We start from the raw sequence: 115,343 nt of genomic DNA, 5'->3' as shown, positions 1-115,343 counted from the left end.
ACTGGACAAACCCCGTTGGCCTTTACCAAGTTAGGGGCGTGATTGTTGTTATCCAAACTCTGAAGTTTTACTGAGCTCAGATACAAAAAACCAGAACATGAGTTCTGGTTTTTTAATGCAGATTCAACTAATCAATCAACACCAACGAATCGAGAATCCCTTTTCCACTGTGGATTCCACCTTCATTTTCGCTGGCGGGTTTGCTGCGGATTAAGTAACCCGCGTAGCCGTCTAGCTCTGTTACTGGTTCACCTTTGAAGTAAGCGGTGAACAAACCCACTTCGCTGACTAAGTCTGTCACGAGCGTTTGTTGAGTGTCACGCACTGCAATAGTCGGCACGTCACGTTCATGCGGGTACAAGCGCTGCATCAATGCCCACGCGTCGTACCCTTCTGGTTTAAGCAGGCTCAGTTGTTCGCTGATGTCGTCACCAAAGACACAATGGCCTCCGCCCTCGCCTTGGTTTTTTAGCACCCATTCTTGCTTGTTGGCTTGCGTGTTAAACCATCCAATCGACTCACTAGTTATTGGCTTCATATCGGCCAAGACACTCTTGACCAGTTCGGTTTCTTCTAGCGTTAAGCCCCAGCGGGCGTATTCTGTTGCTGGCATCATGGTCAGCAGCATTTGCATGGTTTTACTGGTCGCTAGTTGCTGGCTGATGGTCGCGTTCATTGCGACATGGTGTTGCTCCATAAACAAGCGAGTCTGACTTAACGTATGGCAACACACCGGTTCATTTAGCTCTGGAGCCCAATAATCTGAATACTGGTAGCCAGCTCTTAGATACACCACATCGACAGCTCCGACATCTTTCAATAGCAGGCGTTGATTATCGCCCGATGAAAGCTGACAGCTCAACTGTTCAAAAGTACGACGCACCGTGCATAATTGCCCACTCACAAGCATCTTCAATGACTTGTTGCGGAATCGATGGCATTGAATTCATTTAGATATCTCATTCTTGGCGGGCATTTGGCACCCGTAATAAGACGATGCTCATTCGAAAAAGACGAAATAAATTTTAAAAAACTTATTTCGCCGTTTTGATCATCGTAGCTCGCGGTTTACAGCTGAGGTTCTTGGGTCTTATTGACTATGAGGTCGCGAAGCCATTTGTGGCTTGGTTCAGAATCAAAGTAACGGTGCCAAAGCAAAAACAAACCACCGGGAACCAACTCAATAGGAATCGGCTTCATCACCAGTTCGCCACTCTCAATATAGTCACGAACCGAGTTGTACGGATAACACATCAGCAAATCGCTTTGTTTGCACAGCTTTACTGCGCTGGTGATGTCCGACACGTTGGCGGCTTTGTTAATTTGAAGCTGTTTGGCTTGCAAGATTTCCAGTAGCAACCAGTCGCCAACGCCACCGGTCACCAACTGAATATGACGGTATTTAAGGAAGGCTTGCAGATTCCACTCTTCTTGAAGTACTGGGTGATCATTTCGCATCAAGCACACAGAGTAATCTTGCAGCAACTCGACGTGGTTTAGCTCGGCAGGGATATTTTGAATGTGGGTGCTAGCCCTTTCATCGAGCTCAAAAATTCCAATCCCGAAATCGACCTCACGCTTTAGTAAGCGCTTAAAGGTTTCGCTGCTCCAAGTAGTGCTGTTTACCGTAATGTTCGGCGCATCTGCTAGCGCGTTAGGCATAAATTTAGGGTAAATCGCGGTATAAGCGGTTTCAACAAGATCGATATTAAAAGTACGTTCGCTGTCTTTCGGCTCAAAAATGTCCGGCACGGTTAGCTGTTCAACTTGCAGAAGGATTTGATGAATTTTAGGCGCTAAAGAGGTGGCTTTCGGTGTTGGAAACAGGCCTTTTGACTCACGTTCAAACAAAGGGTCGTCAAACAAAGAACGCAGCTTAGTGAGTTGTTTACTCACCGCAGACTGACTAAGGAACAATCGCTCTGCCGTTTTGCTCACGCTGCGCTCTTCAAGCAACACGTGTAAACACAGCAGTAAATTCATATCACATTTGAGTAAGCTTTTAACATCTACCATGATATTCCTTAGATTCAGATTAATGATGACTTTATGTCACTTTAAATCATATCACAAACTTGTTAATTTAAGCCCATGTAACCTATGAGTTAATAACTCAAAAAATAATAGACCTAAGGAATACTCATGAACTTTCTAGCACTCCCTAAGATTGATCTGCACTGCCACCTAGACGGAAGTGTTCGTCCAGACACCATTATTGATCTGGCGAAACAGTACGGAATCGAACTTCCAGAAGACCGTGAAGCGGTAGTAAAGTCTCTAACAGTGCCTGAAGATTGCAAAAACCTTGATGAGTACCTAGCTTGCTTTAGCCTGCCACTGCAAGTGATGCAAACGGAAGAAGCGATTGAGCGTATCTCTTTTGAGCTTTACGAAGACGCAGCACTAGAAAACGTTAAGTACCTAGAAGTTCGTTTTGCACCGATTCTTCACGTAAACAAGGGCTTGTCTCTTGATGCAATCATCGCAAGTGCGGTTAAAGGCATGAAGCGTGCAGAAGAGAAATACGACATTAAGGGCAACTACATCATGTCTGTACTTCGTATGTTCCCGAAAGACTCAATCAAAGATGTAATCGACGCTGGTAAACCATACCTTGGTAAAGGCGTGGTTGCGTTTGATATTGCAGGCGGTGAAAAGCCGGGCTTCTGCGCTGAATTCCCTGAGTACACGCAATACGCTATTGAACAAGGCTACCGTGTGACGGTTCACGCAGGTGAGCAATGGCATGGTCAGAACGTTTACGATGCAGTCACACTGCTTGACGCTGAGCGTATCGGCCACGGTGTCCACATCCAAGGTAACGAAGACGCGTACAACATCGTTAAAGAGAAGCAGGTTGCGCTTGAAACTTGCCCAACAAGTAACGTGCAAACTAAATGTATTCACAAATTCAGCGACCACCCAATTGCTGAATTCAAGAAAGACGGCATCGTTGTAACGATCAACACAGACAACCGCACTGTGTCGAACACAACCATGACTAACGAAGTGAAACGTGTATGTGAAACGTTCGGTCTAACACAAGAAGACTACGCAGAGATCTACAAGTACTCTGTAGAGAGTGCTTTTGCTTCAGACGAAGTGAAGAAGCACCTAATGGGTTTCGTTGAGCAAATCTAATTGGTAAAGCGCGCCTTTTGCTGAATAGCTGGGCTCACTTAGCATTAATGCTTAAAGGTACAAAATAGGAAGAGAAAGGCTTAGGCTTTTCTCTTTTTTTATGTCCAATTATCCGTATTCTAATACCCATGTTGACTAGTGAGGTGCAAGGGATGAAAACGAAAACAGAACTCGAGAAAATGCTGTCCGGCGAGATTTTTGATGGCGCAGACCATGAGGTAGACCACATGCGCACTCACGCCAGCAAGGCGCTATCAGACTTGAATCAATGTTCAGACGATACTCAACTGCCAAGTCTTCAGGCTAATCTGTTTGGTAAAGTAGGAAGCAGCGTTGTCCGTCCTCCTTTTCATTGCGAGTTTGGCAAAACCATCGAGATCGGTGACGACACCTTTATCAACATGAACGTGGTGATGCTTGATGGCGCGAATATCAAGATTGGTAACAATGTATTGATAGGGCCAAGTGCCCAGTTTTACACAGCCTCCCACTCACTGGATTATCTCAGCCGCCGTAAGTGGGAAACTTTCTGCCTACCTATCACAGTCGAAGACGATGTGTGGATTGGTGGAAACTCAGTCATCAACCAAGGCGTTACGATTGGCGCTCGCTCTGTTATCGCAGCGAACTCAGTGGTTAACAGTGATGTACCACCAGATTGCCTGTACGGCGGCACTCCAGCCAAGTTGATTCGGCATTTGAATGCCGAACAAACTCGCGATTAAACAAGAAAGCGCGTATCCAAATCTAAAAAAGAGCGATGTTTCAATAGCATGGCTCTTAATCTAATTATCAGCGTTGTTTTATCGCACGCTTGTTCACCGCGAATTTGAAGCACGACAGCCGCAACTAAAACCAGCGCTGATATAGTCAAAAACAAGAATGCAACGATAGACTTAGGTGGGTATCTTTTCATTTTCTACACCCTCAAATTTAACTCACTCGCCAAGGTGTCAATCTAATAAATTAACGCCAAGCGCCTGCAAGCTGTTTTCACACTGAACGGCATCGGTAAACTGGATAGCAGCCATACCCACAGATCTCGCACCTTCAACGTTATAAGGCATATCATCAATGAAGACGGTTTCTGAAGCTTTAAGCCCATAATTAGATAACAGCACTTGGTAGATTTCAGGTTGTGGCTTAAGCAAACCAAGTTCAGCAGATACTGCCGCACCATCAAACAACGCCCAAAATTGATAAGTATTTTTTAAGTATTCAACAATCTCGACCACGTTGTCGGTAAGTGCATACACACCATACCCAGCACGCTTTACGCGCTCGATAAGGTCGACAGAACCATGCAATAAGATCTGCGTTTTCTTAACGTAATAAAACAGGCGGTCGCACTCTAATGAAGATAAATCGAGCTCTTGTTGGTAGCGAAGTTTGGCTTCATTTTCGGTTAAGAACCCTTTGTTCAAATCCGACCAAATCGCACTTTGGAAAATCGAAAGCGCTCGGGCTTCAGGGTCGGCAATGTTACCAAACGTTAGTTGAGTAATTTCCAGCGGCGACCAACGCACAATCACATTACCCACATCAAATACGACATTTTGATTTGATTCGAACTCATACCCTACTCCTGAATTAGTCACTTAAAATAGCAACAACACAGACATTAAATGCCGCACGTTAAAGTTCATAATCTTGTTTTACAAAATGAGGACTAGAATCACAAGATGTAATCAAGTCAGCGCAAAAGGTGGTCACTAGTACCCCTAACTAACCCTATTTATCATCACCCACTTAACCTTCTATGTTACAATTATGAGTCATTCAGAGCGTACTGAATCCCTGATTTAGTTCACTATTCTTTAGTCACAGTGAATACACTTTAAAGTTATTGATCTATGAAAAAGTACGAGTTAGTTGTCCAAGATATTGTGAGCAAGATCTGTCAAAACAGTATCAATCATAAGCTTCCCGCGGAAAGAGAACTCTCTGAAATATATGGGTTATCTCGATTTACTATTCGAAAAGCGCTAGCCAAGCTAGAGGCTATTGGCATGGTGAAATCTAAGGTGGGTTCTGGTTACTTCGTCAACACTTCTCTCATTGGTACACCACTGGTGTACAACTCCATTACTGAAAACAGTTTTGAAGAGATCTCTTATAAAAAGCTCCAACTGAATAAAGCGCTACCCGATAACCACGAACAGCAGATTTTTTCTTTAGACGACAATGACTACATCTGGAAAATTAGACGGCTTCGATTGATTAACAACAAAGTAGTTCAGATTGAAGAAGCCAAGATCCCTGTCAGTGTCTTCCCAGAGATGAATGCCGAGATCATTGAAAGCTCAATCCAGAAACATGCGCTAGCGAAAGGCCTTCAGATCGATAGCTACTTAACGACGTACCAAGCGATCAATGTTTCTAAAGAAGATGCAGAGCTACTTGGCTGCAAAAAAAATGCAGCAGCGATGAATATCACCAACCGAGGTTTCTTAGCATCGGGTGAACTGTTCATCGTCAGCGACATCATCGACATCAACTACCAATGCACCTACCACACGCCTTTTAACAGTGAGAGCATGAGCTTCCGAGATAAGAAGTAACCTTTTAATTCGATTTAATATGGTTAATTTTTATAGATATAAGTTAATTACTCTATAGATTAGCCACTAATATTATTTCACATCTAATATTATTAATTTAATGATACTAGAAATATACTTACCAGATAATACGTAATATCTGGTAAGTATATTAAATAAGAAAATGGCCGCTTATAGCGACCATTTGATATTAAAAATACGAGTTAAGGGGTATGAATCGCGCCATCAGGAAGGCGACTTTGAGTCCACTCGTGGGGGCGATACATAACAGGGAACTCGGCTGCAACCTCTCGGTCGATTTCAACACCAATACCTGCTATTTCAGAAGCGTATAAGTAGCCATTAATTGGCTCTGCAGCGTTCGGGAATACCTTGTGCGTATTCTCGTTGTACTCGACATGTTCTTGAATAGCGGCATTGTGTAAATGCACATTCAAATGCGTGTTTACCGCTGCACCAATTGGCGTCATATCTGGTGGGCAATGCCATGCAATACGAACACCGAAGTTCTGACATAGATGACCGAGTTTCAGAGCCGGAGTAATGCCACCAATCTGTGAAACATGGCAGCGAATGAAATCAATACGACGGTTAGCAATCAGTGATTTCCACTCTTCAGGGTTATTGAACAATTCCCCTAAGCCTAATGAAACTGAGCTTTGGCTACGAATATTATCCAACCATTCCGTTTGATTTGGCGGCAGAATATCTTCAATGAAGTAAGGCTTATATTGCTCGACTTCTTTGGCAAATTGTATCGCTTGATTCGGGAATAGGCGCTCATGAACATCATGAAGAATATGGAATTGGTTACCATATTTCTCTCTCAACGACTTAAACATCGTTAGAGTATTGTCCATGTACTGATCTTGGTCGTAGTACGAGCCTTCAGTCGGGTTTTGAGTGGTATGCAAATCGGTTGGAACGCCGCCATAGAAACCAAGCTGACAACGAATGTGCTTGTAGCCTTTGTCTAGGAAAGATTCCACCAGCTCATAAATACCTTCCATCGTATCGCTAGTCGCGTGTGTGTATACAGGAATAGCATCACGAGACTTACCACCAAATAATTGATGTAGCGGCATACCCGCCAATTTAGCTTTGATATCCCACAGGGCCATATCAACACCGGAAATTGCATTATTGATAACAGGGCCATTTCGCCAATAAGCGTTGACCATCATCATTTGCCATAAGTCTTCAATATTATTGGCGTTTTTACCAATAAGAATAGGTTTTAAATATTCATCGACCATTGTTTTTACAGCAAGCGGTCTTTGTTGGAATGTCGCACAACCGAACCCAGTCACGCCTTCATTCGTTTCAACTACCACGGTAATGAGATTGTGTCTGTCTGGCTTAGTAATAATACAATGGATATCAGATATAATAGTTTCTTTCACAATTAAATAACCTAAACTTAAGTCAACTCCTATTATCTAACCGCTTTAAAAAGCACATTTCAAGCACTAATTTTTCGTAAAAATAATTGGTACGTTAAGAGTATTTTTTTGATAAACAAAACATACCAATTGGCTAAAAACGGTGGAAAAATAATTTTTCGAATTTTAAGTGTGATTGAGATCTCTTTCTACTGCGTTGGATTTAAATTGATTGTCGTTATGATTGCTCGAGTTAAATATATTCCAATAACAGGTGTAGTATGCAAATGGTAGAAAAGAGTGATGCCGTTATTAATAACTCGAAGTCATCATCGAAAAATAAAAATTTCAAAGAAAATATACAGTTATTAATCACTGCACTTGGTGGTGAAGACAATATCGTGAGTATCACGCACTGTATGACAAGGCTGAGATTCAAATTAGCCGACGAAGCGCTGGTAGACGAAGAAGCGATCAAGCAGATCGCAGATGTGAAAGGTGTGGTACTTCAACAAGGCCAAACTCAAGTCATCATCGGTGTTGAGGTCGAGAAGTGGTTCAACGCACTATCAAATACTCAGCAAGCTGACGCTAACCCTGCAGATGAGTTAGAGAAAGGCAAGCTGTTCCAAGGCGTGATGCGCATTGTCGCGGGTATCTTCGGCCCAGTAGTTCCAGCGATTGCCGGTGCAGGTATGTTAATGGGTCTACTTTCTGGCCTTATCGCAACAAACGTTATCTCTGAAACCTCAGACACGGTTTATTTCTTCCGTTCAATTTCTGTCGCTGTGTTCTTCTTCTTGCCTATGCTGGTCTCTTTCTCTGCCGCTAAGGTATTCAAAGTAAACGAGTACATCGCACTTGCTGTCTCCTCTGCAATGCTAGCACCCAAGCTAGTAGATAAAGCGGTGATGCTAAAAGATGCTGGCGCGGCTCCTGAGCTGACGGTGCTAGGCGTGGTTCCTATTGAACTGCTTAATTACGGCGGCGCGATTGTTCCTGCGATTCTAGCAATCTGGTTATTGTCTAAAGTGACACCTCTAGTTGACCGACTGGTACCCTCTTCAGCAAAGCCAGTATTTACGCCACTGCTTGCCTTTACGGTGACTTCAACCATCACACTATCATTTGTTGGCCCTGCAGGAATCTGGCTAAGTAATGGCGCAGGTTGGGTAATGAGTTCACTACTGGAAATCTCTCCCACGTTAACGGGCTTTGTGTTTGGTCTAACTCGCCCGATTACCATCGTATTTGGTATCCACCACAGCATGACGCCAATCAGCCTGAACAACTTTGCACTGTATGGTAAGGATTTACTTATGCCGATCATGTGCTTAGGTAACATGGCAATTGCTGGCGCGACAATGGCTATCTGGCACAAGCAACGTAAAACGGTTTCTAAAGAGCAATCTTCAATTACGATGGGCTCAAGTGTTACCGCTATCTTAGGCATCACGGAACCGGCTCTATTTGGTGTACTCACGAAATACACCAAAGCGATGATGACCGCGAGCTTGGCTGCAGGCGTGTTCGGTGCTATCTCGGTAACAATCGATACGCACTTAACAAGCTACATTCTTTCTTCTGTATTCAGCTTGCCAGCTTACCTTGCAGGCGGTACGCAAAACTTCATTCAAGCACTGATGGGCGTGGTGGGTGTATTTGCACTGTCTTTCGTCCTAACGATGTTGTTCGTAAAACTAGACAACAAGTAATCGGCTAGTCTCACTCCCGTAAGATTAGAATCGAAAAAGCATGACCATATCTCATTATGGTCATGCTTTCCTCAATACGAACAAACCCAACCTTTCCTTTCTAAGGCTATATTATGACCCACATCGCAATCATCGGTGAGTGCATGATTGAACTGAATGGGCTCCATTTGGCAACATGCATCAAAGCTATGGTGGAGACACATTAAACGCGGCAATCTACTTGAACCGCAGCGCTGCGGTTAGCAATCCCATGAACTGCAATAACACTGCGAATCCAGCGATACGAACAAGCTATGTCTCGGCGCTTGGCTCAGACGCTATCAGCCAAGAGATGCTTAACCGATGGCAAGATGAAGGACTATCAACCGAATTCGTGCTTATTGACGAGCAGCGTTCACCCGGGCTCTATCTCATTCAACTCGACGATGTTGGTGAGCGCACCTTCCTATACTGGCGCAACGATTCGGCGGCTCGCTACATGGTACAGCACCCCGATTTCGATAAGATAGCCAACCAACTTCACGATGTTGATATGGTGTTTCTGAGTGGCATTTCCCTCGCGATACTGCCACACAGCGATCAGCTAAAGTTGCTCACTATCATTGAAGGCCTGCGTGAACGTGGCGTTACCATCGCCTTTGATAGTAACTACCGACCAAAGTTGTGGAGCTCAGAGGCCGCAACTAAAGAATGCTATCTATTAGGCTATAAAACGACCGATATAGCCCTAGTCACATTCGATGATGAACAACTGTTGTGGAGCGATCAAACGCCACAAGACACCATAACAAGGCTGCATACGCTCGGTGTCAAAACCGTTGTTGTCAAGCTTGGTGCTGAAGGCTGCTTGATCAGCGAAAACCCCGCAAATGAGCCAGTAAAAATCACAACGACACCTGTCGAGACTGTGGTTGATAGCACCTCTGCTGGCGACTCTTTTAACGGCGGTTTCTTATCTTGCTATCTCGCTGGAGGTTCTATTGAAGAAGCCTGCCATCAAGGTAATGCATTAGCCAGATTGGTGATTCAACATAATGGCGCAATCATCCCAAAATCCATCACCGACACTCTTTCAAACTGATATTAAGAAGTACACATGTCTACAATTAACGAACAGCTAAACGCACTTAAAGTTATCCCTGTTATCGCCATTGATAACGCAGAGGATATTATCCCTCTAGGCAAAGTATTGGCTGAGAATGGGCTTCCCGCCGCTGAAATTACGTTCCGTTCAGACGCCGCTGTTGAAGCTATCCGACTGCTTCGAGAAGCTCAGCCTGACATGCTGATCGGCGCGGGCACCATCTTGAACCGTGAGCAAGCACTCGCAGCAAAAGAAGCGGGCGCAACGTTTGTGGTTTCACCGGGCTTTAATCCGAACACAGTTAAAGCATGCCAAGAGATCGGCATCGATATCATTCCAGGTGTGAACAATCCAAGCACCGTTGAAGCGGCATTAGAGATGGGCCTAACAACCTTGAAGTTCTTCCCAGCAGAAGCATCTGGCGGCATCAGCATGGTGAAATCGCTCGTTGGCCCATACGGCGATATTCGACTCATGCCTACAGGCGGTATCACGCCATCAAACATCGATAACTACTTAGCAGTGCCTCAAGTATTAGCTTGCGGTGGTACATGGATGGTGGACAAGAAGCTGGTTATAAACGGGGAGTGGGACGAGATCGCACGCCTAACACGCGAGATTGTTGAGCAGGTGAATCACTAGTCTATGTCATTCAGGTAAACAGAGCCTGTTTAGTTTCTAACAATAAAGCCACAGCACTTTGGTGAGGCTTAATTATATGATCCGCCTCACTCTCAAGCCCTTAAGCTTAGAGTCGGCTCTCAGAGTGAGGTGAACCAAATATCTTCTATCCATACTTTAGGTATCGACCTAGGTAAACATTGCTTCTATGCTATCGCACATAACCGTTGTGAGGTGGAGGCGCTTCGTCGCAACCGACTCTTAACCTTTCTAAGTGAAATAGAACCAGCAACTATTGCTTTTGAAGCCTATAGCGATACTAGTTTGATCTCACACAGAGTTTAACCTCAGCCAGCTGTCCAAAAAGGAGTCATAAAGCAACAGAACTAACACTCACAGAAAGAAGTGACGCTGAGTGGTTATCAAGGCTTACTTCTGCTCTACTGACCTTTATGAGCATTCAACCTTGGATGTCTTAACTGTTCAAAAAATACATTCACACAGACAAGTAATGGGACCCCTACTAGCATTCCCATAGAGCCCCATAGCCAACCCCAAAATACAAGCCATACAAATAAAATCAGCGGATTGAGACTAAACCTTTTCCCCAGTAATGTAGGAGTAACCAATTGGCTTTCTATCAAATTAATCGCCAGGAAGATCGCAGCGACCGTCAATGCGTAGCTAAACGACTCAAACTGTATAAAAGAGACTAAAGCAAAGCACGTAACTGAAACCATCGGGCCAAGATAGGGGATAAAATTCATTAAGCCTGCAAAAGCGCCCCAAAGGAAAGGGTCTTGCAATCCCATCATATAAAAAGCAAAGCCAACAGTGAGTCCTAAGCAAACATTAATGATGGTGATGGCGCCTATGTAACGAGACAAATCCTTTTGAACAACTTTAACCAATTCAACAGCCCTACGCTTATCTGAAAAGCATTCAAAAAGAGATAAGCTTTGAGAATAAATTTTTCGACCGTAACTCATCATGAAATACGCCATAAGAAACGCAACCAACAACTGAGTAACAATGGTTGGTGTTGTCGTAAGCACTGATTCTATAATGGAAAAAGCCGTGTTATTGGTAAGCCCATCATTGGTAACAGTACTACTCATGGAGAACCCGGTGGCGTCAGTTAAGCGACTGTTTTGAGTAACCTCACTCACTTCATTAGATACATTCTCAACCAACATTGGTAATTTTGACCACCATTGCTGAGCGGGCTCACTCAACATATTCAAACTAATCACAACAAAGCCAATAAAACCAATAAGTACAGCCATTACGTTAATGACTCGAGGGATACCGAAGCGAGTAAGGTAGTTAACTAGAGGGCTACATAGCAAAGAAATAAAAGCACCAAAGATGATTGGCAACAAAAATGGCTTGGCGATATGTAATGTAAAAATAGACATCATGAGAACAGCAAGGAGCATAAAACTAGTTTGCAACACACTTCGTTGTCTAAGAATACTGTATTTTTTTGATGTCATTTTATTCCTATGAGTAGAAGGTTTTGTTTTTGAGGCTTCGTCAATTTGAATCAGGCACTCGATACCGTCAGCCAACACTAACTTGAATCAAAATGATGGTTACTTAAGTAAATTAAGTATTAGCGATAGCTGTTTATAACCAAAAACAGACGATTTAAAACGATGAGTTCGATTCAAAATTACAACACCAAGGCCTGTGATGCCAAGAGCATACAAGGGGTACTTGTGAACAAACTCTTTTCCTTTGTGACGAATAAGTCCCATACAAAGTTCAACTTGACGAGCTCTACTTCTCCCCTCAAGTCTTTTCATTTGAATCTGTCTTTGTCGATTTTTGAGTGCTGACATGTAACCCCTCCTTCAATTGCTCTTTCGTACATTCAAAACCTATAAATTGCTTTAAGTAACTAGAACGAAGTACCAAGCATATTAGAATCAAACCGAGTGTGAATATAAACGCGCCGTAACCCGCTAACAGATTCAAAGTGAAGTAGTAGATCACTACTCCAGCACCGACGGCGATACTAAAAAGAAACAGCGGTAACAACGCAACAAAGAGGAGCTGAAACACAAGACGCTTTTTAAATGCATCAACACTATTGCGAAACTCCAATAAGAAAAGCTCTAAGGTCGATTGAGACCATTGCTGGGTATGTGTCTGTAATATAGCTAAGTCTTTCCACAATCCATTTAACTCAGAAGCAGAACGTTTAAGATCATCCACCTTACGATCGCTCGATTTATCATTGGCAGAGTTTACTGGGTCATTTTGACTATTTACCTGCATAACGGTGCTCTCTCAATTGCGATGTTGATATATGGCTATTTGATTAACTTCGAGACAGCCCAACCAGCGAGAAACGCACAGCCAACACTCAATAATGGACGCTCTTTAATGATGTTTTCCGCTTTCTCAGACGTGTTCTTCACACTTTCAGAGCTGGCCTCGAGAGTTTCATGGACCGCCTCTTTCACATTTTCGATAACTTCTACTGCGGCCTCTTCAGCTTTTTCATAAGTTTCTTCAATTTGTTGTTTGGCTTCTGAATTTTTAGCGTTTGACTTTGGCATAAGTTTTCTCCTTATTTGATTATCATAAGCCAGAGAATAATATTAATACTATTAATCTCTAGCTACTTTAATAATCAATGCTAGCATCGTGCCAACTTTCACAAGTACCAGAATAATTGAAGATAAGCTCCCATATCATTAATAAATGGCATTAATCAATGTAATAATTTCACTAGAAAACATCTATTAATGTATTTTTTACAAAAACAAAGTAAAACCTTAGACGAAACAAGCTGAATATAGGGTTATTAATTGGCATAAAAAATGCAATAAACCAAATACAGCTTAGAACCAAATGAGGATTCATGAGAAACCAAAGTATATTATCTATTGTTAACCTGATAAAAAGTGGAAATATTATTTACGAAAAAGCGATATCCAACATAAGAAGTGAAAAGATGGCAAAAAATCTTTTTGATATCTACACGGTAAAGAAATGTGCAGAGTTAAAGTTACAATCTTTAACTTACTACTCAAAAATACATCAAGAACAGATACCCGCTAGTTATACGATAAATGCCAGAGAGCGCTGTATTGAAGCGGAAGATACAAAAGGTAAAAACAATCAAGAGCTCTATTTAAAGCACCTAGAAGGTGTCGAGACAAAGATCATTTCCGACATTGAATCACTGCTAGAAACTAACCCTGATTTAGAAGGGAGAAGAAGATTAAAAGTGGTAAAAAATGAAATGGAATCATGTCGAGACCAAATACACAACATGCGTCAGAATTAGTTATTAGCGAATGATGGTTGGAAATCAGAATCAAAGAAAAGGCTTATTTTAATTCTTATAAATCAACTGAAATTATAAATACTACTGAGATGAAAAGGAGTAATGATATGTTGTTTAAAAAGGACAATGATCCCCTTGAGGTAATTCACTATAAAGGCATAGAAAAAATACTATGTACATTGAAAGATCACTACTTCTCATGTGTTGACCTAATTGAACAGAAAGCACATGGGAACATTGCAAGAGCTGCAAATCGATTTATAAAAGTTGAACGTTCATTAATAAACGAAGTAAACACCAAGTTCTGCATTAACAATGAAGTTAATAACAATGACATATTGAGTCAGCCCCCTGCGTTAATTGTTAGTTATAACGATATGTACCAGAGTAATTTAAGCCTAATTTCTTACCTCAAAAACACTATTAGAAAGTTTAACAATCAACATATGTCTGCTTTTTTCTCCTATTGGGTTGCGGCGTTGCAAGTTGAAAATGATGAGATAGCAAAGCATTTGTAACAGATATAACCCATCTAAAATAGATACGATTAATTAACTTGAGAAGAGAATCAAAGCCTACAACACAATCATTAAACAGTGGGAATAATCTAGGTTTAATTCTGATCTAATTCTGACATCACTCAAAATAAAAAGCGTCGAGGCATATTGCCTTGACGCTTTTTTACGAGAGGGACCGCTATGTTATTCTAGGAAGCGTCATCGACAGCCCCAGTCATCATTCTAGACAGACTTTTACCGCCTTTGGGATCAAAATCAAGTGTTCTAATCGGAAACGGTATTGTCATTCCAGCCTCTGATAATGACTCTTTAACCGCTATAATACCGTCGTGCTTTGCGTCCATATAACCAAAACCTCCTGGGTACTCAATCCAAAACCAAACCAATAAGTTAACGCTACTATCAGAAAAGCTTGAAGCGTAAACCGTCGTATCTTCTTTCCGACTAACATAAGACTTTTGGTTTATCGCTTTGGTTATCACCTCAGCGGCTCTTTTGGGACAGTCTGCGTAGGAAATCCCCACAGGGATCTCGACCCTTCTTCGTCCTTTTCGACTGTAGTTCGTCAAAATATTTCGGAAAACCATCTTATTGGGAATCATGACGTGTTGACCAGAGAACGTTTCAACCAGTGTATTTCGTAAGTTTATTTTGACTATGGTACCCATGACATCGTTGGAACCAACAACATCGCCAATTTTAAAAGGTTTACGAATACTCATTGTAATACCTGAAATGAGGTTCTCAGTCATATCTTGAAAAGCAAAACCGATAGCTAAACCTAGAATACCGGCACCGGCAAGCAACGATGTAACCGTACCTTGGAGCCCAACAAAATCTAACGCGACAAAAAATCCAATAGTAACAATGGTAACCTTAACAATAGAAGCCAGTAAGTTAATGACTTCTTGAGAGTCGACAACTCTATTGCTCAATCTTTTAAACAACTTACCGCTTATGTTGGCAACAAAGATAAAAATAAGAAACGTAACAAAAGCAACAATCAGGTTAGGGATAAGTTTAATTGCTTCAACTAACCAATGCTCTAACTTACCCTCTATCAGATGCTGAAACTTCTCTAAGTTAAAAGAGAGATTCATGTCCATGGTGTCTCCTTCTTATTCAATATGCGGATTATTCAATACATTCATGGAATACAAACCGTTAAGGCTTGCTTATCAATACTTATCTCCAGCGAATCAGCCGAATACGTCTCTCCATCAATCACGTATGAAATAGGTCGGTCAGAATCAATTTTAACGAGCTGTGCCGAAGCATAAGTAAAGTAACTAGCTTGTTCTTTCGCTCCGAGACTCGATAACAACAGATCAGATAGAGCGATAGCTCGTTTACTAAGTGAATTTGTGTTTTCCAAATAGGTAATATGCAGCTTCCCATCATCCGGCCTAGGAGGCTGTCCCCCTTGAGCAAGCACAGTACTAAAAGGGGAAGAGTTCGCCACGACCAAACTTTGTAATTTCATACTTTGTGATGGTTGGTCATCGATTGAAATTTGAAAGTGTTGATTATCGTCGGTGATTACTGCATTGAAGAACCCAGTCAAATACGCGAATTGTCCTTTTTCATTTTTTTGTTCTCGATGTGCGTAATCGATCATCTGTTCTTCAAACCCAATACCAAGAAGCAGTAATATTGGTTGTTGATTACAGAACGCCAGATCGATTCTTTTTGAGTTGCCAGATAAAATAGCCTCACACGCTTTTTCAACAGGCGATATTTTCGAGGTCAATCCATAAAGCATATGACATAGAGCGTTCGCGGTACCCAAAGGTATAATCCCGAGTTGTGTATCAGTCTTCCTAACTTGCCTTGCGACTTCACTAACCGTCCCATCGCCACCTGCAACGATAATATGCGCAGTATTCCGGTCTTTGGCCTGCTTAGCTAATATTTCTGCTGATACTTCTTGGCTAGTAAGAAAAATATCTAAACTGTACTTTCTCGTAAGTTCACGAATAACCTGTTGTTCATTCGCCAACCATTTACCACCACCTGCAACAGGGTTGGCAATAAGGCAAGCTTTATGGCCAAGAGTGAGCAAACCTTTATCACTGATTGCTTGAAGTGTTTTTAGTTGTAGATGGTTCAATTGGGCTGTACTTCGCACGTCGTTAATACTTTTCAAGACCTGCTCTACAGTAAGTGACGAATTTTTTGCTAAAAGGTAGGCAGCTACGACAAAGACAGAACGTCCTCGACCGAGAGCACAATGCACAACAACCGATCTAGATTGATTGATTTGGGTATCGATCCAATTTATAGCATGTTTAAGCTTATGCGTTTTAGGGACTTTATGATCAAGAACCGGGGTGTTTAAATAGCGAAATTGATCACCGGTCATTGCACTTTCTAAACCAGAAAACTCAGCTGTAACATCTACAATACAATGGATGTTTTGAGATTCTAAGAACGATAAATCTGAAGGGAACAAACGACGAGATACATATAAACCTTTTCCAACCTTCTGTATTGGTTCAACTTTATCTCTTTTAATTGCCCATGCATTGTACAGTCGAACACCTAAGAAGAATGGAATGAAGATCCATCTAATCCACCACACTATTTTCCCATCGCTAGTCTTCCTAAATATTGACGGCATATCGAAGATGTAGGCAACACTAACGATGAACATCGACAAACTACACCAGGCAAAAACACCACGGATTATTAGCTGTGGTATAAGAGCAGCAGCAAAAAAACAAGCTATAGCAAGAAGCATATAATATTTAATAATAAACATGTTACGCCTTAATTTATCCGTGAATTTAAATATATTTATCCGTAAATTTATCTATCTCTAAATTAAATAAAAGAAGGGCTCAAGAATGAGCCCTTAGCTTGATAACAAAGCAGTTTTATACTTATTTAAAGAATTTGATTACTTCGTGATTCAAGCAACCTCTTTTTCATATTTACGAGCTAATGTTTCTTTTTGTTCAGTATCTAAGACTCGACCTGCGGTTTGAAAAAAACGCTGCTCTTCTTCTTCTAAATGATGTTCAACCTTATCTTTTAATGTTTTCATTAAAACAAGCCAAGCTGGTGAAGACATCTCTGTATCATCGAGTTGAGCGAGTATTTTGTCGATTCCATGATGTTCAGCGATTCCATGTCTAGTCATGTCAATGGATTGATCACTCTCGATCAAAGGTGCATAAAAATGGCGCTCTTCTGCAATCGCATGCTTGGTTAACTCATCCTTAAGGTTAACATAGAGTTCTTGCCTAGCTTGTGTGTCTCCCGAAGTTTGGAGTAACGCATCCATCAAAAGTCGTTGCTTTTCATGACTGTCTTTGAGCACATCAAATATATTTTTCATGTCTAATTCCTACTTCATTGGTTTATTTTTATGAGGATTTTGGCATCTCATTGCACTCTAGATGACAGTTCTAGCAATCTTCATCTTTCGCATCTAAATGCTCTTTAATATTTTCACAGCTATCTTCTATTGCGTTTTGAGTATCCTCTACAGCCTCATCTACATTTTCCCCGGCTTGTTCCATCGGACCTTCATCACTACATGCCGCAAGTGCAAATGTAATACCCACAATAGTTAAAAAACGGTAAGCGTTCGATTTGATGTTCATATAAACTCCTAATGTTTGTTTTTATTCAGCAACATAATTACCACTAAAACCAGTAGTGATATTGCAAATATATAAAATATGATCTTTGCTACTGTCGCAGCAGCCCCAGCGATACCACTAAATCCCAAGAGGGCGGCAATAATTGCGACAATAAAAAATATTAGCGACCAGCGAATCATCGTTATTCCCCAATTTTTAATAAATTACCAATTGTAGAGAGGTTAAATAATATTTAATTTATCCACCACTCTCTCTACATTCGGGGTATTATTTGCTATAGATAAAGCTAAGTCGTGTTCACTGCTTGATGAAACTGAACCTTTCAAGATAACCACACTGTTTTCGGTTTCAACTTGAATATCGCTACCACTAACATTGGTATTCATTAATAAACGAGTGATTACCAGTGTCTTTATGTGAGCATCAGTCAAAGCTTGTACGGCTGCGGGTGTTTTTTCTTTGTCTTCATCAATCACTGTAAGTTCGTTTTTTACAGACTTAACGTCATCTAGGCTTAGCACTAACTCTTCTGCCAAATCTTTCTCTGTTTCATTTTTAACCGAGCCAGTTAAAGTAACCACTCGATTTTTAACGTAGGTGTTGATGTCAAATGAGTTTAAATTAGTATTCAGTAATAAAGTCGTTTCTGCTTTTCCATCAATCCACGCATCGAAAGTTTCTTTTTCCCACATGCTATTAGCAAAAACAGTTGATGAAGAAGTTGCAATCAAAGTAGCTAATAATATTTTACTTGCAGTATTTCTCATTAATTATCTCCTCTAGTTAACTGACACTTGTACAATTGCAACCAGCATGCCAACTTTTTAACTGACTGAAAATAAAGGATTTACACTTTAATTTTGAAAATTTACCATTGGTAAAATAATCGGAGGTGTATTAATTACACGAGTATTTTGTAAAAATTATCATCAATGGAGATCCTAGAATAATTAATATCAATACTGTTAATTAGCCACTTCTACTATCAGTAATATTGTAACTACATTTAAAAGGTGGCGTATAGTAAATGATAGATTCATATTTTAAGGACATCATGTTATTATCAAGGTCGTTTTCTGTCGTACAAAAAGAGAGTTAAATCATGTCATTACCGACACTTTTTATAGAGTTAAAAGATGAATTATTGCGGTCTAAAATAAACTCTCTAGATGAATTATCAAGCTTTGAAATAATTCAAAGTACTATGGATGTTCATTGGATTGACAAGCTACAACAACTGCAACCAGATACTGCTATTGTTGAAGTCTCTCGATTTACTAACGATGATTTTAAGTCCTTATCGAGTGCAACAGGGTTGGACGAAATGGACTTGATTATTATCAGTACAGGTACGCCAAACAAAAATTTAGACATGATGATGAACCATGGCGCAATCTTCCATTATAGAAAGCCCGTCGACATGCAAATATTGGAAGATACCCTTGCAGACTTCAGTCAATACTTCCTCCAGAAGCAGGAAGAAGGGCGTAAAGTGTCCACCAGCGATTTAGACCAGTTCGGTATGTTAGTCGGTTCTTCTAAGCCCATGCATAAGCTGTATCGAACTTTAAGAAGAGTCGCGAAGACTGACACCAATGTTTTGATTGTCGGCGAAAGTGGGGCAGGTAAAGAATTAGTCGCACAAACGATTCACCTTGCCAGTGATCGTAAAAACCAACCTTTTATTGCGATCAACTGCGGTGCTATCAGCCCTGAGTTAGTTGATAGTGAATTATTTGGTCATGAAAAAGGCGCTTTTACAGGGGCGAATCGCACACACCAAGGGGTGTTTAGGCAAGCAGAAGGTGGCACATTGTTTCTCGACGAAATCACCGAAATGCCACTTGAACACCAGGTCAAATTACTACGAGTTTTAGAAACAGGTGAATATCGCCCTGTAGGCAGTAATGCAACGAGTATCGCTAATACTCGAGTCATTGCAGCGACAAACCGAGATCCACAAGTCGCTATTGAAGAACAGTTTTTGAGAGAGGATCTCTATTTCAGGTTGGCTCACTTCCCCATACATGTCCCTCCATTGCGTGAAAGAGGCGACGACATCGTCGGCTTAGCAAAACATTTTATTTCTCATCGCAACGCAAATGAAACCACTGCGAAGACCATTTTCACATCAGCGCTTCAAAAAATATCAGCCCATGCATGGCCAGGGAATGTCAGGGAATTAAAACACTGTATTGAAAGAGCTTTTATATTGGCAGATGAGACGATTAAAGATGAACACCTAATTTTTGATACTCCGCCTTTAGAAACAGGGACTACCGTTGAGGATATGGTTCCGGCGGGTGTTTCTCTTGAGAAGATTGAGAAAGCGGCGATTATCAATACGCTCGAAGAAAATGAAGGCAACAAAAAGGAAACAGCACAAGACTTGGGAATCAGCATCAAAACGCTTTATAACAAGCTCGATAAGTATCAAGAGTAGTAATACTCATATCTGATGTTGCTGTGTGATCAAAATAGATACAGGCGATCGTTAATTTGCAGTTGATGTTTTGCTTTTCCATGAAAATTTAACAGTGGAGGGTGAGCCCTCCACTGTTAAATTTTATGCTGCATTCACCGATGTCTCGGTTCTTTTATCTTGGTCAAAGAATTCTTCATGCAACGCGCAAATCGCTTGTTGATACTTGTCATCACTCACAACAAATTGCACATTTACGTTTCTCATAGACGAATGTAATGCAATAGGCGTAACACTATGGTTCATCAAAGCCAATACACCATTAGCGAGCGTTTTATTGGTATCAATTTGAGAACCGATCGCTGAGATTATAGCGACCATTCGACCTGAAATAGATGCCTGAGGGTAACGTTTCTCAGCCTTATAAGACACCTTGTTTAAACTCTCGGTGCTACCACCTAGATAATAGGTAATAGAATTGGCGTTCATCTCTTTACCAATAAGGTTCACTCTAGCATCTGCGATAATCTCCATTAACTCATAACTAACATTGTCCGCCTTACCGACCATTCCCTGGTCAAAAACGTGTAACGCATATACCTTCTGTTTTCCGGCAATGATCTCAATGTGATTAGTGTCTGGTCGGTAATCAGAAGAAATCAGTGTTCCCTCATGTTCTGGCTCGAAAGTGTTTTTGATTTGCAGTTCTATGCCACTTTCTCGTAACCCAGCAGCCGCATTAGAGTGAATAGCTTCCATACCAAGGTTAGCCAGTTGATCGGCAACATCATAATTGGTTGCCCCAATCGGTTTAACCGAACCTACACCAACGACTTTTGGGTCAGCCGAACTAAAATGATACTCCTTATGGATGATCGCCAATGAAGCCTCAGTAATAGTAGCGATACGACTAAACGTCATCTCACTGTAACCACGATCATAAGTATGCATCAAACCTTCTTTGCAATATGCATAACCAGTTACTATGGGAAGCTCCTCAGTAACATCAATGTCAGAGAAAGCCTCTCTAATGGTATCGTCCAAACTTTGAGGGGTTTTGTTGTCCCAACCAGAAAGGTCAACAAAGGTCGAGTTTATACCAATGTTTTTTAATTTAAGAGCCGTGTTGTATGCACTATGTGACTCTCCAATTGAAGAAAGAAACTCTCTAATCTGTGGTAAATAATGTCGCAGTGAAAACTGTCCGTATTGACACGTTTCAAGAATATTAGTGATACAGTTTTTAGCTTCTGAAATACGAGACCGGATGAACTTATCAGCTCTCATACGATTCATTGGATCCGCAAAAATATGCTCATTGGTCAATAGCATGCGGCGTTCAATATAAGATAGAGCATCCTTCCACGAATCGTCACGCATCGCTATCAATTGATAGATACCAGGCTTACCTGTTTTTTTACATTCCAACAATGCATCCGTCATACCGCTGTATGCGGACACAACAAAGATTCGGTTATACGGATTTTGAGGGCGGAGAATAATATTGTCGAGCACAGCATCAAATGCTGTCATTGATGTACCGCCGATTTTTTCTACGGTAAATGTCATAAAAGACCTTTTGTTCTTGAAGAGATTAAAGACTAAATAATAGGGAGCGGGGTGAGATATCACCCCTGAAGATATGGGTTAATCAACGAGTGGATAAACGCCGTTTTCATCGTGTACTTCAGCGCCAGTAATTGGTGGGTTAAACACACAAGCCATTGTCATTTCTTTGTTTTTATATGCGCGTAAATAATGCTCGTCATTCTTATCTAGGATGTACAGCGTACCGGGTTTGATTGGGTAAGTTTTACCACCAACGACTTCAATCTCTCCTTCACCACTCATACAAAACACAGACTCCAAGTGGTTTTGGTAATGGATATGTGTTTCTGTCGCTTCGTAAATTGTTGTGATATGAAAAGAAAATCCCATATTGTCATCTTTCAATAACATGCGAGTACTTTCCCAGTTATCCGATACAATACGTCTTTCACTATTACGACATTCATCAAGTGTTCTAACAATCATTTTACTCTCCCTATTACGATGCTTTCTTGAAATGCTTGGTTGCTACCACTTCAACTGAGTCTTCGAACATAGTTAAACCTTGCATCAATTCCGATTCTGAAATGGTTAATGGACAAAAGAACTTCAAGATTTCATCGTTTGGACCTGCGGTCTCAATTACCATGCCCTTGTCAAAACACACTTTTGCAATCTCATCAGCTGTGTTCCCATCTTTACATTCAATGCCAATCATCATTCCGCGTCCCTTGCGTTGAACAAATAGCTCAGGGAAACGCTTGAGATTGCGTTGAATGACATCATCGACCATGCTTGAGCTACGTTGAATATGATTTTCAAAATCATCATTTGACCAATACATTTCTAACGCTTTCGCAGCAGTAATGAACGCATGGTTGTTACCACGGAAGGTGCCGTTGTGTTCTCCCGGCTCCCACTTGTCTAGTTCAGGTTTTAATAAAACCACAGCCATCGGTAAGCCATAACCACTTATCGACTTAGATAGCGTAACGATATCTGGTTTTATACCTGAAGGTTCAAAGCTAAAAAACGTTCCTGTTCGACCACAACCGGCTTGAATATCATCCACAATAAGTAGGATATCGTGGGCTTTACAGATTTTGCTTAACTTCTGTAGCCACTCATTTGAAGCGACATTTAACCCACCTTCACCCTGAACCGTTTCCAATAAAACGGCAGCAGGTTTATCCATACCAGCGGAATTATCGGTTAACATCGTTTCAAATAATTTTAAACCATCGATTCCAGCGTAACCTTCAAATGGCAAACGCGTAACGTTGTTGAGATTTGAGCCCGCACCTTGCCTGTGGTGTTGGTTGCCTGTAGCAGCCAATGCACCCGCCGTACAACCATGAAAACCATTGGTAAATGCAACAATACTGCTTCGACTTTTTACTTTTTTCGCCAACTTAATCGCTGCCTCAACCGCATTTGTTCCTGTCGGGCCGGTAAATTGAACTTTGTAATCTAATGCTCGAGGTTCCAAAATAAAGCGACTAAGAGCTTCTAGGAATTCAGCTTTGGCTTCTGAATGCATATCCAAGCCATGTGTAATTCCATCCATTTCAATATACTCAAGTAAAGCTTGCTTAAGTATTGGATTGTTATGACCGTAATTGAGAGATCCTGCTCCAGCAAGAAAATCGAGGTAACGATCACCTTGTTTTGTTTCAAGCCAGCAGCCTTTTGATTTAGCAAAAGTGACTGGAAAACTATTCGAGTATGAACGTACGTTAGATTCCTGCTTTTTAAAAATATCCATGATAAGGCCGTTATTTGATTCCTATAAGTTAATGATTATTTAAGGGGTATTCGATACAAATACTCAGTATCGTGCAGCCCTTTAAAATGAACATTTTCATCTAAGAAAGTGGTCACTTTTCCAGTGCTACTATTTTTTGCGTCTAGCTTTTTAAAGAGTGCCCAAGACGCTTGATTTGACTTAGTAATGGTTGTTTCAATAGCTTCTATACTCTTCAGCCACTCTCGACGAAGTAAGCTGTTCAACATCTTGTAAGCTAAAGAGTGACCTCTAAATCGAGGGGCAACTGCAACTTGCCAAATAAAGAGAACATTAGGCTCACTCGGTTTTTGATAACTCGAGATAAAGCCCGCAAGCTCACCTTTGTTCTCAACCAAAATACAAGTTTTACTAAAGTGAGTGGATTGCAAAAAATTGCAATATGACGAGTTGGTGTCTAGTGGCGGACATTCTGAAATCAGTCGATAAATGTCGTTGCCATCTGAAGCTTTGGGCTCGCGAAAACTCCATTCTTCACTCGTTTTTTCTATCACTTCTGGACACAACACCCAAGGCGCTGATGTAATCATACCGAGAAATTCCTTTGAACTCTAATTAAATTCCTTTTTATTATGAGCATTTACCCCCTACTAAGATCAACACCTTAACTTTAAAAAACAAAAATTAGTGATATGTATCACATTTAATAGCGGTCAGCATGAATTAAATAATACTTTGAGTTCTAATGTATTTGATCGGTGGAGATCTTAAGAAAATGTCTTTAACCGAATAAGCGTCAAAAGAAGGTTAGAGTCATTAGTAAATTATGTGCTCAGATTGCCAATCAAGCGGCATAAATCACCAACACTCTCAGTGTTGAACATTCTATCGAGTAGATAACAACGCTTCGAATGGCAGTGACTCGCTATCCACTATTAAAATATCGGCCTCAAAAACAAAAAAACCTAGCGAGAGCTCGCTAGGTTTCTTATCTAACATATCGATGAATAATGAACTCAGAGGAAACGAGTCCAGAAATATCAGCTTGGAAAAGGTTTACTTCAAGGGATCATTGTCAGGCAATGCTTTATGTATCCATAGCGCCAGACGCTTTTTAATGTTTGCCCCATCAAGCTTACTTTCCGGTAACGGTGTGATCTGATTGACTTCAACAAGGAACAAGTACACCGCTTTAACCTTTATCGGTTGGGATGAATTTGGCAAATCAAAACCTTGTAGCTTAGCCATCTTAAAACCGACTTCAACTGCTTTTTTTACCAGCTTATCTTCATTAATGATCTTCGCGGTTTTCGACATATCATCTCCATCATCTTTATCGAATGAATATTGAGTATATCAAACCGAAAAATTCACAAGATTACTTCGCTCTCAATTTGAGGAGTCACTTTGATAAATAACATAAAACGAATAACAGGCTCTAGGATGACTCTAATTCGCTTGATAGTTACGCCACCAATACCTGTACGCAAACGGTCTCTTAACAGAACACTCAATAAATGAGATCTTAAGTCAAAAAACAAAAATTCGAATAATATTTGACTTAGCATTCCAAAGAATACGGAATATTATGATGTTCATTTTGAAAGTTAAAATTCAATAAAAGATCAATAAACTGCTGTTATTTAACTGGTTTAATACTAATTCGACTTAGATCATATTTACAACCAATTGTAACCAATTGTTATTTACAAAGTACTCACTAAGAAAATAGGATAAAACCACTAATTTTATACTGGTGTTGAAAATGCGTTACCTCTGGGCTTCATTCTGTCATAAAAATCCAATTCCGGGTCGAATTGTTCATATCCTTGTTATGTTGATAGCGCTAGCTTCTATCACCATTCCATTGATTTCAAAAGACGCCACAACCATCTTAACTTCACTGTGTGCTGCTCTAGTCTGTTTCGTCGTTTTTGTCTTCTTTGCGCTCGCCGACAAAATGCGCTCAGGCATGCATTAATCAACCAATCAGTTCTCTATCACCAAGCATTCTCTTTTTAAAAATTCATTATAAAATGCTGGTTACCAAATACGGAAAAGCCCAAAGTTATTAGCTTTGGGCTTTTCTTCTATAGCGAATTCTTACATATTCCAAATAGCCTGTAGTTAGAAATTACAGCTATCAATCAGGCATGACCACAATACCCATGGTTTCAAGCAGTTGCTCTTGTTGCCAAGCGACAATTTTAATCCCCGACGTGTCTACCTTGCGAGGGTCTAACCCTTCTAATTCAGCATGACATAAATTAGCACCTTGCATACTGAATTGCCCCCATACGTCTTCCGAGAACACACCTCGGCTGAGATCAGACTCTTTCAGAGACGTGCCGCCAAGGTAAGTACCTATCCAACGGTTCTCAAACAGCTCGCACTTCTCTAAACAAGCTTGCTCCAAGTTGGTGTATGACAGGTTACAGCCCGTAATATATGCTGAGCAAAAGTACATTCTATTGCTTACCTGATTGGCAAAATTCGCACGAGTGAAGTTCGCCCCTTTCAGGTCGCATTCACGTAGCTCAATACCATAACAATTCGCGTTACTGAAATTCGCCATCGCCAACTGACAATTCTGAAAGCTTGCATCTCGTAAGTCGGCAATATCAAAGTGGCATCCCTCAATATCGCCTTGTTCGATAAACTTACAGTTAATAAACGTTGCATCACGTAAGTTCGAACGTCTGAAATCACAACGGATAAACGTGCAGGCTGTAAATGTAAGCTCTGATAAGTCTTGCTGAGCAAAACTGTGGTGATGATAAGTGCTGTTATTGGTGTCCATTTAGCCCCCTAAAGAAATTAAGCTAAGACTACCATTGCGATCTTAAGAAAACACCAAATTAAAAACCAACAAAAACAGCAACTTAAAACACCCTGATTTAGCCATTTTAAGACACCAAACAAGCCCTTTAAGGTTATTATTTTCGATTTGTAGGGCGTGCTTATCTTGAAAAAAGTTTTGTCGCTTAGAAGTGCCAATAAGAGAGAAAGTTACTTTGACGAAACGAGTCAATTATTGACCGCGTCCTAACGCGCTAGACTGGACGGTTGGTATGTTGCTCGTTACACTATTCCTCATTCTCAGCATAAAGAGTAAGAACAATGAAAGACATGCGACAAGCTATGCTCGATGCAGGGTTTAGCCTTATTAATGAACACGGGTTTGCTGGTGTTGGCCTGATGAAAATCATCAACCAAGCGGAAGGCACTAAGGGTTCTTTTTACCATTACTTCAAATCCAAAGAACACTTTGGTGAGATCCTTCTTACTAACTACTTTGATGAGCATCTCGCTAAGCTAGACGACTTTTTAAGTGATGAGTCGCTTTCTCTTCGTGACCGCGTAAAAGCCTATTTCGAGTTTTGGTGTGCATCGAAACTGACTGAAGACTTCAATATCCAATGTCTTGTCGTAAAACTGGCGGGAGAAGTATCTGGGTCTGCTAACCCGTTGCAATCGACCATGGCAGAAGGCGCTGAAAAGATCATCCTGCGTATGGCAAAACTGTTTGAAGAAGGTAATGAGGCCGGTGATTTCACTATCGCAGAGCCCGAATCGCTTTCTCGAATGCTTTATGGCCTATGGCTAGGCTCAACGCTCATGGCCGCCATGCAGCGTAACCGTTCGATTCTAAACAATGCCATGGAAGAGACTCTTCTCGCCATGAGCCCAGCCCAAGAATCGGCTGACTAGATATACCCGTTACCAAATACCAAATACCAAATACCAAATACCAAAAGGCTCGCATAATTTATGCGAGCCTTCTATCTTACTGTAAATATTAACTAAATTTACTCACGCCTACTCCGCTACCCCAGACGAGACGGAATATTATTGGCTTTGAGTAAGGCCTTAATAACCGGGTCGATATGCTTGAAGAAGCTTAGCCATCCTTCACAGAGATAATTTAACCCAGCCTCTCCATCTCGGCTTTTGATGATGCGGTTTTTAGGGCACTCGCCATGGCATGCAAATTTAAACTCACAGGCTTGGCATTGTTTCGGCAGAGACTTCTGTTTGGCGAACCCAAAACTCTGCTGCTTTGGCGAGAAGGCTAAAGTTGAAAGTGCTTGCTCCTGAATATTACCTAGCTGAAATTCAGGAAAGACATAATGGTCACATGAATACACATCGCCATTGGGCTCAACCGCTAACCCTTTTCCGCAGATCTCACTCAAGGTACACATGGTGCTTTCTCTGCCCATCCACACTCCGACAAAATTTTCAAAGTACGGCACTAATACCCGACCAAAATCGTGCTCAAACCACTCGTCAAAAACGGTAGTGAGGAACTCTCCCCATTGCACAGAATCGACACTCCAAGCTTCAACCTCGCCTGATACGGGAATGATCGCTTGTTGGTTGCTCAACCATTTATTGTTGGTATGAGCCTCACGTTTATCGACCACAGGAATAAACTGCAACTGCTTCGCACCCACTTCATCACGCAGAAAGCGATAAACCTCTAACGGATACTTTCCTGTCACATCATTCACGCAGCTTAGGGTCGCGAACTCGACGTTATGCTGCTTCAAGTAGTGAATACCACGCATTGTTTGAGAAAAAGTGCCTTTGCCTGCACGGTTGGTTCGGTAGTGATTGTGTAAGTGCTCTGGGCCGTCAATGCTCACACCAATGATAAAGTCATTTTTTTTGAAGAACTCACACCACGCATCATTCAGTAACGTGCCGTTGGTTTGAAGGTCGTTGCTGATCTTACTGTGGTTAGGACAATATTTTTTCTGCAGCTCGACGACTTTTTGAAAGTACTCAACCCCCAACAAGGTAGGCTCTCCACCGTGCCAAGAAAAGATGATTTCAGGCGTATTCTGCCCTTCTATGTACTGCTTGATATAACGCTCTAACAGAACTTCATCCATCGTATATTGAGAGCCTTTTGGGTAATCAAGCAGCTGTTGTTTTTCTAAATAATAACAGTAGGTGCAACTGATATTACACACCGCCCCAATCGGTTTTGCTAACGCCTGAAGTTTGCTGTGTGCTTTGCCATTGAACTGCGGAACTGAACTCAAATTTGATAGCGATAATGTCGTCATGAAGAGTGCCTCGATGTAAAAGTTATTGTATTAGCCAAAACAATTCGTAATTCCTTTACACGGTGTTCATCGGCCAACCAAGCTTGATGGCATTAGGTTGGCCGAGTGATTTTTTCCTCTATTTCACGTTTTCAAACGGGTTCCACGCTTCGTCAACCGGGACGATATTTTGCGCTTTTTCGTATTCTTGATATTCAGCGACCATTTCAAGGAACAGATCTGGCATTTGGTTTCTCAAGTCATGTTGCTCAGCTGGATCTTTCTTGGTGTTGTATAAGTGCCACTCACTGTCGCCACCCATTCCCGTAGAAATTCGGATGATCTTATGATCACCTTTAAGCAGAATTCCGCTACCAAACAATTCAAATGGAATCGCATTGTTGGCACTGTGCACGTCTGCCGTTTCCCCTTTGAAGTAAGGCAACAAGCTCACACCACTCATCGGCGCTACTTCTCTACCTTGATATTCCGTTCCTGGATGATCGACCTCTGCAATCTCAAGAATCGTGGCTGCAATGTCCTTCACTTGAGATAAGTCATCTGTTTGAGTTCCCGGTTGCAACGCATCTTCACCGTCTAAAAGCGCTTTGGCTGGCTTAACGATAAACGGCACACGGATACCGCCCTCTGCTGTATAAGCTTTGTACCAAGATAGGCCACCGGTTGAAGCACTTGCCCACTCAGGTCCAAGTGACACACTGGAGTTCGCCTTACCCAAATTTTCAGTCGAATTATCGAAATGATGAGCAGTCCACGTTCGGATCAAATCACTGATATTTTCACCGGTAATATCCGCAGCTTCTGGGCCGTTATCCGCTAGGTACATGGTGTAAGTATTATCGTATTCCCCGATTTCTTTCAGGTAATCAACTATCTGACCGACTTGTTGGTCCTGCATTTCCATCATGCCCATCGCGACAGCCATTTTCTTGCCATACCACTTTTGTTCTTTTTCAGAGAGCGAGTCCCAAGGTCGGCTTAATGCGTTACGATCTGAAATATCGGCGTCTTTTGGAATCACACCCATCTCTTTCATGCGTTGGAAACGATCTTCTCGAACCGAGTCCCAACCATGTTCAACGTAGTAATCGACTTTATCTTGATAGGCAGACTCAGGCGCTTGCAGTGGTAGATGAATACCGGTGAATGGGACGTAGGCAAAGAAAGGCTTGCCGTCGTCTTTCTTGCTGTCGATCATCTTGATGATCTCGTTGGTGTAAACTTGGTCTGAGTACTCGCCTTTGTAATTATCCTCAACCACTTCACCGTTGCGGTAAGTTGGCTCAACTTCAACACCGGGAATATCGCCTTTTTGCAGCGCATCCGCTGTCGCAGCGTTTTTGGCTCGGAACATCATATCTCGGTTAAAGTGATTCGAACCGCCCGCTAAAATACCATAACTCTCACCAAAACCTCGATCATCAGGTAGGAAGCCATCCTCGTGCCCCAAATGCCATTTACCAGAGAGGTAAGTGTTATAGCCGCTCTCTTCAAGCAACGTGGCGACCGTAACACCTTTCTTGGTGAGGTAACCTTCATAACCCTGCTTACCAATAGCGCCCGGATAGACGGCATAATCAAAGGTGCCTAACCCAACCTCGTGGCTATTTGCTCCGGTTAACATCATAGAGCGCGTTACCGATGAGGTTGGTGACGCGTGAAAGTTAGTAAACTTAACCCCCTCTTCAGCCAGCGCCATTAGGTTTGGTGTATTGGCTTCTGAGCCATAAGGCTGTGTATCGGCAAAGCCCACATCATCGCCAACAATGACAACAATATTCGGTTTTTCTGATTCAGCCGCCAGAGCAGCACTGCTTGCCGCCGCCATTGCCGTGAACACTAAAGATTTCTTGAATGTCTGCATAAGACGTTCTCCAATTTCTGTGATTAACTTGTTTCAGTAATTAACTTTTCTGCGAGTAACTTTTTCTGTGAGTAACCTGAGTTAAGATTTGAATTAATGCGCGGCTTGCGACATCCAATGTAATAAGTCGAGCGCAGGGTCATACTCTTGAGCTCCAGCCATAAAACCACTCATAATCGTTGATACACACGTTGTATAAGAAGATGCCAACAAACATCGACTTCTCAAATGCGCTGTAAATCATGGTTGAGGTACGCAGCGATTTGTACTTCGCCGAGAACATCAACAACACACCAATACAGCCAACCACCACACCCCAGTGTTGATAAGTACCGAGCAAATACTCTTTGTTTTCCATCATGGTATCGTTGTACGAGAACAGCGTCTGCATACTCCAATCAGGCGCTAGGAAAGTGGAAAAAGCCGTCGCCGTTAAGAAACCTGTAATCATCAAATACGACTTGATCGTACGTTCAAAAAAACGTTCCAACATAAAAGTAACCTCTTAAAATAATTTCGTGAAAATAACTTTTTGAAAAATAAACAGTGTCATACCAACAATGATTTACTGGCCAAGCATGCCCATCACTGCTGTTTTTAATTCGTTGTCTTCTTTTGAAAACAGATGCTTAACTCGATGATCTAAACCCGTTTCCAAGACTGTTTTGGCGTGGGAGAAAGTAAGGAAACCTTCTGTTCCGTGATAGTTGCCCTGACCTGATTCACCAATGCCACCAAACGGCGCGTCATCAACCGCTAAATGAAAAACACAGTCATTAATACACATGCCACCGGAGTGAACTTGGTGCTTAACCTGAGCCTGTAAGCTCAAATCAAAGCTCATTAGGTAGAGTGCTAACGGCCTTGGTTTGCTATTGATGACTTGGAACGCCTCTTCGACATTGCGATACGTAATCAAGGGCAATAATGGGCCGAAAATTTCTTCGTTCATCACCTTGGATGACAGGCTTGGTTCAACAATCAGATGTGTCACCAGTCGTTGGCAATCTAAGTCCATCGCTTCGTCATGGCAGGCCACTGTTCGCGTTCCAGCTTGTCGTTCTTCATTCAACAAACCAACTATACGGTCGCATTGACGAGGATTGATTAGGGACGTCAAACTCTCGGAATACACCCCTTCATCGAACAGCAATTGGTACTGTTTTTTATACTCTTGAATGAAAGATTCAACTTTCCCTTCAGGTAGCAATACATAGTCAGGAGCCACACACACCTGCCCGTTATTGAGGCTCTTACCATAAATGATTCGCTCAACCGCGATATCAATTGGCATGTCTTCTGCAACGATAACCGGTGACTTACCACCTAGCTCTAGCGTGACTGGAGTTAGCGTGTCAGCCGCTGACCTCATCACTTGGCGACCCACTTGGGTTGACCCCGTAAACAGAAGATGATCAAACGGCAACGCCGAAAATGCGGCTGCGATTTCTACCTCACCTTCAACCAAGCACACCTCATCGGATTGGAAGACTTCCGCCAATAGCGCTCTTAATACTTGGTTCGTCGCTGGGGTAAATTCACTCATCTTGATCATGGCGCGATTGCCCGCAGCCAACGCCGAAATAAGCGGGCCGACGGATAACATGATCGGGAAGTTCCACGGAGCAATGATCCCGACAACGCCTTTGGGTTGATAAACCACTTCAACACGAGAGGTTGAAAGCAAAGGGCCGGAATGACGAATCGAAGATGTCGACCAATGAGGTAAACACTCAATGCTGTGATCAATATTTCCGATACAAGGCAATATGTCGGCCATCAAAGTGTCTTGTCGACTGCGGTGACCATAGTCCTCACTCACGGCTGAACACAAACGATCTGTATAGTCGATAAGCGCAGATTTAAGTGCAAGCAACTGCTCAATTCTCACCGATACCGCTGGCATCGGGTTCTGTGCAAAAGCTCCCTGCATGTTGTTCAACGTCATGGTCATTTGTGTTGGCGTCAATTCGTATTTCATACATCACCTCGTGGTTAAGATGAGCACACAATAATACAAGTCAGACCGGTCGGTCTACATCTTTATTGTCAGAGAATCGTCAATGCATTTTTGAATACAAATAAATAGGGTGGTTACAACGTAGGGTTAAAATTCAGGGCGATTAAAAAGAGAAGGGCGTAACGAACAGGCGGTATAACGAGAAATCTCACATGGTGAGATCAAAAATGGCCGCTTAATGCGACCATTTAATAACTCTTTAAGCTTTTGTTTTAAATAAATAATTTAAAACTAACGTTAGCTTTTGGCTACGTTTGCAATGCCTTCAAGCTGAAGCACTGGAGCAGCGTCGATGTCTTCTGCGTTCATCATTGCTGATACACGCTGCATCGAAGAAAGCAGTAAGCTTTGCTCCCACGTCTCTAGGTTTTGGAATTTTTTCACGAAGTTATCTTGCAGCGGCGGTGGCGCATTGTTTAGCAACTCTTGACCTTTTTCAGTCAGGTTCGCGTGTACTTTACGGCGGTCCGATGAACTGCGAACACGTTGTACATAGCCATTCAGTTCCAAGCGATCGATGATCGTGGTTGTGGTGGCTTGGCTTACATTGGTGTGATTAGACAATTCTTTGATCGTCACATTACCCATTTCTTGGATTGCTCTCATTAAGATTAATTGAGGGCCAGTCAAACCATACTCTTTACTCAGCTTCTTCGAGTGTAAATCGATAGCGCGAATAATTTGGCGAATAGCGACCAGGATTTCGTCATGTTTGTCCAAGATGCAGACCTTTGTACTAATATACTGTGAATGGTTTTACAGCGTCGAAGCGATGAAATGTCTCGAGTGATTACGTCACGCATGCTCGAATTACACTGTAAATTGATAAATTACTTCATTGATTTTTCCGCATTGTACTGATGTTCATACTATTCTCAATCTTTTCTATACCACTAAACTTGCGTGGTACGGCACTTTTGCTTAATGAAGGGGGAATGAACGCTTCAATGAAGACAAAAATAATGAACCAGAGAATACAAACTCAAAGAATAATATATTTTAATAATCATAGAGGTAGAGAGATTTAACCCTCTCCACCCAATAAAAAACCAGCCTCAATAGCTAAACTGAAAAACGAAATTTTACGCAGCGGTATTCATCTGAAAGTTACCCGTTAGTGCGTTGTAAAACTCGCTGTTATCCAAAATCCCGACCAATTGATTGTTTTCAACCAACAGAATTGGGTGGTTACTGATCTGCTTAAGCTTAATCGCATCACGCATACCAATCTCCGGGCTTGTCACTACCACACTCGACGCGTTAATCGCGGTTAGGTCGTCAGACTCGCTCCACTCAACAAGCGCCAAAGTAGATTCACCTTTCACTGATAAAGCACCTTCACTCTGTTCAATCCAAAGATCTTTAGAATCGCAGATCTTCCAGCTTTCATTCTCTTGCGTCAGTGAATCAAGAGGCTGCATTAAAGAGCGACCTTTAAGCACATTCAATGGATTGGTGTGAGCAACGAAGTCTTTTACGTATTCGGTTTTTGGCGTCAGTACGATCTCTTCAGGCTTACCGTGTTGAATCAGTTTTCCTGACTCCATGATCGCAATGTTATTACCAATCTTCAGTGCTTCATCTAGGTCGTGACTCACGAACAGAATCGTTTTGTTGAGTTTGTTTTGCAGCGTGATCAGTTCATCTTGCAGCTGAGCACGAATCAGTGGATCAAGCGCCGAAAACGGTTCATCCATCAGCAGAATGTCGGTGTCCATTGCAAACGCACGCGCCAAACCAACACGTTGCTGCATACCGCCAGAAAGCTCATGCGGATACTTGGTTTCCCACTCTGCCAAACCCACCATTTCAAGTTGTTCACGCGCTTTAGCACGACGAACATCTTTGGCTACGCCTTGCATTTCTAGACCAAACGCCACGTTATCTAACACGTTTAACCAAGGCATTAGGGCAAATTTTTGGAACACCATAGAAACGCGGTGAGTACGAAGATGACGCAAGGTCGCTTCGTCGCACTGTTCACCTAAATCAACCTGCTTGTCTCCATCTTTGATCGCCAATGAGCCACGGCTGATCTCATTCAGGCCGTTAACTGCGCGAAGCAAAGATGATTTACCAGAACCAGACAAACCCATCAACACACAGATCTCGCCTTCTTCAACCGTCAGCGACACATTATCTACGCCAACCACTTGACCAGTTTCATCAATGATCTCTTGGCGAGTTTTACCTTGGTCGAGTAGCTCAAGCGCTTGTTTCGATTTATTACCAAACACAACATCGAGATTCTTAATGGTAATCGCGTCCATTGTCTTTTTTTCCTGAGAGTTAGACATGATTAAGCTTCCTTCTGGTTTGGTGTTTTGCACAAGCGATCAAGAATGATAGCGACTAATACAATCGCCAACCCGGCTTCAAAACCTTGTGAGATGTTCACTGTATTCAATGCACGAACAACAGGTTTACCAAGTCCGTCAGCACCGACAAGAGCGGCGATAACCACCATCGAAAGCGACAACATAATACATTGGGTTACACCCGCCATGATGCTTGGTAAAGCCGCCGGTAATTCGACCTTCATCAGCAATTTCAGACGGCTGGCACCAAACGCTTTACCCGCTTCAATCAACTCTTCAGGCACTTTCGTTACCCCTAAGTAGGTTAAACGAATCGGTGCAGCTATCGCGAAAATAATGGTCGAGATTAAGCCAGGAACAATACCCAAGCCGAATAGAACCAGAGTTGGAATCAGATAAACGAAAGTTGGGACTGTCTGCATCAAATCAAGGATTGGACGCAAAACTGTATAGAGCCAAGGACGGTGAGCAGCCATGATGCCAACCGGTACGCCAATTAATACGGAAATCGTTGTCGCCGCAAAGACGAGAACAAAGGTTTCCAGCATTTCTTGCCAATAGCCGAGGTTAAGAATAGTCAGCAGCGCTGCGACCACAAAGATCACTAGCGAAGGTTTACGGTGTAAGTACCATGCAATCGCAGCAGTCATCACGATTGGCAGTGCAGGCGGCATCCACTTAAATACATCGACTAAAAACATAATGACGGTTTCTAGAAAAATCGAAATAGCGTCAAAGAATCCTGCTGCATTGATTGTTAGCCAATCAACACCCGCTTCCATCCATTGTCCGACAGGGATTTTGTTTTCCGTAATAAAATTCACAATATTGCCTTTTATTATGGGTGGGCTACTTCAAACCAATCGATAAATTGGCAAGCCCACCTTTATTATTTATGTAGCTGTTGAGATAGGTAGAACTAAGCTTTAACTTGCTTTAAGTATTCAGTAACGGCTTGAGTCGCTGATTCACCTTTATGCGTTTTTACGTTGTCTAACCAAGCTTCAACTTGTTGAGGGTTCTTGTTCAACCATTGTTGAGCCGCTTTTTCTGGCTTCACTTTTTGGTTAAGAATCTCTTCCATCAACTGGTTTTCCATCTCTAGAGTGAATTCTAGGTTTTGTAGAAGTTGACCGACATTTGCACACTCAGACAGGTAGTTTGAACGAACGTTAGTGTAAACATTCGCGCCACCGTAGTTAGGGCCAAAGAAGTCGTCACCACCTGATAGGTATTCCATTTCAACATTGCTGTTCATTGGGTGCGGAGCCCAACCAAGGTAAACGATCCATTGGCTACGACGTGCTGCACGTGATACTTGAGACACCATGCCCGCTTCACTTGATTCCACTAGGCTGAAATCTTTCAAGCCAAACGCGTCAGAATCAATCATTGATTGGATTAAGCGGTTACCGTCGTTACCCGGCTCGATGCCGTAGATGCGGTCTTTAAATTTGTCGGCATGTTTTGCTAGGTCTGCGAAGCTTTTTACGCCAGAGTCGTACACATATTTTGGTACAGCTAGTGTGTATTTTGCGCCTTCAAGGTTGGCACGAACGGTTTCAACCGTGCCCGCTTCACGGTACTTAGCAATATCGCCTTCCATAGTTGGCATCCAGTTACCTAGGAATACGTCAATATCGCCGTTCGCCATTGAAGAGTAAGTCACCGGTACTGAAAGTAGGTCGGTTTTGGTTTTGTAACCAAGGCCTTTTAATAGTTCAGAAGTAACGGCGGTTGTTGCGGTAATGTCAGTCCAGCCTACATCAGCGAAGCGAACGTTTTCACATTGCTGCGGTTCAATAGAAGCGTTAGCACCAAATGCAAATGAACTAATGGCTAGTGCTGTTAACGTTTTCGTGGTCATGTTCTGAATATTTAGAGTCGTCATAATGGTTCCTTTTTATCTTTCCTTTTTCTGCTCGATATCAACACCGATAGAGAGCAGTTCTTCTGACTTTTGACTAATTTTTGTTGTTACTTTTTGCTTTTTCTATTTTTGAAATATTTTCTATTTTTTAACTAATAACAGAGGCTTACGCTTCTCTTACTGGTTTATTTATTCTTTGCTTGTCTTGCCACTCAGGTGCAATCCACACTGACACGCCCTGCTCTTTGAGCATCGGCTTACCTAAAATCAAATCGGAAGCACGCTCAGCAACCATAATGGTCGGGGCGTTCAAATTACCGTTTGGAATGGTTGGGAAAACCGATGAGTCGACAACACGTAAATTATCGACACCGCGAACGCGACACTCTTCATCAAGCACTGCCATTGGATCATCATCTGAACCCATTTTGCAGCCACATGAAGGGTGATATGCACTTTCAACGTTCTGCTTAACCCATTCGTCGATCGCTTCATCAGACGTTACGCTCAGACCCGGCTGAATCTCTTCGCCTCGGTAAACATCCATCGCAGGTTGCGACAAAATCTCACGCGTCAGACGAATACAATCGCGCCAATCTTGTCGGTCTTGTTCGGTCGAGATGTAGTTGAAAATGATCTCTGGCTTGGCATGTGGGTCAGCAGAAGAAATCGCTACCGTACCGCGACTTTCAGGTTTGTTAGGCCCAACATGAACTTGGAAACCATGACCATCAAAGGCCGCTTGACCGTCGTAACGCATTGCTGCTGGTAGGAAATGATATTGAATATTCGGCCACTTCAATCCTTTGCGTGAACGAATGAACGCACACGATTCAAAGTGGTTAGTGGCACCCAAACCTTTACGAGTCAAAATCCACTCTGCGCCAATCATGCCCTTGCTGACTAAGCCCAGCTTGCTGTTGAGCGTGATGGGTTCGTTACAGTGATATTGGAAGTACACTTCTAAGTGATCTTGTAGGTTTTCACCGACACCGCTCAGTTCGTGTTTCAGCTCAACACCCGCCTTTTCAAGCACCGCTTTCGGGCCGATACCAGAAAGTTGCAGCAGTTGAACCGAGCCAATAGAACCCGCAGAAGAGATCACTTCCTTGTTCGCCACGGCAACTTGAGTATTGCCTGACTTTTCAAACTCGACACCAACCGCTTTCAAGCCTGATTGACCTTCTAAGTCTTGTGCTTCAAGTAAGAAACGACGCGCCACGATACCTTTCTTCAAGGTCAGGTTTGAACGCTTCAATGCTCGACGTAAATAAGCGTTAGAGGTTGAGGCTCTAACACCCTTGTCTACCGTCATATGCATAGTGCCGAAGCCTTCTTGCTGGTAGCCGTTGTAGTCTTGTGTTTCTGGGTAACCGGCGTCTTTACCTGCATCGATGAACGCTTGGTAAAGCGGGTTGAGCTCCATATCGTTACCATTACAAGTGCCGACAGGGCCATTGTCTCCACGGTATTCATCACCACCTTTGTTCCATGATTCAGCACGGCGAAAATAAGGCAGACATGCTTGATAGTTCCAACCCGCAGCGCCCTCTTCTTCCCATTGGTCAAAATCACACGCGTGGCCACGAACATAAACCATACCGTTGATCGATGAGCTGCCGCCTAACACTTTGCCACGTGGGCAGTGCAGTTCACGTCCATCAAGGCCCGGCTCTTTCTCTGTTTCAAATTGCCAAGCGTACTTTTCAGTATTCATTGGGTAAGAAAGCGCGGTTGGCATTTGGATAAAAATACTCTTGTCCGTACCACCAGCTTCCAGTAATAAAACGCTATGTTCACCGCTTTCCGTTAGCCTATCCGCTAACACACAGCCGGCCGAACCCGCGCCGACGATAATATAATCGTAGCGTTGTTCCATGTTTTGATTTCCCTGAGATAAGTCAGTGGGGCTAGCTCTGTTAAGCTAACCCATAAAATTGAGTGTTACGCGTTAGGCATAAGGGCTGGCGTAGTCGCCAAGTTCAATAAGAATGCTCTTAGTCTGCGTATAATGAAGTAGGGTTTCTGGTCCATTTTCACGGCCAATACCCGAAAGCTTGTAACCGCCAACCGGCATTTCTGCTGGTGAGTCACCCCACGTGTTCACCCAACAAATACCTGCCTGCATTTGATGAATAACACGGTGCGCACGAGAAAGGTTTTGCGTGAACACACCAGCCGCAAGGCCATATTTGGTGTCGTTTGCACGGCGAATCACATCGTCTTCGTCCGTAAACTTCAACACTGACATTACAGGGCCGAAGATCTCTTGTTGAACGTGAGGCATGTTGTCTTCGCAATCTACAAACACGGTTGGGATAACAAAGTTGCCGTTCGCTAAGCCGTTGTCTGTCACTCGATAGCCGCCCGTCAGCAGAGTTGCCCCTGACTGTTTTGCCAGCTCAATCGCTTCGAGAACTTTTGAAAGGTGTTCTTTAGAAATCAACGCGCCGATCTGAGTCTCCATGTCCATTGGATCACCAATGATCAGCTTCTCAGTGCGTGTTTTAAGTTGATCGATGAATGCGTTGTAGATGTTTTCGTGTACATAAACACGGGTACCGTTAGTACACACTTCGCCTTGGGTGTAGAAGTTAGCCACCATCGAAGCGGAAACTGCATCATCCAATTTCGCATCATCAAACACGATCATTGGTGACTTGCCGCCAAGTTCCATGGTGACTGATTTCAGCGTCTTAGCGCTGTCTGCCATTACCGCTTTACCGGTACCGGTTTCGCCCGTGAACGACACTTTCGCGATATCTGGGTGCGCCGTTAGCATTTGACCTACACGGTAATCGCCCTGAACCACGTTGAACACGCCATCAGGAAGACCAGCTTCGGTAAAGATCTCTGCAAGCTTGAGCGCCGTTAGCGGCGTTTCTTCTGAAGGTTTGAAAATCATCGCGTTACCCGCGGCCAATGCCGGAGCCGATTTCCACATCGCGATTTGAATTGGGTAGTTCCACGCGCCAATGCCCGCACAAATGCCTAGCGGCTCGCGGCGAGTGTAGAAAAATTGAGATTCGCTCAGCGGCTGTTGGTCGCCTTGTAGCGTTGGAGCCAAGCCAGCAAAGTATTCAATAACATCAGCGCCAGACGCCACATCCACTTCAATCGCTTCTTGCAGAGGCTTGCCCGTATCAACAACCTCAAGATTTGCAAGGTCATTATTTCGAGCTCTAAGTATTTCCACTGCCTTCAAAAGAATGCGGCTGCGTTCCACAGCGGTCATTGCTGACCATACCGCAAATCCGCGTTTCGCAGATTCAATAGCACTGTCGACATCCGCAGAAGATGCTTGGCCTAACGTCGCGATAGGTTCACCGTTTGCAGGGTTAATGCTATCAAAGGTTTCACCAGAGGTTGCTTTAACCGCTGCGCCATCGATGTATAACGAGTTCATTTCCATTTGAGATTCTGACTTAATTATTGTTATTAGACTCTACTGGTCTATATGTGAGTATTAGGTGCGAATAGTGGTCGTTCTAGCTCTTGCTCTTGCTCTAGCTCAACGTCTAGCGCTACCACTGCGATCTATTTGCTGTGACACGAGTAGAACGTAAGTTGTTTATCTAGATAATCATTGATGATGGCACGCGCCTTTTGAGCATCGATACCATCTGGGTTTAATGTGCCTCTCAGCCACAAACCATCAATCAGAGACGCAATCCCGTGAGCAACGAGATCCGCTTGTTCATGATTCAAAATACCTTTCAACTCAAGACGTAAGTGTGAAATCAAACGTTTTTCATTCACACGTTGCAGTCTTTTCAGCTGCTCGTCATGCATTGAATATGACCAAAATGCCAACCACGCCTTCGCGACCTTATTTTCTGCTTGGTAACCTTCGAAGTTACCATCGATGATCGCGTTAATTCTCTGTTGGTGAGCATCAACAGGAAGTGCTTTTAGTGACGTGGTGATGGTATTGGAAAGTTGGCGAAGGATTTCACGCATGGTCTCTTCTAGCAGCCCATGCTTTCCACCAAAATAGTGATTAATAATGCCAGTGGAGACTCCCGCTTCTTTGCTGATCAACGCAATACTCGCGGCATGCAAACCCACTCGATCAATCACCGTCATGGTGGCTTGAACAAGCTGTGGTTTACGTATATCAGGCATCCCAACCTTCGGCATTTCTTAGTCCTTTTATTTTATATTGAACGTTCAGTTAAATATAAAATGACAGAAATTTAGTTAGGGTTCAAATGATTATTTAAAACAAACTCGTAACAATACAGCATTCAAATCAAAAAAAACCATTATAAGACAATAAATTAAATATCATTTAGAGCACTAACGAAAACAATTAAAGATTTGAGGTGTGATAGTTATTGGTCAAATGTTTTTGCTTAGAAAGTTCAAGAATCAATCAGTGAGAGTCCTTGTAGAAACTTTTTGGGGAGGGAGTGGAAAGGAAGTATCAAGGAATTTTCATACTGAAATTTAAGACAAGGAAATCCACAATCAACACAGGTAACGAATCAAAAAATGAACAAAAAAGGTTGGCGACAACAGCGTCATCACCAACCTTCTCAGTCGTTTCTAATGTTATTGCAAGCCTAAACTACTCAATGCGAGTGATGAAGTCGTATTTATCTGACTCAGCCTTAGTCACCCAGTGTTCGCCAGAAGCCGGAGCAGAATCCAACGTGAAGATATAGAAGTCGATTCCTTTGTCTCCCATTACCTTTTTAAAGTAGGTCGCTTGCTTGCGATGGCTTTCGTTCGTGTATGGGAAGTCTTTGGCTGTTTTATCATCCTCAGCCCAACTGTGCACACCAACCTGCTTATTAAGCTCAATGGCTTTAGTGGTATCTGCTCGTTGCAAAACTCGTGGGTTACCCGCAGCGAAAAGATCCGTGCCGCCAGAGAACACCGACCCCGTAGGCGTTACGATCGTCGTCATGTTGTTACTGTGGATCATGCGACCGGTGTACATATTGATATCATCGTCGGCACTTCCACCAATATGGTTGGTAAACTTCAACGTCATCTCACTGCCTTGATACAATTTCACGATATCAAAAAGCTGAGAATAGGTTGATGCGCCTAGAGTGGAAGTAATGCGATCAACAGCGCCAGTCTCGTTGAGCACATCACGGTAAAAAGCGTTGAAAGCAAACGAGGTGGTTATCGTTACCTTGTTCCCACTTTTAGTGTTACTCAGAATGGTAGACCCAAGGCTAGTCACGTATTGAACCAGTTCATTGTGATACTCAAGCTCGACGGGTTTATGAGTATTCGTCGTCGTGTTAATTAACGTGGTGTCATTGCCGATTGAACGTTGAGCAACACCACAATCAAATGAATCAAAAAACTTACCCTCACTGTAAATCGCACAATCGTCAGCCCCTGCATCAGGGAGATACAGATCCACACTCTGACCTAAACTATCCGCAAGCCTAACCACTTTTTGCTTATCACTAATATCTTCCGCAAACAGAACGATTTCATACTGCACACCGTTGTAATCAAGTTTTATGGATTCTTGGACCTCTTGTCGCTCTTTATACAACTCACCCAGTTTCGCTGATGAAAATACGTAATCTGCTTGAGGTTTTGCTTGCACTTTGGTGGCAGCTTTACCTGAGTTAGAGCTTGAATTACAGCCCGCTAACAGAATCAAAGGTAACGCCAGTAATGCATTTCTATAGTCGTTCATACCGTTATTCCCAAAATGTTTGATGAGAAAATTCTATTGTTTAGCGCTGAATTTATCTGTCGTGGAAATGTATGAGAATGTCGAGCCTATTTGAACGATGTTTTTTATTTTCCTATAAATGCCAATTCATCATTGAACTAACTTATAAAGTGTTTAATCATTCGCTTTAGGTATTTGGCGAAGCATCTGAACTTATATGCAATAGCGTATAATCGTAATGGTTCATCACGACGAAGACTCGCTCACCTAATCTCAATAAGTGAAACGAACGACAAGGCTGATAATGGAATGACAAAACCTAAAATGATCATCGTGGAAGACGATTTGAAACTTCAGAAAATGTTGCAGGACTACTTCGTCGCGCAAGATTTTGATGTCACGGTGTTGGACGATGGCAGTGATGCCGCACACACCATCCTCACGGAGCAACCTGACATCGTACTGCTGGATTTGATGCTTCCTGTAACTGATGGACTTACAATCTGCCGACAGACGCGTACGCACTATAAAGGTAAAATCTTGATGCTCACTGCTAGCGATGACGACTTTGACCACGTCGCTGGTTTAGAGACAGGGGCTGATGACTATGTCACCAAGCCAATCAAACCAAGAGTTCTGCTGGCCAGAGTTCGTTCGCTATTACGCCGCCAAGACACCAATACCGCTTCAGTCGATGACTCAGACACCCTTCAGTTCGATCAACTCGTTCTGAAAAACACTTATAAGAAGTGTGAACTTTCAGGTGCGGTTTTATCACTCACTGACAGCGAGTTTGACCTACTTTGGTTATTGGCAAGCAACCCAGACACGCCGTTATCTCGTGACTACTTGACGCAAACATTGCGCGGGATTGAGTACGACGGAATAGACCGGACGATTGACAACAAGGTTGTACGTCTAAGAAAGATTTTGGGCGACGACCACACACCAGCAGAGAAAATTCAGACCATTCGCGGGAAGGGTTACTTATTTGTTTCGACCGCCTGGCGTTAACCTCGCTCAATACGAGCGTAATAAAAGAGAGCGATTATGCGACGTATCTTTTTGGAGTCCTTAATAGGGCTGTTAGTTTGCTTTATGGCCGGCCTTGTCGCCTACGAGATTAGCGTCTATCAGCTCAATACCGACTACGAATACGTACTGGAAGATTACGAAGCGGCTGCCCACCAGCAATTGATCGAGAACATCGCTAAAAATCAAGGCCTTGAAGCGGCTCATCAAGCGATAAACCAGTTTGTAGAAACCACACGAAATAAATTGGTTACATTCAGCCCAGACGATGAAATACCCAGCCCCGTTTCAGAGTTCTTCAGCACGAATCCGAATACCTTTGTTTTTCACGATGATGAACGGGACCTATGGTTTCGCTTAGCAAGCAGTGACAATACCTATCACTACCTCCCCAACAGTGAAGCGTTCGTTAGGCAAAAAATAGAGTTGGAGGATGACCTCATTTGGTTGTTCTTTTTAGCGAGCTTTATCTTATATGGGTTATGTCATCTATTTATTATCTTCCGCCGAGTTAAAAAGCTTGAGGCTGCCACTCTGCGTTTTGCGGAGGGCGATCTCTCGACACGAGCCGAGACTTCAAGTGGTATTGCGATTGGTTCACTGAACAAATCCTTCAACCTAATGGCCGACCGAATTCATCGCTTGGTAGAAAGTAATCGCTCACTCACTAATGCTGTCGCTCATGAACTGCGCACGCCAATATTCCGTATTCAGTGGCAAGCTGAAATGTTGAAAGACACCCAGCTAAACGCAGAGCAAGAAAGCACGATTGAGAGTATTGTCGAAGACACGGAAGAGATGGAAAAGATGGTCGATGAACTATTGTATTACGCCAAACTCGATAGCACTGACCTAGAAAACTTAAAAAAGCCATTAGAGATTCGAGACTTTCTCGACCACGCAATGGTGCGTTGGAACAAAGACACTCAGCTCAACATCGACCTATCGCTACCAGAGCAACCTAGCTCAATAATGGCGGATGAAACGCTATTTAACCGAGCACTAGATAACCTAGTGCGTAACGCAATGAAATTCGCACGTTCGCAAGTGTCGATTGAAGCAAGCGTGCATCAAGATAAGCTACAGATCGCGGTACATGATGATGGTGATGGCGTGGCACAAGAACATCAAGCTCGCCTGTTCGAACCCTTTTACGTTGGCGACAAAGCGCGTAACAAGGCCAAGAGCGGCCATGGTTTAGGGCTTTCTATCGTCGAAAAGATCTGTGCTCAACATAGCGCGACCGTAGAGGTTGGTCAGAGCCAAACCTTAAAGGGGGCGGTATTCACCATAACCATTCAGCTATGTAATGATTCAACTGACAAACCCATACAGTAACTACAAAACACCTCTGGAATAATGTTCAACATCGGTCGGGAGATGCTGTCTCCCAATGAACCTATTGAATCTAAATTCCAATCTTTCTTAAGGTGTTTGTATGAAAAAGTTATTAGTTGTTTTAGGCATTGTTTCTCTAGCGGGTTGTTCTGGTATCAGCCACAACGAAGAAGTGTACACAGCGCACGCAGAGAGCTTCAACATTGTCGGTTTCCAAGTGCCAGGTAACACTCAAGACCGCGCAATGGAATTAGTACCTGAAGGTGCAACGGTTGATACGATTCGCTCAACAAACTCTGATACGAGCTCTGTTCTGGGTATCATCAACCGTATTATCGGTATCGACTACGTACAAGTTGGCGGTAAAAAGCAGTAATTCGCTATAGTGACGTTAGCCACGTACCATAATTAAGTGTCGCAGTTGCCTACCTATATTCAGTAGCCTGCACAAACTAAGTTAATCTAAGCCAGTGACCCGTCGCTGGCTTTTTTCATCCAGCAGATTTTGTGCTCTGTGCCAAACAAGTGCCCGATTCCCCTTCCCTCTTTTAACTAACAATTCGAAAAATAAGCCGAAAAGTCTTCGATTTCTTATCAAAATTGCCCCTAAATTCGCTAAATGGCCTTCTGTTTAAAGTGACACTTTCAAATCGTTGATCCTTCTATCAACCCAGAATCCGTTAATTGAGGCACAGATCAATTTACTCGAAAATCTTAATTTCCAAGAGAAATAAACACTTAATAAAAGTGTCATGATTTTATAAATAAACATATAGGTGCGTTCAAAAATAAACAGAAATGATAACTATCTGTAAATACGAGAAATATAAGTTTCATGAATAAAAGAGATCATTGCCATGCTACTAATTAATCAGATCGAATGATGTAAATTCGCTGTGATTAATTTGTTACGTTTTCTTGGATTTTACATGGAAAGAGAAAACAACAATGAAAATAAGAAAACGTTTAGTTGCCGTTGCTATAGCCAGTGCTATGTCTTTGTCAGTGCATGCAAGTGAATCCGTTCAAATCGATCAACCGATCAACTTTACTAGCTTCTCTGGGTTAAACGCTCAGTTAGGAGTCAGTAACGCCTCTAGCTTCAAGATGGTGAAAGAAGTAAACCTGAAAAAGCGTGGTATCTATAAAGTTAAGATCCAGCAGAACATCTGGGGAACACCGGTATGGGGACATTACCTAAATGCCACCCAAAGTGTCCAAGGTGGCGCACTTAAGTCCGTTCAAGGTCGCTACCTTAAAACAACGACCTTAGAGCGATCTTTTGTTAAGCCATCAATCAACAGCGCTCAAGCGGTTGAACTCGCAAGTAAAGATCTAAAGACTCAAGGCTTAACCAGCAAATCTCTAGACAACGTTCAACATCAGCTATTTATCTATCAAGGCTCTGTGAAGCAAGGCATCGGACAGCAAAGCGTAGATAAAACACGACTAGTGTACGTTGTCTCTTACCTAGTAGAAGGCAGTGAACTGCCGACTCGACCGTTCACCATGCTAGACGCGCACACAGGCGAAGTCATCGACCGCTGGGAAGGTATTGCCCATGCTCAGATCGGCACTGGCCCTGGCGGCAACGAAAAAACCGGCATGTACGAATACGGCACCGACTACCACTACCTTGATGTTCAAGAAGTGGGCACAGAGTGTGTGATGGAGTCTGAAAATGTCGTTACCGTTGACCTAAATGGTGCGACAGACGGCGACACCACTTACAGCTACGAATGTCCTCGTAACGAGTACAAAGAAGTCAACGGCGCCTTCTCACCACTCAACGATGCGCACTACTTCGGTAACATCGTATTCGACATGTATAAGAACTGGTTCGACACAGCGCCACTCTCTTTCAAACTCATGATGCGTGTTCACTACGGTAACAACTACGAGAATGCATTCTGGGATGGCAAGGCAATGACATTCGGAGATGGTGAAAGCTTCTTCTACCCACTTGTAAGCCTAGATGTGTCAGCGCACGAAGTGAGCCACGGTTTCACTGAGCAAAACTCAGGTTTGGTTTACGCAAACCAATCCGGTGGTATGAACGAAGCTTTCTCTGATATGGCAGGTGAAGCGGCAGAATACTACATGAAAGGCGCCAACGACTGGATGGTCGGCCGTAATATCTTTAAAGGCGACGGCGCTCTGCGTTACATGGACGATCCATCACGAGATGGTTCTTCAATCAACAACGCATCCGAGTACTACGATGGCTTGAATGTTCACTACAGTTCTGGTGTGTTCAACAAGGCCTTCTACCATCTTGCAACCACACAAGGTTGGGATACTAAAAAAGCGTTCGAGCTTTTCGTGTTATCCAACCAAATCTACTGGTCGGAAAACAGTGACTTCTGGCAAGGTGCATGTGGCGTTAAAAACTCAGCAACCGACCTTGGCTACAATGCCGATGACGTTGTTTCTGCGTTCGCTCTCGTAGGTGTTACCCCATGTGCCGAGCCACCACTGCCGCCAGAACCGGAATATCAACGCCTTGAAAACGGTGTTGAAGCTGCGGTTGCTGGTGAAACAGGCTCAAAAACTTACTTCGATATCGAAGTACCAGAAGGCCAAGACAAGCTAACAATTGATCTTGCTGTCTCTACTGGTGACCCAGATATGTATGTCGGTCTAGATTATGCGCCAAGCTCTCAAGAGAATATCTGTAAGAGTGAAAGTGTAACCGATGAAGTGTGTGTGATTGAAAACCCAACGGCCGGTCGCTACACGGTGAACATTCTGGGTTACTCAGATTACGCAGGTGCAAATCTGAAAGCATCGTACGAATCAGGCAATGCTAACGTACCGCCAGTTTCTTCTTTCGAACACACGGTCGTAGGCAAAGAAGTAGAGCTGCGTAGCACAAGTTCGGACAGCGATGGCCAGATCGTTTCTTACCAATGGAACCTAGGCGATGGCAACACGCAAACCGGTGAAGTGACTCGTTATACCTACGCTGAAGCTGGCGACTATGTGGTGACTCTAACCGTGACTGACGATGCAGGCGTTGCAACATCGACAAGCAAGTCGATCACGATTGAAGGTGACTCAGCAGAAGGCTTCCCGCTAAAACTGAAGTTTGGTAACAAAAACCCGAACGGTAAGGCTCGCGTTAAGCTGGCATGGGATTACGACACAAACGACTACTTTGTGATTAAGCGTAATGGCAAGAATGTCGGTGCTACAGACTTCAACTCATACGTCGATAAGTTCCGTCACAACGGCACAGTAGATGTTGAGTACCAAGTATGTACTTCAAGCGATATCTGTTCAGAAACCAAGCACTACCGTTTCATTAAAACACAGTAATCAATAGCAAACTCAGGGCTCCGAAAGGGGCCCTTTTCGCGGTTAACTGTTCAGCAAATGAAACATCTACACAAATACATTCACGTATTACACAAAAATCACCCCCATCAACATAACAATACTCACCATAAAAAGGACGACAAATGGCTATTCAAAAAAGCATGCTAGCTTTGGCTGTACTCGGAGGTTCTTTAGCCTTAATCAACAGTACTTCGGCTTACGCATCACTAGGCATCACACCACCAGCGAACGAAGAAGTTTGGATCACCACCGATGCTGACGCACAGCATATAATGACTCAACATGGCGCAACAGTTTACCCAAGCGTGACTGGAAACAAGCATTCCATCGTCGCGAAAATCAACCAGAAAGAGCTGGCGAAACTATCTAGCCACATGCACGAAGAAACTCACCGTTGTGGTGGCTACATGGTGCACGAAGACAAAGCAAGCGCACTCAAAGCCGCAGCGATGCCACTGACAATGAGCACCTTCGAAAAGCCGGTGATCAGCCATCAAGACACAGTGAACGACCTACTCGCTCAGGTCGAGCCGAACAACATGGTCACGACCATTGAAAATCTAACCAACTTCACCAACCGTTTTTATACTACTTCTACTGGTGTCGCTGCTTCAGATTGGCTTTTAGAGCGTTGGGAAACAGAAATTAAGGATGTGCCGTATGCGTCTGCACGCCAGATCACGCATGCCGAATACCCACAGAAATCCGTTGAAGTGACACTGCTTGGCGCTAAATATCCTGCAGAGATCGTCGTTGTTGGTGGACACCTTGATTCGACCGTTGGATCTTGGACAAGCGAAGGCACCATCTCACCGGGAGCCGATGATGATGCGTCTGGTATTGCGACCGTAACTGAGTCGCTTCGCCTGATGATCGCCAGTGGCATTCAGCCAGACAAGACCATTAAGTTCTATGGTTATGCTGCAGAAGAAGTCGGGCTACGCGGCTCACAAGATGTCGCCAACGCTTTAAGAGATGAGCAAGCAAACGTCGTGTCGGTACTGCAATTAGACATGACCAACTACAACGGTTCAGCGCACGATATCACCTTCATCACAGACTATACCGACAGTAACTTAAACGCCTACTTAAGCGAGCTGATCGACACTTACGCTAGTGAGATCAGTTACGGTTTCGATGATTGTGGCTATGCCTGTTCTGACCACGCTTCTTGGCACAATGTTGGCTACTCAGCCGCCATGCCATTCGAAAGCATGTTCAATGATTACAACCCAAGTATTCATACCCAGCACGATACGCTTGAGAACTCCGATCCTACAGCGACACACGCGACCAAGTTCGCCAAACTGGCCATTGCTTACCTTGTCGAAACCAGCCTTGATTCGCCCGTTGCAGGCCCTAAAGAGCTGCCAAATGACGTGCCTGTTGAAGGACTTACTGCAGGATATGGTGAAGAGCAATTCTTCACATTTACGACGGAAAGTGCAGGTCAGTTAACGGTAACATTAACCGGCCCTCGAAGTGGCGATGCCGACTTATATGTGAAACACAACGGCACCGTATCGAAAGCGAACTACGACTGCCGCCCATACCAGAACAGCAGCAACGAACAGTGTGTATTGAACAAGCCAGCGGGTGAATTCAGCATCATGGTGCGTGGCTATCGCAACTTCAGCGACGTATCTATCGTTGCTAATTTCGTTCCTGATTGGCTTTAAGGTTGGTTAATTGACTAACAATTAAACCTAGCAAACACGGCTAAAACTAAAAATCCGCAAGCCCACGATCATAAATAGATTGGAGCTTGCGGATTTTTTATTGTCTTCGGAGAGCATCTCAACTTAATAACCTTTAGTTATCATCAAGCCGTCTTTTTCATTACCTTGCCACAGATGTACTCACCAATCGGCATTGCAGAGGTCGCAGCCGGTGATGGCGCGTTACATACATGTAAGCTTCTTGGACTTTCAGCAAACAGGAAATCATGAACCAAGGTGCCATCTTTCAGCACCGCTTGAGCACGAATCCCAGCAGGATAAGGCTTAAAATCATCAACCGTAATACTCGGGCAGTATTTGTTCACTAGCTTTAGATATCCCGGTTTCCACCACGAGTTCTTAAACTCGACCAAACCCGTTTTCAAGTGATTCGCAGTCACTTTCCAAAAACCCGCAAAGCTCAGCATCTGCCAAGTGTCTTTGAAGCTAAAGTTAAGCTTGCCATAACCTTCTCGCTTCCAGCCTTGAACTGCATTTGGCCCTACTGTTACGGAGCCATCAATCATGCGTGTTAAATGCACGCCCAAGAAAGGCAGTTCTGGGTCAGGGATCGGATAGATAAGATGATTCACCACTTGGTTGTGCTTAGCGTCTAACTGATAATACTCACCGCGATAAGGCACGATTTGGAAGTCGGTTTCGATGTCTAACATCTTGGTCATTCTATCGGCCATCAAGCCAGAACACGTGATCAAGAATCGACTATTCAGTTGAAGAGTCTGACCATCGACTTTGCACGTTAACTGCACCTCATCTTCCTGCTCATCTGCCATAATCACTTCAGTACTAAGGCTAAGTTTACCACCCGCTTCAACAAACTCTTGAGCCATCACTTCGGTGACTTTTTTGTAGTCGACGATACTGGTGGTTTTGACATAAATCGCGCCCAAGCCCGTGATGTTCGGCTCTGCAAGTTTCAGCTGCGCTTGATCCAAGAGGTCGACATCAATGTCGTTATCATGACAACGTTGATAGAGCGCGTTCATGCGTTCCACTTCCTGCTCATTGGTCGCGACCAACAGCTTGCCACAGTTTTCGACAGGGATATCGTGTTGACTGCAAAAGGCGATGGTGCGCTCTACGCCACGCTTACAAAAATCCGCCTTTAAACTGCCCGGAGCGTAGTAAACGCCAGCGTGAATCACACCACTGTTATGGCCAGTTTGGTGCTGCGCGAATCCACGCTCCTTTTCGACTAAAAGGATACTTTTATCAGGGTGAGCTTGCTGTAATTGCCATGCCGTCGACACGCCAACAATGCCACCACCAACGATAATATAGTCGTATGTTGAGTTCATAATATTCCTACATTCAATCCTTTTAATTATAGGGAAGACGCGACAGTGTTAGACCCAGTTTGAGGTAACTTTTGTTCCTCACTTTCTGATTCTTTTTTAACTTGATTTGCATCGTATTTACGACCGCTGTAGATGAAGATGCCAACAAAAATGGCGACACATACCAAGCGAATCACGACTGAAACATCAGGCCATACTAAAGCTGCACCTATTACTACCAACACGACTCGAGTAATGACATTAATTTCGCTCTCTAGATAGCCTTCAATCGCCGCGATAAATGCGTAAGTGCCAATAATAGCAAAACCACCAGTGACCAATACCGAGGTAATATCCCAACTCACCAAGTTAGTGTAGGCAATCAACAACGGCACTAGGTATAAACCTTTTGCTATCTTCCAAGCCATTAAACCGGTTCTCATTGGTGGTGTTTTAGCGATAGTCGCTGCGGCAAACGCAGTTAAACAAACAGGCGGTGTTACGTTACTGTCTTGCGACAACCAGAAAATAATTAAGTGAGCCGAAAGCAGTGCAAGACTGATCGCTTCTAACCCCAAGCTTTGCTCAAGCAGAGTTTCCACAAAATCAGCAGGGACTAACGCAATCATCTCTTTGGCTGTTTCGAGTGTCATCGGTGCATTCAACAAATCAAGCTTATCTGGTGCAGCCAACATGAAGATGGCTTTAGCTTGCTCAGGAAGCTGACCTGACACCAACAAGTCGAGCAGCTGACTTTCAGCAATCAATTTATACAAGGCAGGAGCTGACAGAGTGCCCAACACAATATAAGCCGCCGTTACCGGTAAACCCATACCGAGAATCAAAGACGCTAACGCGATCAACGCGATCATCACTAGCAACTCGCCATTCGCCCAGCTGTTGATCATTAAAGAGAAGGTGTTACCAATTCCCGTGGTACTGATGACATTGACGACTAACCCAATGCCCACCAACAACACCGCCGTGGTCGCCATGTTTTTAGCGCCTTGAGAAAGCGCTTCAATGATCGCCTTTGGACCCATTTTGTGATTTTTAGAAAACCATGATGCCACCACCACAGAAAGAATCGAGATACCCGCAGCGTAAGTCGGCGTAAAGCCCTTCACCAACAAAGTCACTAACACGGCCAGTGGGATCAGGTTGTGCCAACCCGACAGCAATACCTTTAACAAAGGTTCACAGCCAGAAGTCACCTTTTGTACTCCACTGCGCTTCGCTTCAATACGCACGAAAAAGGCCACAGACAAAAAGTAGATAAGCGCAGGAACGAAGGAAACCGCAATAATATCGACATAAGGAATTTGCGTGTAAGACGCCATGATAAACGCGCCCGCACCCATCACAGGTGGCATCAGCTGCCCGCCAGTAGACGCAGCCGCTTCAACACCCGCTGCGAAACGCGAAGGGAAGCCCGCCTTTTGCATCAAAGGAATACTGATTACGCCCGTCGATACGGTATTTGCTACACTCGAGCCGGAGACCGAGCCCATCAAACCAGAGCCAATCACGGCAATGAAACCGGGGCCGCCAATCACCTTGCCAGCGGCGGCGCGAGACACATCAATAATGAAATCACCCACCCCCGAACGCACTAAGAATGCGCCAAACAGGATGAACATGAACACGAAGGTCCAACTGATTCTTGAGATCGAACCAAACATCCCTTCTGATGAATAAAAGCTTCGATAAAGTAACGTCTCAAGGCTTAAACCCGGAAAATGAAAAATACCGCTGGTCCATTGTCCCCAAAGCACTACATAGCTTAAACACACTAAGATAAGCACTGGAATGAACCAGCCCATAGTGCGTCTAATCAGCTCGATGACGATGGCAATCGCCAAGATAGAGAAAAACCAATCACTGGCGATAAATTTTACGCCTCGGTCATAAAGGGCGTCTTCTGCGAAGGGGATATAGATAAGACAAGCCAGAGCCGCCAAGGCAATTCCGATGTCGACAGCCAGCGCTATCTTGCTATTTTTCAGCGAGATATGAGCGGGATACCAGAGTGCACAAATGATCGCAAAGCCAGCGAAGTGGGTCGCCGAGATCCAAAGCTCAGGCAAGGTAGATAAGGTGTTAAACCAAATGTGTAACAACGAGAGGAGCACTCCCATTGTCGTTATTGCTTTGCCCACCCACGGAAAATCCGTTCGGGTCGGCAGTTCAAATTTTTTCAGTTCCTGCTGCAGCGAATCGCTCATAGAAAACTCCTGCTCTCCGCAGCAAACACGAAGAGAAAATCCATAAAGTGAGGAGGTGCACGAACACATTCTTGAGCGAACGTGCACCAAGCAATTAAGTCACGAAGGGGTTAGTTGATGACAAACAGCTAGTTCGCGACAAATCATTAGCTCACGAACCAATAGTTACCTGACAAAAGATAAGCTAGTTAACGATCAACTCAGAAGGGATCTCGATGCCCATCTCTCGATAATAACGTGCAGCGCCTGGGTGAAGAGGAACAGGCAGACCTGCGATCCCTTTCTCAAGTGCCATTGCTTTGGTTGCTTTATGGATACCTTGTAGGAAAGGTAGGTTTTCATAGATAGCTTTGGTCAGTTGATACACATCGTCTTCAGAAATGTCTTCGCGAACTGCTAGGAAGTTAGGTTGGGCAATCGTAGTAATTGGTTTGTCGACACCTGGATAAGTGTTTGCTGGGATCTCGTACTTGGTCCAGATATTGTAATCGCCATTCGCTTGTTTGATCTGCGCATCGGTAAACGACAGGATTTGAATATCTTCACCCAAGGCAGCAAAGGCTTGTGTTACCGCACCAACAGGCACACCAGCAGGCGTATTCATGCCATCAATCGTGCCGTTTTGTAGTGCACTAGCACTGCCACCGTAACCCATAAAGGCGAGTTTAAATTGTTCTGGGTTAACCGATAGGCCCTGCATGATCTGGCGTCCTGAATTCTCAGTGCCTGAGTTCTTCTTACCGATAGAGAATTTCTTACCGTTTAGGTTCTCTAGATCGCTTACCGTACCTGTTTTTGCTAGATCTGAACGCACAATAAAGTGTTCTACATTTTGCCATAACATGGAAACTGAACGCAGTTGAGTTTGTCTGCCAGATTTCTCATATGGCCCCAAACCCTGCCAAGCCCAAGCACCATACAAACCTTGTAGAATTGCGAACTGAGCTTCGTTCTCGTTCAACAACTTTACGTTCTCACCCGAGCCAGCAGAGCTGATAGCCGCTAAAGAAAAATGCTGCTTAGGCGCAAGCTTAACTTTACTCAATGTCGCTAAGGCCACACCCACTGGATAATAGGTACCACCCGTTGAAGCCGTCGCTAAAATATAGCTGCGATCTTCTTCAGCTGACGCATTACTGATAAGGCCAAGAGAAGCCATTGCTAGCGCTAAAGTTTTAACCAGCTTGTTGTATTTCATTGTTACTCTCCATGTAGGGTTATTCACGTTATATTTTTGTTAACAACAATAGATAGCAAGCGTAATGCCAGTTTTTAACTATTTGTTTTAATTTATTTTTATTTTAAAACCTATTCAAAATAAGCCGTTTTTTGCTTATTCCCCTGTTATTAAGTAAGCCATTTTTGGCTTATCGGCTACCGGAATTAACACCTGTAGATCGGGAAGCAAGTCACACCATATTGCAGTTGTGTGATCAATGTATGTAAATTGATAAATATGCAATGAGCCATTTATTGCTCATTAAAAATCAACAAGCACTGCGATGAAGCCGCTCTCTAAGGGTCAACATAGTCACTTCGATTTAACCCATAACGCACCATCTTTTGGTTCAATGTTCGACGAGGTAAATCCAAATCTTGCATCACGTCATTGATACGCCCTTTATAACGAACTAAGGCATCATGAATCACTTTCCTTTCAAAGCTCTGTACTTGAACCGCCAAAGGGATGCCCGCCGTTGTGGACTCTGTGACAGAATTGGGACGACACGCCAAAATATCCCCAACGGTCAAGCTTTCATCCAATGCAAAACGAATCGCAACATTACGCAGTTCACGCACATTGCCCGGCCACGCATACGAGAGCAGTGCATAGCGATCAGCCTCACTGGCTATACGTGTTTCGGAATTGGCTTCTTGGGTGAAGTGTTCAAACAAAAGTAAGGCATCTTCTTCACGCTCACTGAGTGGAGGCAAATGCAGCTGGGCAACATTCAAACGATAGAATAGATCTTGGCGAAAGTCGGGGTGATTCAGTAGATCGCTTTTCGAGGCAGAGACCACTCGTAGATCAACATGTTGTTGCTGATTCCCCCCCACGCGTTCGACGACATTATCTTGCAAGGTGCGCAGCACTTTTACCTGCATCGACAGCGGCATACTCTCTATTTCATCAAGGAACACTGTACCTTTGTCGGCAAATTCCAGCTTACCAATGCGTCGTTTGGCCGCACCAGTAAACGCTCCGGCTTCGTGTCCAAACAGCTCGCTTTCAAAGAGATTTTCTGGGATTGCGCCACAGTTGAGCGGAACAAACGGATGGGTTTTACGTTGGCTGAATTCATGTAAGCAAGAGGCGACCAGCTCTTTACCACAACCCGTTTCACCATAGATGATCACGTTGGTGTCTATGGAAGCGACTTTCTGGATTTGCTCGCGCAGTTCACACATCACTTTACTGCGACCGATCAGCACCTGTTCAATGCCCTTAAGGTTATCCAGATAGTTCTGACGACTGTTTCTGTCTTGGCCACTTTGATGTTTATCTACCGCTTCCGATACCGTTTGAGACAGACGCTCTGGGTCGAATGGCTTCTCAATGAAGTCATAGGCACCTTGCTGTAAGGCTTTCACCGCCATATCGACATCACCATGCCCAGTAATCAAAATAACAGGCACATCTGGCACAAGACCTTTGAAACGCCCTAGCAGATCAACACCATCAATATCAGGTAAACGAACATCGGTGATAATGGTTTGAAAATCACCCTGCTCTACGGCGTTTAACGCATCTTGTCCTACTTCAAATGCGGTGACATCGAAGCCCGCCAGCTGCAACCATTGGCTGGTTGCTTGACGCACAATCGCGTCATCTTCAATTAAAGCAATACGCTGCATAGTTTGGTTCCGCCACTCTACATCTGATTAATATCGTCCACGGTATGTAAAAAAACCTCAGACGAAAAGGAGCTAGCTCCCACTTTGAATAACACTCCTTTAACAGTTTAATAATGTTTGTTAGCTTCGATTTGTCTCACTCTCCATTCGCTTAAAAAGCAAACATAAAACCTTGTCAAACCACTAGCTCAAAGAGGCAAACCACTAATTTTAAAGGGATTTGATCAGAAATGATGAATAACAATCGATATTGGTTATTCCTGTGTACCTGTTTATTGATTGGTTTGGTGCAGGTCACCACCAAGAATGGCATCAGCCAGTGGAAGCTTGAACAAGCCCAACGCTATGCCGAACAGCGCTTCCTTGGCTACATTGCCGAAGCAAGGCGAACCCTTAAGCGTTTCTATTATCTGCCCTACCTAGTAACCAATGATGAAACCAGTGTGCGCTTCATTGATGGTGAAGCCCGCCTAGAAAAACGCATTAAGAAGCAGCTGATTCAATTGGATAAAGCCGCCAACACCAAGGGCTGGTATCTGCTTTCTGGCGAAGGGGACTTGTTGGTATCGAGTGTTGAAAGAAGCAAACTGAGCAATAAGAACGCCAGTACAATTGTTTCGAAGATCCACCAACAAGGTGGTGCGATTTCAGTGGTGACAAAAAACAAAGGCGTGACACCCGATTACTTCATAGCGGCACCCGTATATCGAGCCTCTGATGTGGTTGGCATTGTCGCGGTGCAAATCGATTTGTCATTGTTAACCGATCAATGGTTTGCCGATGGTGAGGCGATACTGTTTCAGAACCCTCGCGATCAGTTCTTTCTCTCCAGTAACAACAGGTTGAGTGCCGATTGGTTCAATGACACCTTCAATTCTCAGCCCACAGCGACAAAACGTGAGCTGTATGACCAAACCCATATTCGCGTGTGGCGATTGCAAGATAAAGATTACCTAATTCAGTCCATCAAGTTAGACGATCTGAATTGGCGTTTAACCTACCTAACGCCATTAACCAGCCTCAACCAGACCACGAACTGGATCAGCTGGAGTGTGGCGGTTGGCTGTCTTTTCATTCTGTTACTGTTGGTTATTCTTTACCAAAGACGCCAGAAAAAGCTCAGCAATCTGAGAATCCAAAAGCTTATCGAAGAGTCTGAGAAACGACTGTCTGGGATGATCAATAAAACCCATGTTGGGTTAATACTGATCGATAAACACGGACGCATTCACGATATCAACCTGATGGCGAAGAACTACTTTTCACTATCTGATTCAATGATCAATAACATCAAGGCGTGGCAGTTATTTGAGGCAGGTAACCCGAATTCAACCACCTTGCAACTGCTCAAAAACTTAGAGCAGCATCAAGAGCTGGCCGAGATAACTAGCGTCGAAACCATGGCAAGACGCAGCGATGGCAGCTACTTCCCTGTTTTATTCTCTATTAGCGCCTTTCCTTGGCATGCGACGACTTACTACCTGTGTACCGTAATCGATATCAGCAAACGTAAGAAAGCCGAAATTGCGGTGCAAAACGCCAATAAAACGCTACAACTGCGGGTCGAAGAGCGAACTCAAGATCTAAAAGATGCGCAGCAAGAACTTGTCGAATCTAGCAAACTGGCTGCACTAGGGCGGATGTCGAGTGCGATTACTCATGAACTCAATCAGCCGCTTACTGGCCTAAAAACGCTACTTTCAAGTAACCAGCTATTGATGGAAAGAGGCGAGACCAAGATGTTGAAAGCGAACATGGACTTAGTCATGAGCCTGATCGACAGAATGGCTAACATGACCAGCCAATTGAAGTCGTTCGCCTTCCAAAGACTTGAAAAGCCTTACCCAGTTTCACTGACAGACGCACTGCAAGAAACCCTGCGAATTCATCAAGCCGAACTGGAAAACGTCGATATTCGCGTGCGTGTCGCTTCCAATATTTCGATGGTAATGGGAGAAGAGGCGCGACTTCGTCAAGTGCTTGGTAACCTGCTTAGAAACGCTGTCGATGCCACACAGAATCAGAAACCAGCAACCATTGTGATCAGCGCTCATACCGAGCAACAACGCGTGATCATCAAGGTTCAAGATAACGGTTGTGGTGTGTCTGAAGATCAACTCGAAACCATTTTCGAACCATTTCATACCAACAAAAAGATGGGCGAAGGCTTGGGGCTCGGGTTGGCTATCACAGCGAACAACGTGCGCGATATGCAAGGCACATTAATAGCGAAGAACAATTCAGACCAAGGCATGACATTTACGTTAACACTAAACAATAGCGATAGTGAGTAGTTACTTACACAGACCTTGAACTCCACATTCTATTGAAGCGCTAGAACTAAAAAACCGCCCACAGAGGGCGATTTTGATTCACTTATTGGCGTGTGACTTATTCACTAATCCGTTAACGACTTACTCAGCTAACTGCTTCAACAACAGTTCTGTTGGGCGCACAATCGCGATGATCGATTCATCGTAGATTTTCGCTGAATCAGACAGTATCGCTTGGTAGGCATTCACGTCTGCTTCTCTTACTTTCTCGCCTGCTTGTGCTTTAGCAATCAAGGTTAACGCCAAGTCTGCCACTTCAACGGTTTTCTCTGCAACCACCACAGTCTCTACCGAAGATACGTTGCCAACGAAGACAGTTTTAGCCGCTAGTGCAGCCGATTTTGCTTGCTGATAATGCTCAGCAAGTTGCTCTAGCGCCTGCTGATTGCCTGTCGCCACTTCATTGACCAAGTCTTGCATCTCATACACGGCGTAGCTTTCTACTGGCAAAGCATCAACGAAGCGGTTTAAGCGCTCGTATTGGCTGTATAAAGTGCCCTTAGGTTCCGTAGAGTTCCACTTTTCCCAGTTGCGAGCATAGTATTGAGCCGGCTCGGTGTATTTCGCTAGCACGCGCAGGTCGTGAATATCTTGGCCTTTGGCAATGCGCTTCAACAGCATATCAGCATCTGCGTGATGACGTAGCCCTACCGATACTTCCGACCATGTATCCATTGCTTTCATGCGCTTATACATACTGCGTTCGTCTGTCAGTTCTGCATCCGACCAGAAACGTTCTGCAATTGCATAACTGCGAGGCCATAGGTAGTTTTCGACCGTGAGGCTGTCTTTGTTTTCTAGCCACATGGTGATCTCGCCGCCTAAAATCAGCTCTTTTTCTTTGTCGGTTAGCTCCGCGGGGTAGCCTCCGTTTGGCTCAGGGATCACGCTGCCTTCTACATCGCTGCTCGCAATCACTTCGCCTGTGGTTGGCCAGCGCACGTTACCAATTAACTGATAGCTGCCTTCCGCAAACCCATTTGGATTCAAGTTCAGGTTGAATTCGGTATACGACATGAAGTTATCGAAGTGGCCGACAAAGGTTTTACCCGGCACATAATCAAGGATGTAGATCTCTTCACGAGACTTACCGTTGTAATCACTGAACGCGCGGAAAGTACCGTCTTGCGCTTCAATGATAGTCAGTGTTCCCTTACGTGGGCTGCCTTTAGAGCGAGGCTTTTGCCATTGGTAAGTCACAAACTTCTCACCACTGTGCAGCTTATCGTCAACCGTGATGCCACTTGGCATTGGATCATTGCGATAGTGGTAACTGGTTGGCTGAGGTTGGTCTAGGTAGTAACCCGTAGACAGAATACCTGGGTAGCCCTCTTTCGCCGCACGACCGATACTGTCGTGTCCTTGCCAGCTTTGAATCACGATAGAAGTTGGCAGATCTTTATGCCAAATCTCATCCCAACCCGTCATCTTCTTGCCACGCTCTTCCAGCATCTTTTCAACTTTTACGTTGAGGTAAGACTGTAAGCCGCGCTCGCCATCGATATTGTTCTCTTCGATGAACTCTTGGTGCTTTTCGCTGTTTTTCCATTGCGCATAGTTCGGCTCATCGCCACCAATGTGGAAGTACTCGTCTGGGAACAGTTCTGTCACTTCATCAAACACGTCGCCCAGCATTTCATAGAGCTCTGGGTTAAGTGGGTCCATCAATGGCTCAAATACACCCCAGCCACGTTCTTGTTCGTAGCTTTGACCTTCACCACCCGACATCAAGCGTGGGTAAGCGTGCGCCACAGCAGAAGAGTGTCCCGGCAGTGAAACTTCTGGAATAACACGAATACCAAGATTACGAGCGTATTCCACTAAGTAACGGACTTGGTCTTTGGTGTAGTAGTTACCATCAGCGGTTTCAGACCACAAACGTGGCCAAGATTCCGTTTGAATGCGGATACCTTGATCGTCCCAAAAGTGCCAATGGAACACGTTCATTTTCGCAGAAGCCATCGCATCTAGCTGACGAATCAACACATCAAATTCAATGAAGTGACGCGAGGTATCGTAAGAGACTCCACGCCAACGAAAGCGGGGCTCATCAACAATGGTTACGGCAGGAATATGGTAGCCAGTTGCTGTGGTTTCAACGAGCTGTAAAAGGGTTTCGATGCCGTGAATAGCGCCATATGGGCTTGGTGCGCTCAGCGTGATTTGCTCACCCTGAGTCGTAATTTTGTAAGACTCTACAGAGTCGATGTTCTGTACTTCAGACTTTGGCGCCGCGTCGATATCAATGATCAGGTTCGCTTCGTCTGCGCTATCAACCTGCCAGTTTAGAATCGGCACGCCAGTTTGGCGCTCTAGGCGATCGATAAAGCGTTTCGCGGTGTATTCAACGCGATCAGAGTTAAAGCCTTTGATGTAAACCTTGAAGTTGCCATCAACCTTAACCTGCCCAGCTTTCAGCTCGACTGTTTGCGGGTACGGCATTAAATTTAGATCGGTACTTGGAGCCATTGCTAACGCCATTGGGGACACTACTGAACCTGAAATCAATAGGGATAATATAGTTTTTTTCATTATTAGTTTTCCTATATAACGGGCGTTCTGTTTTGTTTATCGGAGGCAATTCACAAAACAGAACCTTCAGCCACTGCTGTTGTTTATCGTGAGCTCAAAGCCTATCGTCTGTGAAAAACGAATGAGCTCACAAACTTATGATTAGCTAACCAACTCAACCGCTTCACGAACCAACACCGCGATCTCATCCCACTGTTCGTTCTCGATCATCTTTGGAGAAACCATCCACGTGCCACCGCAACATACGACGCGATCAACGGCTAAGTAATCATTCACGTTGTGTTTGCCGATACCGCCCGTTGGCATTAGTGACACATCAACGTAAGGCGCTAGCAAAGATTTCACCATGTTGATGCCGCCAGACGCTTCTGCTGGGAAAAACTTCAAGAAGTTAAGACCAAGCTCTAGCGCTTGCTCTACTTGGCTTGGGTTGTTTACGCCCGGAACGATTGGCATGCCGATCTCTTGGCAGCGTTTTACGGTGTTTGGGTTCAGGCCCGGAGCCACAATGAACTCACTGCCTGACTCTTTCGCTAAGTCGATCTGTGCTGGCGTTAATACTGTGCCTGCACCGATACACATCTCTGGGTACGCATCGCGCATTGCACGAATCGCGTCTGCTGCCGCGTCTGTACGGAATGTAACTTCAGCAACGGGTAGGCCGTTTTCTACCAACACTTTTGCCAGTGGAATCGCATGTTCCACCTTGTTGATTTGGATAACAGGGATAACTTTGAACTGCATAAGTGTGTTGATCATTTCTTGAGACATAATAAATTCGCTTTGTTTTTCTATTTTTTAATTAAGTGATTCATAGCGCTCACAGGGATGATGGCGCCAGAGTATTGGATAACAATGGAAGCCAGTTGATGGCCAAGTTCGGCTGCGTCGGTGGCGCTCTCGCCAGTAAGACGCGCAGCTAAATAGCCCGCAGCGAATGAATCGCCCGCAGCACAGGTGTCGACCACGTTAGAAACACGAGTCGCTGAGACATAATTCTCAATAATGTTGCCCTGTTCAACTTGAACAATCTTGCATGGCTCGCAGCCACGTTTGATGACGATCTCTTGGCAACCTAAACGAAGGCAGCGTTGTTGAACGCTCTCTGAGTTACCCCAGACAAGCAGGTCGTCGTCTTCGGTAATCAAGGCGATGTCCACCAGCGGCAGTAACTTGGCGTACCAATGTTGAGCTTGTTCAGTGCTCCAAAGTTGCGGGCGATAGTTATTATCAAAAATCACCTTGCCGCCTTGATTTGAGAACACGCTAATCGCTTTGAATAAACGCTCGCGAGAGACATCATCCAAGATCGCGATACTGATACCGCTGATGTAAACCGCGTCGACTTGCTTCTCTGTCAGGGCGATTTCAAGCTTGTTTAAGTTATCGATTTGAAAATAGAACTTTACCGCCGCGTCGTTGCGCCAGTAATGAAAGTGTCGCTCGCCTGTCTCGTCGGTTTCAACCATGTAGAGTCCAGGAAGCTTGTTCGCAATGCGTTCGACGAAATTGGTTTGAATGCCTTCTAGTTGCCAGCTATCAATCATATTTTGAGACAGCTCATCACTGCCAAGCCCTGTCGCATAGTGCACAGAGAGGTTTTGATGTTGAGTTAAGCGAGAAAGGTAAAGTGCGGTATTAAGTGTGTCACCGCCAAACTTTTTGGTTAATGGAGAGCCGCTGATTTCGACCATACATTCGCCAAAGAAAGCAATATTGAAATGAGAAGATGCAGGCATAGCCGATCCTAAAATAGAGAGATATATGTGGGAGAAGGCCCTGCCACTAAGCAGGGCCTGAATTAAGCAAACCAGTTGTGGAGACTAGGTTTAGCTTGTTTGATTTGCAGGACGTTGAGGTGCCGCTTCTTCTTCAAGTACGCCAGTCTCAGACATTTCCATCTCCATCAGAGCACGCTCGTCATCAAGAATCGCTTTTGCCATTTCAGGTGTTACTTGGTTAGCCGGAGTCACTAGGCTCACAACCACACCTGCCGTTAGAGCAAACAGACATGATGGGATAACTGGGTTGCCCCAGAAGGCTGTGTAGTCAGCGTTTAACATTACTACGAATGAAGCTACAGAAGCACCCGCTAGTGTTGCAAGCGCACCTTGCCAGTTGTAGCGTTTCCAGAATTTACCCAACATACCGCACACAAACATGCCCGACATAACCGTTGAAATCATCTTAGTGATGTAGCCAATGATGTCGTTTGACGTCAGTGCGAACAGTAGTGCGAAGCCAATCACCACAACCAAAGCTAGACGAGAGTAGTTCAACATTGATTCTTTGTTTGGTACGCGGCCTGTGAACATCACGTACACGTCACGCAGTAGGATAGATACACCGGCAATCGCATCTGAGCTTGCACTCGACATGGTTGCTGATAGACCTGCGATAAGAACAATCATGCCTACGCCAACTGGAAGAACCGTTGCAGCTACGTATGGGAACGAGTAGTTCGGGTTATCCAATGATGGGTCGATTGCGTGCGCAGCCATACCAATGATTGCTGGAATAATAGAGAAGAAAAGGTACAACACACCAGAAGCGACAAATGAGCGACGGATAGTTGAAACATCTTTACCAGAGTAGATACGCTGACGGAATGAAGGTGTTGCAAGTACGCCCACACCGATAACCACAGCCAGAGAAACAGCAGGCAGAATGCCCAGTTTATCGATTGCTAAAAAGCTTGTAGCAGCAGGGTCCATCGCAGCGTAAAGGTTATCCATGCCACCAATGTGATCAACAGACATTACCGCCATTAGGATGAAGCCAGCAAAAAGGATGATTGCTTGAATCGTATCGGTCCATACAACTGCTGTGTAACCACCGATAACAACGTAGATAGTGAAAGCTGCAGCAATAATAATTTTCGCAAGGTTAAGGTCGATGTCTGCAATCCACGCTAGGTACATGCCGCCACCTAGAATGTGCGCACCTAACCAACCGATTGACGCGATAAAGATAAGTAGGCCAACCACGTTTTTTACGATTCGGTTAGCGCCAACGTAATAAGCCAGCTCTTCACTCATGGTCATGAAGTTCAGTTTACGAACCGGAGCAAACCAAAGTGCAAGCAATAGGATGCCCACAGCACCGCCAATTCCGTACAGAGCACCTGCCCAGCCATTTGCGTAGCCGAAGCCAACCGCGCCCATACTTGAACCCGTGCCGACCATAGTCGCAACCGTTGTACCAAGTACTAAGAATAATGGCAGGCCACGGCCGCCTAATAAGAAATCTTCGCCAGATTTTTGATTACGCGAGACAAACCAGCCTAACCAAATTAGAAAACATACGTACACGCCGAAGCCTGTAAGAAAAAGTGTGCTGTTCATTTGACACCTCTCAGTGAAATATTGAGTTCATTCTTGAACTTTATTTATGATTCATTCATTTTTATATTTCATATAATTACTTTATTGATTTTATCTATTTTAATTAAAGTAATTTTTATAAATGTAGGGTGAGAGTATTAAAGGATAATAACAGTGATGACTAACCCCTAATACTCTCTAAGTAGGTAATTGTGATTAGGTTATTACTAAACGCGATCCGCGCGGTAGCAAGTCACATCTACTTCAACCTTCACGTCTACCACTAGGTCACAGACCATGCAGATACGAGCCGGTGGGTTAGCACCGAAGAACTCTTTGAATACCTTATTAAAAGATTGGAAGTAACGAGAATCCGTTAGCACAACCTTTACGTGCATTACGTCTTCTAGGCCGTAGCCCGCTTCAGTCATGATATCGACACAGTTTTGGATCGCTAGGCGAGACTGGTCAACAATGCCACCCTCTACCACTTCACCATCTGTCATCGGTGTCTGGCCAGAAACGTATAGGAAACCACCCGCTTCAGTTGCGCGTGCAAATGGTAAATGTTGTCCGCCTGTACCTGTACCGCCTTCAACACCGTAACGTTTAATAGTCATTTTTTAACTCCACTTCTTTATAGATAATATTGGTTCTGTTCCAATATATTTAAATTAATTCGTCGTTTTCTTATTACTGTATATCTAATAAAATAATTAAATTCTAATTACGGTAAATAAAAACGCCTGAACGATTATTTTTCACTTTTCCTTTTTGGTAAGTTAACTCACCATTTACAAATACACTTTCGATTCCCTCAGCAACTGACATAGGATTTTCAAATGTTGCTGTGTCTTTAATATTCTTTGGATCAAATAAAACTAAATCGGCAAATGCGTCTTGGCGAATCTCACCTCTTCCCGCGAGGTTGTAGCGCTTCGCAGACATTCCGGTCATTTTGTGAATCGCTTCTGGCAGCGCAAACAGTTTTTCATCTCGGCAGTAGTGGCCTAAGACTTTCGGGAAAGTGCCCCACAATCTTGGATGTGGATGCGGGTCATTTGGTAAACCATCAGAACCAACCATGGTCAGCTTGTATTTCAATACGCGCTTTACGTCGTTCTCATCCATGCAGTGGTAAACCGCACCGGCTGGTTGAAGCGCTTTTGCTGCGTCCATCAGTGGTAGGTTCATCTCATCAGCAATCTGCTTAAGCGTTTTGCCTGCATGTTCAGGCTTTGCTTTAGACCAAGTGATGAAGATGTCGAAATCGTCTGTCACCTGTTTCAGATCTAATGTCGAAGAGCTCGCTGAGTATGGATAGCAGTCGCAAGACACATCTTGGTGCTCTGAAACCTTGTCCATCAAATCAAGCACTTCAACAGTTCTGCCCCAGTTGCCTGCACCTGCACATTTAAGGTGAGAGATAACAACCGGTACTTTCGCGTATTGGCCTGTCTCAAACGCCTCTTCCATCGCGCTTAAGATCTCTTCAAATTCGGTACGCATATGCGTGGTATAGATGCCGCCATGGCTAGACAGCACTTTGGCTAACTGCATCACCTCATTCGCGTTGGCTTGCTTCGCACTTGCGTAAGCCAAACCAGAACTCAAGCCTAATGCGCCCTGCTCCATTGCTAAATCAAGGTTGCTTTGCATTGCTGCAATTTCTTCTTCGCTTGCGGTGCGTTGTAGGTCGTCCATCACTTGGTTACGCAGTGTGGTGTGGCCAACTAACGCTGCTACGTTCACCGCTGGTTGCGCCTGCTCCACTGCTTGTGCATACGCGGCAAAGGTTGGGTATTTGAAATCAACCTGCGCGCCTAAAAGGTTCATTGGGTCTGGTGGGTCGCCGGCCAAAACTGTAGGTGATGCACTGATACCGCAGTTACCAACAATCACGGTTGTCACACCTTGGCTGATCTTTGGTAGGCAGTCAGGGTAACGAATAACATTGGTATCGTCGTGTGTGTGTACATCGATGAATCCAGGAGCCAATGCTAAGCCTGCTCCCTCAACCAACTGGCTGCAATCTTCATGATCGATTTTGCCAATTTCGGCGATTTTTCCATCTCGGATTGCTACATCGGCACAAAACGATTGTTCGCCGGTGCCATCAAACACCTCTACATTTTTAATTATCGTATCGAACAACATTTCTCACTCTCTCAATCCACTTTGTTGATGGAGCTATATTAGAAATCCAGCCGATTATTTTCAGTGACAAAACACACATAATATTTTAATTTGTGTGATAGTTTCTATCACAAAACACATTACAGATATATTTAAACATTAAATAACAACCACTTAAATAATGTTAGGAATCAGCAATGAAACATAACCCTGCACAAAAAGATGTTATAAAGTATCAAAAAGATAGTTTCATCTTGACTGAAAAAGGCCAAAAAGGGAGAGCAATATCACAATCTGAGAACGGTATTTACCGACTGGTTGATGAAGATATTTCGCTCCCGGTAGCAATTATCAAACAATCCGCCTTAACCAATAACCTGAATTGGATGCAATCATTCGCCGATCACCATCAGGTTAAATTGTCGCCACATGGCAAAACATCAATGACACCTGCTTTTTTCCGCCAACAACTAGAAAATGGCGCTTGGGGTATTACAGTAGCAACGCCTGCACAGGCAGAAGTTGCCGCTATGGCGGGTGCAAAACGCATCATCATGGCTAACCAATTGGTGGGTAAAACCAACATGGCGATCGTTGAACAGTTGATCAGTGAGTTTGATATCGACTTTTACTGTTGTGTGGATTCTTCGGTAAACGTGCAGCAACTTAACCAATATTTCTCTAATACAAAACAGACACTAAAAGTACTGATCGAATTTGGTGTACCGGGCGGTCGCTGTGGTTGTCGTTCACCACAAGAAGTTCTAGAACTGGCTCAAACCATACAAGACACACCTGCCCTTTCGCTGGCAGGTATTGAGGTATATGAAGGTGTGATTCACGGTGACAATGCAGAACAAGACATTCGTACCTTCTTAAATCACGCGCTCACCTCGGTCGAAAGCCTCGCGTCAGATGGCCTAATTGCAGGGCAACCTATCATCACGGGCGCTGGTTCTGCTTGGTATGACGTGGTTGCAGAATGTTTGGCGAACCTAACCGATTACTTGGCGATCATCCGCCCGGGCTGCTATGCCATTCACGACACAGGCATTTACCTAGACGCACAAAGCAAAGTGTTGCAGCGTGCCCAAGCAAACCAAGGTTACGCGTGTGAATTGGGTGGAGATCTGGAATCGGCACTTGAAGTATGGGCGTATGTAATCTCTCGCCCAGAACCGACCAAATTAGTGGTTGGGTTAGGCAAGCGTGATGTGGCCTTTGATGCGGGTTTACCTATTGCCGAACGCGGCTATCGCAACGGCGAAGCGATCTCAGTGAAAGGGCTGACTGCTACCTCCGTGATGGATCAGCATACTTTTGTTGAAACTGACGGCTCTTCTGAGATTGAAGTAGGAGACATGATTGCCTTCTCAACCTCACACCCGTGTTTAACCTTCGATAAGTGGCGCTACATTGCCATCAGCGATGACGACCATCAGGTAATAAACTGGGTGGAAACCTGTTTCTAAATCGAATTCTCGATAAGCTAGAATCAGCGAAACAATAAGATATACTAACGGGGCTAAGCTTTAGCGACCAATGACTAGGTATTAGCAAATAGCCCCATCAACAAAGGATCAGGATTCTTGAGTTTAGAAGTAGATATCATTTCACAGATAACAGAGCGTTTCCCTGTTCTTCGCGATGCAGAGAAAAAAGTCGCCAAGCTGATCATGGACGACATTGATTTTGCTGCCAATGCCAGCATCACAGAACTTGCTGAAGGTGCTCAAGTGAGTGAAGCCACCATTACCCGTTTTGCTAAGGCGATCGGCTGTAACAACGTACGTGATATGAAGATTAAGTTGGCTCAGACGCTAACCGTTGGCCAGCGCTTTATCCTCGAGCCTGTTGACCAAACGGGTTATCAAGGTATCTACGAATCGATCAAGCAGAGCCTAGACATCAACCGCACTCTGTTCAAAGAGCAAGACGTTGAAACCGCAGTCAGCTGGCTGCATAACGCCAGACAAATCATTGCTATTGGCATGGGTGGTGGCTCGACCATCGCTTCTCAAGAACTGCAACACCGACTGTTTCGTTTGGGCTATCCCGTGGTGTCGTACAACGATGGCTTAATGTCACGTATGGTTGCCGCGACAGCAGACGCCAATGATGTGATGGTGATGATCTCCGCGACCGGTTTCACGCCTGTGATCACCGAAACTGCAGAGCTGGCGAAACAGTACGGGCTTAAGATCATAGCGATTACCCCAAAAGATACACCACTGGCAAAGATTGCCGATATCTTGTTACCCATCAAGCATATGGAAACCGACTTCATCTACAAGCCGTCGGCTTCTCGCTACGCTATGTTGGCGTTAGTGGATGTGCTTTCTATGGGAATCGCAGTCAATCACAAGAACCGCTCGCGCGACAAACTGCGTCGCTTGAAAGTTGCGCTCGATTCTTACCGAGGCGGTGGCGATAGACAGCCTCTCGGTGATTAACGAATCAAGGATAGAATGAGCTTAAATTCACGCGCGCGGCAGTCTTTCACAAGCTCGTATAAGCTCATTTCTAATCCTGTGATTTGGATACCAGCATCCATTAGTCGACGGATTGCCAGATCTTTGTTGAGTGCCGTTCGTGAGCTAACACAGTCGCCAACTACCTGAACCTTGTACCCAAGTTCCAACAACCCCATTGCGGTTTGATAAACACAAATATGAGCCTCAATACCACACACTAACCAAGTCTCTACATCCTTGGCTTGAACCGCCTCAACAAACTTGGGCTCATCACACGCGTTGAAAGTGAATTTAGGTATCGGCTTTGCATCATTCAGCAAGTCATTAAGTTCGTCGACTGTAGCACCTAGCTTCTCTGGGTTCTGCTCCAAACGAATAATTGACAGCCCCAAAACCTGCGCTCCTTGAGCTAACTTCCCGCAATTAGCAATCAGCGTATCGCTCTCATCAACAAGGCGTGCGAGCTTGCCTTGTACGTCCACAACCACCAAACCTGTGTTTTGTTTCGTTAGCATGTTTATTCCTTGTTTTAAACAGCCTGACTAACTAAGCAACCTGATGTGTATTTTTTCTACTATGTAACGATTCAGCTTACAAAGCCATACAGTAATACATACAAGACTACGGAATAATACTCACCAACGGTCGAAAGGTCGCAAAATAAAAATTATTGATACTGACATGACATTTAAGAGTGAGTAACAAAGATGAACAAGATAACGAAATCAGCATTAGCACTGGGTTTAATCAGCGCAGTTTCTCTTCCAGCTTTAGCAGCAGGTACTGACGGCGGTGCGTACATTGGTGGCGGACTTAGTGTCTACCAAGATTCTGACACAGACGGTCACGGTAGCTTAGATTCAGATGGCATGGGCTACAACCTATACGGCGGCTACCAATTCAACCGTATCGTAGGTGTTGAACTTGGCTACACAGATTACGCAAACTACAAAAATAGCGCTGAAAAGCTGTCTCCGACGTCTGTTTCTTTGTCAGCAAATCTTGGTTACACATTCGACAACACAATCCGCCCATTCGTATTGGCTGGTTTAAGCTCTGTTGACCTAAACGCAAATAAGAGTGCTGGTTACGCTGATGACAGCGGTACGGGTTTCCACTTTGGTGTAGGTGTTGAATACACGCCAATCGAACACCTAACGCTACGCTTAATCTCGCAAGCGGATGCAGTAAGCGTAGACGACACGGTCCAATTTAAGAACTCTCAGATATCAGCTGGTGACCACACGCTTGCCTTCAAGAGCATTAGCTTCGGTGGTTCATACAACTTCTAATGTGATTGAACCACATAGAATAAGCTGAACATACTAATTCACTTTGCTGTTCCACCTTGTCATGAAGGTCACTCAGTAAAGTAAATTTTTTGTATCTACACACCTTAGCGTCATTTCACTTTAGCCAGTTTATCGCTCAGCGCCTTCTATTTGAGCTTTATGCATTGATATTAGAGCTTTCTTGGTAGCGAGACTAAAATAAAGGGATAAGTGACACAGGAAGACAAGACCTATGAATCTACCACGCTTAAACATGTCGATAAACAAACTCCCTTTCGTTTTGGCAGTGTATTACCTGCTTGTCATTAACTTGCCTATCTCACGCGAACTGTTCAATATTCTTAGTGCCTCACAAGCCGAAAGCATTGGGTTTATCATCTCGATCCCATTTTTCTTTCTCGCCGCATTCAACTTTATCTTTCAAGTATTCAACTGGCCGATATTCGCCAAAGCTTTTTTTATCTTGTTACTACTTACTTCCTCTTTAGTCAGCTACAGCATGTTCAACTACGGCATTTTTGTAGACTATGGAATGATAGAAAACGTCTTCGAAACCAACAGCGGAGAGGCTGCTAGCTACCTAAGCAGCTATTCTATTTTATGGTTTGTTCTGATGGGAGGAGTCCCGTCACTGCTGCTTTTATTTACGGATCTTGAAAAAGAATCTTGGAAAGATTTTGCTATTTGGAAGGCGATTGGATTGCTCTCTTCGTTGATCGTCATTGCCATCATTGCCGGGTTGTTTTACAAAGATTACGCATCGATTGGTCGTAATAACTCTCATCTTAAAAAGATGATCATTCCGACCGAATACGTCGCTTCAACCGCAAAATACATCAACAATACTTACATCAAAGAACCGATTCCTTACCAAGAAATCGGCTTAGATGCGCAGCTAAAACCAGAAGCTAAACAAGCTGAAAAACCAACCTTATTGGTGTTTGTTCTTGGTGAAACGGCACGTGTATATAACTACCAATATTATGGCTATGAGAAAGAAACCAATGCTCATACCAAACCCTATAACCCGATCTTTTTCTCTGATGTTCAGTCATGCGGAACAGCCACTGCGGTTTCTGTGCCGTGTATGTTTTCTAACATGAATCGCAGCAACTACGATCGTGATAAAGCCTACAACCAAGATAACGTAGTCGACATTATGAACCGCGCGGGCATTCACTCTATCTGGCGAGAGCACGATGGTGGAGACAAGGCGGTCGCACATCGAATCAAAGAGATGACTCTCGTCGCCAAAGACAGCGACCCGCTGTGTAATAACGATGTGTGTTATGACACAGCCATGCTAGAGAACTTCGAACAAGATACTCAAGATCTTAAACAAGATAGCATCATTTTCTATCATATCTCCGGATCTCACGGCCCAACTTACTTTGAGCGATACCCAGAAGATCATAAGAAGTTTGTGCCAGACTGCCCACGTTCTGATATCGAAAACTGCACCAAAGAGCAAGTGGTCAACACCTACGACAACACCATCTTGTACACAGATTTCTTTCTATCACAGGCTATTCAGAAACTAGAGAAACTCACCGATAAGTACAATGTCGCGCTGATGTACATTTCCGATCACGGAGAATCATTGGGAGAAAATGGCATCTACTTACACGGCATGCCTTATTCATTGGCACCGAAAGAGCAAACCCATGTGCCTATGATCCTATGGATGTCTGATGGTTTCGCCGAGCAGAAAGGGATAAACCAGACCTGCTTAAGAAAGGCAGGCAAAGAACAGAGCTTCTCCCAAGATAACCTGTTCGATTCTTTACTCGGCCTAATGGATGTACAAACCAAAGAATACCGAGAAAACCAAGACATTTTTGCTGCGTGTCGGTAGTGTTTTTGCTTATGTAAACCATCGGAAAACTCGAGTTGCCTGAACAAGCTCTCCTCAACTTCCCCTAAAAAGAAAAGACCTCGGTCTTTTCTTTTTTTTCGTCGCTAACATGGAGCCAGAGTGCTAATTTATAACGACGAAACAATGAGCTACATTTAATAGAGACAATAATGGAAGAGTCCGTCGTACTCCAAAGACCAACATGTCTTATTAGACTTCATCTCACTCACATCGCTCATTGAACTTACCACGATTAAGCTCAGTTCAATACCGCGCCTGAATGGCGCATAATATCAATGTTTACGTCATATCATTAAGGACAAATGAATGGACGCTTTCATAATTTCAAGCTGGCAATTTTCTGAGGGGGTGGCACATGAACACACCACCAGCCCAGCCTCATTCGAGCAATCAACTTGGTATCACTGCCAAAGAGATGCTGACGGTTTGAGAGAATGGCTCCACAGTAATACGGTTCCAAATGCCATCATCGATTCATTACTCACCGATGACACCCGCCCTCGGTTCGAACAATTTGGCCACGACTGTTTTTTGATGATTCTGCGAGGCATTAATCTAAACGAAGGTGCTAACCCTGACGACATGCTTAGCCTACGCATCTTATGGTACAAAGGCACTTTAATATCGACACGTAAAGTTCCTTCAAAAGCGGTCAGTAATCTGATATCTGATCTCAAACAAAACCAAGGCCCTACATCATTACCTGATGTGTTGTTGGGCATGATCCGTGGAATCAACCACAGCATTTCAACCTTCCTAGCACCCGTCGAACTATTAATTGACGAGTTAGAATCTACATCCAATATCGACATAAGATCCATTAACGCTCTACATTCAAGGCTACTCAGACTAAGGCGTTATTTGAAGCCACAGAAATACGTTTTTGAAGATTTAATGAGTGACCTACCTGCGCCATTGAGTAAGCACAACAGTCATATAAAGAACAGCCTTGATACCATCCTGAGAATTAACGAGTCTGTTGAGTTTTACATCGAACAAATTAATGTATTTTTAGCGAGCCTAAGTCAGCAACAAGCTGAAAAAATGAATAGAAATACGTACCTATTTTCTATCATTGCAGGTATTTTCCTCCCTGCTGGGTTTTTCACCGGTTTACTGGGTGTCAATATCGCTGGGATACCCGGAACAGATAACCCGATAGCATTTCCACTATTTTGCGTTGGGCTGCTCGTGGTCATAGCGGCAGAGGTCGTTATTTTGAAAAAATTGAGGTTTATTTAATGGTTGAGTTTTTGCAATCCAATATGTGGCTTAGACAAGTAGTTTTAGGTTTACTTCTTATCACTGTGTATTGGGTGATCAAACGCTTAGGTAAGAACTGGATAGAAACATTAGCGGAAAATAAACGTGTCGAATTGAAGCGAAAGCAGTTCGTGATTAAGTGTTTCAATATTGTTCTGTTTCTACTCTTCATCGCTGTGTTTACGATTGTTCTTAACTTGGGTTTTGGTGATATTTCTCTGTTCTTGTCTTCGATATTTGCGGTGCTGGGTGTCGCTTTATTCGCGCAATGGTCGATTCTAAGTAACCTCACAGCCAGCGTACTAATATTTTTCGTCTTCCCTTATCGCATTGGCGACAGAGTAAGAGTCGCGGAGAAAGACGAAGACATCAGCGGTGTGATCATCGATATCACCATGTTCCATGTTATTCTTCGACACAGTTCGGGCAACATTATCACCTACCCTAATAACCTGATCCTACAAAAAGGCGTAATCAAAGTTTTGGTTGAACCGGAAGCAAAAAGTGAAGCAGGTGATACTGAGCTAACCAAAACTGAAAATTCAGAATCATAAGATCTACTGGTGCCTTAGATATCGGCAAGTCAAACAGATAGACACAGTGAACTGATTCGTAAGATATTAAAAGAGCTTAGTTCGACATGGATTGCAAAACTTGGCGATAAAGGACATTAGAGAGAAGCTTCAATAAGGTAAAAAGTCTAACACCCAATACTTACGCCAAACAAGGCGGATTAACCATAGATGTGTATGGTGGAGTGAGATCTGACTAACCCACCTTTTCTCTATGACGAACGCACTGTTTATAACGTACACCTCTGTCTTTTGTGCCCCATTCGTAGCAAGTTTTATTGAGTTTAGATTTGCGACTAAATATACTGGGGACATCATCAGACGGAGGACAAAAATGAATAATAAAAACAAACATATAGTTTTAATTCATGGTCTATATATGCCTGCGTTGATCATGCAGTATCTGGATAGAAACTTCAAAAAACGCGGCTTTACAACGCACAAGTTTGCCTACAACTCGCTGCGTTTCCCTTCTGCAGCCAAACGCCTCAATCGCTTCGTGAATGCTCGCTTTAATGAATACGATGAGGTCTATTTCTTTGGTCACTCACTCGGTGGCTTACTCATTCGTCACTACTTTAAGTTTTATCAGCCCAATTTTGCCGACACCTGCATTATTACCGCAGGGACGCCGCACAATGGGGCAACTATCGCCAAAACACTGTCGAATCATGGGCTTGGTTTTATATTTGGTTCGAGCAAAATGATCTTAAGCGATGGCCTGGGTGACTACGATATTGATGTGCCGATTGGCGTGATTACAGGTACCTACAACGCCGGAGTCGGACGTATTGTTCTGGGAAGAAACCCGGGCGATGGCACAGTCACACTCGAAGACGCCAACCTGAGAGGAGCAACGGATACTTACGCCCTCAAACTCAACCACACGGCGCTCGTCTACTCCAAAGAAGTCGTAACACTGTCGGCTCAGTTCATCGAACACAGAGCTTTTAAGGACGCTTCATAGCTTATTTCCATTAGCTTTTGCGCGTTGACTCCTGTATCGAGCTCTGTTCTCTTATATGTGAAAGACAAAAACAAAAATACCACTCTGCGATAAGAGTGGTATTCAAAGATTCATTACTGAAAGTGAGTGCTTGTTACAGACGATTTACTCGCGTTGGTAAAAACACCTCACCCAACATGCATCGCACCGAACCACCGCCAATGTCTTCAATCGTTTTCACGTTAAATGGCAGCAGTTTTCCATGCGTCGAAAGCTGAGCTAACTGGGCTGGAGAAAACGCATCGTAAGCCGATTGAGACATCGCGATCACCTTGTCGCCATTCACGGTTTCAAGCTGCAGGATGTTGCCACAGAAACGGTTCATCTGATCAATTGAGATAGAGATAACCTGCTTATCTTTAGCAAGCGACTTCACCACAAAGCGGCGCTCAAACTCTGGGATCACCTCATCACAGATCACGCAGAAATTATCACCAATCGCCATCATCACATTGGTGTGGTAGATCGGCTGACCAGACGGCAGTGCTGTTTGGAATGACACCACGCGAGAATAACCAATGCGCTTCGCATAATCTTCTAACACTTCGCGGTCACAACGCTGAGAAAGCGCAGCGTAGATGGTCTTGTTGATATGGTCGATCACCATCACGCCCGTGCTCTCTAGATAAGAACCTTGCGCGATGTAAGACTCTAGAGACTCGCTATGGTTAACAATGCGACCCGACGCTTCTAACGCTTCAATAAGAGCATTTGGCTTAACTTCATTCTGACGGTTTTCACACGCCATAGGGAACGTGAATAAGCTTCCATCACTACAGGTACTGAACCAGTTGTTTGGGAAAACAGCATCCGGAGTTTCAACGCCCAATTCTGGGTAATCAAACTCTACAACTTGCACACCTTCTTTACGCAACGAAGCGACCATAGCTTTAAATTCGGCCATCGTTTCTACTTTCACCTCAGCTTCGGTCAGATTAACTCTGTGCTGAAATTCGTTATCACGTGCTGTTTCTTCGTTAAATTTAAACTCTTTTGGTGGCACCATAACAACGCAATTGGCGTTTTGAACATTAGTGATATGAAGTGATTTTTTGTGTAGGTTTAACATTTCAACCGTCCCTATCTTTTATTTACTTCAGAATTGTAAACAACTTGTTACGACAAGATTCACTGAAAAGAATATTGATTTGAATATTTATCCCAAACAATTACTGCAGATCTTAGATTAATCGGTAATTTTTACTGCAAGATAACAGCACATCAGAAAGAACCAACTGTATGCATATTCGTTAAGTCACTTTATGGATAAATATTCTGATTCCATTTTCTCGCCCATCACGAGTTTTGATTACAATTCAATCCATTTAACGTTAGGATTATCACCGTTGCATAACAATCAATTACGTTTGAAATAAGCTTAACTTTTCCTGTCTAATTCAATCTAAAATAAGCGTCATGAAAGACACTCTTTGGACCTTTCCTGTATCGCTTAGACAAAGTTTTAGTGTTTTAAAGCCAAGTGCCTAAATAGGCGCTAGAACAAAATCCATCGAATGATTTAATACTGATAAGAACCCATGGGCGCTTATATAATTTCAAACTAAGACAGTTAAATTTCAAATCAAGACTATAAAAACAAAGCTGCACCAACGATGCAGTCGCTTATAGATGCACTAGTTTATAAAGGGAAATCTATGTACAAGAAATTTGAAGGCTTTACTGAAGCCTTTCCAAAGGGAGAGCCGATACAACCTCCTACTGGCATACTGGCATTCTGCCGCCATTACACTCGAGGTTTCGAAAAACCATTGATTTTGCTCGGGTTGATGAGCATGACCATCGCGATCATCGAAGTCGCGCTGTTCGGTTACATGGGGCAATTGGTCGACTGGCTATCAACAAGCAACCCAGACACTTTCTTAGCAGACAACGAATCGACATTGATGGGGCTCGGTATTCTGCTGTTGGTTGTGATGCCAATCTTGATCAGTGTTTACTCGCTATTGCTTCACCAAACTTTGCTGGGCAACTACCCAATGTCGATTCGTTGGTTAGCACACCGCTACCTTTTGAAGCAAAGCCTGTCCTTCTATCAAGATGACTTCGCCGGACGTGTCGCGACCAAAGTGATGCAAACCTCGCTTGCAGTGCGCGAAACTGTGACCAAGATGGTCGATGTGTTTGTCTACGTGACGGTTTACTTCACGGCGATGCTGTTCATGCTTGCTGAATCAGATTGGCGCTTGATGGCTCCGATGCTGATTTGGCTATTCGTTTACATCGGTATTCAACTGCACTTCGTGCCAAAGCTAAAAGACGTGTCTTCAGAGCAAGCGGATGCGCGATCGTTAATGACAGGTCGTATTGTCGATAGTTACACCAACATCGCGACGGTGAAATTGTTCTCACACAGTAAAAGAGAAACCGAATACGCCGAAGAAGGCATGGAAGGCTTCCTAGATACTGTGCACCGCCAAATGCGCTTGGTAACCGGCTTCAACATCTGCGTGGAATTCGCTAACTATCTATTGGTGTTCAGCATTGCGGGTATCTCTATCTACCTATGGCTAGATAGCGCAATCACCGTGGGTGCAATCGCGATTGCGGTCAGCTTGGCTCTGCGTATTAACGGCATGTCGAAATGGATCATGTGGGAAATTGGTGGTCTGTTTGAGAACCTTGGTACCGTGATTGACGGCATTAAAACTCTGTCTAAGCCTATTGCTATTGAAGACAAGAAAGACGCGAAGCCTCTGGAGGTTCCACAAGGCGGTATCAACTTCGACAATGTAAGCTTTAACTACGGTGAGAATAAGGGGGTGATCAACAACCTAAACCTCAACATCAAACCGGGTGAAAAAGTGGGCTTGGTTGGCCGTTCAGGTGCAGGTAAATCGACCCTAGTTAACTTACTTTTGCGTTTCCACGATGTAGAAAGTGGCCGCATCCTGATTGATGACCAAGAGATCTCGAGCGTTACTCAAGATTCTCTGCGTAGCAACATTGGTATGGTGACCCAAGATACCTCACTGCTGCACCGTTCGATCAAAGACAACATTCTTTACGGTCGACCAGAGGCATCAGACGAAGAGGTATACGCGGCGACTAAACAGGCACACGCGCATGAGTTTATCGAAACGCTAACCGACCCGTTTGGCAACGTTGGTTACGATGCTCAAGTGGGTGAACGTGGCGTTAAGCTTTCTGGTGGTCAGCGTCAACGTGTGGCTATCTCACGTGTTCTTCTAAAGAATGCTCCATTACTTGTTCTCGATGAAGCAACTTCTGCACTCGATTCTGAGGTAGAGGCAGCGATTCAAGAGAGCTTGATTGAGCTAATGGAAGGCAAAACGGTTATTGCGATTGCACACCGCCTGTCGACCATCGCAGCGATGGATCGCCTGATCGTACTCGACCAAGGCAATATCGTTGAAGAAGGCACTCACCAAGAGCTGATTACACAAAATGGCATCTATGCTCAATTGTGGAATCACCAGACCGGTGGCTTTATTGCCGATGATCTTGAGCAAGCTACGAACGCTTAATTTTTGTGCTATTTTAAAAGTGCGATGTGATTCACACCAATTTGTTTATTAGCGGTAAATTACACATGGCAGAATGTTATGTCGTAATTATATAATGACATTAACACCAAAGACGCCTCGCTTGCGCGTTCTGGAATAAGGCTAGACTTCGGGGGGAGGCTAGCCTTTTTTATGCCTGCTATTTGGCGCTCTTTGCTACCTGTCCAATAAACTTCATCGATCCTTTTGTTTTTTTCTTGGCGTTTTTTTCTTAAAATGCGCGCAATATTCTTTCTAGAGATCAACCATGAACAAAAGTGTCTTAACTAACGTTATCGCGTTAGCGCTGCTTGCTGGCGGCTATGCGACAGCAAACCAATACTTGCTTTATGCAGGCCTATTCGCCTTTTCTGGTGCCATCACCAACTGGCTTGCGATTCACATGTTGTTCGAGAAAGTACCCGGCCTATACGGTTCTGGAGTGATTCCAGCGCGCTTTGAAGAGTTCAAGGCAGCCATCAAGCAACTGATGATGGAGCAATTCTTTACAGAAAGTAACATCGACCGCTTCCTAAGCAGCGAGATGACAGGAAAGTCGCTCAATCTAGAGCCTGTGATTCAGAAGATCGACTTTAACCCTGCATTCGACTCACTGGTGCATGTTATCGAGAACTCTCAGTTTGGCGGTATGTTGGCAATGTTTGGTGGCACAGAAGCACTAGAGCCAATGAAAGCGCCGTTTGTTGAGAAGATGCAAGAATCTGTGATTGAAATCAGCAAGAGTGATTCTGTAAAAAATGCCATCAAAGACGAGCTAGAATCGCCTGCGATGATGGATGAAATCAAAGAAAACATTGAGGCGATCATCGATCAGCGCTTGAATGAACTAACACCTAAGCTGGTTAAAGAGATGGTTCAGACCATGATCAAGAAACACCTTGGTTGGTTGGTCGTTTGGGGCGGTGTATTCGGTGGTGTGATTGGCTTAATCTCTGCGGCCATTACGCTTTAAGGCGAACAAGTTTATCGGGTTGCTCTTTATCTGACGCTCAACAAAAAATGGAAGCTTATTGCTTCCATTTTTTATATCTAAATCACGTTGGTAAGCGAAATTAGGCCACTATTTTAGAGTTGCCAACAACTCAGGGTTCACGCCGAAGCCCTTTTTATGCTCTTCAATCACCACTTCACTACGTGTCTGAATCACACCAGGCAAGGTGCCCAACTTCGTTGCCATAAACGCTTGGTACGCCTTCATGTCTTTCACTCGAACCTTGATCATGGTGTCAAAGTCACCCGACAGTGAGTAGCACTCTTCCACCTCAGGCATCATTTCCACGGCTTGGGCAAATTTGTCGAAGATCGAAAAGCTAGTCTGATCGAGACGGATATGGATAAAGACTTGAACATCGAGTCCCAGCTTTTCTGAACAAAGCTCAGCATGATAGCCCGTGATGTAGCCCTCTTTCTCCAATCGCTTGAGTCTATCAGAGCAAGGTGACGTCGTAAGGTTGACCTGTTTTGCCAGTTCAACAACAGGTAAACGCCCTTTCATATGCAGAATTCTTAGTATCTCTTTATCGATACGATCGAGCTGATGCTGAGACATAACATTCCTTAAACATTCTAAATTCCGCTCAGTATATTCCATACCAAGTGCAATCGAAGAAAACCTCGCTCACACATTTAAAAACTAAATGCACGGATGATATTCACGCCAGATATAAACACACACAAATAGATAAGAACCCTTATAAATCAAACTCTGGTTATTAACAAATTATTATAGAAATGACCCGATTAACAAATAAGTTGAGCCGGAAACGAAAGAAAGGATATAGGCCAAAGTGAATAATATAATTATCAAAGAGAAAGGATGACTCTATTATGAAAACGCAAGAACTCGCATATAAACCTTACGGTATTGGTTCATGGACACACGTAACGGTATCAAAAGATGTTGCTCAGGCACTAGCAAATGAATACTCAAACTATGGATGGGAAGTGAAGATTGATGGCAATGCCATTGAAGCTAAGCTTGCACTCAAGGCTGCTTAGAAACACAAAAACCTCCTAGCACGGAGGTTTTTTGAATCAAGTTAGTAAGCACTTACTATGAGTTAGGCTAGGCCAAATTGGGGAACAGCACTTCCAGTTTCGCAACGACAATTGCACGTGCGGCAGAAGTGCTGAGTTTCCATATCGTAGTACAGGTTTCCACTAAATAGTTTTGACGTCCATTGCATCATACGGCCAGAAGCTGTCTCGGGCTCTGATTCACAACGTTTCATTATAGACTTATGTAGTGTTGTTTTTTTACATCCTTTGCAATAGAGATCAGGCATACCTTTGTCCTATAGGTCTTTAGTGGTTACTGACAATTGACACATCATGTCCAATTCGGTTCCACAATTCACCGAGCTAATGACAAAAGTGAGCGCCAAGTTCAAAAAATAGCCATTTTTCTATTTTATTTTTTGACATCACACGCCACCAACAAGACAGACCTTTCATTTCTCGCTCAAGATCCTTCGCTTTCGATTTACATTGTAAACCCCCATTTCAATATCAGAAAACCTCGAATAAACTTAATTTGAAATAAGACAAAGGTCGTACTCACATAAAAAAATAGAGCCACCGAAGTGACTCTATTGTTCATGTCTTTTGCTAATTCATTGGTATTTTTACAATGTAAATTAGTCTAGCTCAACAAGGTTCTTCTCGAACTCAGCGTGTTGCTTCTTAACTTCGTCTTCTGGCTCGCCAGTGATTAGGCTCACGATAACGATAGAGATAGTTGATAGGATGATTCCCGGTACGATTTCGTAAACATCGAACCAACCGCCCGTGAACTGTTTCCAAAGTACAATCGTAACACCACCAACAACGATACCCGCTAGAGCGCCGTTACGGTTCATACGAGACCAGTATAGGCTCAACACGATAGCTGGACCAAATGCAGCACCGAAACCAGCCCATGCATAAGATACAAGGCCAAGAACTGAACTGTCTGGCGTCATCGCTAGCACAAGTGCAATTAGAGAGATTAGGATTACCGCGAAGCGGCCTACACGAACGATCTCTTCAGACGTCGCATCTTTCTTAAGTACTTGCTTGTATAGATCTTCTGCCATCGCAGATGAAGAAACAAGAAGTTGTGAATCCGCAGTACTCATGATTGCCGCTAGGATTGCAGCAAGTAAGATACCTGCGATTACTGGGTGGAACATCGCGTTCACAAGAAGCATGAAGATCTTCTCGCCATCGTCTAGCTTAGGCGCGCCAGAGTTAGTCACGTAGATTAGACCAACAAGACCTACTAGCATTGCACCAACCATAGACAGAGCAGACCATACCACCGCGATACGACGCGCTGTTGTTAGGTCTTTGTTGCTACGTGTTGCTTTGAAACGAGCAAGGATGTGTGGCTGACCGAAGTAACCTAGACCCCATGCCGCTAGCGAGATGATCGCGATAGCAGAAAGTGGCTCACCTTTCACATCATTCCATAGCGTGAGAAGCTCTGGGTTGATGTTGTGAAGATCAGTCGATAGCTGACCAAGACCACCGTTCATCGCTGCGATTGGTACAATCAATAGCGCAGCAGACATCAGCAGACCTTGAACCAAATCCGTCCAAGATACCGCAAGGAAACCACCAAATAGCGTGTAAGAAACCACACATACTGTACCGATGATTACCGCTGTTGTGTAATCTAGGCCGAATACTGTTTCAAACAATTTACCACCTGCTACCAAGCCAGAACTTGTGTAGAAAAGGAAGAATAAAAGGATAAAGAAAGCAGAAATTGTTTGGATCAGCTTAGAATTATCATTGAAACGACGAGATAGGAACTCAGGTAGCGTCAGTGACTCTGTTGTAATGCTGTAAGTACGCAGACGCTTAGCACTGATTAACCAGTTCGCCCAAGTACCAACTAGCAGGCCACCAGCAAGCCAGAATGCTTCAAAACCAGCAGCATAAGCGTAACCCGGTAGACCAAGTAGTAGCCAACCACTCATGTCTGATGCACCAGCAGAAAGTGCAGCAGGCCATGGGCCTAGCGAACGACCACCTAGGAAGTAGTCTGTCGAGCTAGAAGTACGTTTGTAAGCGATAACACCGATTGCCAGCATCATAATTAGATACGCAATGAACGTCGTCGTTATTGCAAAACTGTTTTCTATCATTTGATAGTCCTCATTTGTAAAAAGCCTTCCATACCTAATTCAATGCAAGACACTCACCGTAAAGGCAAGCGAGTGCATTGAGTTAGGTATTGAGGCTCCAAGGCACTATGAGTTAAATCCAAAGATGGTGAAACCAACAATGGAGAAAACAAAAGTGCTTAGAGCCAATGTTACTGAAGGTTAGTGAGCTTCGCTTCCAAGTTCGAGCAAGGTCGCGTTACCGCCCACGGCTGTTATATTTATAGTTCGCGTACGCTCGGTAATGAAACGCAGCGATAAGTGTGGATCGTGAGCAACATGCATTGCTGTCAGATCCGTTTCAGCTACTAAACTGACGATGGCACCGTCACGCTTAGCAAGTTGTAAATTGATAGCTTGAGCCGTTTGTGAGTTACCTACGTAACCTGCGCTACGTACATCGCAAGACAGCAGCTGTTGAGCCGCGTCGTACGAAGCAACCTGCACCAAGTTCGTCGGTAAATTCGCTTGTTTCGCTGCATCAGCGATCAAGGTGTTGAATTGCACGTCATCACTGCACAATTGCACGCTGTTACCCGCTAATAGTGCTGCGGTAATCATCGCGGTTGCTGTTTGCAGTGCTGGCTCTTTGTCTTGGCAATCATCAACAATCACCAAAGCCACACCACGTCCTGCAGCATACAGCTCGTTTGTTTCACCAGTCGGGCCAGCCATTAGGTGCTGCTCAGAAAGCAGCGCAGAGGCTTGCTCTAGGTGATAAGTTGCCACTGCCGCCAAAGACGTAGATTGGCTTTCGATCTCTGATTTGAATGCAAGTACCTGAGCACTCTTATGATCAAAGTCGGTAAGATTCCATTGTTCCCACGCTAACAAAGCATCAGAAAAACCTGTCACTTGATGAACCATGATACTGCTCCTTATGCCTTGTCTTGTGATTGAGAAAAATGAACATCAGTAAAGCGGTATAGGTAGTGAGGACCACCCGCTTTAGGGCCAGTACCCGACAAACCTTGACCGCCGAATGGTTGAACACCAACAACAGCGCCCACTTGGTCACGGTTGATGTAGCAGTTACCCACACGAACGTGTTTTTCGATCCAACGGTAAGTTGTCTCGTTACGGCTGTGGATGCCCATGGTTAAGCCAAAACCGGTTTGGTTAATTTGGTCTACCACTTGCGCCAGTTCACTCGCTTTGAAGCGAACGATATGCAGTACAGGACCAAACTGCTCTTCTTTCAAACAGCTGATGTCATCGATTTCAAATGCACTTGGTGGAACAAAGTCACCATGTTCACAATCCGCTCCTAGAGAAAGTTGAGCCACTTTCTTCTGGGTCTTAGTCATATTTTCTAGGTGCGTCATCAACTTCTGCTTCGCGTTTTGGTCGATAACTGGGCCCACATCCGTTTTATGAAGATGTGGAATACCAACGCTTAGCTCATCCATCGCACCGTGAATTAGTCCAATCACGCGATCTGCAATGTCTTCTTGAATGTAAAGCACACGTAGCGCAGAACAACGTTGACCTGCAGAAGCGAATGCCGAACGAATAACATCACGGACTACCTGTTCAGGCAGTGCGGTACTGTCGACGATCATCGCATTCTGACCACCGGTTTCCGCGATAAACGGAACAGGCTTAGCGTTACGACTCGCCAATGACACGTTGATACGTTGTGCTGTTGGTGTTGACCCCGTAAAGGCAACGCCCGCAATCGCATCATGACTGGTTAGCGCACTGCCGATCTCAGCGCCACGACCCGGTAGTAACTGAATCGTGCCAGCAGGGAAACCCGCTTCATTCATCAATTCCACTGCGCGAGCTGCAATTAAGCTTGTTTGCTCTGCAGGTTTCGCCACAACCGTGTTACCCGCCACTAGTGCAGCTGTAATTTGGCCAAGGAAGATCGCCAATGGGAAGTTCCAAGGGCTGATACAAACGAATACACCACGACCTTGTCGCGAAGCGATTCGAGTTAGACCATCAAAGCCTTTTAGCTCAAAACCTTGTAGGTTGTTCGCTTGTTTTGCGTAGTAACGACAGAAGTCGACCGCTTCACGCACTTCATCAATGCTGTCGTGAATTGTCTTACCCGCTTCTTGATGACAAATTGCCACCAGCTCAGCCAGGTTTTCTTCCATCAGATCCGCCAACTTCTCAAGCGCAGCGGCTTTGGTTTCAACCGATGTCGCATTCCAATCAGCAAATGCGGCGTCTGCACCAGTGATCGCTGCGGAAACATGATCAAGGTTTGCAAAAGCCACCTGACCCACGCTAATACGACGATCGTAAGGTGCTGTTACTTGTTCAACATTCTGATCAGCCTTGATCATGCTTTCGGCAAGAGATTCGCCGTTGATCACAGGTCCAGCAGTCCATTGATTGTTCAAAAAGCCTTTTACTTGCTCTTCAAACTGATGCGCTTCGCTCTCGATATCAATGTTCACACCGTATGAGTTCTTACGCTCAGGGAATACCGCTGGCGGCAGAGGAATCTTAGTGTTGTTCAACGTATCGAATGCCAAAAGCATGTCGACTGGATGCTGTGTTAGCTCTGCTACAGGGCAACGAGCATCAACCAAACGGTGTACAAACGAGCTGTTTGCACCATTCTCTAACAGACGACGTACTAGGTATGGCAGTAGATCTTTATGGCTACCAACTGGCGCGTAAATACGTACCGACTGTTGGTAAGCTTCCATTGCATGGTTGTAAAGTGAATCACCCATGCCGTGTAAGCGTTGGAATTCAAAGTCTTTATGGTCTGTCATCACTGCAATAGCGGAAACCGTATGAGCATTGTGGCTAGCAAACTGCGGGAAGATATTGCCACGAACACTTGGGCTCAATAGATAACGCGCACACGCTAGGTAGGCTACATCAGTCGCTTCTTTGCGAGTGTAAACAGGGTAGTTATCGAAACCAGCTTGTTGTGACCATTTGATCTCACTATCCCAGTAAGCACCTTTAACTAGGCGAAGTGGGATTAAGTCACCCTGCTCTTTTGCTAGGCGGTTTAGCCAAACTAGAACCGGTAACGCACGCTTTGAATACGCTTGAATAACCAGACCAAACTTGCCCCAGCCTTTCACTAGCTCGCTGCGATACAGTTTTTCGAATAACTTAAGCGAAAGCTCTAGGCGATCCGCTTCTTCTGCATCAATCGTGATCGCAACATCAAGCTCAATCGCACGGCGCAGTAACTGCTCTAGCGTGTCGCATAGCTCAGTCAGTACGCGGTCTTCATTCGCCACTTCATAACGTGGGTGAAGCGCAGAAAGCTTGATAGAAACAGACGGTGCTGGGCTAGATTTTGAAGAGACGTATGTGTCTCGACCTACGGCTTCAATCGCCATTAGGTAATCTTTGAAGTATTTGTTTGCGTCAGCAGTGGTCAGTGCCGCTTCACCTAGCATGTCGTATGAGTAGGTAAAACCTTTGTCACGCATAGACTTACCGTTCTTCTGCGCTTCAGCAATGCTGCGACCAAGAACGAATTGGTGACCCATCACCTTCATCGCTTGGTGCATCGCTTTACGAATCACCGGCTCAGAAAGCTTGTTCACTAAACGGTTAACCGCTTGACCTGCACTCTGCTCTTTAGATGAAAGTCCAACCACCTTGCCTGTTAGCATTAGGCCCCAAGTTGATGCGTTAACAAAAACCGAGTCAGAATTCTTCAGGTGAGATTTCCAATCCGCAACGCTAAGTTTGTCGCGAATCAACGCATCAGCGGTTGCCGAATCAGGAATACGCATCAAGGCTTCCGCCAGACACATTAGCAAGATGCCCTCTTGAGTATCTAAGCTGTATTCAAGCAACAAGGCGTCGATCATCTGAATAGATGTTTTATCCGCACGGATAGACTCAATCAACGACGTCGTTTTGTCTGTAATTTGCTGCTTTTCAGACTCAGAAGGGGTAGCTAGCGGCAGAAGTTGCTCTAGCCATTGGGTTTCATCCACCATATATAATGGTGAGATAAGCGTCCAAAGATCAGCAAGCGACTGCTCATTGAATTCTGGCTTTAACACATCAGTAGCTGTAAACATGCGTTTTCCTTAATCTCACACCCGAAAAGAGTTCGGGATCTCTACAATGGCTGCAGTGTATTTAGAGTATATAAGGATTACTTGTCAAAAACTCCGAGTTTTTTGCTAAAAACTCGCTTTATTAACAAAACAAACACAAGGTCACATATGAAACTTTAAAATAATATGCCGTTTTGTTTCACTATTTAACAGAAATTTTCTTTTTGTATTGGGATGGTGACATGCCTTGAAGGCGTGAAAAGGTGTGAGTAAAGGAAGATTGACCGGAGAAACCAGCCAGTTCAGCGACCTGACCAAGGCTTAGATTACCTTGTTCAATTAAACGACGAGAACGGTCGATGCGCTTGCCAAGAACGTACTGGTGAGGGGTAATGCCCATTTGCTCTTTGAATAACATATGGAACTGGCTTTCACCCAAGAACACACTACCCGCAAGCTGCGCGACGGAGATCTTGTTTGCTAAATGCTGTTCTATGTAGCGATCCAACGCTTCAAGATCAAAGCGTGAATCTTTGATTGAGGTTTCAAATGCCGAGATGTGCCTTTGCATCAATGCAATCACCGTATCATTGCACGCACGGCTTAATAACAGATCATCAGGACTGGCCTGCATCTCTTGCACCAACATATGGATAAGCTTTTGAATTTGCGCATCTAATTGGAAGTAGACGTTCGATGATTCTAACTGGTTAATCTTCTCTAGCATCAGAGGGTCATCATCGGTTGGCATAGGCATGTTGAGCACGAGAATATCCGACTGACCAACCACTCCGCCGAAAGCATGATCAGAGCTCGCTGTCACCACACAACCTTGTCCTGGGCCAACAAGATTCCCCTTACCACTCACTTCAAATTCCGCCTGACCTTTTAAACCAATCACCACCTGAGAATAATGGTGATCGTGGCAATCCATATGCGATGGCAAAGTGATGATCTCAGCAGGACGAGGGCCAGTAAGGCCTAGCGGAGAAAGGTCTAGGTTAGGAAAGGGTAAAGGTTTAGACATGACAGAAAAATACTCGGGTCAACATAGTAAGAATAATACTCTTAAATGCGCATAAGATGAATTTGTAAATGCTCATGAGAGTTATTTGCTCGCGAGAATGAAAAGATCATTATCGCGATCATCTTGATCATGCCTCCGGAAGGATGATCAAGAGTGTACAAACTACGGGCATTGTAAAACCAATCGTTCCGGCGAGTTTAGGGACTTCACAAGCAATCACACAAGCACGAAAAACCATGTGGTCAATAAATGCTTTTTCACGCCAACATAATGAATAAATTTTCTTATATAGCTCAAATAATTGGCTATAAGCCTGTAAAAAGTGTATCCGAAGTACCGAAACTTGGCTTTTGAGTAGATTGGATAGCAATAAAACGGTATAAAGACGGGTACTGTGTTAATTGCTAATAACTAGTGACTCACAACTAGGAAGTAGACACTTTATTAACGAGCCAATTTTCAATCTACAAGTTGCAGGGACCTATGACTAACTTTCGAATTTCAGCGCTTTTACTTGCGCTATCCCCACTTTGGGTATCTGCATCGGTATCCGCTGAAGAACTGAATCAAGTCGATCCCGTTTCAGCTATCGATGCAAAGCTAACAGAGAAAAACTCAGATATTGAGCGTATTTCAGCAACCAAAGTATCGGCGACTGAAAACCTAAAACAACTTCAAAACAAGAACAGCAAGTTGTTGCGCGAAGGTGAAGAACTTAAGGCAAAACGTAACAGAGCCAAGTCTGTACTCGACAAACAGTACAGTCGCTTGCTTGAAGATCCAGAAACAGATTTAGTCTCTTTCCAGAAAAGTTACCAAGACGCTTGGGCTGCGGTTAAAGAGAATCAATCGTCTCAGCTAGATAACGAACAAGCGATCAACGAGAGCGAAATTCACCTTTCTCAAATCAAGCAAAAGCAAGCTCGCCTGAATAATGAGCTGGCAAACTTGAGAGAGTCAAAAGTTGAAGCTCGCGTAAAACGTATCGCAACAGAACTGCGTGAAAGTGCGGTGCTTGAAACCAGCTATACCACCACATGTTCATCAACAATGACACTTGGTGAGTGTACTGCACAGGGTAAACACCTGACCAATCAAAAAGCCGTGCAAACGTTCAAGAGCCAATTACTTGAGCAGCTCACAGAAAGCACACTTGCGAAGCAAAACTTACAAGGTGTTCAGCTGAATATCCATGTTCAAGACAGCCAAGCGATCAAGAGCGGCTTCTCTGGTAACAACTCTTACTTCATGCAGATGCAAGCTCAACTTCAAGCAAAACCTGAAGCAGTTGCAGCATGTAACCTATTGAATGTTTCGACTCGCTACTGTTTAACAGGCAGTGACGCAGCAGTCGTTAAGAAGAGTGACAAACAGTGGGCTAACGTGACGGTACGTTCTGATCAGTACAACGACTCAGTAACCATCAACGGCATTAAGTATGGCAGCACCCCTCTTGAGGTTGCGCTACCAAGTGGTCGTCACCAAGTAACCATTTCAAAACAAGGTTACGAGTCTTACAACCGCACAGTTACCATCAACGGCAGCGACACGATTTGGGTTAAGCTTCTTCCTAGCAAAGAAAGCTAAACACCCTTTGTATATAGAGCCTGAGCCAATTCAAAACGCTTAGCTCGATATCAGATAGCCGTGCCTATTTCACAAAGCTGAATGAACACTCGCCATTTTGTTGATAGTTATAAACTGTATGATCGTTACAAATTTGTATGGTCGTTATAACCTTGTTTTATCGTTATAAACAGTAGCTGCAGACGAAATGGCGTTCTCGTTTAGAATATTCGATTAACCTAAATTACGATTGAAGTAGCCCATCATGCGCCAAGGTCTTCCTACTCTATTATTTGCACTTGCTCCATGCTTAATGACGCCAGCTGTTTTTGCTGAGGCAACACCACCAGCGATCGCGTCATCTGTCACCGACATTGAAAGCTCACTTTTTGAAAAGCATGCCGACTTAACGGCTGTTGAAAAGAAATTAGCCGACAAACAAAACGAAGTCGACAATCAGGCGCAGCAAACGGCACGTCTAGCTGAGTTATCAGCTCAAGCAGAGCAAACACTCGCAAAGGCAAAAGCCAGCCTAGAGCAAGATTACACGCGCATGATTGATGATCCCGATTTCGATATCTCGCTTGCTCAAAAACGCTTCCAAGACGCTTGGAAAACCGTAAAAGAAGGCAAACTTGCGATTTCAGACTCAGAGCAAAAGCAGCAAGGCTTGGTGATGGAGCTTGAGGCTATCCAAGCCGAGAAAGCCGCGGCAGAAGCTTCAATCGCAAACCTAAACCAAGACAAGCTAAGAGCAAGAGCAGAGCGACTAAGATACGAGATCACTCAGACGGAAGAGCAAACTGTTAGCTTTACCAACCGTTGCAGCAGCGATATGACACTGGCGCAGTGTTCAGACCAAACGGTGACTTTGGCACTTCAAAAAGCGGTAAAACAATTCCAACACAGCCTAATCGATAACGCGACTGAATCGAAAACAGTGAAAGAGCACCTTGCGTCTGCTTCGCTGAACATTCACGTTCTGCAACACAAAGTGAAATCCTCTGGCTTCTCTGAAGATAACCGTTACCGAGCGGTGATTGCGGCGAACCTAGAAACTCGTCCAGATAAGAACACACCTTGTCGCCTGCTTGGTATTCAGTCATCAAACTGTTTCACACAAAGCGAGCAACAAGCCAACGACCAGCAAAAAGAAGTTGCTTGGGTTAACTTGGTGGTGCGTTCAAATCAATACAACGACAATGTTTCTATCAACGGCGTGAACTATGGCAGTACACCGGTTGAAGTGATGTTACCGACGGGCCAACACATGGTCACGATCGAAAAAGAAGGCTACCTTTCTTTCCATCAAGAGCTGAAGATAGCCCGCGATCACAACCTACGAGCCGTATTGCAAGCGAAACAGAATTCATTAAATGTCGGCACCAAGTTTGCCGATCCGATGGGTAACGACATTCAGAGCCCTGAAATGATTGTTGTCGGCTCGGGTCGCTACCTACTGGGTGAAAATAACGCACAACAAGTGACGATCAAACAGCCGTTTGCATTAGCCGCGACCCCGACACGTGTGCAAGATTTTAGAGCGTTCGTTAAGAGTACTGGCTATCAGACAGATGCTGAGCTAATGAACACCTGCGACACCTTCACCAATGCCGAGATTACTTCAGTCTCCGACAATGACTGGCAAAAACCGGGCTTCAAACAAGCTGACAACTCTCCGGTGGTTTGTGTAAGCCAAAACGATGCTCAAGCCTACACTCGCTGGTTATCTGAGAGCACCGGCTTCACGTATCGCCTTCCTACACCACAAGAGTGGGAGGCCGCAGCAAGAGCAGGCCAAGACACCAACTTCTGGTGGGGTAACGAATTCCGCACAGGTAAAGCGAATACAGGCTGGGCTGGTACACCTTGGTCAAACGTCAGTACGTCTCCTGTTAAATCATTCATGCCAACACCAACGGGCTTCTACGACATGGTCGGCAATGTATGGGAATGGACAACCGTTCAGAAAGGCCTAGCAAAAGGTGGCGCGTGGAGCTTCTCTCCTGAAGAGGCCAAAGTATTTAACGAGCTATACGTTGCGCCTTCAACAGCAGCCAACTACCTCGGCTTTAGAGTGTTACGAGAGCTGTAAGCTCTCGATAGCTCGCCCATTACTTTCAAATATTTACTCTAGGCTCTCATTTATCGCATTGAATCGTGTTTATAGGGGAATTCCCCCCTTATGCATAGGTACGCCTAGGAGTAAATTCGTCGATAGAGTAGTAAGTCACTCTGGGTATCAAATTGATGCCTCAGTTTAATTTACCTGACCCTCGTAAATTAGACTGAAAATCTTCTACATGTCGACAAGGCATATCTTGTCTTTAGCCAGCCCCTCTTCAGGCTGGCTTTTTTTTGCCTGATTATCACCCTTTATGCCCATCGATTCTCCGTGATTGACACAGTTAATCAACAGTCCGTTTAACTGTCAGTCACCCCTTATTTTTCGTACTCTAATTGCCATTGCAGCGCTATAAGAAACTGATATCATTGCCATACCTCAGCTTACGAGATAAAACCTTGCCAGATCCACTCAACTCCATACATCGTTCTTTATTCGAACAACTTCCAGGCTGCTGGGGCTGCAAAGATACTGACTCGGTCTTCGTGTATGCCAACCTTGCTTACAACCAATTGATTGGCTTAAAACCCAATGAGACTTGTACTGGCTTGACCGACTTCGACATGCCCAGTCAAACCACTGAGTGCGCACAAGATTTCAGGGCTCAAGACAAACATGTAATGGATACACGCAGTACCCTTAAGATTCTCGATATTCACCCCTATCCAGACGGACGCTGGCACGCCCATATCTTTACCAAAACCCCTTGGCTTGATGATGACGACAACGTCCAAGGCACCATCTTCTATGGCCAAGAGCTTACCGATACCGCGATCTTAGAGGTTGGTCATTGGGTTTGTCAGGCCACAGGAACAAAAGGCAATCAGGCATCGCTTGCGGGGTCAGAGCCGCGTGTGTCTAAACTGCAAAAGCGGCTGACTTCGAGAGAATCAGAGGTGCTGTTCTTACTGCTTTTCGGCAAGAAACCACAGTACATCGCGTCGACGTTAAACATTTCAATCAAAACGGTCGAAGGTCATGTCGCCAGATTGAAACAGAAGTTTGATGCACGCAGTAAAAGCCAATTGATTGAGTATGCGTTGGATTCAGGATTGGGCTCAGTGATCCCAGAAACTCTGCTCAAAAAACAGATCTCCGTTGTTCTGCACAGTAACTGATTGACTGTTCATCTGAAAATGCAGACAAAAAAATGCCGTTGATTTGATAAGTCTAATCAACGGCATTTTTAGATCTGTTAAGCAGCTAAGCGATCAAAAAGCCTAAGGCGCTAGGCGATCAATATCCCAACTGTTGTCTTGGCGAGAGAACAAGAAACGGTCGTGCAAGCGGTGTTCACCACCTTGCCAAAACTCAATGCTATCTACACGTACACGGAAACCACCCCAGAAAGAAGGCACGGGAATCTCGCCTTTGGCAAACTTCTGTTTAAGCTCTAGATACTTACCTTCTAAAATCCCACGCGCTGAGATGCGGCTACTCTGCTTACTTGCAATCGCGGCCAATTGGCTCTCTTTTGGACGTGACGAGAAGTACTTCATATTTTCCATAGCCGTCAGCTTTTCAGCCGTGCCCGTAATATGAACTTGTCGCTCAAGTGGATGCCAAGGAAAGTGCAAACTGATTTTGCTGTTGTGCTCAAGCTGGTGCGCTTTACGGCTACCTAGGTTGGTGTAAAAAACGAAACCGTCTTTATCCACATTCTTCAGCAGAACAATGCGTTGGAATGGCTGACCATTTTCATCAACCGTAGCAACTGTCATGGCAGTAGGGTCCGTCAACTTCGCTTCAATGGCTTGCTCTAGCCATAAATTGAATTGCTCAATCGGGTCTGCGGCCAAGTCTTTACGTCTCAATCCACCCTTAGCGTATTCGCGACGAATATCTGTCAGTTCCATTTGCTTGCTCCTTTAAATTTTTTTGTGATTTTGCGCCGTAATCCTTTGAAACACAAGTCTAAGCCATGGTTTTGTCTCACAGAAGGTGCTCTGTGTTAACAAGATCTCGGTACTCTCTCCATCATATTGATAATCTTTATACAAACCGATGACAAGCTGAGATCCGAGTGACCAAAATACTGCCTAACCTAATGACACCCTTTGTTTTATTCTCATTGTTATTGGGAGCTGCAGGGCTGACCGCAACCCACTTTATGGCAGTGCAATTCCAAGAAAAAATCGTCACTCAGCAACTCGATGAAGCAGCGAATAAAGCCAATCTACAAATCGACTCTGAATTGGATAAATTCAAACAGATCCCGGATTTACTCAGCCATGACCCGCGCTTGCTCTCTTATTTTGACTCATCACCACGAGCAGACAAGATTTCCGCTGCGCAGCTCAATCAATTACTATTTGAATGGTCGAATCAAAGCCAAGCCGACACCATCTATATTCACGACCCGAGCGGTACTGTGGTCGCTTCCAGTAATTACCAAAAGCCTCGTACCTTTGTAGGTGAGAACTTCTCGTTTCGTCCCTACTTTGCTTCTGCCATTCAAGGTAACAACACACAATATGTCGCGCTAGGCGCTCGCTCGAACGTACGAGGTTATTTTCTGTCTTCACCTCTGTATATCGACAAGGAAGTTGTTGGCGTTATCACGGTAAAAGTGAGCTTAGAAAATCTCGAAAACATCCTGACCAGCGACGATTTTGAGATCGTAGTACTCGACTCTAACCAAGTGGTCTTTCTATCAAGCCAAGCTCCGTGGCTTTACCATTCATTGTTGCCATTAACGCAGCAACAACAAACGGATATCGCACTTCAACGCCAATACGGTCAAAGCGAAATTTCGATCATCGAAGCCTTTCGTTCTTCAAGATCTCAGTCAGAAGCGAGCAACGCCAATCAATCTAGCAACCTTCAATCCAATGAAATCCGAAAAGAGCTCACCGCCAACCAGTTATTCAAGCTTGGTGCATTTAATCTTTACCCCGCTACCATCAGCAACAATCAGTACCAAGTTGTTGCCCTAAAAGAGACCAGAGCTGAACTTATTAAAATCTTGCAGATCGATGTCATCTTCGTGGTGATTTACAGCTTGGTGATGCTCATCGCTTGGTCGTGGCGCCAGACTTATCTCGCGAAAGTGGCGTTGACCCGACTCAACCAAAACCTAGAGCAAACCGTTGATAAACGCACTCACTACTTGAAGCAATCCAATCAACAGCTGCAACAAACCCTTTTTCAATACCAAGAGTCGCAATCCAAGTTGAAACAGACAGAACAAGAGCTGACACAAACCGCGAAATTAGCGGTACTCGGCGAGCTGTCAGCGAGCATTAACCACGAAATCAACCAACCGCTTGCAGCGTTGCGAACCTACAGTGAGAACAGCTTAAAACTGCTTGAAATGGAACGAACCGATTTGGTGAAAAGCAATCTTGAGAAAATGATTGGCCTCAACAACACCATTACCGACATCATCGCGCGACTCAAAGTCTTTACTCGCAAGGTCACTAAACAAGAGCATCATATGGCGAACCTGCACCAAGCGGTCAACAACGCCACTAGCATTCTCAGTGCGCTGATGATCAAGCAAGGAATTACGCTAAGGCTAAGCACGGTGCCAGATGACATCAATATTGCGATTCATCCAACCGAACTCGAGCAAGTACTGGTGAATCTGATTCACAACGCGACTCAAGCGCTGCAACATCAAGTTCTTGAACAGAAAATCTTGCAGGAGCAACAAAACCTGGAAAGCGTTGACCAACAGGCTAGCCCACAGATAGGCATCGAATGGCAACTGCATCATGACTCTTGTCAGCTGATCATTTGGGATAACGGAATTGGCATGCCGAACGATAAGCTAGAACAGCTGTTCGACCCGTTTTTTACCACCAAACCGGAAGGTTTAGGGCTAGGGCTTTCAATATCGAAACGGATTATTGAAGCGTATCACGGCACGATCAGCGCGAACCGGTTAGAGCCTTCAGGCATGGTATTCTCGCTAAACATCCCGTTATATAACGATAAGCGCTAACACGCCGTTGTTATTGTTAACGGAAAACGAATTTCACATTACTGCTAATCTCACCTACAGCTAAGGAATCGGCTTTTGCACTCTATGCCTAAACTCTATTTTGTCGACGATGAACCCGCCATTCGAGACTCGGTAGAACAAGCCATGCTCATTGAAGGTATCGATATCGTCGGCTTTCCCAATGCTATTGAGGCATTAAAGAAAATAGATACCACGCAAGCCGGAATTGTCGTCACCGATATTCACATGCCGGTGATGGATGGCATTCAATTGACGCAAAAGTTACTGAGCCAAAATCCTCATTTTCAGGTCATCGTACTTACCGGACATGGTGACGTGCAAACCGCGGTGTCCTCGATGAAAGCCGGCGCTTACGATTTTCTGGAAAAGCCATTTGTGGTCGATGCCCTACTCACTGCCGTTAAAAAAGCGGCGGATAAGCTCGCACTGGTTGAAGAGAACAACCTACTGCGTAAAGAGTTGGCAATGCAAAATCAGGTTGGCCCGAAACTGATTGGTCAATCACCATCAATGCAGGCATTACGCCGAGAATTGATCACCCTAGATACCAAAACTAACCCACTTCTATTATTTGTTGGTGATTTAGGGACGGGGAAAAGGGTCACAGCACAATACACCCATGATTTACACAGTCATCAAACCGCGGAGCTTTGCCCTGTCGCTGCGTTTAATTTGCCACGCAGTGACGAAGCGACATTCCATCAGTTTATTTTGCAACTGTTCTTGAAGCATCAAGGTGGAACACTCTATATCCATGAGACAGAAGCACTAACTCAGGATCAATGGCTGTGGTTAGCGAACCTAAAACCCACTCTACTTCGTGAAAACTCATGCAAGACCAATGCAACTTGTATCATTATCGCAACTACAGTAGTTCCTACTACAATTACAGGTGAACTGCGCCGATTTAATTTACTACCCTTGGCGCAAAGAACGGAAGATATTGGCTCTTTGTTCAAACACTTTGCTCGTGGTGCAGCCAGTCGCTATCAACTGCCGCCACCCGTCATTACAGAAAAAGAGATTCAGCGACTCATTGCAACGCATTGGACGGAGAACATTCGTCAGCTTCGCCAACATGCTGAACTCAGAGTGCTGACTCAAATTAAGCAGCCGTCGCTCGACAGCGATACTGATGAGCAAAATGAACTCGATATGAGCATTGAAGAACAACAACAGTCGTTGAACCAACGCACCGATAGCTTTGAACAAATTATCTTGATTGAGGCGCTACATCGCCATCAAGGTCGTTTAAAAGAGGTACAACAAGAGCTGCAGGTGTCGCGAAAAACACTGTATGACAAACTAAGAAAGCACCAACTCGATAAAACAGATTTCAAGAACCGATAAGTCTTAAAAAATATATAAATTCAAAGATTTAAAGGAGTAAAATCTTAACATTTATCAAAAGTAAGAATACACTCAATAGGCTTGCACTTTTATTTAGCGAACAAGGACTGTTATGAGTCAGAAAAATTTCAGCAAATTGAACGAGACCGAGCTTGAGTATGTCGATGATAAAACAGCGGCACTACTCCTCAATACGCCCACCAGTGCGCGAATTATGTTGTGGGTGATCGTTCTGTTTTTTATTGCTGCTATTGGGTGGTCTGCATGGGCAGAGATCGACAAAGTTACCGTTGGCCAAGGCAAAGTGATCCCCTCCTCTCAGATCCAAGTGGTACAAAACCTTGAAGGTGGCTTGGTTAAAGAAATCTTAGTTAAAGAAGGCCAACGCGTTCAAAAAGGTCAACAACTGCTGTTAATCGATGACACACGATTCCGTTCTGACTTCCGCGAACGTGAACAACAAGTCGCGAACTTGACCGCCAACGTGTTAATGCTTTCCGCTTCCCTGACCAGTGTTGTCATCAATGAAGAATTCTCTGAAAAAGAATGGAAGAAAAGTGTCACTCTCGATTATGGCAAGCTTGCGTTCCCACCTAAATTCTATGAACTTCAACCTCAACTGGTTAATCGTCAAAAAGCAGAATACCGTCAAGATCTCAATAATCTGAGAAACCAGCTTTCCGTTTTTGATCAACAAGTTGAACAGAAACAGCAAGACCTAGTTGAGATTAAAGCGCGTGTTCGAAACCTAAAACAGAGCTACCAGTTTGCTCGCCAAGAACTGGATATCACCAAACCTCTCGCCGATGAAGGGGTGGTACCACGAATTGAATTACTTAAACTGCAAAGACAAGTGAACGACACTCGCCGAGAAATGACTTCGAGCGAGCTAAAAATTCCTCTTTTACGCTCAGCAATCAAAGAATCCATGCTCAGCCGTATTGACGCCGCACTGAACTTCCGCTCCGAACAACAAGAAAAACTCAATCAAGCCCAAGACAAGCTCTCTGCAATGACCGAATCTGCCGTTGGCCTAGAAGACAGAGTAAACCGTACCGTGGTGGTTTCTCCTGTAACAGGCACCGTTAAAACATTGGGTATTAATACTGTCGGCGGGGTTATCCAACCGGGTATGGACATCGTTGAGATTGTACCAACAGAAGACTCTCTATTGGTTGAAGCGAAAATCGCCCCGCAAGATATCGCGTTCCTACGCCCAGAATTGACTGCCATCGTTAAATTCAGTGCTTATGACTTCACTAAGTACGGTGGTCTAGAAGGCGTGTTAGAGCACATCAGTGCCGATACCACTCAAGATGAAGAAGGCAATAGCTTCTATATCGTGCGCGTGCGCACCGAAAAACACAATTTTGGACAGAACGAAGAGTTGCCAATCATTCCTGGTATGACCGCCTCTGTCGATATCATCACGGGTAAAAGAACCGTGCTTGAGTACATGTTGAAGCCACTATTAAGCGCTCAAAACAATGCACTAAAAGAGTAATGACGTTTGATGTTTGATAACGCCTTTCAATACACAGCAAATAGACAAGAGCAGAGGCTATGAAGTCTCGGATTTCGCTATTGCTGCTGGTCCTCACCTCTTTCACCTCTGTGGCGCTCAACAAGAGCGACCAACGGTGGATAGATGCAGTGACCAAAACCTACGGCGATAGAGCCGGAAAGCGAGTGGCAACATGGCGCTCAAATATGACGTCATACGACGGATTAAGTGAAAAAGAGAAGCTCAGGTCGGTGAACCAGTTCTTCAACCAGATGTACTTTGTCGATGACAACATACTGTGGGGAAAGAATGATTACTGGGCAACACCACTGGAATTTTTAGGCAGCAACGCCGGTGATTGTGAAGACTTCACAATCGCAAAATACTTCTCTTTGCTTGAACTGGGCGTCCCAGATAAGAAATTACGATTAGTGTACGTAAAAGCACTGGAACTAAACCAGTTCCACATGGTGTTAGCTTACTACTCAACACCGAGTGCAGAGCCATTAATTTTGGACAACTTAAACCCTGAAATTAAACGCGGTTCCAAACGCCCAGATCTAAGACCAATTTACAGTTTTAACGGTAAAAACCTTTGGTTGATCAAGTCGGCAGCAGGCAGCGGCAAGTTGGCAGGGAAATCTTCAAGATTGAGCTTATGGAACGACTTACGTTCACGTGAGCGCTCTCTAAAATTAAACAAACCCATTATCAATTACGATGAGTAGGTACAATGACTTTATATAAACAGCTTGTGGTCGGGATGGTTGCAGTGTTCATACTGCTGATGACGTCAGTTTTTATGATCGAATTCAATACCACCCGTGGATACTTAGAGGAGCAGCAACGCTCTGAGGTAAGTAATACCATTAATACTGTTGGACTGGCTCTCGCCCCTTACCTAGAAGAAAAGGACAAGGTGGCAGTGGAGTCTGTTATCAACGCCCTGTTTGATGGCAGTTCTTACTCAGTCGTTCGATTGATCTTTCTCGATAGCGGTGAAGACATTCTCCGCTCATACCCTGTAAAGCCAACTGGCGTACCAGAGTGGTTTACCAACCTAAACCTGTTCGAGCCTGTTCATGACCGCCGCGTGATCACCAGTGGCTGGATGCAATTGGCCGAGGTCGAGATCGTAAGTCACCCAGGCCCTGCCTACGATCAACTTTGGCAAGCATTCATCCGCTTACTGAGCATATTTGGCACGATCTTCTTGCTCGGTTTGGTGTCTATCTCTTGGATCCTTAAGCGCGCTTTACGCCCGCTCTCGTTGATCATTACCAAGATGGATCAGATCGCCAAGAATCAGTTTGGCGAACCTCTGGCTCGTCCAAAGACAAAAGATCTCACCTTGGTTGTCGATGGTATCAACCACATGTCGACTCAAGTTGAACTGGCATTTAAAAACCAAGCGAAAGAAGCTCAGAAGTTACGTGAAAGAGCATATATCGACCCTGTATCTCAGCTAGGTAACCGTGCTTACTACATGTCTCAGTTAACTCAATGGTTAGAGGAGTCGAGCTTAGGTGGTTTAGCGGTACTTAAAGCGGAGTTTATCAGTGAAGAGTACGATGAAAAGGGCTATCAAGAAGGTGATGCCTTGGTTCATCAACTGGCTGAACAGCTGCAAGCTTCAATTTCATCTCCAGATATCACCATCGCTCGTATTTCTAGTGACGAGTTCGGTTTCATCATGCCAAACATTGATGAGAGCGAACTGAAACTTGTCGCGAGCAGCATCGTAAACTGTATCCAGAGCCTAGGTTCAGACCCAACAGGCACTGCGAATCCACATATTGCTCTTGGTGTGACCTACAGCAACAAGCGTAAAACCAGTACTGAAATCATGTCGCTGGTGGATAACGCACTCTCAAGTGCCAAGGCGAATCGAGAACTTGCTTACGGCTACGTAACCGCAGACGATCACGGCGCAGTGATGGGCAAACAACAATGGCGTATGTTGGTTGAAGAAGCGATCATCAACGACCTCATTACCTTCCGTTTGCAGGCTGCAAACAATGCCTTTGGTAAAACGTATCACCAAGAGGTGTTCTCTGCGATTGAAAAAGATGGCGTGCGTTACGGTGCTAACCAGTATCTATACGCGCTAGAACAGCTTGAAATGAGCCACATTCTCGACCAATACGTTATTGAGAAGATGGTTGAAAAGCTCAATGCAAAAGAAGTAACCAGCCCAGTCGCTATTAATCTCTCGCCAAGCAGTATATCTCAACCAAGCTTCATCCGTTGGATCGGTAAGACGCTTGAACAGAATGCTTCAATCGCTCACCTGTTGCACTTTGAGATTCCAGAAAACTGCTTCATCAACGTTCCGCACTACACGGCACTTTTGTGTAACACCATTCGCAACGCTGAAGCGGTGTTTGGTGTCGATAACTACGGACGTAACTTCCAATCACTGGATTACATCAACGAATACCGTCCAAGCTATGTGAAGCTAGATTACCTGTTCACACATAACCTTGATGACGAAAAACAGAAGTTTACCTTAACGTCGATCTCTAGAACCGCTCACAACCTAGGCGTCACCACCATCGCGTCTCGAATAGAAACTCAGACTCAGCTAGATATTCTGTCTGATAACTACGTAGAAGTGTTCCAAGGCTTCATTGTTGATAAATAGTTGTAAGGGTTATATCACATGCAAGATCCACTATTGAACTCACTGATCTACGTTAGCCGGTATTACGGGTTAGCTAACTCGCCCGAAGCGTTGATCAATGGGCTACCACTATCCGATGGAAAGCTAACCCCTTTCCTATTCCCACGCTCTGCTGAACGAGCAGGATTAGTGGCAAAAGAAAACCGTTCCGACTTAGAAAAGATTCCTCACCTGATACTGCCTGCGGTCTTACTACTTAAACAAGGTGAGGCGTGCGTTCTCAACAGTATCGATTTAGAGAAGCAAGAAGCGGAAATCATTACTGCGGAAAGCGGAATGGTGCCAATCATCATTCCTGTCGAAGAGCTGAAAGAACAATTCATCGGCCGCTACTTCTTGGTAAAGAAACAGTTCCGTTATGATGAACGTTCACCAGAAGTTCTAAAAACACGTAAAGGGCATTGGTTTTGGAGCACGATTTGGGAATCTAAAAACATCTACCGAGATGTGTTGATTGCCTCCATTCTTATCAACATCTTCGCGATTGCCGCGCCGATGTTTACACGCTTGGTGTACGACAAGGTAGTTCCCAACCTCGCCTTTGAAACTTTGTGGGTGCTGGCAAGTGGTATCTTTGTCGTGTTCCTATTCGATTTGCTGCTCAAATTGATGCGCAGCTACTTCATTGACGTTGCCGGTAAGAAATCCGATATTCTCATTTCCTCCAAACTGTTCAGTAAAGTACTGGGGATTCGTATGGAAGCGAAGCCTGCTTCTGTCGGTGCTTTCGCTAAAAACTTGCAAGAGTTCGAATCCATTCGTGAATTCTTTACCTCTGCAACCATTGGCTCGTTAATCGACCTCCCCTTCGCACTGATGTTCTTAGCGCTAATTTGGTTAATGGCTGGAAACCTTGTGTTTGTTCCCGTTGCTGGCGTGGTCATTTTGATCGTCTATGCATTGCTAATCCAAGGTCCACTGCGCCGTACCATTGAGGAAGGCTCTCGTCTTGCTTCGCAGAAGTACGCGAACTTAATCGAGAGTTTGGCAGGGTTAGAGACGGTTAAGCTGTTCAGTGCGCAAAGCCAATTCCAATTCCGTTGGGAAGAAGCCGTTGCTCACATGGCGAATTGGAATATCAAAAGTCGACGCATCACTGACAGCATCCAAAACACCGCCGGCTTTGTTCAGCAAAGTACTAACGTTGGTATGATCATCTTTGGCGTGTATCTAATTGCAGAAGGTGAACTTACGATGGGTGGCTTGATCGCTGCAACCATGTTGAGCGGCCGAGCGATTGGCCCGCTTGTTCAGCTGTCTTTGCTTTCGACTCGTTACAACCAAGCAAAGTCATCAATGACTCTGATTGAGCAAGTGATGTCGATGCCTGATGAACAAGAAGAAGGTAAACGCTACATTCACCGTCCGATTATTCAGGGCCATATCGCGCTAGATAAAGTGACGTTCCACTACCCAGATTCACCAGTGGCTTCAATTAGAGACTTAACCCTCAATATTAAACCCGGTGAGAAAGTGGCGATCATTGGACGTATCGGTTCAGGTAAAACCACACTAGAACGTCTGATTATGGGCCTCTACAAGCCCACAGAGGGCCATGTACGCATTGATGACACCGATATGGAACAACTGCATCATGTCGACGTACGACGCAATATAGGCTGTGTGCCGCAAGACAGTAACTTGTTCTACGGTTCGGTAAGAGACAACATTACTTTAGGTCGCCCTTTAGTAGATGACCGTGACGTGATGGATGCAGCAAACCGTGCAGGGGTAACCGCGTTTACTCAACAAGATCCGGCAGGTTTGGAACGCCAAGTGGGTGAAGGTGGTGCCTTGCTGTCTGGTGGTCAACGTCAGTCAATTGCCATTGCTAGAGCCTTCCTTGGCCGTCCGCCAGTGTTGTTGATGGATGAGCCGACCAGTGCTATGGATAACCGTTCAGAGATGCACATCAAACACCAACTTAACCAATTGCTACCAAGCGAGACGTTAATTCTGATTACACACAAAACGTCGATGTTGGACATTGTCGATCGAGTGATCGTAATGGAGAAAGGCTGCATCATTGCAGATGGTCCAAAAGCACAGGTTCTTTCAGACCTTAAACAAGGTCGAGTGAGAGCAGTAAGCTAGAGTGCTCAAGCTACCTAAATAAATCATTATCAGTAGAAACCAAAAGGGGAGCATCAGCTCCCCTTTTTTATTTGTCAGTATCGGCACCTTAACCATACGTAACTTTGTGTTCAGCACAAAAGTCTACAAAGCAATATCCTCTTGCTCCATCTTGAATGAACATTGGATCTCGTATTGGTTGAATGAGAAAACACTTCCGCCATGGGTTCGCTTGGTTGTGACTGTCTCATCACCAAATTGAATCGTCACTCGGGTATACACTTTTTCGTGAACCTCTACCGTGCATTCAGCAAGGTTGGTTTCAAACTCCGCTTCGAGTGTATCTAGCTGAGACTTTGTGTTTTCTATTGCAAGGTTATTCTTCTCACGTTGCTGCTCAATTTCTAGGGCTTGCTCTTCGCTTCTCTCGGCTTTCGGGCGCTTCTTAAATTCTAACTCTTGGCGAATTACACCCATGGTTTGCTCTTGCGTATGTTTATAAGTTTCCTTCAGCTCGGCTATCTTTTGGCGGTAGCCATCGTAGCGCGCAAAACCATGTACCTTGGTGGCGGTATCTCCCTCAACGCCTAAGAAGACACATTCGACCTTTCCGCCGACTTTGGCTTCACCACCGCTGAGCGTGCCGTGTTTTTTCAAACTGTCCATCACGATAAGGTTGTTACCACAGCGAATGTCATTACTCATACTGTGCACACCAAGTCGAAGGTCATTGGCCGTTTGTAGCTCAGCATTCTGTGCGTAACTTGCGGTGATAGAACCTTTGCTAAGTACTTTACAACTTTTTGGCTCACTCTCTTTAGTCGTGTGGCCGATAATGCCTTTGGCGACTTTGATATCCCCCTGGGCTTGAACTTCGGCCGATTCGATAAAGCCACCAACCGTAACACTTCCGGTCGCCTTGACGATCATACCCGGCTCGATGTTGCCAGAGACAAACACATTACCTTTAAATTTAACGTGCCCAGTTGAGACATCGACGTTGCTGACACATAAGGCGTCATCCACTTCGATGGTTCGATCTTTAATGATGGGCAATCCAGGGTGTGAGGCGAGTAGTAAATTGGGATCTTCAGGGGAGATGTAGGTGCCCTTTCCAGGCTTGATTAAACTGTCTTGTCCAGGAAGCGGTGGGATAATTCGGCCTTGAACGGTAAAGCCAGCGATACCTTTGGTAGCGGGGGTACGTTTCATTAAGTGATCATTTTGACCAACGGTAATGGTTTGTCCCAAGTCTCGCATATCAATCTTGCCTTCGTCTTTGCTGCGAGGCTTCAAGACTTGGCGAGTAATGTCTTCAACCAAAGCGGCAAACTTAGCGTCTTTACCTTTTACTGGTTGTGTCCCTTTAGCTACGGGCTGAGTAAACTTTTCACCGGACTTAAGTTTGCTACTCATCATCAGAACCTTTCTGAGCGCTAACTTATTTATTCCTTTTGTTATTTGAGCTTGAGATAAACACTGAATGATGTCGCTGCCACGCAGCGGGTGTCCATTGTAGGGACCAGTGACCACGAGACTCGCCAACATCTCATCATCAGACAGTTCGACCGCAACAGTGGCATTTCGAACTTCGGCAATCAAGATTCCTTCATAAGCTTCACCCTTACCTTCTTTAGCAAGAGTAACGAAACGCAACACCTCTTCTTCGAAAAGAAAATAGTTTGATGCATTCAAAGCTTCCAAGGTTGGTGGCAGCGTCTTGTTATCAAAGCTTGCGTCAACCACAGTCCCGGTTGGCAGACATGCCATTACTTGTTGCTTGTCTTCCGACAATGTAACGATGTTATCCCACATTCGAATTGAGTATCCCTAATGACTCAGTTGTTATTCAGTCTATATAATTCATTCTGCGCTGAGTATCACATTATTAGAATAATCAGCGTCACATCACTTACTTTCGCTTCTGCAAACATGACTCATAAATAAGACTTACACATTTTATGATCTGCTTCGCCTTTACAAATACATAGGAAAATTTTTTCAGAATATTTCGTGCGATTGAATGTTGATTCGATGTAGGGCTAGATAGTAAAGGCGAATAGCTTTAGAAGATTAAAGGCTGTAGTGGAGAGATAAAACAGAAATGATGTAACAGATAATCAGGGTAAAAACGGGTTTCAATATGGAGCTTCAGTTTACAGTGTAAATCCAATATTCTAATTTACACTGTAAATCTAATTTGTTGCGGTCAGTCTATTTAAATGATGGCTAGCCTATTTACACTGTAAATTTGCTAACAGAGCATCGACATCTTTACGAAACTGAATCTCTGCTTGTTTACGACCAACAAGATTAAACTGTTCAACACAAGTCCCCCACTCTTTCTGCTGAACAACCTTTGCGATGAGTAAGTCAGAAATACCTATGTTTCGATCGTTACTGAGTAGAATCAAGTTCAGTACGCTGAAGCTGATCGCATCATAACTGTTGCCACCGTTCACGTAATTTCTAACTAACTGAGTTTCAAACTCACTAACGGTGTGAACACTCTTTGGCAGCAGTGCTCGCACCATATCGGTTTCAAGTGAAACCAAAGAACCTGAAACAAGAAAACAGTAGCTACGCTCGAAGTGATTTTGAACTTGGCTTATCCAGCCTTGAGAGTTTGAGTTAAGCGCCTTAACCATCAGAACCGAGTGACAGCCACTGGCCTGATCTCGCTGGTGGCCGATGTGCACAGCTTCAAATTCACTACCACGCCAAAAAGAAATCAATTCGCTGGTCGCGCCAAAACTTGTCGCCAGATAATCTGCTTGGCTGGTTTGCTGTGATAACTGAGCCAACATCCAACGGCCAATACCCAAACCTTGATGACGCGCTGAAACAGCAATGCGCATCACTCGAAGGCAACGACTGCTCGCCGCATGAGTACAGCCAAGTTGGTTTGCCAGTAATACTGGAGCAAGGTGACCTTGAGGCCTGCGTTTTCCAAGTTGAATTTGAGTAATCAACTCGCTGTCCAAACCACCCTCTTCCGTCACCAACATACAACCTAAACATTCACCTTGCTGCCAAGCGGCGTATAAACGGATTGCTGGATTGTTGAGAAACTGCATTAAGTCATTAGGCGAGGTCTGATAGTGCGCATCCACAAGAAGAGAAAAACATTGTTGTAGCTGCTCAGGATTAGCCAAGCATTCTGCTTTTGATAACTCGACTAAGTTTAATTTTTTGATTGCGTCAGCAGAAAAGCCATCGAGTTCATCAACCGCCGATTCAGTGACTGATGCGTCATTACCAAGTAGAAAGCAATCAAACAACCAATCCTCTAGCGGATCTTTGTTATTCCAACGAATCGGTTGTTCGAGCTTAAAGCCTTTCCACCCCGGACGATGCTCAGAAAGCCAAGACTCAAACTTAATACCGAACCCTCGCCCACTGCCTTCGTAACCATGTACCGTGGTTGAAAAGACCATACGGTGATAGATGTCGACCATGGATTTAAGCATCGGAATTGGAATTGCAGCTGCTTCGTCAACCAATAACAGATCGCAATCAGGCTTAGATTTAAGTAATTCATCTGTTGCGACGAATCTTAAACTGCCACCTTGATGACGAATGTGAGTAGCGTTGACCACTTCGCAAGATTCCAACCCTTGGCTAGCATGGGAAAATACCGGCTCTACCGCTTTCACTGAAGGTGCGGTAACAACAATATTAAACCCGTGACGCTCAACTAACAGCTGCGCAGCGGCAATACCCAATGTCGAACTTTTACCACGCCCTCTATCCGCAGTGAGAATCAAAGGACGTTTACGGTGTCCAGACACCACTTTTTTGACTAATTCAACAGCCGTGTTTTGCTGTTCAAATTTATCCAATCCGTTTTGGGCGCTTTGCATCTGAGGAAGAACGTGAGTTGCTTGAACTACATCGCAGGCTTCATTGTGTTGTGAAACAGACATCAGTTTATCGAAATGACGTTTTAACCAACGTTGACCAAAGCTTTCACTATCTTCAGAGGCATTAACTTTTGGCGGCAACACCAACAACAGCCCACCACCAACTAACGAACCCAACGCGGCACTAAAACCATTCGCATCGAACTGCTCTCTAAAATCACAAACAAGAACCTGACACTCACGACCAAGCAGTTGTTGGCCTTTTTTTACTGGAGCATGAATCACACCTTCAAATGGCGTACCGCCAATCTGGAAGATGCTCGGACTGTGTGAGTCTTGAAGGAAAGTAAAAACAGCTGAGTTTTGCCAATCAAATTCGCCATCAAAGACCACGCCGTAACGGTGATCGTTATGTTGAGCAATATTAGAAAGTGTATGCAGAAAAGTGTTGGTTGGGTTTGTCATAGTTAGCGTCCAGATTCATCTAAACACAGTTTATCACAGCCAAATAAAAAGCCGCATTAAGCGGCTTTAGAGGAGTAATGAAAAGTCGTCGACTTAGTCGAGCTTCGATTGAACGAAGGCGAGGATTTCTTCCATTGTTGCATCATCAACTTTCTTAAGGTTCAACGCCAAGTTTGAACCCTTGCGGCTGTATGATGCGCGGCCCTTAATAAGCTCAACTTTTGGAGAAGCTTTCTTCGCTGGCGCTGGCGCCAATTCAAGAATCCAACCTTCCAAAGTTTCTGTCACGTCTTTGGTTAGACGAGTTACGCCTTGAGCTTCGCTACGCTGCCATACAAAACCTTCAGAAGCATCACACTTAGTAAGCAGTGTTTGCTGCTGTTCACTCGTCAATCCACCAAACTGCTTGTGCAGTTTAACAATAGTTGGACGACCAAGGTCGCTCACATTTGGGTAAGCTTGTAGCAATTCAAGTGGCAAAGCGGCTGCTTTCAATGCACCACTCACCAAAGCTTCACTGCACTGGAACATTTTTGCCAGTGCTTTCTGGTCTTCAGCTTCGCCTTTGTCCAGCTTCGCTTGCATCTCTTTGCCCTTCTCGTAAAGAGAAAGCGGTTTATGAGCGTTAGCTACGTCTGATAGGAACTTAGCGTGTTCGCCGTTAATGTTTTCAGCAACATAGATTAGGAACTCTTTGTCAGCCAAAATACATGACATACGACGACGGCTACCATCAAGAACTTCAATCTTACCGTCTTTGTTCTTACGACCAACCGCTGGGTATTGCTGACCACGTTCTTTCAATGTTGTAAGAACATCAGAAAGCGCGTGCTCGTTTAAGAAAGATTGCTCACGAGCGTTCTCTTCAAAAACAACCGTTCGAGTAGCCACTTCAGCCGCAGGAATTCGAACCAATTCAAATGAAACCAAATCTTCGCCAGCAACAGAAAGCTCAATCACTTGAGCCTGCTCTTTTGCCGCTGTTTGCGCTTCTTGTGGTGTTGCTACGCGACGTTTGTTTGCTTTACCAAATAGCTTTGCATTTAAGTCAGATGTTTTAATTGCCATTGTTGTTATCCCTGATTAAGTGAAGGCCAGTTGCTATGTAATACGCGCTCTAATTCTAGAGCACTTTTTTGTACTGCGTCTTGAGCAACAGCTAGAGTTTTCTTACCGCCCTCAAAGTCGCTCACCGTTAGATCGAAAACCGTGCTGTAAGTGTCGGCACAGGTTTCAAAAGCACGGCTTCTTGGAATGGTTGCCATCATTACTTGGTCATTCAACAGGTAGTTCATTTCAGTCAGAACTGACACCTGTTTCTTGTTGTCGTCTTCAAACATGGTTGGCATTAGACGAACAAATTCGAGCCCTTTCCAGTCATCCGGGAACATTTCGTAAACCGTTGGTAAGTGCTGGAAGAAGTTAACCGTTGAAGCCCAATCCAAACGCTTAGCTGCACATGGAATCAGAAGTGCGTTCGACGCGTACATTGCATTCCATACTAGAGGGTCAACGTGCGGGCCGGTATCAATCATAATCACATCGAAGTCATCGGCGATTTTGTCGATAAGCTTCTCTTTTAACAGACGAACAATATCAAGTGACTGATCTTGTGAAAGGCTTTGCCACGCTTCAGCGTTAAACATCGCATCTTCTGGGAAAGCAGAAATTGTCTTCAGGTTTGGATACTGAGTTGGCAATAGTACGTTCTTACGAAGAAACTCTAGATCGACATCTTGGCCTTCAGGCACATTGTCCAACATGATATCGACGGCAGAATAGATGCTGTCGTGCTCTGCCCCACTAATTTGTGGATTTAGGAACAGACGCAAAGAGCCCTGTGGGTCCAAGTCAATCAGACAGATACGGTAGCGCTTATCCAAATTCAGAGACAAACAAGCGGCTAAGTGAACTGCTGTCATTGATTTACCCGTACCACCCTTCTGGTTTTGTACGTTGATAATCCATGGCTTATTGTCAGCGTGCTGCTTACGTTCATGGAACTTCGGCACTTCTGCCGCGTCCATCAACATGTGAGCTTCTGTCAATGAAATCGAGTAATGATTAGCGTTGTTCTTTGTGAACTGATGGCCATCAGCTTCAAGTTTAGTGATCGCTTCATCGAGCTTACGACGCGTTAAACCAGAACGAGTCTCCATCATAGCTTTAGACATTGGAGGGAAATGTTCATCACTTCGCTCTTCCAAAATAATCTCAATTCGGTCAGCCTGAACTTGTTGAGTTTGTTCGGCTAGCTGATAGAGCTTATCAATCGTTTGTTCTCTTTTCATTGCCAGTTTCCGTAATGATTAACTAAGTACAAATTGTACAGCGATTAACAACAAACACAACAAAAACATGAACATACATTTATGAGTAAAATCACATAAAATAGGCCGCGTTTTTACAATTTGATGAAACATCGCCTTAGACAAACACAAAAATGACTGTTTCTATCATGTATAACCATGCTATTTCTAGTCTACATTTTAAATGTTACAGCATCACTTATTTACAATGTAAATGGAATTTCAACGAAAAACCTTCGGAACGATTGAAATACAACCGTAGATTACGGTTGGTGTGATTTGCATTCGAATTTATAGATTTTCAATCCAATAAAAATTAAAAAACACTCAATGACCAAAAAATTCAAAACAGAAGAGAAGATGGGGTGTCAAAAAACAACAGAGGATTGGAACCTAACCGGAAGAATGATCATGGAGCACATCCAGTGTAAGATAATTGATAACGCCAAATTATGAAGCATGATCAAGGCGTAAACTGAGCAATATTGATCCGAGCAACTGCACATTGAAAATGATCAACCTCCGGAAAAATGATCAAGTAAACATAGTTCCGGAAGCATGTAATTTATGAACTAAGTTACGGACAAATGCTTTTGGAATGGGGATTCAACGCCTATAAGGGCTCAATGATTGAAAATTCAATCGACACAGACCAAGAATACACAAACATGACAATTTCATGATCATGCTTCCTAGTTAAGACCCACCCGCTCTAAATACATCAAAGCAATCCATTTCCAGCGGATACAGACTAAATTTTGCACTCAATAGGGTAGGAACGATAAAAAAGTATGCTCTCTTGATCATTGTTCCGATAGATTGGCCACCACAAGTGTCCACTTAGACAACTCAAAAGCGACTTAGAAACCGATGTTGAATTCCGATCTGTGGATAAGCTGTATAAGTATAATGATCATGCTTTCGAACCAATAATGATCATGCTTACAATGACTTAATGATCATTGTTCTGATGTTCTGTGATCATGCTTTCTTAAGTTTAATGATCATAGTTTCGGAACCTTTATGATCATGCTTTCCAAGGCGATTTATTTTAATTATTTAAATTCAGCCACTTATAAGCAAAGTTACGTCCAGATCATTAGATCACTTAATCATTTAAGATCATATTAATCAAAAAGATCAGTTATTTAAAAGCCAATAAATTCTCTTTATTTATGATCATTCTTTCTTTATCATTCAGGAACTATAGTGAAATTACGGTTAGTGTGATACGGATCAAAAATGAAACCAGAAGAGAAATTGTTAATTAAGGCACGAAGCCACAAAGATGGTCATTTATTTGAGGTATCTGAAACAGCCGTTGAATGGATAGAACAATATCAACACTTCAAAGGTGTCACCAAAAGCATAGTTGAGCTTCTTAACCTAATTTCACTTCGTGGGTTTAGCAGTAAAGATGGGTACGTTTCCACCACTGAGATTATTGAATCAACCGATGGTCAAGTCACTCGCGCAGCCTTACAGCAAAGGCTGAGAGCTGCAGTTAATATCGGATTGTTCAAACAAATCCCCGTTCGCTTTGAAGAAGGCCTTGCTGGTAAAACCATGTTGCATCGCTTTGTGAACCCAAACCAATTGATATCGGTGCTGGGTGCCACCAGCTTAGTGACAGAAAGCGTGAAGCAAAATGAAAAGCAAAAGCGCTCTAAAGCCCTAGCTCAAACCAAAGTAAACAAGCGCTTACTGAATGAACATGGGTTGAATACCCCACCAACGATGAAAGATGAAGCGGATCAATTCATTGTTTCGCCAACCAATTGGGCGGGGATTATTGATCAAGCGTTAGCGCCACCTAGAACTCGTAAGAGCTACCAGAAATCCATGGTTTCGATCTCTGGCACTCGCGCTGTGATCGAGACACGATCTTCTAAAAATATCATGACCGTTGACGATCTGATGACGCTATTCGCGTTATTCACTCTCACCGTTCAATATCATGATCATCACCAAGATGATTACCATCTAGACGCGAAACACACGCCAAACAAAACACCACTCTACATCACTGATATTTTGTCTTTACGTGGCAAGAAAGACAGCGGCCCTGCACGTGATTCTATCCGCGACAGTATTGATCGTATCGAATTCACGGATTTCCAACTGCACGAGCTTACAGGCCGTTGGCTTAGTGAGAACATGCCAGAAGGCTTTAAGAGTGATCGTTTCCGATTCTTAGCTAGAACCATTACCGCATCGGAAGAAGCGCCTACAGAAGGCTCTGACGGCGAAATTCGCATTAAACCGAACCTATACATCCTGGTTTGGGAGCCTTCGTTCTACGAAGAGCTGCTGACGCGTGACTATTTCTTCCTATTTCCGCCAGAAATCCTGAAGCAACATACCTTGGTCTTCCAAATGTATTCGTACTTTAGAAGCCGCATGGCACGTCGCCATTCAGATAGCATGTTGCTCAGTGAGCTCAACCAGAAATTGGCGCGTAACATCGATTGGCGTCGTTTCTCGATGGATCTGATCCGCGAGCTCAGAAAATTGGGTGAAGTCGGGGATCAAGAAGATACCTTCCTGGTTAATCTATGGGGTTATCACTTGACGATCACCGCGTTGATCGAAAAAGGGAAAACGACCGATTATCAGGTAGATATCAAATGTAATGTGGAAGAAGTATTACGTTACTCAAGAGCGCGTACCACTAACGCAGGTAAGCGTAATATGGCACCAACGCTGCCGAACCCACTTCGTAACGAAATGGTGTCTAAGCAGAAACTGGAAGAGCTGTCTGAGATTATCGATGGTGAGTTTGAACCCATTCAGCGTAAAGCACCGTCGCCAAGAGGCAAATTGGGACGTCGAGTTAAGCAGCGTAAACACTCTGTTGAGATCAACGCTGACGAGATCATGATTACTCTCTCTAAATATACCTCTGCAGAGGCTCTAGAACGCAGCATAACGGCTTTATCTGCTATGACAGGGCACTCACATGCCTCAATCAAAGAAGAGTGCTCAGAGCTCATTGAGAAGCTTGATTGGTTGAGAGTAGGGGAGGACGTTATCCCATACGAAACACTGAGTCGCTTGATTGAGCTATATAACGACCGAGATAGCACCAGCAATCGACATCTGTCCATTGAACGTTTGATCTCTGGTTTAGCGGTGCGTCGTAAAGTGTGTAAACAAGTTCATGAAGGTCATTTAGACGAAAACGTGTTCCTTGCGCTCGATGAAATGGCGATTGGCCACTAGTCATTATCCTATCGCGATAAGCCTGTTTTACCGTCGCTGAATGGATAGTTTTGAACACATTAGGTGCTGATTAAAATCGCACCTAACGCTGACAAAGTGATGACAAAGTAGCGCATCTAGTTGATTATTATTTATCCCGAATAGACAACCTTTGTCCTTTCTTGTGATTAATAGATTGGCTCATATTTTGTTACATCATACTGAATAGATTTTTGCGAGTTCCCAAGGGACTCGCTTTTTTTTGCCTAAAATTCAGTCAATCATTAAAATTCAATAGCTTACAGAGTTAAACGCCGAAGCATGATCAAGGCTCGATCATGCTTTCTACGGATCTAGCTCTGGTGAGATTCTGATTTGATGCTTGATCGAGAAGGGCTTGATCAGTGGAGATGGCGTTGAATAATTCCTTGATCATCGTTTCGGGGATGGGTTGCCATAAAGCGTACATGCGACTCGATCAATTTTTCAGACTCTGCTTTCCAACGTGGTTCTTGCTGTTGGTTCGTAAACTCCAAAGCCAATACACACAAGTGTTGTAGCCGCTGTGTACACCACTCTTGCAATCCCGCTTCTGATTTTGGGTCACATGACACCGCTTGCAGCTTACTGTAGGCAAACATTAGGTATTGGTAGGCTTTATCTTGATGGCTTGAGCTGTTGGCCTCCTGCGAAGCCAAGTCCGGATTCGATGAATCCGCGAGGTGGCGATAGAAAGTAAAGATTCTCAGGCATCCGTCTAGCCAACATGCGATGCCTTTGCTCTGCTCATCCGTGATCAATGGCCCCCAGAGCGCATCTGGAGGCGTTAAGATCAAAGGTTCTAACCGGTCCACTTGATCATGCTTTCGGTCTTTGTACCAATCTCCGATCCGCTCTAACCAAGTGTCTAGTTCATTCATGCAACGTTATCCCACTGTTTTACAAAGTGATTATCAGAAACTTGTTTGATTTCATGCTGTATTTCACTGCTCTGCTCTCGAATACGATCAGCGTCTATTGAATAGTTTGGCTCATTTTTGACGAGTTCGCCAAATGGCAGATCGGGATCTGGTACCGCAGAGATCAACAACTTAGTGTACGGGTGTTGTGGATTGGTCAAGATCGACTGGGTTGATCCCCACTCGACGATCTGCCCTTTGTACATCACCGCCGTCTCTTCAGCGATGTAATGTGCCGTGGCAAGGTCGTGGGTTATGTACAAAAAGCCTATGCCTAACTCTTTCTTCATTTTTTGCATCAAGTTCAACACGCCAAGTCGAATCGAAACGTCCAACATCGAGGTGGGTTCGTCAGCAAGAATAACCTCAGCGCCAACGGCCAGTGCTCTGGCTAGGTTAACCCTCTGTCTTTGGCCCCCACTGAGCTCGTGCGGGTATTTGGCTAGCGTTTCGATGGGTAACTCCACCAGCGTTAATAACTCTTTGAGGCGCTCTGTGAGAGCCTGTTTAGTGACTACCTGTTTATGGATCTTAAGTGGGCGCGTTAAATGGTGATCAATAGTGTGAGTGGGATTGAGTGAACCAAAGGGGTCTTGAAACACCATTTGCACACGGCTGCGATAATCCAAGATATCTTTACGGCTTTTCAGCGTAGAGATGTCTCTGCCTTTGAACAGTATCTCTCCCTCTGTCGCGGGGTAAACCTTGGTCATCAATCGTGCGCAGGTGCTTTTCCCGCAGCCTTATTCTCCGGCTAAGCCGAAAATCTCGCCTTAGCCTATGTGAAAGCTAACGGATTTGATTGCATTGAAAGAGGGGAAAATGAGAGTTGGATCAAACCACATTTCTTATGGGGAATCTTTTAAATATAATTGCAGAAAATGGCTTTGGCAAAGTTTAAATGAGGCATTTATTAATTAGCTTTGTGAAGCGTCGGAATCATCACACTTCAGTACAGAATTTCTTAACAAGCGAAAAAGCATTTGCTACAGATTACCTGTCCATTACATGGTGCTTTTCGGAGGAAAACATGTCCATTAATTCTATCAACCATGATGAAATGACAAATATTGCAAACAAGTGGGATGCTGAAGAAGAAGTATCTTTCAAACCAGAAAAGAAAATGAAGTCTGCTGAAGCTCGTCGTCGTATCGAGACTCTAAGAGAAATTAGAGAAAGCGGTTTGAGTCTGGAAGAAGCGAGGGAGCTAGGTCTTATTCACTAATAATCCCCATTGCATTTAGAAGGGTGGCACAACGCCACCCTTTGATTTATAAGTGTTTTTTCATGTTCCCTATCCAGATTTAATCAACTCCTTGATTCTTTGGCTCACTGTTCCGTTTAGCCTATCCCTTGTGATATTACGCTTTTCAGATGAAAAACACGCACATGGCATACTCTTGAACTAAGTTGTTTGACAGTCATATTCAACGCCACTAATTTTAAAGTTAAAGCAAAAATATGCGATGTCGTTGGTAAGGAGAAGGCTATGTCTAATTCTGTGGCTCAAG

General features: G+C 44.2%; 92 protein-coding genes and 7 pseudogenes (2 of these 99 only partly in view). 41 read left to right on the top strand and 58 right to left on the bottom strand.

The window, feature by feature from the left end:
• Window positions 1-42, top strand: the end of a protein-coding gene (locus AB4486_RS07550) for a helix-turn-helix domain-containing protein (protein ID WP_372116874.1). The gene continues 732 nt to the left of window position 1, outside the view; only the last 42 of its 774 coding nucleotides appear in the window; its start codon lies beyond the left edge, outside the window; the stop codon is at window positions 40-42.
• Window positions 43-127: 85 nt separating this feature from the next.
• Here AB4486_RS07550 and AB4486_RS07545 read toward each other — a convergent pair.
• Window positions 128-886: pseudogene (locus tag AB4486_RS07545) on the bottom strand (glutathione synthase); the annotation flags it as partial.
• Between the two features lie 182 nt (window positions 887-1,068).
• Window positions 1,069-2,016 (bottom strand): LysR family transcriptional regulator, encoded by a 948-nt coding sequence (locus AB4486_RS07540; RefSeq protein WP_017061092.1) that lies wholly within the window; start codon window positions 2,014-2,016, stop codon window positions 1,069-1,071.
• Window positions 2,017-2,142: 126 nt separating this feature from the next.
• Here AB4486_RS07540 and add point away from each other — a divergent pair, with 126 nt between their 5' ends.
• Both add and AB4486_RS07530 read left to right on the top strand, forming a co-directional pair.
• Window positions 2,143-3,141: an adenosine deaminase gene (gene add / locus AB4486_RS07535; RefSeq protein ID WP_017071685.1), complete on the top strand. Its 999-nt coding sequence runs from the start codon at window positions 2,143-2,145 to the stop codon at window positions 3,139-3,141.
• A gap of 152 nt (window positions 3,142-3,293) precedes the next feature.
• Window positions 3,294-3,866, top strand: a complete 573-nt coding sequence (locus AB4486_RS07530; protein WP_371725632.1) for a sugar O-acetyltransferase — start codon at window positions 3,294-3,296, stop codon at window positions 3,864-3,866.
• Here AB4486_RS07530 and AB4486_RS07525 read toward each other — a convergent pair.
• Both AB4486_RS07525 and AB4486_RS07520 read right to left on the bottom strand, forming a co-directional pair.
• Window positions 3,863-4,057, bottom strand: a complete 195-nt coding sequence (locus tag AB4486_RS07525) for a hypothetical protein (protein ID WP_017072485.1) — start codon at window positions 4,055-4,057, stop codon at window positions 3,863-3,865. The two genes, AB4486_RS07530 and AB4486_RS07525, sit on opposite strands and share 4 nt — an antisense overlap.
• Window positions 4,058-4,094: 37 nt before the next feature.
• Window positions 4,095-4,717: pseudogene (locus tag AB4486_RS07520) on the bottom strand (HAD family hydrolase).
• Between the two features lie 277 nt (window positions 4,718-4,994).
• Here AB4486_RS07520 and AB4486_RS07515 point away from each other — a divergent pair.
• Window positions 4,995-5,702: a GntR family transcriptional regulator gene (locus AB4486_RS07515; RefSeq protein ID WP_086775952.1), complete on the top strand. Its 708-nt coding sequence runs from the start codon at window positions 4,995-4,997 to the stop codon at window positions 5,700-5,702.
• 203 nt (window positions 5,703-5,905) lie between these two features.
• Here the strand turns inward: AB4486_RS07515 and AB4486_RS07510 are convergent, their stop codons facing one another.
• Window positions 5,906-7,105, bottom strand: coding sequence for an enolase C-terminal domain-like protein (locus AB4486_RS07510; protein WP_004732372.1), 1,200 nt, complete (start codon window positions 7,103-7,105; stop codon window positions 5,906-5,908).
• 260 nt (window positions 7,106-7,365) lie between these two features.
• Here AB4486_RS07510 and AB4486_RS07505 point away from each other — a divergent pair, with 260 nt between their 5' ends.
• From AB4486_RS07505 to AB4486_RS07495, 3 genes and pseudogenes are all read left to right on the top strand, one after another.
• Entirely contained in the window at window positions 7,366-8,799 is a 1,434-nt protein-coding gene (locus tag AB4486_RS07505) for a PTS transporter subunit EIIC (protein WP_372112828.1), read from the top strand.
• 113 nt (window positions 8,800-8,912) lie between these two features.
• Window positions 8,913-9,880, top strand: a pseudogene (locus AB4486_RS07500) (sugar kinase).
• A 15-nt stretch (window positions 9,881-9,895) separates the two neighbouring features.
• Window positions 9,896-10,525, top strand: a complete 630-nt coding sequence (locus tag AB4486_RS07495) for a bifunctional 4-hydroxy-2-oxoglutarate aldolase/2-dehydro-3-deoxy-phosphogluconate aldolase (RefSeq protein WP_229647613.1) — start codon at window positions 9,896-9,898, stop codon at window positions 10,523-10,525.
• A gap of 419 nt (window positions 10,526-10,944) precedes the next feature.
• Here the strand turns inward: AB4486_RS07495 and AB4486_RS07490 are convergent, their stop codons facing one another.
• The 4 genes from AB4486_RS07490 to AB4486_RS07475 form a co-directional block, all read right to left on the bottom strand.
• Window positions 10,945-12,000, bottom strand: a complete 1,056-nt coding sequence (locus AB4486_RS07490; RefSeq protein WP_102428895.1) for an AI-2E family transporter — start codon at window positions 11,998-12,000, stop codon at window positions 10,945-10,947.
• A 99-nt stretch (window positions 12,001-12,099) separates the two neighbouring features.
• The gene (locus AB4486_RS07485; RefSeq protein ID WP_102333542.1) at window positions 12,100-12,312 is read right to left on the bottom strand and encodes a hypothetical protein; all 213 of its coding nucleotides are present in this window, start codon (window positions 12,310-12,312) and stop codon (window positions 12,100-12,102) included.
• Entirely contained in the window at window positions 12,299-12,787 is a 489-nt protein-coding gene (locus tag AB4486_RS07480; RefSeq protein ID WP_065583857.1) for a hypothetical protein, read from the bottom strand. The genes AB4486_RS07485 and AB4486_RS07480 overlap by 14 nt, the downstream gene beginning before the upstream one ends.
• Window positions 12,788-12,822: 35 nt before the next feature.
• Window positions 12,823-13,071 carry a hypothetical protein gene (locus AB4486_RS07475; protein ID WP_010431939.1) on the bottom strand — a complete coding sequence of 83 codons (249 nt, stop codon included), beginning with the start codon at window positions 13,069-13,071 and terminating at the stop codon, window positions 12,823-12,825.
• Window positions 13,072-13,376: 305 nt separating this feature from the next.
• Between AB4486_RS07475 and AB4486_RS07470 the strand changes: the two genes are divergently transcribed.
• Together AB4486_RS07470 and AB4486_RS07465 are read left to right on the top strand one after the other, a co-directional pair.
• Entirely contained in the window at window positions 13,377-13,805 is a 429-nt protein-coding gene (locus tag AB4486_RS07470; protein ID WP_010431941.1) for a DUF2383 domain-containing protein, read from the top strand.
• Window positions 13,806-13,912: 107 nt separating this feature from the next.
• Window positions 13,913-14,323 (top strand): hypothetical protein, encoded by a 411-nt coding sequence (locus AB4486_RS07465; RefSeq protein WP_372116870.1) that lies wholly within the window; start codon window positions 13,913-13,915, stop codon window positions 14,321-14,323.
• 188 nt (window positions 14,324-14,511) lie between these two features.
• Here the strand turns inward: AB4486_RS07465 and AB4486_RS07460 are convergent, their stop codons facing one another.
• The 6 genes from AB4486_RS07460 to AB4486_RS07435 all read right to left on the bottom strand — a co-directional run bounded on the left by AB4486_RS07460 (window position 14,512) and on the right by AB4486_RS07435 (window position 18,698).
• The gene (locus AB4486_RS07460; RefSeq protein WP_017065202.1) at window positions 14,512-15,429 is read right to left on the bottom strand and encodes a mechanosensitive ion channel family protein; all 918 of its coding nucleotides are present in this window, start codon (window positions 15,427-15,429) and stop codon (window positions 14,512-14,514) included.
• Between the two features lie 41 nt (window positions 15,430-15,470).
• A complete protein-coding gene (locus AB4486_RS07455) occupies window positions 15,471-17,084 on the bottom strand; it encodes a diacylglycerol kinase family protein (protein ID WP_372116868.1) in 1,614 nt (537 codons plus the stop codon).
• 150 nt (window positions 17,085-17,234) lie between these two features.
• Window positions 17,235-17,663 carry a hemerythrin domain-containing protein gene (locus tag AB4486_RS07450; RefSeq protein WP_010431952.1) on the bottom strand — a complete coding sequence of 143 codons (429 nt, stop codon included), beginning with the start codon at window positions 17,661-17,663 and terminating at the stop codon, window positions 17,235-17,237.
• 70 nt (window positions 17,664-17,733) lie between these two features.
• Window positions 17,734-17,931, bottom strand: a complete 198-nt coding sequence (locus AB4486_RS07445; RefSeq protein WP_010431955.1) for a hypothetical protein — start codon at window positions 17,929-17,931, stop codon at window positions 17,734-17,736.
• Between the two features lie 8 nt (window positions 17,932-17,939).
• Window positions 17,940-18,110: a DUF1328 domain-containing protein gene (locus AB4486_RS07440; protein WP_372116866.1), complete on the bottom strand. Its 171-nt coding sequence runs from the start codon at window positions 18,108-18,110 to the stop codon at window positions 17,940-17,942.
• Window positions 18,111-18,152: 42 nt separating this feature from the next.
• A complete protein-coding gene (locus AB4486_RS07435; RefSeq protein ID WP_017065851.1) occupies window positions 18,153-18,698 on the bottom strand; it encodes a BON domain-containing protein in 546 nt (181 codons plus the stop codon).
• 335 nt (window positions 18,699-19,033) lie between these two features.
• Here AB4486_RS07435 and AB4486_RS07430 point away from each other — a divergent pair, with 335 nt between their 5' ends.
• Entirely contained in the window at window positions 19,034-20,374 is a 1,341-nt protein-coding gene (locus AB4486_RS07430; protein ID WP_372116865.1) for a sigma-54 interaction domain-containing protein, read from the top strand.
• A 123-nt stretch (window positions 20,375-20,497) separates the two neighbouring features.
• Here the strand turns inward: AB4486_RS07430 and AB4486_RS07425 are convergent, their stop codons facing one another.
• From AB4486_RS07425 to AB4486_RS07405, 5 genes are all read right to left on the bottom strand, one after another.
• Window positions 20,498-21,922 (bottom strand): aspartate kinase, encoded by a 1,425-nt coding sequence (locus tag AB4486_RS07425; RefSeq protein WP_017065849.1) that lies wholly within the window; start codon window positions 21,920-21,922, stop codon window positions 20,498-20,500.
• 78 nt (window positions 21,923-22,000) lie between these two features.
• A complete protein-coding gene (locus AB4486_RS07420) occupies window positions 22,001-22,387 on the bottom strand; it encodes an ectoine synthase (protein ID WP_010431969.1) in 387 nt (128 codons plus the stop codon).
• Window positions 22,388-22,400: 13 nt separating this feature from the next.
• A complete protein-coding gene (gene ectB / locus AB4486_RS07415) occupies window positions 22,401-23,666 on the bottom strand; it encodes a diaminobutyrate--2-oxoglutarate transaminase (protein WP_372110430.1) in 1,266 nt (421 codons plus the stop codon).
• A gap of 35 nt (window positions 23,667-23,701) precedes the next feature.
• Window positions 23,702-24,235 (bottom strand): diaminobutyrate acetyltransferase, encoded by a 534-nt coding sequence (gene ectA, locus AB4486_RS07410; protein WP_010431975.1) that lies wholly within the window; start codon window positions 24,233-24,235, stop codon window positions 23,702-23,704.
• Between the two features lie 466 nt (window positions 24,236-24,701).
• Window positions 24,702-24,962: a DUF5062 family protein gene (locus AB4486_RS07405; protein WP_102333544.1), complete on the bottom strand. Its 261-nt coding sequence runs from the start codon at window positions 24,960-24,962 to the stop codon at window positions 24,702-24,704.
• A 448-nt stretch (window positions 24,963-25,410) separates the two neighbouring features.
• Between AB4486_RS07405 and AB4486_RS07400 the strand changes: the two genes are divergently transcribed.
• The gene (locus tag AB4486_RS07400; protein WP_029235681.1) at window positions 25,411-25,626 is read left to right on the top strand and encodes a hypothetical protein; all 216 of its coding nucleotides are present in this window, start codon (window positions 25,411-25,413) and stop codon (window positions 25,624-25,626) included.
• 162 nt (window positions 25,627-25,788) lie between these two features.
• On the opposite strand, the gene AB4486_RS07395 is transcribed toward AB4486_RS07400, so the two are convergent.
• On the bottom strand, window positions 25,789-26,445 hold the full coding sequence (locus AB4486_RS07395) for a Qnr family pentapeptide repeat protein (protein ID WP_372116863.1): 657 nt from the start codon (window positions 26,443-26,445) through the stop codon (window positions 25,789-25,791).
• 320 nt (window positions 26,446-26,765) lie between these two features.
• Between AB4486_RS07395 and AB4486_RS07390 the strand changes: the two genes are divergently transcribed.
• Window positions 26,766-27,356, top strand: coding sequence for a TetR/AcrR family transcriptional regulator (locus tag AB4486_RS07390; RefSeq protein WP_256799254.1), 591 nt, complete (start codon window positions 26,766-26,768; stop codon window positions 27,354-27,356).
• A 116-nt stretch (window positions 27,357-27,472) separates the two neighbouring features.
• Here the strand turns inward: AB4486_RS07390 and AB4486_RS07385 are convergent, their stop codons facing one another.
• From AB4486_RS07385 to AB4486_RS07325, 13 genes and pseudogenes are all read right to left on the bottom strand, one after another.
• Complete coding sequence (locus AB4486_RS07385) at window positions 27,473-28,720, bottom strand: anaerobic sulfatase maturase (protein WP_372116861.1); 1,248 nt, start codon at window positions 28,718-28,720, stop codon at window positions 27,473-27,475.
• A 118-nt stretch (window positions 28,721-28,838) separates the two neighbouring features.
• Window positions 28,839-30,584, bottom strand: coding sequence for an arylsulfatase (locus tag AB4486_RS07380; protein WP_372116860.1), 1,746 nt, complete (start codon window positions 30,582-30,584; stop codon window positions 28,839-28,841).
• Between the two features lie 93 nt (window positions 30,585-30,677).
• Window positions 30,678-30,746: pseudogene (locus AB4486_RS07375) on the bottom strand (sel1 repeat family protein); the annotation flags it as partial.
• Window positions 30,736-31,077: pseudogene (locus AB4486_RS07370) on the bottom strand (hypothetical protein); the annotation flags it as partial. The pseudogenes AB4486_RS07370 and AB4486_RS07375, both read right to left, overlap by 11 nt.
• A gap of 72 nt (window positions 31,078-31,149) precedes the next feature.
• Window positions 31,150-32,565 (bottom strand): coniferyl aldehyde dehydrogenase, encoded by a 1,416-nt coding sequence (locus tag AB4486_RS07365; protein WP_372116858.1) that lies wholly within the window; start codon window positions 32,563-32,565, stop codon window positions 31,150-31,152.
• Between the two features lie 276 nt (window positions 32,566-32,841).
• Window positions 32,842-33,324: a MarR family winged helix-turn-helix transcriptional regulator gene (locus AB4486_RS07360; RefSeq protein WP_372116856.1), complete on the bottom strand. Its 483-nt coding sequence runs from the start codon at window positions 33,322-33,324 to the stop codon at window positions 32,842-32,844.
• Window positions 33,325-33,686: 362 nt separating this feature from the next.
• Complete coding sequence (gene choV / locus AB4486_RS07355) at window positions 33,687-34,901, bottom strand: choline ABC transporter ATP-binding protein (RefSeq protein WP_249633514.1); 1,215 nt, start codon at window positions 34,899-34,901, stop codon at window positions 33,687-33,689.
• Between the two features lie 2 nt (window positions 34,902-34,903).
• Entirely contained in the window at window positions 34,904-35,746 is an 843-nt protein-coding gene (gene choW / locus AB4486_RS07350) for a choline ABC transporter permease subunit (RefSeq protein WP_108156035.1), read from the bottom strand.
• Between the two features lie 95 nt (window positions 35,747-35,841).
• Window positions 35,842-36,813, bottom strand: coding sequence for a choline ABC transporter substrate-binding protein (locus AB4486_RS07345; RefSeq protein WP_004732435.1), 972 nt, complete (start codon window positions 36,811-36,813; stop codon window positions 35,842-35,844).
• 145 nt (window positions 36,814-36,958) lie between these two features.
• Window positions 36,959-38,671, bottom strand: a complete 1,713-nt coding sequence (betA, locus tag AB4486_RS07340) for a choline dehydrogenase (RefSeq protein WP_372116854.1) — start codon at window positions 38,669-38,671, stop codon at window positions 36,959-36,961.
• 72 nt (window positions 38,672-38,743) lie between these two features.
• Entirely contained in the window at window positions 38,744-40,204 is a 1,461-nt protein-coding gene (gene betB, locus AB4486_RS07335) for a betaine-aldehyde dehydrogenase (protein WP_017066481.1), read from the bottom strand.
• Window positions 40,205-40,329: 125 nt separating this feature from the next.
• On the bottom strand, window positions 40,330-40,932 hold the full coding sequence (gene betI / locus AB4486_RS07330) for a transcriptional regulator BetI (protein ID WP_004732441.1): 603 nt from the start codon (window positions 40,930-40,932) through the stop codon (window positions 40,330-40,332).
• A 430-nt stretch (window positions 40,933-41,362) separates the two neighbouring features.
• Window positions 41,363-42,460 (bottom strand): alpha/beta hydrolase, encoded by a 1,098-nt coding sequence (locus tag AB4486_RS07325; RefSeq protein ID WP_229647605.1) that lies wholly within the window; start codon window positions 42,458-42,460, stop codon window positions 41,363-41,365.
• A gap of 288 nt (window positions 42,461-42,748) precedes the next feature.
• Between AB4486_RS07325 and AB4486_RS07320 the strand changes: the two genes are divergently transcribed.
• From AB4486_RS07320 to AB4486_RS07300, 5 genes are all read left to right on the top strand, one after another.
• Window positions 42,749-43,453 (top strand): response regulator, encoded by a 705-nt coding sequence (locus AB4486_RS07320; RefSeq protein ID WP_029235682.1) that lies wholly within the window; start codon window positions 42,749-42,751, stop codon window positions 43,451-43,453.
• A gap of 36 nt (window positions 43,454-43,489) precedes the next feature.
• Window positions 43,490-44,809, top strand: coding sequence for a sensor histidine kinase (locus AB4486_RS07315; RefSeq protein ID WP_372116851.1), 1,320 nt, complete (start codon window positions 43,490-43,492; stop codon window positions 44,807-44,809).
• Window positions 44,810-44,909: 100 nt separating this feature from the next.
• Window positions 44,910-45,185 carry a hypothetical protein gene (locus tag AB4486_RS07310; protein WP_017065177.1) on the top strand — a complete coding sequence of 92 codons (276 nt, stop codon included), beginning with the start codon at window positions 44,910-44,912 and terminating at the stop codon, window positions 45,183-45,185.
• Window positions 45,186-45,757: 572 nt separating this feature from the next.
• Window positions 45,758-48,127: a M4 family metallopeptidase gene (locus tag AB4486_RS07305; protein WP_372116849.1), complete on the top strand. Its 2,370-nt coding sequence runs from the start codon at window positions 45,758-45,760 to the stop codon at window positions 48,125-48,127.
• A 143-nt stretch (window positions 48,128-48,270) separates the two neighbouring features.
• Window positions 48,271-49,827 (top strand): M28 family metallopeptidase, encoded by a 1,557-nt coding sequence (locus tag AB4486_RS07300; protein ID WP_372116847.1) that lies wholly within the window; start codon window positions 48,271-48,273, stop codon window positions 49,825-49,827.
• A gap of 143 nt (window positions 49,828-49,970) precedes the next feature.
• Here the strand turns inward: AB4486_RS07300 and lhgO are convergent, their stop codons facing one another.
• From lhgO to AB4486_RS07280, 4 genes are all read right to left on the bottom strand, one after another.
• Entirely contained in the window at window positions 49,971-51,185 is a 1,215-nt protein-coding gene (gene lhgO, locus AB4486_RS07295) for an L-2-hydroxyglutarate oxidase (protein WP_372116845.1), read from the bottom strand.
• 26 nt (window positions 51,186-51,211) lie between these two features.
• Window positions 51,212-53,389: a TRAP transporter permease gene (locus AB4486_RS07290; RefSeq protein ID WP_372116843.1), complete on the bottom strand. Its 2,178-nt coding sequence runs from the start codon at window positions 53,387-53,389 to the stop codon at window positions 51,212-51,214.
• A gap of 184 nt (window positions 53,390-53,573) precedes the next feature.
• Window positions 53,574-54,587, bottom strand: a complete 1,014-nt coding sequence (locus tag AB4486_RS07285) for a TAXI family TRAP transporter solute-binding subunit (protein ID WP_017061064.1) — start codon at window positions 54,585-54,587, stop codon at window positions 53,574-53,576.
• A 317-nt stretch (window positions 54,588-54,904) separates the two neighbouring features.
• Window positions 54,905-56,245, bottom strand: coding sequence for a sigma-54 dependent transcriptional regulator (locus tag AB4486_RS07280; RefSeq protein ID WP_102321268.1), 1,341 nt, complete (start codon window positions 56,243-56,245; stop codon window positions 54,905-54,907).
• Window positions 56,246-56,475: 230 nt separating this feature from the next.
• Between AB4486_RS07280 and AB4486_RS07275 the strand changes: the two genes are divergently transcribed.
• A complete protein-coding gene (locus AB4486_RS07275; protein ID WP_372116841.1) occupies window positions 56,476-58,539 on the top strand; it encodes an ATP-binding protein in 2,064 nt (687 codons plus the stop codon).
• A 120-nt stretch (window positions 58,540-58,659) separates the two neighbouring features.
• Here the strand turns inward: AB4486_RS07275 and AB4486_RS07270 are convergent, their stop codons facing one another.
• The 6 genes from AB4486_RS07270 to AB4486_RS07245 all read right to left on the bottom strand — a co-directional run bounded on the left by AB4486_RS07270 (window position 58,660) and on the right by AB4486_RS07245 (window position 66,590).
• Entirely contained in the window at window positions 58,660-61,110 is a 2,451-nt protein-coding gene (locus tag AB4486_RS07270; protein ID WP_372116839.1) for a family 20 glycosylhydrolase, read from the bottom strand.
• Window positions 61,111-61,251: 141 nt separating this feature from the next.
• Window positions 61,252-61,881, bottom strand: coding sequence for a bifunctional 4-hydroxy-2-oxoglutarate aldolase/2-dehydro-3-deoxy-phosphogluconate aldolase (locus tag AB4486_RS07265; protein ID WP_372116837.1), 630 nt, complete (start codon window positions 61,879-61,881; stop codon window positions 61,252-61,254).
• A gap of 20 nt (window positions 61,882-61,901) precedes the next feature.
• Window positions 61,902-62,849, bottom strand: a complete 948-nt coding sequence (locus AB4486_RS07260) for a sugar kinase (protein WP_372116835.1) — start codon at window positions 62,847-62,849, stop codon at window positions 61,902-61,904.
• A gap of 90 nt (window positions 62,850-62,939) precedes the next feature.
• Complete coding sequence (locus tag AB4486_RS07255) at window positions 62,940-64,454, bottom strand: sodium:solute symporter family protein (RefSeq protein ID WP_048660497.1); 1,515 nt, start codon at window positions 64,452-64,454, stop codon at window positions 62,940-62,942.
• 206 nt (window positions 64,455-64,660) lie between these two features.
• Window positions 64,661-65,053, bottom strand: a complete 393-nt coding sequence (locus AB4486_RS07250; RefSeq protein ID WP_017065166.1) for a RidA family protein — start codon at window positions 65,051-65,053, stop codon at window positions 64,661-64,663.
• Window positions 65,054-65,156: 103 nt separating this feature from the next.
• Window positions 65,157-66,590: an amidohydrolase family protein gene (locus AB4486_RS07245; RefSeq protein WP_017067118.1), complete on the bottom strand. Its 1,434-nt coding sequence runs from the start codon at window positions 66,588-66,590 to the stop codon at window positions 65,157-65,159.
• Between the two features lie 176 nt (window positions 66,591-66,766).
• On the opposite strand from AB4486_RS07245, the gene AB4486_RS07240 reads away from it, so the two are divergent.
• On the top strand, window positions 66,767-68,041 hold the full coding sequence (locus AB4486_RS07240; protein ID WP_372116833.1) for an amino acid deaminase: 1,275 nt from the start codon (window positions 66,767-66,769) through the stop codon (window positions 68,039-68,041).
• 117 nt (window positions 68,042-68,158) lie between these two features.
• Entirely contained in the window at window positions 68,159-69,022 is an 864-nt protein-coding gene (locus tag AB4486_RS07235; RefSeq protein ID WP_372116831.1) for a MurR/RpiR family transcriptional regulator, read from the top strand.
• Here the strand turns inward: AB4486_RS07235 and AB4486_RS07230 are convergent.
• On the bottom strand, window positions 69,019-69,558 hold the full coding sequence (locus AB4486_RS07230; RefSeq protein ID WP_017065162.1) for a hydrolase: 540 nt from the start codon (window positions 69,556-69,558) through the stop codon (window positions 69,019-69,021). The genes AB4486_RS07235 and AB4486_RS07230 overlap by 4 nt on opposite strands.
• Window positions 69,559-69,750: 192 nt before the next feature.
• Here AB4486_RS07230 and AB4486_RS07225 point away from each other — a divergent pair, with 192 nt between their 5' ends.
• The 6 genes and pseudogenes from AB4486_RS07225 to AB4486_RS07200 all read left to right on the top strand — a co-directional run bounded on the left by AB4486_RS07225 (window position 69,751) and on the right by AB4486_RS07200 (window position 75,013).
• A complete protein-coding gene (locus tag AB4486_RS07225; RefSeq protein ID WP_065584469.1) occupies window positions 69,751-70,335 on the top strand; it encodes a porin family protein in 585 nt (194 codons plus the stop codon).
• A 232-nt stretch (window positions 70,336-70,567) separates the two neighbouring features.
• Complete coding sequence (locus tag AB4486_RS07220) at window positions 70,568-72,190, top strand: phosphoethanolamine transferase (RefSeq protein WP_372099532.1); 1,623 nt, start codon at window positions 70,568-70,570, stop codon at window positions 72,188-72,190.
• Between the two features lie 327 nt (window positions 72,191-72,517).
• Complete coding sequence (locus AB4486_RS07215; RefSeq protein ID WP_017062015.1) at window positions 72,518-73,453, top strand: CorA family divalent cation transporter; 936 nt, start codon at window positions 72,518-72,520, stop codon at window positions 73,451-73,453.
• A complete protein-coding gene (locus AB4486_RS07210) occupies window positions 73,453-74,028 on the top strand; it encodes a mechanosensitive ion channel family protein (RefSeq protein ID WP_017070158.1) in 576 nt (191 codons plus the stop codon). Before AB4486_RS07215 ends, AB4486_RS07210 begins: the two co-directional genes overlap by 1 nt.
• 18 nt (window positions 74,029-74,046) lie before the next feature.
• Window positions 74,047-74,246: pseudogene (locus AB4486_RS07205) on the top strand (AraC family transcriptional regulator); the annotation flags it as partial.
• 134 nt (window positions 74,247-74,380) lie between these two features.
• A complete protein-coding gene (locus tag AB4486_RS07200) occupies window positions 74,381-75,013 on the top strand; it encodes an esterase/lipase family protein (RefSeq protein ID WP_372103093.1) in 633 nt (210 codons plus the stop codon).
• A gap of 133 nt (window positions 75,014-75,146) precedes the next feature.
• Here AB4486_RS07200 and AB4486_RS07195 read toward each other — a convergent pair whose 3' ends face one another.
• A complete protein-coding gene (locus tag AB4486_RS07195) occupies window positions 75,147-76,121 on the bottom strand; it encodes an arginine deiminase-related protein (protein ID WP_017061193.1) in 975 nt (324 codons plus the stop codon).
• Window positions 76,122-76,707: 586 nt separating this feature from the next.
• On the opposite strand from AB4486_RS07195, the gene AB4486_RS07190 reads away from it, so the two are divergent.
• Both AB4486_RS07190 and AB4486_RS07185 read left to right on the top strand, forming a co-directional pair.
• Window positions 76,708-78,558 (top strand): ABC transporter ATP-binding protein, encoded by a 1,851-nt coding sequence (locus AB4486_RS07190; RefSeq protein WP_017070160.1) that lies wholly within the window; start codon window positions 76,708-76,710, stop codon window positions 78,556-78,558.
• Between the two features lie 286 nt (window positions 78,559-78,844).
• On the top strand, window positions 78,845-79,549 hold the full coding sequence (locus AB4486_RS07185) for a hypothetical protein (RefSeq protein ID WP_017065155.1): 705 nt from the start codon (window positions 78,845-78,847) through the stop codon (window positions 79,547-79,549).
• 108 nt (window positions 79,550-79,657) lie between these two features.
• Here AB4486_RS07185 and AB4486_RS07180 read toward each other — a convergent pair whose 3' ends face one another.
• Window positions 79,658-80,146: an Lrp/AsnC family transcriptional regulator gene (locus AB4486_RS07180; RefSeq protein WP_004732526.1), complete on the bottom strand. Its 489-nt coding sequence runs from the start codon at window positions 80,144-80,146 to the stop codon at window positions 79,658-79,660.
• A 278-nt stretch (window positions 80,147-80,424) separates the two neighbouring features.
• Here AB4486_RS07180 and AB4486_RS07175 point away from each other — a divergent pair, with 278 nt between their 5' ends.
• A complete protein-coding gene (locus tag AB4486_RS07175) occupies window positions 80,425-80,595 on the top strand; it encodes a hypothetical protein (RefSeq protein ID WP_017065154.1) in 171 nt (56 codons plus the stop codon).
• A gap of 638 nt (window positions 80,596-81,233) precedes the next feature.
• Here AB4486_RS07175 and putP read toward each other — a convergent pair.
• The 4 genes from putP to AB4486_RS07155 all read right to left on the bottom strand — a co-directional run bounded on the left by putP (window position 81,234) and on the right by AB4486_RS07155 (window position 87,767).
• The gene (gene putP / locus AB4486_RS07170) at window positions 81,234-82,724 is read right to left on the bottom strand and encodes a sodium/proline symporter PutP (RefSeq protein WP_102320958.1); all 1,491 of its coding nucleotides are present in this window, start codon (window positions 82,722-82,724) and stop codon (window positions 81,234-81,236) included.
• A gap of 183 nt (window positions 82,725-82,907) precedes the next feature.
• Window positions 82,908-83,612 carry a 1-pyrroline-5-carboxylate dehydrogenase gene (locus AB4486_RS07165; protein WP_017065152.1) on the bottom strand — a complete coding sequence of 235 codons (705 nt, stop codon included), beginning with the start codon at window positions 83,610-83,612 and terminating at the stop codon, window positions 82,908-82,910.
• 11 nt (window positions 83,613-83,623) lie between these two features.
• Window positions 83,624-86,761, bottom strand: a complete 3,138-nt coding sequence (gene putA, locus AB4486_RS07160) for a bifunctional proline dehydrogenase/L-glutamate gamma-semialdehyde dehydrogenase PutA (protein ID WP_372102668.1) — start codon at window positions 86,759-86,761, stop codon at window positions 83,624-83,626.
• A 181-nt stretch (window positions 86,762-86,942) separates the two neighbouring features.
• Window positions 86,943-87,767: an AraC family transcriptional regulator gene (locus tag AB4486_RS07155; RefSeq protein ID WP_017065150.1), complete on the bottom strand. Its 825-nt coding sequence runs from the start codon at window positions 87,765-87,767 to the stop codon at window positions 86,943-86,945.
• Window positions 87,768-88,250: 483 nt separating this feature from the next.
• Here AB4486_RS07155 and AB4486_RS07150 point away from each other — a divergent pair, with 483 nt between their 5' ends.
• The 3 genes from AB4486_RS07150 to AB4486_RS07140 all read left to right on the top strand — a co-directional run bounded on the left by AB4486_RS07150 (window position 88,251) and on the right by AB4486_RS07140 (window position 92,576).
• Window positions 88,251-89,354, top strand: coding sequence for a PEGA domain-containing protein (locus AB4486_RS07150; protein ID WP_017065149.1), 1,104 nt, complete (start codon window positions 88,251-88,253; stop codon window positions 89,352-89,354).
• 244 nt (window positions 89,355-89,598) lie between these two features.
• A complete protein-coding gene (locus AB4486_RS07145; protein WP_372116828.1) occupies window positions 89,599-91,428 on the top strand; it encodes an SUMF1/EgtB/PvdO family nonheme iron enzyme in 1,830 nt (609 codons plus the stop codon).
• Window positions 91,429-91,793: 365 nt separating this feature from the next.
• Window positions 91,794-92,576, top strand: a complete 783-nt coding sequence (locus AB4486_RS07140) for a PAS domain-containing protein (RefSeq protein WP_372073586.1) — start codon at window positions 91,794-91,796, stop codon at window positions 92,574-92,576.
• 102 nt (window positions 92,577-92,678) lie between these two features.
• Here the strand turns inward: AB4486_RS07140 and pdxH are convergent, their stop codons facing one another.
• Window positions 92,679-93,314 carry a pyridoxamine 5'-phosphate oxidase gene (gene pdxH, locus AB4486_RS07135; RefSeq protein ID WP_017061203.1) on the bottom strand — a complete coding sequence of 212 codons (636 nt, stop codon included), beginning with the start codon at window positions 93,312-93,314 and terminating at the stop codon, window positions 92,679-92,681.
• A 167-nt stretch (window positions 93,315-93,481) separates the two neighbouring features.
• Here pdxH and AB4486_RS07130 point away from each other — a divergent pair, with 167 nt between their 5' ends.
• The 6 genes from AB4486_RS07130 to AB4486_RS07105 all read left to right on the top strand — a co-directional run bounded on the left by AB4486_RS07130 (window position 93,482) and on the right by AB4486_RS07105 (window position 103,056).
• A complete protein-coding gene (locus AB4486_RS07130; RefSeq protein WP_372116826.1) occupies window positions 93,482-95,404 on the top strand; it encodes an ATP-binding protein in 1,923 nt (640 codons plus the stop codon).
• Between the two features lie 84 nt (window positions 95,405-95,488).
• Window positions 95,489-96,775 carry a sigma-54-dependent transcriptional regulator gene (locus AB4486_RS07125; RefSeq protein WP_372099614.1) on the top strand — a complete coding sequence of 429 codons (1,287 nt, stop codon included), beginning with the start codon at window positions 95,489-95,491 and terminating at the stop codon, window positions 96,773-96,775.
• A 112-nt stretch (window positions 96,776-96,887) separates the two neighbouring features.
• The gene (locus AB4486_RS07120; RefSeq protein WP_017061206.1) at window positions 96,888-98,279 is read left to right on the top strand and encodes an HlyD family type I secretion periplasmic adaptor subunit; all 1,392 of its coding nucleotides are present in this window, start codon (window positions 96,888-96,890) and stop codon (window positions 98,277-98,279) included.
• A 59-nt stretch (window positions 98,280-98,338) separates the two neighbouring features.
• Window positions 98,339-99,007, top strand: a complete 669-nt coding sequence (locus AB4486_RS07115) for a transglutaminase-like cysteine peptidase (protein WP_019823329.1) — start codon at window positions 98,339-98,341, stop codon at window positions 99,005-99,007.
• A gap of 5 nt (window positions 99,008-99,012) precedes the next feature.
• Window positions 99,013-100,923 carry a LapD/MoxY N-terminal periplasmic domain-containing protein gene (locus tag AB4486_RS07110; protein ID WP_017061208.1) on the top strand — a complete coding sequence of 637 codons (1,911 nt, stop codon included), beginning with the start codon at window positions 99,013-99,015 and terminating at the stop codon, window positions 100,921-100,923.
• An 18-nt stretch (window positions 100,924-100,941) separates the two neighbouring features.
• Window positions 100,942-103,056, top strand: a complete 2,115-nt coding sequence (locus AB4486_RS07105; RefSeq protein ID WP_102428095.1) for a type I secretion system permease/ATPase — start codon at window positions 100,942-100,944, stop codon at window positions 103,054-103,056.
• Window positions 103,057-103,179: 123 nt separating this feature from the next.
• On the opposite strand, the gene AB4486_RS07100 is transcribed toward AB4486_RS07105, so the two are convergent.
• The 4 genes from AB4486_RS07100 to AB4486_RS07085 form a co-directional block, all read right to left on the bottom strand.
• Entirely contained in the window at window positions 103,180-104,850 is a 1,671-nt protein-coding gene (locus AB4486_RS07100; RefSeq protein WP_017065143.1) for a DUF342 domain-containing protein, read from the bottom strand.
• Between the two features lie 419 nt (window positions 104,851-105,269).
• Window positions 105,270-107,363, bottom strand: coding sequence for a GNAT family N-acetyltransferase (locus AB4486_RS07095; protein ID WP_372116824.1), 2,094 nt, complete (start codon window positions 107,361-107,363; stop codon window positions 105,270-105,272).
• Between the two features lie 93 nt (window positions 107,364-107,456).
• Complete coding sequence (locus AB4486_RS07090; protein WP_017065141.1) at window positions 107,457-108,431, bottom strand: ParB/RepB/Spo0J family partition protein; 975 nt, start codon at window positions 108,429-108,431, stop codon at window positions 107,457-107,459.
• 5 nt (window positions 108,432-108,436) lie between these two features.
• Window positions 108,437-109,654: a ParA family protein gene (locus AB4486_RS07085; protein ID WP_017061213.1), complete on the bottom strand. Its 1,218-nt coding sequence runs from the start codon at window positions 109,652-109,654 to the stop codon at window positions 108,437-108,439.
• 1,260 nt (window positions 109,655-110,914) lie between these two features.
• On the opposite strand from AB4486_RS07085, the gene AB4486_RS07080 reads away from it, so the two are divergent.
• A complete protein-coding gene (locus AB4486_RS07080) occupies window positions 110,915-112,894 on the top strand; it encodes a replication initiator protein RctB domain-containing protein (protein ID WP_017071247.1) in 1,980 nt (659 codons plus the stop codon).
• Window positions 112,895-113,274: 380 nt separating this feature from the next.
• Here AB4486_RS07080 and AB4486_RS07075 read toward each other — a convergent pair whose 3' ends face one another.
• Complete coding sequence (locus tag AB4486_RS07075; RefSeq protein ID WP_102320933.1) at window positions 113,275-113,793, bottom strand: transcriptional regulator; 519 nt, start codon at window positions 113,791-113,793, stop codon at window positions 113,275-113,277.
• Window positions 113,790-114,575: pseudogene (locus tag AB4486_RS07070) on the bottom strand (ABC transporter ATP-binding protein); the annotation flags it as partial. The gene AB4486_RS07075 and the pseudogene AB4486_RS07070, both read right to left, overlap by 4 nt.
• 287 nt (window positions 114,576-114,862) lie before the next feature.
• Between AB4486_RS07070 and AB4486_RS07065 the strand changes: the two are divergent.
• Together AB4486_RS07065 and AB4486_RS07060 are read left to right on the top strand one after the other, a co-directional pair.
• Window positions 114,863-115,057, top strand: coding sequence for a hypothetical protein (locus tag AB4486_RS07065; protein ID WP_017061218.1), 195 nt, complete (start codon window positions 114,863-114,865; stop codon window positions 115,055-115,057).
• A gap of 189 nt (window positions 115,058-115,246) precedes the next feature.
• A protein-coding gene (locus tag AB4486_RS07060) for an NADAR family protein (RefSeq protein ID WP_372116822.1) crosses the window boundary here: on the top strand, window positions 115,247-115,343 show its 5' end (the start). The gene runs 464 nt beyond the window's last position; only the first 97 of its 561 coding nucleotides appear in the window; it begins with the start codon at window positions 115,247-115,249; its stop codon lies off the right edge, out of view.

Source organism: Vibrio sp. 10N.222.55.C6, from assembly GCF_041473395.1.
In the GTDB taxonomy this organism is placed as follows: Bacteria; Pseudomonadota; Gammaproteobacteria; order Enterobacterales; family Vibrionaceae; genus Vibrio; species Vibrio crassostreae_C.
Note: the sequence above shows the minus strand (reverse complement) of the source record. Positions and strands in the feature narration are given on the sequence as shown.

What these genes read in the sequence shown, in the direction of transcription:
- AB4486_RS07440 (WP_372116866.1), bottom strand. Translation starts at nt 18,110, where the DNA reads ATGATTCGCTGGTCGCTAATATTTTTTATTGTCGCAATTATTGCCGCC.
- AB4486_RS07115 (WP_019823329.1), top strand. Translation starts at nt 98,339, where the DNA reads ATGAAGTCTCGGATTTCGCTATTGCTGCTGGTCCTCACCTCTTTCACC.
- AB4486_RS07315 (WP_372116851.1), top strand. Translation starts at nt 43,490, where the DNA reads ATGCGACGTATCTTTTTGGAGTCCTTAATAGGGCTGTTAGTTTGCTTT.
- choV (WP_249633514.1), bottom strand. Translation starts at nt 34,901, where the DNA reads ATGTCTAACTCTCAGGAAAAAAAGACAATGGACGCGATTACCATTAAG.
- AB4486_RS07105 (WP_102428095.1), top strand. Translation starts at nt 100,942, where the DNA reads ATGCAAGATCCACTATTGAACTCACTGATCTACGTTAGCCGGTATTAC.
- AB4486_RS07080 (WP_017071247.1), top strand. Translation starts at nt 110,915, where the DNA reads ATGAAACCAGAAGAGAAATTGTTAATTAAGGCACGAAGCCACAAAGAT.
- AB4486_RS07210 (WP_017070158.1), top strand. Translation starts at nt 73,453, where the DNA reads ATGGTTGAGTTTTTGCAATCCAATATGTGGCTTAGACAAGTAGTTTTA.
- AB4486_RS07075 (WP_102320933.1), bottom strand. Translation starts at nt 113,793, where the DNA reads ATGAATGAACTAGACACTTGGTTAGAGCGGATCGGAGATTGGTACAAA.
- AB4486_RS07225 (WP_065584469.1), top strand. Translation starts at nt 69,751, where the DNA reads ATGAACAAGATAACGAAATCAGCATTAGCACTGGGTTTAATCAGCGCA.
- ectA (WP_010431975.1), bottom strand. Translation starts at nt 24,235, where the DNA reads ATGATTACATCAGCGCCTTGGGTGTTGTGTCCAGAAGTGATAGAAAAA.
- ectB (WP_372110430.1), bottom strand. Translation starts at nt 23,666, where the DNA reads ATGGATATTTTTAAAAAGCAGGAATCTAACGTACGTTCATACTCGAAT.
- AB4486_RS07530 (WP_371725632.1), top strand. Translation starts at nt 3,294, where the DNA reads ATGAAAACGAAAACAGAACTCGAGAAAATGCTGTCCGGCGAGATTTTT.
- AB4486_RS07300 (WP_372116847.1), top strand. Translation starts at nt 48,271, where the DNA reads ATGGCTATTCAAAAAAGCATGCTAGCTTTGGCTGTACTCGGAGGTTCT.
- AB4486_RS07280 (WP_102321268.1), bottom strand. Translation starts at nt 56,245, where the DNA reads ATGCAGCGTATTGCTTTAATTGAAGATGACGCGATTGTGCGTCAAGCA.
- AB4486_RS07460 (WP_017065202.1), bottom strand. Translation starts at nt 15,429, where the DNA reads ATGGACATGAATCTCTCTTTTAACTTAGAGAAGTTTCAGCATCTGATA.
- AB4486_RS07310 (WP_017065177.1), top strand. Translation starts at nt 44,910, where the DNA reads ATGAAAAAGTTATTAGTTGTTTTAGGCATTGTTTCTCTAGCGGGTTGT.
- AB4486_RS07445 (WP_010431955.1), bottom strand. Translation starts at nt 17,931, where the DNA reads ATGAACATCAAATCGAACGCTTACCGTTTTTTAACTATTGTGGGTATT.
- AB4486_RS07265 (WP_372116837.1), bottom strand. Translation starts at nt 61,881, where the DNA reads ATGTCTCAAGAAATGATCAACACACTTATGCAGTTCAAAGTTATCCCT.
- AB4486_RS07435 (WP_017065851.1), bottom strand. Translation starts at nt 18,698, where the DNA reads ATGAGAAATACTGCAAGTAAAATATTATTAGCTACTTTGATTGCAACT.
- AB4486_RS07190 (WP_017070160.1), top strand. Translation starts at nt 76,708, where the DNA reads ATGTACAAGAAATTTGAAGGCTTTACTGAAGCCTTTCCAAAGGGAGAG.
- AB4486_RS07260 (WP_372116835.1), bottom strand. Translation starts at nt 62,849, where the DNA reads ATGCCTGCATCTTCTCATTTCAATATTGCTTTCTTTGGCGAATGTATG.
- AB4486_RS07485 (WP_102333542.1), bottom strand. Translation starts at nt 12,312, where the DNA reads ATGAAAAGACTTGAGGGGAGAAGTAGAGCTCGTCAAGTTGAACTTTGT.
- lhgO (WP_372116845.1), bottom strand. Translation starts at nt 51,185, where the DNA reads ATGAACTCAACATACGACTATATTATCGTTGGTGGTGGCATTGTTGGC.
- AB4486_RS07470 (WP_010431941.1), top strand. Translation starts at nt 13,377, where the DNA reads ATGAGAAACCAAAGTATATTATCTATTGTTAACCTGATAAAAAGTGGA.
- AB4486_RS07425 (WP_017065849.1), bottom strand. Translation starts at nt 21,922, where the DNA reads ATGACATTTACCGTAGAAAAAATCGGCGGTACATCAATGACAGCATTT.
- AB4486_RS07240 (WP_372116833.1), top strand. Translation starts at nt 66,767, where the DNA reads ATGAAACATAACCCTGCACAAAAAGATGTTATAAAGTATCAAAAAGAT.
- AB4486_RS07495 (WP_229647613.1), top strand. Translation starts at nt 9,896, where the DNA reads ATGTCTACAATTAACGAACAGCTAAACGCACTTAAAGTTATCCCTGTT.
- betI (WP_004732441.1), bottom strand. Translation starts at nt 40,932, where the DNA reads ATGCCGAAGGTTGGGATGCCTGATATACGTAAACCACAGCTTGTTCAA.
- AB4486_RS07345 (WP_004732435.1), bottom strand. Translation starts at nt 36,813, where the DNA reads ATGACGACTCTAAATATTCAGAACATGACCACGAAAACGTTAACAGCA.
- pdxH (WP_017061203.1), bottom strand. Translation starts at nt 93,314, where the DNA reads ATGGAACTGACAGATATTCGTCGCGAATACGCTAAGGGTGGATTGAGA.
- AB4486_RS07390 (WP_256799254.1), top strand. Translation starts at nt 26,766, where the DNA reads ATGAAAGACATGCGACAAGCTATGCTCGATGCAGGGTTTAGCCTTATT.
- AB4486_RS07490 (WP_102428895.1), bottom strand. Translation starts at nt 12,000, where the DNA reads ATGACATCAAAAAAATACAGTATTCTTAGACAACGAAGTGTGTTGCAA.
- AB4486_RS07090 (WP_017065141.1), bottom strand. Translation starts at nt 108,431, where the DNA reads ATGGCAATTAAAACATCTGACTTAAATGCAAAGCTATTTGGTAAAGCA.
- AB4486_RS07320 (WP_029235682.1), top strand. Translation starts at nt 42,749, where the DNA reads ATGACAAAACCTAAAATGATCATCGTGGAAGACGATTTGAAACTTCAG.
- AB4486_RS07405 (WP_102333544.1), bottom strand. Translation starts at nt 24,962, where the DNA reads ATGTCGAAAACCGCGAAGATCATTAATGAAGATAAGCTGGTAAAAAAA.
- AB4486_RS07180 (WP_004732526.1), bottom strand. Translation starts at nt 80,146, where the DNA reads ATGTCTCAGCATCAGCTCGATCGTATCGATAAAGAGATACTAAGAATT.
- AB4486_RS07185 (WP_017065155.1), top strand. Translation starts at nt 78,845, where the DNA reads ATGAACAAAAGTGTCTTAACTAACGTTATCGCGTTAGCGCTGCTTGCT.
- AB4486_RS07305 (WP_372116849.1), top strand. Translation starts at nt 45,758, where the DNA reads ATGAAAATAAGAAAACGTTTAGTTGCCGTTGCTATAGCCAGTGCTATG.
- AB4486_RS07395 (WP_372116863.1), bottom strand. Translation starts at nt 26,445, where the DNA reads ATGGACACCAATAACAGCACTTATCATCACCACAGTTTTGCTCAGCAA.
- AB4486_RS07475 (WP_010431939.1), bottom strand. Translation starts at nt 13,071, where the DNA reads ATGCCAAAGTCAAACGCTAAAAATTCAGAAGCCAAACAACAAATTGAA.
- betB (WP_017066481.1), bottom strand. Translation starts at nt 40,204, where the DNA reads ATGGAAATGAACTCGTTATACATCGATGGCGCAGCGGTTAAAGCAACC.
- AB4486_RS07110 (WP_017061208.1), top strand. Translation starts at nt 99,013, where the DNA reads ATGACTTTATATAAACAGCTTGTGGTCGGGATGGTTGCAGTGTTCATA.
- AB4486_RS07155 (WP_017065150.1), bottom strand. Translation starts at nt 87,767, where the DNA reads ATGTCTAAACCTTTACCCTTTCCTAACCTAGACCTTTCTCCGCTAGGC.
- AB4486_RS07175 (WP_017065154.1), top strand. Translation starts at nt 80,425, where the DNA reads ATGAAAACGCAAGAACTCGCATATAAACCTTACGGTATTGGTTCATGG.
- AB4486_RS07085 (WP_017061213.1), bottom strand. Translation starts at nt 109,654, where the DNA reads ATGAAAAGAGAACAAACGATTGATAAGCTCTATCAGCTAGCCGAACAA.
- AB4486_RS07525 (WP_017072485.1), bottom strand. Translation starts at nt 4,057, where the DNA reads ATGAAAAGATACCCACCTAAGTCTATCGTTGCATTCTTGTTTTTGACT.
- AB4486_RS07195 (WP_017061193.1), bottom strand. Translation starts at nt 76,121, where the DNA reads ATGTTAAACCTACACAAAAAATCACTTCATATCACTAATGTTCAAAAC.
- AB4486_RS07250 (WP_017065166.1), bottom strand. Translation starts at nt 65,053, where the DNA reads ATGACTATTAAACGTTACGGTGTTGAAGGCGGTACAGGTACAGGCGGA.
- AB4486_RS07215 (WP_017062015.1), top strand. Translation starts at nt 72,518, where the DNA reads ATGGACGCTTTCATAATTTCAAGCTGGCAATTTTCTGAGGGGGTGGCA.
- AB4486_RS07290 (WP_372116843.1), bottom strand. Translation starts at nt 53,389, where the DNA reads ATGAGCGATTCGCTGCAGCAGGAACTGAAAAAATTTGAACTGCCGACC.
- AB4486_RS07455 (WP_372116868.1), bottom strand. Translation starts at nt 17,084, where the DNA reads ATGTTTATTATTAAATATTATATGCTTCTTGCTATAGCTTGTTTTTTT.
- AB4486_RS07065 (WP_017061218.1), top strand. Translation starts at nt 114,863, where the DNA reads ATGTCCATTAATTCTATCAACCATGATGAAATGACAAATATTGCAAAC.
- AB4486_RS07120 (WP_017061206.1), top strand. Translation starts at nt 96,888, where the DNA reads ATGAGTCAGAAAAATTTCAGCAAATTGAACGAGACCGAGCTTGAGTAT.
- add (WP_017071685.1), top strand. Translation starts at nt 2,143, where the DNA reads ATGAACTTTCTAGCACTCCCTAAGATTGATCTGCACTGCCACCTAGAC.
- AB4486_RS07095 (WP_372116824.1), bottom strand. Translation starts at nt 107,363, where the DNA reads ATGACAAACCCAACCAACACTTTTCTGCATACACTTTCTAATATTGCT.
- AB4486_RS07515 (WP_086775952.1), top strand. Translation starts at nt 4,995, where the DNA reads ATGAAAAAGTACGAGTTAGTTGTCCAAGATATTGTGAGCAAGATCTGT.
- AB4486_RS07270 (WP_372116839.1), bottom strand. Translation starts at nt 61,110, where the DNA reads ATGAAAAAAACTATATTATCCCTATTGATTTCAGGTTCAGTAGTGTCC.
- AB4486_RS07380 (WP_372116860.1), bottom strand. Translation starts at nt 30,584, where the DNA reads ATGCAGACATTCAAGAAATCTTTAGTGTTCACGGCAATGGCGGCGGCA.
- AB4486_RS07230 (WP_017065162.1), bottom strand. Translation starts at nt 69,558, where the DNA reads ATGCTAACGAAACAAAACACAGGTTTGGTGGTTGTGGACGTACAAGGC.
- AB4486_RS07150 (WP_017065149.1), top strand. Translation starts at nt 88,251, where the DNA reads ATGACTAACTTTCGAATTTCAGCGCTTTTACTTGCGCTATCCCCACTT.
- AB4486_RS07400 (WP_029235681.1), top strand. Translation starts at nt 25,411, where the DNA reads ATGCGTTACCTCTGGGCTTCATTCTGTCATAAAAATCCAATTCCGGGT.
- AB4486_RS07505 (WP_372112828.1), top strand. Translation starts at nt 7,366, where the DNA reads ATGCAAATGGTAGAAAAGAGTGATGCCGTTATTAATAACTCGAAGTCA.
- AB4486_RS07325 (WP_229647605.1), bottom strand. Translation starts at nt 42,460, where the DNA reads ATGAACGACTATAGAAATGCATTACTGGCGTTACCTTTGATTCTGTTA.
- AB4486_RS07125 (WP_372099614.1), top strand. Translation starts at nt 95,489, where the DNA reads ATGCCTAAACTCTATTTTGTCGACGATGAACCCGCCATTCGAGACTCG.
- AB4486_RS07465 (WP_372116870.1), top strand. Translation starts at nt 13,913, where the DNA reads ATGTTGTTTAAAAAGGACAATGATCCCCTTGAGGTAATTCACTATAAA.
- AB4486_RS07450 (WP_010431952.1), bottom strand. Translation starts at nt 17,663, where the DNA reads ATGAAAAATATATTTGATGTGCTCAAAGACAGTCATGAAAAGCAACGA.
- AB4486_RS07100 (WP_017065143.1), bottom strand. Translation starts at nt 104,850, where the DNA reads ATGTGGGATAACATCGTTACATTGTCGGAAGACAAGCAACAAGTAATG.
- AB4486_RS07200 (WP_372103093.1), top strand. Translation starts at nt 74,381, where the DNA reads ATGAATAATAAAAACAAACATATAGTTTTAATTCATGGTCTATATATG.
- AB4486_RS07385 (WP_372116861.1), bottom strand. Translation starts at nt 28,720, where the DNA reads ATGACGACATTATCGCTATCAAATTTGAGTTCAGTTCCGCAGTTCAAT.
- AB4486_RS07145 (WP_372116828.1), top strand. Translation starts at nt 89,599, where the DNA reads ATGCGCCAAGGTCTTCCTACTCTATTATTTGCACTTGCTCCATGCTTA.
- betA (WP_372116854.1), bottom strand. Translation starts at nt 38,671, where the DNA reads ATGGAACAACGCTACGATTATATTATCGTCGGCGCGGGTTCGGCCGGC.
- AB4486_RS07480 (WP_065583857.1), bottom strand. Translation starts at nt 12,787, where the DNA reads ATGCAGGTAAATAGTCAAAATGACCCAGTAAACTCTGCCAATGATAAA.
- AB4486_RS07365 (WP_372116858.1), bottom strand. Translation starts at nt 32,565, where the DNA reads ATGAAATACGAATTGACGCCAACACAAATGACCATGACGTTGAACAAC.
- AB4486_RS07540 (WP_017061092.1), bottom strand. Translation starts at nt 2,016, where the DNA reads ATGGTAGATGTTAAAAGCTTACTCAAATGTGATATGAATTTACTGCTG.
- AB4486_RS07245 (WP_017067118.1), bottom strand. Translation starts at nt 66,590, where the DNA reads ATGTTGTTCGATACGATAATTAAAAATGTAGAGGTGTTTGATGGCACC.
- AB4486_RS07275 (WP_372116841.1), top strand. Translation starts at nt 56,476, where the DNA reads ATGATGAATAACAATCGATATTGGTTATTCCTGTGTACCTGTTTATTG.
- AB4486_RS07165 (WP_017065152.1), bottom strand. Translation starts at nt 83,612, where the DNA reads ATGGTTCATCAAGTGACAGGTTTTTCTGATGCTTTGTTAGCGTGGGAA.
- putA (WP_372102668.1), bottom strand. Translation starts at nt 86,761, where the DNA reads ATGTTTACAGCTACTGATGTGTTAAAGCCAGAATTCAATGAGCAGTCG.
- AB4486_RS07285 (WP_017061064.1), bottom strand. Translation starts at nt 54,587, where the DNA reads ATGAAATACAACAAGCTGGTTAAAACTTTAGCGCTAGCAATGGCTTCT.
- AB4486_RS07255 (WP_048660497.1), bottom strand. Translation starts at nt 64,454, where the DNA reads ATGAACAGCACACTTTTTCTTACAGGCTTCGGCGTGTACGTATGTTTT.
- AB4486_RS07220 (WP_372099532.1), top strand. Translation starts at nt 70,568, where the DNA reads ATGAATCTACCACGCTTAAACATGTCGATAAACAAACTCCCTTTCGTT.
- AB4486_RS07430 (WP_372116865.1), top strand. Translation starts at nt 19,034, where the DNA reads ATGTCATTACCGACACTTTTTATAGAGTTAAAAGATGAATTATTGCGG.
- AB4486_RS07420 (WP_010431969.1), bottom strand. Translation starts at nt 22,387, where the DNA reads ATGATTGTTAGAACACTTGATGAATGTCGTAATAGTGAAAGACGTATT.